General features: G+C 71.6%; 100 protein-coding genes, 1 tRNA gene and 1 pseudogene (1 of these 102 cut by a window edge). 45 read left to right on the forward strand and 57 right to left on the reverse strand.

What is annotated here, in order from left to right; genetic code table 11:
* Window positions 1–202 precede the first annotated feature (202 nt).
* The 8 genes from ACW9TB_RS24190 to ACW9TB_RS24225 all read right to left on the reverse strand — a co-directional run bounded on the left by ACW9TB_RS24190 (window position 203) and on the right by ACW9TB_RS24225 (window position 7,656).
* Window positions 203–1,117 carry an amidohydrolase family protein gene (locus tag ACW9TB_RS24190; protein ID WP_472750342.1) on the reverse strand — a complete coding sequence of 305 codons (915 nt, stop codon included), beginning with the start codon at window positions 1,115–1,117 and terminating at the stop codon, window positions 203–205.
* Entirely contained in the window at window positions 1,114–2,262 is a 1,149-nt protein-coding gene (locus ACW9TB_RS24195; RefSeq protein WP_472750343.1) for a VWA domain-containing protein, read from the reverse strand. Before ACW9TB_RS24195 ends, ACW9TB_RS24190 begins: the two co-directional genes overlap by 4 nt.
* 262 nt (window positions 2,263–2,524) lie before the next feature.
* Entirely contained in the window at window positions 2,525–3,478 is a 954-nt protein-coding gene (locus ACW9TB_RS24200; protein ID WP_472750344.1) for an AAA family ATPase, read from the reverse strand.
* A gap of 83 nt (window positions 3,479–3,561) precedes the next feature.
* Window positions 3,562–3,864 (reverse strand): EthD family reductase, encoded by a 303-nt coding sequence (locus ACW9TB_RS24205; RefSeq protein ID WP_472750345.1) that lies wholly within the window; start codon window positions 3,862–3,864, stop codon window positions 3,562–3,564.
* Between the two features lie 32 nt (window positions 3,865–3,896).
* Window positions 3,897–4,904 carry a xanthine dehydrogenase family protein molybdopterin-binding subunit gene (locus ACW9TB_RS24210; RefSeq protein WP_472750346.1) on the reverse strand — a complete coding sequence of 336 codons (1,008 nt, stop codon included), beginning with the start codon at window positions 4,902–4,904 and terminating at the stop codon, window positions 3,897–3,899.
* Between the two features lie 3 nt (window positions 4,905–4,907).
* The gene (locus ACW9TB_RS24215) at window positions 4,908–6,293 is read right to left on the reverse strand and encodes a xanthine dehydrogenase family protein molybdopterin-binding subunit (RefSeq protein WP_472750347.1); all 1,386 of its coding nucleotides are present in this window, start codon (window positions 6,291–6,293) and stop codon (window positions 4,908–4,910) included.
* Entirely contained in the window at window positions 6,290–6,808 is a 519-nt protein-coding gene (locus ACW9TB_RS24220; RefSeq protein WP_472750348.1) for a (2Fe-2S)-binding protein, read from the reverse strand. Before ACW9TB_RS24220 ends, ACW9TB_RS24215 begins: the two co-directional genes overlap by 4 nt.
* A gap of 44 nt (window positions 6,809–6,852) precedes the next feature.
* Entirely contained in the window at window positions 6,853–7,656 is an 804-nt protein-coding gene (locus ACW9TB_RS24225) for an FAD binding domain-containing protein (RefSeq protein WP_472750349.1), read from the reverse strand.
* 126 nt (window positions 7,657–7,782) lie between these two features.
* Between ACW9TB_RS24225 and ACW9TB_RS24230 the strand changes: the two genes are divergently transcribed.
* Both ACW9TB_RS24230 and ACW9TB_RS24235 read left to right on the forward strand, forming a co-directional pair.
* Window positions 7,783–8,460: a GntR family transcriptional regulator gene (locus ACW9TB_RS24230; protein ID WP_472750350.1), complete on the forward strand. Its 678-nt coding sequence runs from the start codon at window positions 7,783–7,785 to the stop codon at window positions 8,458–8,460.
* A 219-nt stretch (window positions 8,461–8,679) separates the two neighbouring features.
* Entirely contained in the window at window positions 8,680–8,940 is a 261-nt protein-coding gene (locus ACW9TB_RS24235) for a hypothetical protein (protein ID WP_472750351.1), read from the forward strand.
* Between the two features lie 117 nt (window positions 8,941–9,057).
* On the opposite strand, the gene ACW9TB_RS24240 is transcribed toward ACW9TB_RS24235, so the two are convergent.
* The 4 genes from ACW9TB_RS24240 to sigJ all read right to left on the reverse strand — a co-directional run bounded on the left by ACW9TB_RS24240 (window position 9,058) and on the right by sigJ (window position 12,502).
* Complete coding sequence (locus tag ACW9TB_RS24240; RefSeq protein WP_472750352.1) at window positions 9,058–9,699, reverse strand: TetR/AcrR family transcriptional regulator; 642 nt, start codon at window positions 9,697–9,699, stop codon at window positions 9,058–9,060.
* Between the two features lie 69 nt (window positions 9,700–9,768).
* Window positions 9,769–10,497, reverse strand: coding sequence for a pyridoxamine 5'-phosphate oxidase family protein (locus ACW9TB_RS24245; RefSeq protein ID WP_472750353.1), 729 nt, complete (start codon window positions 10,495–10,497; stop codon window positions 9,769–9,771).
* A gap of 647 nt (window positions 10,498–11,144) precedes the next feature.
* Window positions 11,145–11,609: a carboxymuconolactone decarboxylase family protein gene (locus tag ACW9TB_RS24250; RefSeq protein ID WP_472750354.1), complete on the reverse strand. Its 465-nt coding sequence runs from the start codon at window positions 11,607–11,609 to the stop codon at window positions 11,145–11,147.
* Entirely contained in the window at window positions 11,606–12,502 is an 897-nt protein-coding gene (sigJ, locus tag ACW9TB_RS24255) for an RNA polymerase sigma factor SigJ (protein ID WP_472750355.1), read from the reverse strand. The genes ACW9TB_RS24250 and sigJ overlap by 4 nt, the downstream gene beginning before the upstream one ends.
* Window positions 12,503–12,576: 74 nt before the next feature.
* Here sigJ and ACW9TB_RS24260 point away from each other — a divergent pair, with 74 nt between their 5' ends.
* The 4 genes from ACW9TB_RS24260 to sthA all read left to right on the forward strand — a co-directional run bounded on the left by ACW9TB_RS24260 (window position 12,577) and on the right by sthA (window position 19,307).
* Window positions 12,577–16,116 carry a protein kinase domain-containing protein gene (locus ACW9TB_RS24260; protein ID WP_472750356.1) on the forward strand — a complete coding sequence of 1,180 codons (3,540 nt, stop codon included), beginning with the start codon at window positions 12,577–12,579 and terminating at the stop codon, window positions 16,114–16,116.
* 37 nt (window positions 16,117–16,153) lie between these two features.
* Window positions 16,154–17,389: a serine/threonine protein kinase gene (locus ACW9TB_RS24265; RefSeq protein WP_472750357.1), complete on the forward strand. Its 1,236-nt coding sequence runs from the start codon at window positions 16,154–16,156 to the stop codon at window positions 17,387–17,389.
* A gap of 58 nt (window positions 17,390–17,447) precedes the next feature.
* Window positions 17,448–17,693, forward strand: a complete 246-nt coding sequence (locus ACW9TB_RS24270) for a hypothetical protein (protein ID WP_472750358.1) — start codon at window positions 17,448–17,450, stop codon at window positions 17,691–17,693.
* A 210-nt stretch (window positions 17,694–17,903) separates the two neighbouring features.
* Window positions 17,904–19,307, forward strand: coding sequence for a Si-specific NAD(P)(+) transhydrogenase (gene sthA, locus ACW9TB_RS24275; protein ID WP_472750359.1), 1,404 nt, complete (start codon window positions 17,904–17,906; stop codon window positions 19,305–19,307).
* 129 nt (window positions 19,308–19,436) lie between these two features.
* Here the strand turns inward: sthA and ACW9TB_RS24280 are convergent, their stop codons facing one another.
* The 3 genes from ACW9TB_RS24280 to ACW9TB_RS24290 all read right to left on the reverse strand — a co-directional run bounded on the left by ACW9TB_RS24280 (window position 19,437) and on the right by ACW9TB_RS24290 (window position 22,276).
* Window positions 19,437–20,348, reverse strand: coding sequence for a DnaJ domain-containing protein (locus tag ACW9TB_RS24280; protein WP_472750360.1), 912 nt, complete (start codon window positions 20,346–20,348; stop codon window positions 19,437–19,439).
* Between the two features lie 4 nt (window positions 20,349–20,352).
* The gene (locus ACW9TB_RS24285) at window positions 20,353–21,096 is read right to left on the reverse strand and encodes a hypothetical protein (RefSeq protein WP_472750361.1); all 744 of its coding nucleotides are present in this window, start codon (window positions 21,094–21,096) and stop codon (window positions 20,353–20,355) included.
* A 451-nt stretch (window positions 21,097–21,547) separates the two neighbouring features.
* A complete protein-coding gene (locus ACW9TB_RS24290; protein ID WP_472750362.1) occupies window positions 21,548–22,276 on the reverse strand; it encodes an NADPH-dependent F420 reductase in 729 nt (242 codons plus the stop codon).
* A gap of 103 nt (window positions 22,277–22,379) precedes the next feature.
* Between ACW9TB_RS24290 and ACW9TB_RS24295 the strand changes: the two genes are divergently transcribed.
* Window positions 22,380–22,727, forward strand: coding sequence for a winged helix-turn-helix transcriptional regulator (locus ACW9TB_RS24295; protein ID WP_472750363.1), 348 nt, complete (start codon window positions 22,380–22,382; stop codon window positions 22,725–22,727).
* Between the two features lie 9 nt (window positions 22,728–22,736).
* Here the strand turns inward: ACW9TB_RS24295 and ACW9TB_RS24300 are convergent, their stop codons facing one another.
* The 3 genes from ACW9TB_RS24300 to ACW9TB_RS24310 all read right to left on the reverse strand — a co-directional run bounded on the left by ACW9TB_RS24300 (window position 22,737) and on the right by ACW9TB_RS24310 (window position 26,416).
* Window positions 22,737–23,885, reverse strand: coding sequence for a low temperature requirement protein A (locus tag ACW9TB_RS24300; protein WP_472750364.1), 1,149 nt, complete (start codon window positions 23,883–23,885; stop codon window positions 22,737–22,739).
* Between the two features lie 130 nt (window positions 23,886–24,015).
* Window positions 24,016–24,792, reverse strand: coding sequence for a DoxX family protein (locus ACW9TB_RS24305; RefSeq protein WP_472750365.1), 777 nt, complete (start codon window positions 24,790–24,792; stop codon window positions 24,016–24,018).
* A 79-nt stretch (window positions 24,793–24,871) separates the two neighbouring features.
* Window positions 24,872–26,416 carry an MFS transporter gene (locus tag ACW9TB_RS24310; RefSeq protein ID WP_472750366.1) on the reverse strand — a complete coding sequence of 515 codons (1,545 nt, stop codon included), beginning with the start codon at window positions 26,414–26,416 and terminating at the stop codon, window positions 24,872–24,874.
* A 939-nt stretch (window positions 26,417–27,355) separates the two neighbouring features.
* Here ACW9TB_RS24310 and ACW9TB_RS24315 point away from each other — a divergent pair.
* The 7 genes from ACW9TB_RS24315 (at window position 27,356) to ACW9TB_RS24345 (ending at window position 39,865) form a co-directional block, all read left to right on the forward strand.
* Window positions 27,356–29,140: a tetratricopeptide repeat protein gene (locus ACW9TB_RS24315; protein WP_472750367.1), complete on the forward strand. Its 1,785-nt coding sequence runs from the start codon at window positions 27,356–27,358 to the stop codon at window positions 29,138–29,140.
* 608 nt (window positions 29,141–29,748) lie between these two features.
* Window positions 29,749–32,112 carry an AAA family ATPase gene (locus tag ACW9TB_RS24320; protein ID WP_472750368.1) on the forward strand — a complete coding sequence of 788 codons (2,364 nt, stop codon included), beginning with the start codon at window positions 29,749–29,751 and terminating at the stop codon, window positions 32,110–32,112.
* A gap of 165 nt (window positions 32,113–32,277) precedes the next feature.
* A complete protein-coding gene (locus ACW9TB_RS24325; RefSeq protein ID WP_472750369.1) occupies window positions 32,278–33,261 on the forward strand; it encodes an ABC transporter permease in 984 nt (327 codons plus the stop codon).
* 7 nt (window positions 33,262–33,268) lie between these two features.
* Complete coding sequence (locus tag ACW9TB_RS24330) at window positions 33,269–34,177, forward strand: ABC transporter permease (protein ID WP_472750370.1); 909 nt, start codon at window positions 33,269–33,271, stop codon at window positions 34,175–34,177.
* A gap of 75 nt (window positions 34,178–34,252) precedes the next feature.
* Window positions 34,253–36,472 carry a dipeptide ABC transporter ATP-binding protein gene (locus tag ACW9TB_RS24335; protein ID WP_472750444.1) on the forward strand — a complete coding sequence of 740 codons (2,220 nt, stop codon included), beginning with the start codon at window positions 34,253–34,255 and terminating at the stop codon, window positions 36,470–36,472.
* A gap of 145 nt (window positions 36,473–36,617) precedes the next feature.
* Window positions 36,618–38,327: an ABC transporter family substrate-binding protein gene (locus tag ACW9TB_RS24340; RefSeq protein WP_472750371.1), complete on the forward strand. Its 1,710-nt coding sequence runs from the start codon at window positions 36,618–36,620 to the stop codon at window positions 38,325–38,327.
* Window positions 38,328–38,776: 449 nt separating this feature from the next.
* Complete coding sequence (locus tag ACW9TB_RS24345) at window positions 38,777–39,865, forward strand: winged helix DNA-binding domain-containing protein (RefSeq protein WP_472750372.1); 1,089 nt, start codon at window positions 38,777–38,779, stop codon at window positions 39,863–39,865.
* Window positions 39,866–40,085: 220 nt separating this feature from the next.
* On the opposite strand, the gene ACW9TB_RS24350 is transcribed toward ACW9TB_RS24345, so the two are convergent.
* The 5 genes from ACW9TB_RS24350 to ACW9TB_RS24370 form a co-directional block, all read right to left on the reverse strand.
* A complete protein-coding gene (locus ACW9TB_RS24350) occupies window positions 40,086–41,168 on the reverse strand; it encodes a 5-oxoprolinase subunit C family protein (protein WP_472750373.1) in 1,083 nt (360 codons plus the stop codon).
* Entirely contained in the window at window positions 41,165–41,791 is a 627-nt protein-coding gene (locus tag ACW9TB_RS24355) for a 5-oxoprolinase subunit B family protein (RefSeq protein ID WP_472750374.1), read from the reverse strand. Before ACW9TB_RS24355 ends, ACW9TB_RS24350 begins: the two co-directional genes overlap by 4 nt.
* A complete protein-coding gene (locus ACW9TB_RS24360) occupies window positions 41,788–42,543 on the reverse strand; it encodes a LamB/YcsF family protein (RefSeq protein ID WP_472750375.1) in 756 nt (251 codons plus the stop codon). Before ACW9TB_RS24360 ends, ACW9TB_RS24355 begins: the two co-directional genes overlap by 4 nt.
* Window positions 42,544–42,550: 7 nt before the next feature.
* Window positions 42,551–44,062 carry a hypothetical protein gene (locus ACW9TB_RS24365; protein WP_472750445.1) on the reverse strand — a complete coding sequence of 504 codons (1,512 nt, stop codon included), beginning with the start codon at window positions 44,060–44,062 and terminating at the stop codon, window positions 42,551–42,553.
* A gap of 206 nt (window positions 44,063–44,268) precedes the next feature.
* On the reverse strand, window positions 44,269–44,484 hold the full coding sequence (locus ACW9TB_RS24370) for a hypothetical protein (RefSeq protein ID WP_472750376.1): 216 nt from the start codon (window positions 44,482–44,484) through the stop codon (window positions 44,269–44,271).
* A gap of 641 nt (window positions 44,485–45,125) precedes the next feature.
* Here ACW9TB_RS24370 and ACW9TB_RS24375 point away from each other — a divergent pair.
* The 3 genes from ACW9TB_RS24375 to ACW9TB_RS24385 all read left to right on the forward strand — a co-directional run bounded on the left by ACW9TB_RS24375 (window position 45,126) and on the right by ACW9TB_RS24385 (window position 50,209).
* Window positions 45,126–47,219 carry a SpoIIE family protein phosphatase gene (locus tag ACW9TB_RS24375; protein ID WP_472750377.1) on the forward strand — a complete coding sequence of 698 codons (2,094 nt, stop codon included), beginning with the start codon at window positions 45,126–45,128 and terminating at the stop codon, window positions 47,217–47,219.
* Between the two features lie 244 nt (window positions 47,220–47,463).
* The gene (locus ACW9TB_RS24380; protein WP_472750378.1) at window positions 47,464–49,134 is read left to right on the forward strand and encodes an RNA polymerase sigma factor; all 1,671 of its coding nucleotides are present in this window, start codon (window positions 47,464–47,466) and stop codon (window positions 49,132–49,134) included.
* Window positions 49,135–49,243: 109 nt separating this feature from the next.
* Entirely contained in the window at window positions 49,244–50,209 is a 966-nt protein-coding gene (locus ACW9TB_RS24385; RefSeq protein WP_472750379.1) for a hypothetical protein, read from the forward strand.
* Between the two features lie 65 nt (window positions 50,210–50,274).
* Here the strand turns inward: ACW9TB_RS24385 and ACW9TB_RS24390 are convergent, their stop codons facing one another.
* Complete coding sequence (locus ACW9TB_RS24390; RefSeq protein ID WP_472750380.1) at window positions 50,275–51,015, reverse strand: YaaA family protein; 741 nt, start codon at window positions 51,013–51,015, stop codon at window positions 50,275–50,277.
* 46 nt (window positions 51,016–51,061) lie between these two features.
* On the opposite strand from ACW9TB_RS24390, the gene ACW9TB_RS24395 reads away from it, so the two are divergent.
* Entirely contained in the window at window positions 51,062–51,778 is a 717-nt protein-coding gene (locus ACW9TB_RS24395; RefSeq protein WP_472750381.1) for a GNAT family N-acetyltransferase, read from the forward strand.
* Between the two features lie 17 nt (window positions 51,779–51,795).
* Here ACW9TB_RS24395 and ACW9TB_RS24400 read toward each other — a convergent pair whose 3' ends face one another.
* Window positions 51,796–52,026, reverse strand: a complete 231-nt coding sequence (locus tag ACW9TB_RS24400) for a DUF7455 domain-containing protein (protein WP_472750382.1) — start codon at window positions 52,024–52,026, stop codon at window positions 51,796–51,798.
* 240 nt (window positions 52,027–52,266) lie between these two features.
* On the opposite strand from ACW9TB_RS24400, the gene ACW9TB_RS24405 reads away from it, so the two are divergent.
* Window positions 52,267–54,336, forward strand: a complete 2,070-nt coding sequence (locus tag ACW9TB_RS24405) for a DNA gyrase/topoisomerase IV subunit B (RefSeq protein WP_472750383.1) — start codon at window positions 52,267–52,269, stop codon at window positions 54,334–54,336.
* A gap of 89 nt (window positions 54,337–54,425) precedes the next feature.
* On the opposite strand, the gene ACW9TB_RS24410 is transcribed toward ACW9TB_RS24405, so the two are convergent.
* Window positions 54,426–54,920, reverse strand: a complete 495-nt coding sequence (locus ACW9TB_RS24410) for a beta-class carbonic anhydrase (RefSeq protein WP_472750384.1) — start codon at window positions 54,918–54,920, stop codon at window positions 54,426–54,428.
* Between the two features lie 165 nt (window positions 54,921–55,085).
* Here ACW9TB_RS24410 and ACW9TB_RS24415 point away from each other — a divergent pair, with 165 nt between their 5' ends.
* Together ACW9TB_RS24415 and ACW9TB_RS24420 are read left to right on the forward strand one after the other, a co-directional pair.
* Window positions 55,086–55,403, forward strand: a complete 318-nt coding sequence (locus ACW9TB_RS24415) for a hypothetical protein (RefSeq protein ID WP_472750385.1) — start codon at window positions 55,086–55,088, stop codon at window positions 55,401–55,403.
* Window positions 55,404–55,569: 166 nt separating this feature from the next.
* Window positions 55,570–55,935, forward strand: coding sequence for a VOC family protein (locus ACW9TB_RS24420; RefSeq protein ID WP_472750386.1), 366 nt, complete (start codon window positions 55,570–55,572; stop codon window positions 55,933–55,935).
* Between the two features lie 101 nt (window positions 55,936–56,036).
* Here the strand turns inward: ACW9TB_RS24420 and ACW9TB_RS24425 are convergent, their stop codons facing one another.
* Window positions 56,037–58,532 carry a DNA gyrase/topoisomerase IV subunit A gene (locus ACW9TB_RS24425; RefSeq protein ID WP_472750387.1) on the reverse strand — a complete coding sequence of 832 codons (2,496 nt, stop codon included), beginning with the start codon at window positions 58,530–58,532 and terminating at the stop codon, window positions 56,037–56,039.
* A 217-nt stretch (window positions 58,533–58,749) separates the two neighbouring features.
* Window positions 58,750–59,364 (reverse strand): GNAT family N-acetyltransferase, encoded by a 615-nt coding sequence (locus tag ACW9TB_RS24430; protein ID WP_472750388.1) that lies wholly within the window; start codon window positions 59,362–59,364, stop codon window positions 58,750–58,752.
* 308 nt (window positions 59,365–59,672) lie between these two features.
* Between ACW9TB_RS24430 and ACW9TB_RS24435 the strand changes: the two genes are divergently transcribed.
* Entirely contained in the window at window positions 59,673–61,742 is a 2,070-nt protein-coding gene (locus ACW9TB_RS24435; protein WP_472750446.1) for a RecQ family ATP-dependent DNA helicase, read from the forward strand.
* Between the two features lie 19 nt (window positions 61,743–61,761).
* On the opposite strand, the gene ACW9TB_RS24440 is transcribed toward ACW9TB_RS24435, so the two are convergent.
* Window positions 61,762–64,548, reverse strand: coding sequence for an ABC transporter substrate-binding protein (locus tag ACW9TB_RS24440; protein ID WP_472750389.1), 2,787 nt, complete (start codon window positions 64,546–64,548; stop codon window positions 61,762–61,764).
* Between the two features lie 79 nt (window positions 64,549–64,627).
* Window positions 64,628–65,521, reverse strand: coding sequence for a carbohydrate kinase family protein (locus tag ACW9TB_RS24445; RefSeq protein WP_472750390.1), 894 nt, complete (start codon window positions 65,519–65,521; stop codon window positions 64,628–64,630).
* A 211-nt stretch (window positions 65,522–65,732) separates the two neighbouring features.
* Between ACW9TB_RS24445 and ACW9TB_RS24450 the strand changes: the two genes are divergently transcribed.
* A complete protein-coding gene (locus ACW9TB_RS24450; protein ID WP_472750391.1) occupies window positions 65,733–68,351 on the forward strand; it encodes a bifunctional acetate--CoA ligase family protein/GNAT family N-acetyltransferase in 2,619 nt (872 codons plus the stop codon).
* Between the two features lie 26 nt (window positions 68,352–68,377).
* On the opposite strand, the gene ACW9TB_RS24455 is transcribed toward ACW9TB_RS24450, so the two are convergent.
* Entirely contained in the window at window positions 68,378–68,905 is a 528-nt protein-coding gene (locus ACW9TB_RS24455) for a hypothetical protein (RefSeq protein WP_472750392.1), read from the reverse strand.
* 453 nt (window positions 68,906–69,358) lie between these two features.
* Here ACW9TB_RS24455 and ACW9TB_RS24460 point away from each other — a divergent pair, with 453 nt between their 5' ends.
* From ACW9TB_RS24460 to ACW9TB_RS24470, 3 genes are read left to right on the forward strand one after another with little or no spacing between them, the layout of a single operon-like run.
* The gene (locus ACW9TB_RS24460) at window positions 69,359–69,949 is read left to right on the forward strand and encodes a DUF5998 family protein (protein ID WP_350925792.1); all 591 of its coding nucleotides are present in this window, start codon (window positions 69,359–69,361) and stop codon (window positions 69,947–69,949) included.
* Window positions 69,946–71,073, forward strand: coding sequence for an alkaline phosphatase family protein (locus ACW9TB_RS24465; protein WP_472750393.1), 1,128 nt, complete (start codon window positions 69,946–69,948; stop codon window positions 71,071–71,073). The genes ACW9TB_RS24460 and ACW9TB_RS24465 overlap by 4 nt, the downstream gene beginning before the upstream one ends.
* A gap of 49 nt (window positions 71,074–71,122) precedes the next feature.
* Entirely contained in the window at window positions 71,123–71,962 is an 840-nt protein-coding gene (locus ACW9TB_RS24470; protein WP_472750394.1) for a sulfurtransferase, read from the forward strand.
* Window positions 71,963–71,996: 34 nt separating this feature from the next.
* On the opposite strand, the gene ACW9TB_RS24475 is transcribed toward ACW9TB_RS24470, so the two are convergent.
* The 4 genes from ACW9TB_RS24475 to ACW9TB_RS24490 form a co-directional block, all read right to left on the reverse strand.
* On the reverse strand, window positions 71,997–74,603 hold the full coding sequence (locus ACW9TB_RS24475; RefSeq protein WP_472750395.1) for a CHAT domain-containing protein: 2,607 nt from the start codon (window positions 74,601–74,603) through the stop codon (window positions 71,997–71,999).
* Entirely contained in the window at window positions 74,604–75,068 is a 465-nt protein-coding gene (locus ACW9TB_RS24480) for a hypothetical protein (RefSeq protein WP_472750396.1), read from the reverse strand.
* A complete protein-coding gene (locus ACW9TB_RS24485) occupies window positions 75,065–75,646 on the reverse strand; it encodes an RNA polymerase sigma factor (protein ID WP_472750397.1) in 582 nt (193 codons plus the stop codon). The genes ACW9TB_RS24480 and ACW9TB_RS24485 overlap by 4 nt, the downstream gene beginning before the upstream one ends.
* A gap of 61 nt (window positions 75,647–75,707) precedes the next feature.
* A complete protein-coding gene (locus tag ACW9TB_RS24490) occupies window positions 75,708–76,775 on the reverse strand; it encodes a S8 family peptidase (RefSeq protein ID WP_472750398.1) in 1,068 nt (355 codons plus the stop codon).
* Window positions 76,776–76,980: 205 nt separating this feature from the next.
* On the opposite strand from ACW9TB_RS24490, the gene ACW9TB_RS24495 reads away from it, so the two are divergent.
* The gene (locus ACW9TB_RS24495) at window positions 76,981–77,475 is read left to right on the forward strand and encodes a DUF3145 domain-containing protein (RefSeq protein ID WP_344918407.1); all 495 of its coding nucleotides are present in this window, start codon (window positions 76,981–76,983) and stop codon (window positions 77,473–77,475) included.
* 321 nt (window positions 77,476–77,796) lie between these two features.
* Here ACW9TB_RS24495 and ACW9TB_RS24500 read toward each other — a convergent pair whose 3' ends face one another.
* The 9 genes from ACW9TB_RS24500 to ACW9TB_RS24540 all read right to left on the reverse strand — a co-directional run bounded on the left by ACW9TB_RS24500 (window position 77,797) and on the right by ACW9TB_RS24540 (window position 86,331).
* The gene (locus ACW9TB_RS24500; RefSeq protein WP_472750399.1) at window positions 77,797–79,218 is read right to left on the reverse strand and encodes an acyl-CoA carboxylase subunit beta; all 1,422 of its coding nucleotides are present in this window, start codon (window positions 79,216–79,218) and stop codon (window positions 77,797–77,799) included.
* 13 nt (window positions 79,219–79,231) lie between these two features.
* Window positions 79,232–80,464, reverse strand: coding sequence for a beta-ketoacyl-ACP synthase II (gene fabF / locus ACW9TB_RS24505; RefSeq protein ID WP_472750400.1), 1,233 nt, complete (start codon window positions 80,462–80,464; stop codon window positions 79,232–79,234).
* Window positions 80,465–80,521: 57 nt separating this feature from the next.
* Entirely contained in the window at window positions 80,522–80,761 is a 240-nt protein-coding gene (locus ACW9TB_RS24510; RefSeq protein ID WP_329084217.1) for an acyl carrier protein, read from the reverse strand.
* 73 nt (window positions 80,762–80,834) lie between these two features.
* The gene (locus tag ACW9TB_RS24515) at window positions 80,835–81,791 is read right to left on the reverse strand and encodes a beta-ketoacyl-ACP synthase III (RefSeq protein WP_472750401.1); all 957 of its coding nucleotides are present in this window, start codon (window positions 81,789–81,791) and stop codon (window positions 80,835–80,837) included.
* Between the two features lie 7 nt (window positions 81,792–81,798).
* On the reverse strand, window positions 81,799–82,710 hold the full coding sequence (locus ACW9TB_RS24520) for an ACP S-malonyltransferase (RefSeq protein ID WP_472750402.1): 912 nt from the start codon (window positions 82,708–82,710) through the stop codon (window positions 81,799–81,801).
* A 117-nt stretch (window positions 82,711–82,827) separates the two neighbouring features.
* Window positions 82,828–83,937, reverse strand: a complete 1,110-nt coding sequence (locus tag ACW9TB_RS24525; RefSeq protein ID WP_472750447.1) for a PucR family transcriptional regulator — start codon at window positions 83,935–83,937, stop codon at window positions 82,828–82,830.
* Between the two features lie 266 nt (window positions 83,938–84,203).
* On the reverse strand, window positions 84,204–84,686 hold the full coding sequence (locus tag ACW9TB_RS24530) for a DUF350 domain-containing protein (protein WP_472750403.1): 483 nt from the start codon (window positions 84,684–84,686) through the stop codon (window positions 84,204–84,206).
* 22 nt (window positions 84,687–84,708) lie between these two features.
* Window positions 84,709–85,869: a glutathionylspermidine synthase family protein gene (locus ACW9TB_RS24535; RefSeq protein ID WP_472750404.1), complete on the reverse strand. Its 1,161-nt coding sequence runs from the start codon at window positions 85,867–85,869 to the stop codon at window positions 84,709–84,711.
* Window positions 85,870–85,899: 30 nt separating this feature from the next.
* Complete coding sequence (locus tag ACW9TB_RS24540) at window positions 85,900–86,331, reverse strand: hypothetical protein (protein WP_472750405.1); 432 nt, start codon at window positions 86,329–86,331, stop codon at window positions 85,900–85,902.
* A 291-nt stretch (window positions 86,332–86,622) separates the two neighbouring features.
* On the opposite strand from ACW9TB_RS24540, the gene ACW9TB_RS24545 reads away from it, so the two are divergent.
* Window positions 86,623–88,455, forward strand: a complete 1,833-nt coding sequence (locus tag ACW9TB_RS24545) for a protein kinase domain-containing protein (RefSeq protein WP_472750406.1) — start codon at window positions 86,623–86,625, stop codon at window positions 88,453–88,455.
* A 190-nt stretch (window positions 88,456–88,645) separates the two neighbouring features.
* Here ACW9TB_RS24545 and ACW9TB_RS24550 read toward each other — a convergent pair whose 3' ends face one another.
* Together ACW9TB_RS24550 and aceE are read right to left on the reverse strand one after the other, a co-directional pair.
* Window positions 88,646–90,217, reverse strand: coding sequence for an alpha/beta hydrolase (locus tag ACW9TB_RS24550; RefSeq protein ID WP_472750407.1), 1,572 nt, complete (start codon window positions 90,215–90,217; stop codon window positions 88,646–88,648).
* Window positions 90,218–90,311: 94 nt separating this feature from the next.
* Window positions 90,312–93,059: a pyruvate dehydrogenase (acetyl-transferring), homodimeric type gene (gene aceE, locus ACW9TB_RS24555; protein ID WP_472750408.1), complete on the reverse strand. Its 2,748-nt coding sequence runs from the start codon at window positions 93,057–93,059 to the stop codon at window positions 90,312–90,314.
* Window positions 93,060–94,263: 1,204 nt separating this feature from the next.
* Between aceE and ACW9TB_RS24560 the strand changes: the two genes are divergently transcribed.
* From ACW9TB_RS24560 to ACW9TB_RS24585, 6 genes are all read left to right on the forward strand, one after another.
* Window positions 94,264–94,671 (forward strand): secondary thiamine-phosphate synthase enzyme YjbQ, encoded by a 408-nt coding sequence (locus tag ACW9TB_RS24560; RefSeq protein WP_343967721.1) that lies wholly within the window; start codon window positions 94,264–94,266, stop codon window positions 94,669–94,671.
* A 123-nt stretch (window positions 94,672–94,794) separates the two neighbouring features.
* Complete coding sequence (locus ACW9TB_RS24565; protein WP_329084203.1) at window positions 94,795–95,223, forward strand: DUF3052 domain-containing protein; 429 nt, start codon at window positions 94,795–94,797, stop codon at window positions 95,221–95,223.
* Window positions 95,224–95,306: 83 nt separating this feature from the next.
* Window positions 95,307–95,765 carry a peroxiredoxin gene (locus tag ACW9TB_RS24570; protein WP_472750409.1) on the forward strand — a complete coding sequence of 153 codons (459 nt, stop codon included), beginning with the start codon at window positions 95,307–95,309 and terminating at the stop codon, window positions 95,763–95,765.
* Between the two features lie 62 nt (window positions 95,766–95,827).
* Complete coding sequence (locus ACW9TB_RS24575) at window positions 95,828–96,139, forward strand: hypothetical protein (protein ID WP_472750410.1); 312 nt, start codon at window positions 95,828–95,830, stop codon at window positions 96,137–96,139.
* Between the two features lie 331 nt (window positions 96,140–96,470).
* Window positions 96,471–97,532, forward strand: a complete 1,062-nt coding sequence (locus ACW9TB_RS24580; protein ID WP_472750411.1) for an ROK family protein — start codon at window positions 96,471–96,473, stop codon at window positions 97,530–97,532.
* A gap of 32 nt (window positions 97,533–97,564) precedes the next feature.
* Window positions 97,565–97,639 (forward strand) — tRNA-Val (locus ACW9TB_RS24585).
* A 140-nt stretch (window positions 97,640–97,779) separates the two neighbouring features.
* Here ACW9TB_RS24585 and ACW9TB_RS24590 read toward each other — a convergent pair.
* Together ACW9TB_RS24590 and ACW9TB_RS24595 are read right to left on the reverse strand one after the other, a co-directional pair.
* Window positions 97,780–98,109, reverse strand: a complete 330-nt coding sequence (locus ACW9TB_RS24590) for a helix-turn-helix domain-containing protein (RefSeq protein ID WP_472750412.1) — start codon at window positions 98,107–98,109, stop codon at window positions 97,780–97,782.
* Entirely contained in the window at window positions 98,106–98,492 is a 387-nt protein-coding gene (locus ACW9TB_RS24595; RefSeq protein ID WP_472750413.1) for a type II toxin-antitoxin system RelE/ParE family toxin, read from the reverse strand. The genes ACW9TB_RS24590 and ACW9TB_RS24595 overlap by 4 nt, the downstream gene beginning before the upstream one ends.
* 557 nt (window positions 98,493–99,049) lie before the next feature.
* On the opposite strand from ACW9TB_RS24595, the gene ACW9TB_RS24600 reads away from it, so the two are divergent.
* The 3 genes and pseudogenes from ACW9TB_RS24600 (at window position 99,050) to ACW9TB_RS24610 (ending at window position 101,218) form a co-directional block, all read left to right on the forward strand.
* Window positions 99,050–99,358: a helix-turn-helix domain-containing protein gene (locus ACW9TB_RS24600; protein ID WP_472750414.1), complete on the forward strand. Its 309-nt coding sequence runs from the start codon at window positions 99,050–99,052 to the stop codon at window positions 99,356–99,358.
* Window positions 99,359–99,774: 416 nt separating this feature from the next.
* Window positions 99,775–100,044: pseudogene (locus ACW9TB_RS24605) on the forward strand (NACHT N-terminal helical domain 7-containing protein); the annotation flags it as partial.
* Window positions 100,045–100,066: 22 nt separating this feature from the next.
* Complete coding sequence (locus ACW9TB_RS24610) at window positions 100,067–101,218, forward strand: NACHT domain-containing protein (protein WP_472750448.1); 1,152 nt, start codon at window positions 100,067–100,069, stop codon at window positions 101,216–101,218.
* Window positions 101,219–101,287: 69 nt separating this feature from the next.
* Here ACW9TB_RS24610 and ACW9TB_RS24615 read toward each other — a convergent pair whose 3' ends face one another.
* The 3 genes from ACW9TB_RS24615 to ACW9TB_RS24625 are packed head-to-tail and all read right to left on the reverse strand — an operon-like array spanning window position 101,288 to window position 102,295.
* Window positions 101,288–101,614 (reverse strand): DUF1048 domain-containing protein, encoded by a 327-nt coding sequence (locus ACW9TB_RS24615; protein WP_472750415.1) that lies wholly within the window; start codon window positions 101,612–101,614, stop codon window positions 101,288–101,290.
* Window position 101,615: 1 nt separating this feature from the next.
* Entirely contained in the window at window positions 101,616–101,972 is a 357-nt protein-coding gene (locus ACW9TB_RS24620; RefSeq protein ID WP_472750416.1) for a DUF1048 domain-containing protein, read from the reverse strand.
* Window positions 101,969–102,295: a PadR family transcriptional regulator gene (locus tag ACW9TB_RS24625; protein ID WP_472750417.1), complete on the reverse strand. Its 327-nt coding sequence runs from the start codon at window positions 102,293–102,295 to the stop codon at window positions 101,969–101,971. Before ACW9TB_RS24625 ends, ACW9TB_RS24620 begins: the two co-directional genes overlap by 4 nt.
* 203 nt (window positions 102,296–102,498) lie before the next feature.
* Here ACW9TB_RS24625 and ACW9TB_RS24630 point away from each other — a divergent pair, with 203 nt between their 5' ends.
* The gene (locus tag ACW9TB_RS24630; RefSeq protein WP_472750418.1) at window positions 102,499–103,125 is read left to right on the forward strand and encodes a ClpP family protease; all 627 of its coding nucleotides are present in this window, start codon (window positions 102,499–102,501) and stop codon (window positions 103,123–103,125) included.
* Window positions 103,122–103,712, forward strand: a complete 591-nt coding sequence (locus ACW9TB_RS24635; RefSeq protein ID WP_472750419.1) for a ClpP family protease — start codon at window positions 103,122–103,124, stop codon at window positions 103,710–103,712. Before ACW9TB_RS24630 ends, ACW9TB_RS24635 begins: the two co-directional genes overlap by 4 nt.
* Before the next feature lie 27 nt (window positions 103,713–103,739).
* On the opposite strand, the gene ACW9TB_RS24640 is transcribed toward ACW9TB_RS24635, so the two are convergent.
* A complete protein-coding gene (locus ACW9TB_RS24640) occupies window positions 103,740–104,096 on the reverse strand; it encodes a helix-turn-helix domain-containing protein (protein WP_472750420.1) in 357 nt (118 codons plus the stop codon).
* Between the two features lie 93 nt (window positions 104,097–104,189).
* A complete protein-coding gene (locus ACW9TB_RS24645; RefSeq protein ID WP_472750421.1) occupies window positions 104,190–104,927 on the reverse strand; it encodes a LysR family substrate-binding domain-containing protein in 738 nt (245 codons plus the stop codon).
* 55 nt (window positions 104,928–104,982) lie between these two features.
* On the opposite strand from ACW9TB_RS24645, the gene ACW9TB_RS24650 reads away from it, so the two are divergent.
* Together ACW9TB_RS24650 and ACW9TB_RS24655 are read left to right on the forward strand one after the other, a co-directional pair.
* Window positions 104,983–105,354 (forward strand): DUF5997 family protein, encoded by a 372-nt coding sequence (locus ACW9TB_RS24650; RefSeq protein WP_472750422.1) that lies wholly within the window; start codon window positions 104,983–104,985, stop codon window positions 105,352–105,354.
* Between the two features lie 123 nt (window positions 105,355–105,477).
* Window positions 105,478–106,185: a M24 family metallopeptidase gene (locus tag ACW9TB_RS24655; RefSeq protein ID WP_472750423.1), complete on the forward strand. Its 708-nt coding sequence runs from the start codon at window positions 105,478–105,480 to the stop codon at window positions 106,183–106,185.
* Window positions 106,186–106,257: 72 nt separating this feature from the next.
* Here ACW9TB_RS24655 and cynS read toward each other — a convergent pair whose 3' ends face one another.
* The 3 genes from cynS to ACW9TB_RS24670 form a co-directional block, all read right to left on the reverse strand.
* The gene (cynS, locus tag ACW9TB_RS24660) at window positions 106,258–106,704 is read right to left on the reverse strand and encodes a cyanase (protein WP_472750424.1); all 447 of its coding nucleotides are present in this window, start codon (window positions 106,702–106,704) and stop codon (window positions 106,258–106,260) included.
* A 103-nt stretch (window positions 106,705–106,807) separates the two neighbouring features.
* Complete coding sequence (locus ACW9TB_RS24665) at window positions 106,808–107,968, reverse strand: NAD-dependent formate dehydrogenase (RefSeq protein ID WP_472750425.1); 1,161 nt, start codon at window positions 107,966–107,968, stop codon at window positions 106,808–106,810.
* 209 nt (window positions 107,969–108,177) lie between these two features.
* On the reverse strand, window positions 108,178–109,596 hold the full coding sequence (locus tag ACW9TB_RS24670) for a M20/M25/M40 family metallo-hydrolase (protein ID WP_472750426.1): 1,419 nt from the start codon (window positions 109,594–109,596) through the stop codon (window positions 108,178–108,180).
* A gap of 277 nt (window positions 109,597–109,873) precedes the next feature.
* Between ACW9TB_RS24670 and ACW9TB_RS24675 the strand changes: the two genes are divergently transcribed.
* From ACW9TB_RS24675 to ACW9TB_RS24690, 4 genes are all read left to right on the forward strand, one after another.
* Window positions 109,874–110,851: a hypothetical protein gene (locus ACW9TB_RS24675; RefSeq protein ID WP_472750427.1), complete on the forward strand. Its 978-nt coding sequence runs from the start codon at window positions 109,874–109,876 to the stop codon at window positions 110,849–110,851.
* A gap of 379 nt (window positions 110,852–111,230) precedes the next feature.
* On the forward strand, window positions 111,231–111,662 hold the full coding sequence (locus tag ACW9TB_RS24680) for a hypothetical protein (protein WP_472750428.1): 432 nt from the start codon (window positions 111,231–111,233) through the stop codon (window positions 111,660–111,662).
* A gap of 259 nt (window positions 111,663–111,921) precedes the next feature.
* Window positions 111,922–112,464 carry a hypothetical protein gene (locus ACW9TB_RS24685; protein WP_472750429.1) on the forward strand — a complete coding sequence of 181 codons (543 nt, stop codon included), beginning with the start codon at window positions 111,922–111,924 and terminating at the stop codon, window positions 112,462–112,464.
* On the forward strand, window positions 112,461–112,907 hold the full coding sequence (locus ACW9TB_RS24690; protein ID WP_472750430.1) for a hypothetical protein: 447 nt from the start codon (window positions 112,461–112,463) through the stop codon (window positions 112,905–112,907). Before ACW9TB_RS24685 ends, ACW9TB_RS24690 begins: the two co-directional genes overlap by 4 nt.
* A gap of 59 nt (window positions 112,908–112,966) precedes the next feature.
* Here ACW9TB_RS24690 and ACW9TB_RS24695 read toward each other — a convergent pair whose 3' ends face one another.
* A protein-coding gene (locus ACW9TB_RS24695; protein ID WP_472750431.1) for an NPP1 family protein crosses the window boundary here: on the reverse strand, window positions 112,967–113,650 show its 3' portion. It continues 45 nt past the right edge of the window; the window shows 684 of its 729 coding nt (coding positions 46–729); the start codon falls outside the window, past its right edge; its stop codon occupies window positions 112,967–112,969.

The following is a 113,650-nucleotide window of genomic DNA, read 5'->3' on the forward strand; positions in this document are numbered from 1 at the left end:
GGGGCGGCCTGGAGCGGTTGGCCGAACAGTTGGATGACGTCACCTGATCGTGAGCCAGGCGAACTCTTCGTACGAGACGAGTACGGGCGGCTCATCAGGGGCGGCCTGGAGCGGTTGGCCGAACAGTTGGATGACGTCACCTGATCGTGAGCCAGGCGAACTCTTCGTACGAGACGAGTACGGGCGGCGTCGGGACGGGGCCTCACAGGCGGTAGACCCGGCGGGCGGTGGCGGCGAACACGTTCTGGGCGACCTGGGGGGAGCGGTGGGAGAGGACCTCCTGCCAGGTGGAGACCAGCGTGGGAAGGTCGGTCCAGAGCTTCTCGATCGGGAAGTTGCTCCCCCACATGCAGCGGTGGGAGCCGAAGGCCTCCAGGCAGGTGTCCGCGACCGTCTCGATCAGCGAGCGGTCCACGCGGTGCACGAACGTGCCCTGGCCGGTGAGCTTCACCACGACGTTGGGCCGCTTGGCCAGCAGTCTCAGGCCGCGCTTCCACTCCGCCACCCGGGACGCCTCGAAGTCGTCGAGCATCCCCGCGTGGACCAGCACGAACGTGACGTCGGGGAAGTCGTCGACGAAGCTCGCGGCGTCGGTCATCTGGCCGGGGAACACCTGGAGCTCGAACAGCCAGCCGAGGTCGGCGAGCGAGGCGATGTTACGGCGGAAGACGGGGTCCTTCATGCGGTCGGGAGCGGAGGCGAACCGGAACTCCGGCCGCTCGTGCCAGTGCAGCTGCAGCCGGGTACCCCGCATCAGGGGGGTGATCGCGGCCTGGCGGCGCATCACGTCCGCCGCGCCCTCGTCGAAGAGGTCCGCGGAGCCGATCACGGCCGTGGGCCAGCCGGTCTCGGCGTGGGTCTCGCGCAGCCAGCGCACCTCGTCCAGGGAACGGTCGAGCGGCCAGTTGGCCTGGACGTAGACCGCGGAGGTGATGCCGCAGGCGGTGGCCTCCTCGACGTACTCGGACACCGGGTAGTCGCGGCGGATCGGTTCGTAGGGGCCGAAGATGCGCGGGACCATCTCTCCGCTGAGCCAGGGCAGGTCGGCGGCGCGCCAGATGTGGTGGTGCGCGTCGACGATCCCGGCGGGGACCGGGCGGGTGGTGCTGTCGTTCATGAGCGGGTTCCCGTGGGTCGAGGGGTGGGCCACCGCCTGGCCGCGGCGTGCCGGGGGCCGGACAGGACCGCCGGGAGGCGGCGGACCTCCGCGAGGGCGGTGGGCAGGTCGCGTACGCCGCCGAGGTGGTCGAGGTGGGGGAGCTGGGCGGCCATGGCGCGCGTGACCGGGCTGTAGGCGGGGGAGCACGCCAGCGGCGACCACCAGACGAGCCGGTGGCCCAGGCGGGACAGGCGGGCGGTCGCGCGGACCATGGGGACGTGGTCGCCGCGTTCGAGCCCGTCGGAGAGCACGATCACGAGCGCGCCCCTCGCGAGCGCCACGAACCGCGGGACGCCCAGGAACTCGTGCAGCGCCGCCCCGATCGCGGTGCCGCCGTCGGCGTCCGTCACCAGCTCGGACACCGCTCGCAGCGCCCGGCCCGTGTGGGGGTGCGACAGCGCGGAGGTGATCCTGGTGAGCCGGGTGCCGAAGGTGAAGACCTCGGTGCGGCCCGGCGCCGCGCGCAGTGCCGTGCGCGCCAGGCGGAGCAGGTCGGGGGTGTGCCGCCGCAGCGAGCCCGAGACGTCGACCAGGATGAGCAGGCGGCGCGGGCGCGGAGGCCGGGCCCGGCGGCGCAGCTCGATGATCTCCCCGTCGTGGCGGTGCGCCCGCCGCCAGGCGTGCCGTACGTCCAGCCGGTCGCCGGAGCGCGCCGGGCGCCGCCGCCTCGACGGGGTCGAGGGCAGTACGGCGGGCCAGGCGGACTCCAGGGCCCGCGTGACCGGGCGCCACCGGTCGTCGGCCGCGTCGAAGTCCCGCCTGCCGTACGTGCTGAGCGTGCTGGCCTCGACACCGTCGCCGGGGAGTACCTCGCGCGGCGCGGGGTCGTCCTCGCCCGGCCCCTGGGGGGAGGGGACGTCGCTCTCTCCCGCGGGCGGCGGCGGTACGGCGTCAGGGGGGCCGTCCTGCCGGAACCACGCGGTGAAGACCTGGTCGAACGCGGCGAGCTCCCCGATGTCGTGCAGCAGGGTGATCCGGGCGTACCAGTACAGGGCGGTCAGGTCGCGTGGCGGTGACGCGCCGATGACGCGCAGCAGGTCGGCCTGTTTGGGCAGCGCGGTGGTCACGCCCGCGGCGCGCAGCGCGGACAGGAACCCCCACACGTGACGTGCGGCGAGAACGGCGGGTTCGGGGGTGCCGGACGGTTTCCCCGCGAGGGAAGCGCCGGATGGCCCTCCGGTGAGAGGGGCGGGATCGGAGATGCCGGACGGTTCCTCCGCGAGGGGAGCGCCGGATGGTCCTCCGGTGAGAGGGGCGGGTTCGGGGGTGCCGGACGGTTTCCCCGCGAGGGGAGCGCCGGGCGGCGTTTCCGCGCGGGGAGTGGGTTCGGGTGCGCCGGGCGGCTCACCCGGGAAAGGAGCGGGCTCAGGCATCGCCGAACAGCTCCTCCGCGTGACCGAGGAGCAGCCGGGTGTCCTCCTCGTCCTTGATGAGCAGGCCGAGGGCGCGGCGCAGGGCCACGGGCCACGGGCTGCCCCCCTCGGCCAGGGCGACCGCGCCCCTGGCCCACTCCACGGACTCGGCGATGCCGGGCCGTTTGAGCAGCGGCAACCCGCGTACCCGCTGGACGGCGCGCACCAGCCCCTCCGCCGCCCGCTCCTCCAGGCCCGGTACGGCCGCGCGCAGGATCGCCCGCTCGCGATCGACCTCGGGGAAGGCGATCCAGTGATACAGGCATCGCCGTTTGAGTGCGTCGTGCAGCTCGCGGGTCCGGTTGGAGGTGAGCACCACGATCGGCGGGGTGCGCGCCCCGATGGTGCCCAGCTCCGGGACGGTGATCTGGAAGTCGCCCAGGAACTCCAGCAGGAACGCCTCGAACTCGCTGTCGGCGCGGTCGATCTCGTCGATCAGCAGGACCGCGCCGCGGTCGGCCTCCAGGGCGCGGAGCAGCGGACGCCGCAGCAGGAACTCCTCGCGGTAGAGGTCGCCGACCTCCTGACCCCGGCTCTCGGCCACCCGGACCCACAGGAGCTGCTTGGGGTAGTCCCACTCGTACAGCGCCTGCCCGGCGTCCAGCCCCTCGAAGCACTGGAGCCGGATGAGCTCCCGGCCGACGACGCGGGAGAGCACCGTGGCGACCTCGGTCTTGCCGACGCCAGGTTCCCCCTCCAGCAGCAGCGGCCGGCCCAGCCGCAGCGCCAGGTGGACGGCCGTGCGGAGTCCCTCGTCGGCGAAGTACCCCTCCCGTTCGAGCGCCGCGGCGAGCGTGGGCTCGTCCAGGAGGCGGCCCGTCGAGGAGGGCGCGGGCCCGGCGGGCGCGGGGGAGAACCCGCCGGACACCGGGGAACCCCCGGCGGGCGCGGGGGAGATACCGGACACCGGGGAACCCCCGGCGGGCGTCGTGGAGAACCCGCCGGGCGCCGGGGAGCCCCCGGAGGGCATCGGGGAGGCCCCGAGAGGCGTCACAACTGCGCGTGCTCGGTCGTGAGCAGGTGGATCCGCTGGGTGGTGTGCGCGGCGGCGTCGGCCGCGGCGGCCTTGCCGTGCTCGGAGCCGAACGCGGCGGCGCGGGCGTCCTCGTCGTCGAAGTAGAGCTCGTTCACCGAGTCGAACGGCGCGTCCTCGCCGTTGCTGACGCTCACCGTGTACTTGCGCAGCCCGGGAAGCCTCCTGGCGAACTCGACGTGGTCCTCCACGACCCACTTCGCGAACTCCTCGTGGGACAGGTTCTCCGCGCGCTTGAGCAGTGAGACGACTTTCAGCATGGTTATCGGTTCCTCCGGATCGGATGGGTTTTTCAGGTGCCCCCGCGCAGGGCGTCCAGCCCGCGCAGGACGCGTTCGGGGGTGAAGGGCATCGCCGTGACGCGTACGCCGCACGCGTCGAAGATGGCGTTGGCGATGGCCGGGATCGGCGCGTTGGCGGTCATCTCGCCGATGCCCTTGGCGCCGTAGGGGCCGTTGCCCGCCGGGCGTTCCAGGAACAGGCTGTGCTGTACGGGGATGTCGGCCGGGCCCGGCATGAGATAGTCGGCGAAGTCGCGGGGCCCGTGGTCGCGCCGGGGGTAGTAGGGCTCGGTGGTCTCGAACAGGGCGTGTGACATGCCCATCCAGGCCCCGCCCTCGACCTGCTGGGTCGCCATGGCCGGATTGAGCGCCCGGCCGATCTCGTAGGCGTTGTACAACTCCAGCACCTCGACCACCCCGGTCTCGTCGTCCACCTCGACGACGGCGACCGTGCACGCGTGCGCCTGGCACGAGTCGGGGTCCATCTCCCCCGTCTCGGGTACCGGCACGCTCGGCTCCTTGAGGAAGATGCCGCGCCCGGAGATCGTCCGGCCGTGCTTGAAGTGCGCGGCCAGGGCCAGGTCGGTGATGTGGATGCTCGGCTGCTCCGAGCCCCTGAGCTTGATGACGCCGGTGCCGTCGGTCTCCAGGTCCCCGGCGTCGACCTCCAGCTCCTCGGCGGCGACCTCCAGCATCACGGCACGCGCCTCGGCCGCCGCCATGATGACGGCGTTGCCGACGCGGTGGGTGCCCCGGCTGGCGAAGGTTCCCATGCAGTGCGGACCCGTGTCGGTGTCGGCGGTGTTGACCAGGACGTTCCCGATCGGCAGGCCGAGTGTCTCGGCCGCGCACTGCGCGGCGATCGTCTTGATGCCCTGGCCGAGGTCCACCGAGGACAGCGTGACCACGAAGGTGCCCGTGGTCGTGGCGTGGATCAGCGCCTGCGAGGGGTCGCCGCCGAGGTTCATGCCGGTCGGGTAGTTCACCGACGCGTATCCGCGCCCGCGCAGCCTGGTCATGGCCTACAGCCCCTCTCGCGTCGTCGAGGACATCCGGCGGTACGCCTCGGGCAGCTCGTGCCCGGACATCTCCGCGGCCTTCTGGATCACCTCGACCAGGGCGGTGCCCTCGGCGACCTTGCGGTGGGCCTTGAGGTCCCCGTCGCGGTAGGCGTTGAGGAGACGCAGCCGCAGCGGGTCCATGGACAGGGCCCTGGCGATCCGGTCCATCTGCGACTCCAGCGCGAAGTCGCCGATGGTCACGCCGAACCCGCGCATCGCGCTGGAGGGCGTGCGGTTGGTGAACACGCAGTGGCAGTCGGCCCACACGTTCGGGATCGAGTACGGTCCCGGCAGGTGGGCGGCGGCCTTGGTGGTGCCGTACGGGGTGTGCCGGGCGTAGGCGCCGGAGTCGACGTACAGCGTGACCTTGCGGCCGACGATCCGGCCGTCGTCCATTACGGCGTCCTTGATGTAGATGCGCTCGGCCGCGCGCGGCGAGGAGACCTGCATCTCCTCGTACCTGCTGTAGACGAACTTGACCGGGCGGTCGGTCACCATCGCGGCCACGCACGCGACCGGCTCGACGACGACGTCGACCTTGCCGCCGAAGCCCCCGCCGACCGTCCCGCCGACGACGCGCAGCCTGTTGAACGGGGTCTCCAGGATCAGCGCGGTGTTGTCGAGGGTGAAGAAGCACGCCTGGGTGTCGGAGTGGATGCGCAACCGGCCGTCGGCCTGCGGGATCACCACGCAGCCGGTGGTCTCGGCGGGAGCCTGCTCGATCGGGGCGGACTCGTAGCGCCACTCGAAGACGTGGTCGGCCTCCCCGAACGCCCTCTCCACGTCGCCGAACCGGATCCGCCGGCAGTGGTGTCCCTCGTACGTGAAGAAGTTGCGGCCGTGGTACTCGTTGACCAGCGGCGCCCCCTCCGCCAGGGCCTCCTCGACGTCGAAGACGGCGGGCAGGTCCTCGTAGCCGACTTTGATTCTGGCCGCGCCCTCCAGGGCCGCCGCCTCGGACTCGGCGACCACCGCGCAGATCGGCTCGCCGAGGTAGCGGACCTTGTCCACGGCCAGGATCGGCTCGTCGTCCGGCCCGACGCCGATCAGTTTGAGCGGGGTGTAGATGTTGTTCGGGATGTCGGCGTGGGTGAGGACCCGCGTGACGCCGGGCACGGCGAGGGCGCCGGTCAGGTCGACGTCCCTGATCCTGGCGTGGTGGCGGGCCGAGCGGTGCATCTTCAGGTGCAGCATTCCCCGGGGGGCGACGTCCTCGAAGAACTCGGTCCTGCCGGTGACGTGCCCCAGCGCGTCGGAGCGCTGGACGACCGAGCCGATGACGGTGAAGTCGTCCTCGCGCTCGGCGGCGAAGGAGGCCTTGTCGATGGGGGCGAGCCGGTAGGTCATCGCGACGCCGCCGTCTCCGCGTTTCCCGTGCTTCCCGTGGTCTCCCCGCGCCTGCGTCTGGCCGCGTCCAGGATGGCGATCATGATGGGCTGGTAGCCGGTGCACCGGCAGACGTTGCCCGAGATCGCCTCGGCGACCTCCTCCCGGCTCGGGTCGGGGGTGCGGTCCAGCAGGGCCTCGGCGACCATGATCATGCCCGCCGTGCAGAACCCGCACTGGGTGGCGAAGTTGTCGACGAAGGCGCTCTGCACCTCGTCGAGCTCCCCGCCGGAGGCCACCCCCTCAAGCGTGCGGACCGAGCGGCCCGAGACCGTTTCCACGGAGACCAGGCACGCCGTCACGGGCCGGTCGTCGACCAGTACGGTGCAGGTGCCGCAGCTTCCCTGCGCGCAGCCGCGCTTGGCCGCCGTGAGCCCCAGCGTGTCGCGCAGGGTCGCCAGGAGTGTGGTGCCCGGCCTGGCGATGAACTCCCGGGGTTCGCCGTTGACGACGAGCGAGACGATCTGTGACGGCATTGTCCGGCCCTTTCTGAGGGGTGGGCGCGTGATGGCGGGGACCGCTAGCGGGTGAGGGCCCGGCGCAGGTGCACGGGCAGGACGCGCGCCCGGTACCACGCGCTGGCGTAGGCGTCGTCGAAGGGCGCCACGTCGGAACGGGCGGCCTCACCGGCCTCGGTCAGGACCTCGGGGCTCGGCGGGCGGCCCCGCAGCAGCCGTTCGGCCGACACCGCGCGCACCGGGCGCGGGGCGACACCGCCGAGGGCGATCCTGGTCGAGGTCACCACCCCGTTCTCGGTGCGTGTCACGGAGGCGACGGTCACGATGGACGCCGAGTTGAGCCTGCGGCGCATGGCCTTGTGGTAGTACCAGGTCCCCGGCTCCGGCAGGGCCACCACCACCGCCGTGACGAACTCGCCCCCGGCCACCCCCGAGGCGAGCACGTCGGCCACCGGGGCGTCGCGCCGCCCACCGGGGCCCGCGATCTCGCACACCGCGTCAAGGGCGAGCAGGCAGACCGCCAGATCGCCGTACGGCTGCGCGACGAACAGGTTGCCGCCCACGGTCGCCAGGTTGCGGATCGTGGGGGAGGCGATGGTGCGCATCGCCGGGCGCAGGAAGCCGAGCCCGGGATGCTCCTCGACGGACGACAGGGAGGCCGCTGCGCCGATCCTGGCCACGCCGTCGCGGACCTCGATCCCCGCCAGCCCGGCCCTCCGCAGGCTGATCAGCTCGCTCCGGGTCGCGGCCCCGCTGCTCACCAGCGGCATCACGACGGTGCCACCGCCCATGATCCAGCCGCCCCTCGCCGAGTGGACCGCCACGGCCTCCGCGGACTCGGGCACGTGGACGGCCTGGATCATCATGTCCGTACCCCCTGTTACAACCGGGTTAACTATCGATAATTGATTATCGGAACCGTAAGTCGGGTCTCACCCCGGCGTCAAGGGAGGATCGATGAGCGAGAATCGATACTCGGTAGGATGCGCTCCATGACCGAGGAGCCCTCCATGCTGCCGAGGCTGACGCTGTCGCGGCAGATCCGCGACTCGCTGGTCAGCCGGATCGTCTCCGGCCAGTTCAGGCCGGGCGAGCGGCTGGTGGAGACGCGCCTCGCGGCGACGTACGGCACGAGCCAGGCACCCGTCCGCGAGGCGCTGCGCGAGCTGGAGGTCATGCGGCTGGTGGAGACCCAGCCGCGCAGGGGCACCTTCGTGCGCCCCTTCGTCCACGAGACGCTCAGGGAGAGCTACGTCGTACGGGCCGCGCTGGAGGAGACGGCCGTCCGGCTGGCCCTGCTCGCCGGGACCGTCCCGGTGGAGGCGCTCGAAGCGGACGTGGCGGCGATGCGGGCCGCGGCCGACGAGGGCGACGGCGAGGCGTCCGTACGGGCGAGCGTGTCCTTCCACCGGCGCATCGTCGAGGCCGCCCGCAACGAGCTGCTCAGACTCTCCTGGGAGGGCCTGCAGATCGAGGCGCGCACGTCGGTCACGATGCTCGCGACCGGGGTGAACCTCCACGACATCGCCCGCGACCACGCCGAGCTGCTGGCGATGATCGAGCGCGGCGACCTGGAGACGGCCTGCAGGCACGCCCGCGACCACCAGTGGCACTATGCCGACCTCCCGCACGACGCCCACGGCCGGATCCGCGACACCGCCGCCGGTTGAGTCACCACAAGTCCGGACAGTTCGCGGTTGGAACCCGGCGCCCCGGGTAGCCGAGCCGGGCTGTCGTCATCACCATCACCGGATGGAACGGCGGGCGCCCGATCCTTGTGAGGGGCCGGCACCCGCCGTGGCACGGGCGGTGGTGAGGTCGTGCGCACGGCCCCGCCGCCCGGTCCGGGAGGCGAGGGACGCGGATACGGTTCGAGGAAAGGTGAGATCGTGACGAGCAACTCCGGACAGACCGGTTCCGAGGCGGCGTCGGCCGCGGCCAAGACACTGGCCGACCCCAACGCGACCGAGGAGGAGAAGTCCGCCGCCGCCAGCGCGCTGTCGCAGGCCCCGGAGAGCCAGGGGGAGACCGGCGCCGAGGCGGCGTCGGCCTCGTCCAGGACGCTGTCGGACCCCGAGCAGGGCGACACGGAGAAGTCCGCCGCGGCCAGCGCGCTGTCGCAGACACCGGAGAACCCCGACGAGAAGTGACGGCCGCGACTGCCCGGAGACCGCCTCCGGGCAGCCTGTCGTTCAGGTCGTCACGAGGTCGTCTCCGGGCGGACGGTCATGATCTGATTCCGGTGGGAAAGGCCGCCGCCCGCGGTCTCACCCGGCCCGCCAGCGCCGGTTGACCTCCTCGACGCCGGGCGGCGGGCCGGGCAGCGGATCCGCGGAGGTCAGGCGCAGGCCGTCCAGGACCAGGGTCAGGTAGCGGTTCCTGATCTCGGAGGTCCTGGCCTCGTCGCCGAGGTGGAGACCGGCGATCTGCTCGAAGATCATCGCCACGTCGGCGACGGCCAGGCCGGGGCGGAGCACCCCCGCGTCCCTGGCCCGCTCGAAGATCCGTACGGTGAGCTCGTTCGCGCGCTCGGACGCGCGGTGTAAGTCCTCGCCGGGAGTGAAGGTCCCGGCGAGATTGATCACCAGGGCGTGGTTGTCGGCCGCCACGACACGGCGGACGAACCCGGCGAAGGCGTCCCACGGGTCGTTCTCGCCGGTCAGGGCGGCCTCGGCCTCGGCGATGTAGAGGCTCAGGCCGTCCGAGCAGAGCCTGCGGAGCAGGTCCTCCTTGCCCGCGTAGCGGCGGTAGAGCGCGCTGATGCCCACCCCGGCCCGCTCGGCCACCGCGGAGATCGGGGCGCCGGGGTCGGCGACGAAGACCGCGCGGGCGGCCTCCAGGATCACCTGGTCGTTACGGGCGGCCTGGGCCCTGCGGCCGTTCATCGGCGCCGGAGCGGCTGTCTCCATGCCGCCAATATAACGACCGGAACATAGCGTTCCCTTCTGGCGGGAGGCTCTGGCGGGAGAGATCCCCGATCAGGTGGCCCGGGTGCCCGTCCGGGCGGCGATGTGGTCGGGAGGGGCGATCCCGGCCGGGAGCAGCGGGTCGGGGACCGGGGCCAGCCAGGTGGTGGACAGGGGAAGCCGGCCCGCCCAGAGCCCCAGCTCGGCGTCGGGGCCCTCGCCGTCGTCGGGCGGCCCGGCACTCACCTTGACCGACGCCTCGGCCAGGGAGATCGCGAGGATCGTCGTCGCGGCGAGCTCCTTGCGGCTGGGCCGCCTGGCGTAGTCCCACTGGCCGGGGGCGGCGTGCTCGGTCAGGATCCGCAGCGCGGCCAGTTTCTCCTCGCCCTCCAGGGACCTGGGCACGCCGTAGACCATGGCGGAGCGGTAGTTGACGCCGTGCTCGAACACCGACCTGGCCAGGATGAGGCCGTCCACGTGGGTGACCGTCACACAGACCGTCCCCAGGCCCGGGTCCGGTCCGTCCGCGTCGGTGTCGGCTCCCGCGTCCTCGGATCCGGCGGGGCGCCGCGCGGGCTCCCGGCCGGTCAGGCTCCGGCTGGCCACCGAGCCGTGCACGTAGAGGTGGTCGGTGTCGAAACCGTAGACCGTGGGGACGACCATGGGCACCCCGCCCGAGATCACTCCCAGGTGGCAGACGAATCCGGCGCCCAGCACCTCGTACAGGGCGGCGCGGTCGGTGCGGCCCTTCTCCCGCAGGCGCCGGTGCCGGGTGCGTTCGGTCGCGGATAATTCGCTCATGAGGCGATATTCAATCAGGTGACTTCGGGGTCCGGGCGCCTCGCGACCCGGGTGTCCCACCCTCCGGAACCCGTGACCCGGGCCGCCCCGGGAAGAACCACGGGGAGCCCGGGGCCGGAACGGAGAAAGACCCGCCGTGGCGGGTCTTTCGCGAGAAGGTCTGGCGAGGGGTCAGGCGGCGGACGTGGGGCCGCTCGTCCGTGGGAAACGCAGGACATTGCGGCCCGTGTAGGCGCTGAGATCGACGACCTTGGCGTCACCGGTCACTCCGCGGCGTGTCGCGGAACGAATGTCCCTGATCTTGAGCCGTGCGACATATGGTGGCACGACCACAAGTCTCTTCATTGAGCCCCCCGGCGTGATGGTTCCGTTATCAGAAGTATCTACAGAGCGCCGCATAAGACTGCCGTAAAGCCCAGGTCAATAGGGGAGTGGGCGTCCCGAGGGGGATCGCAGATCCAGACCCGGGGTGCGGTCGGGGCGGCGCGGGCGCCGCCGGACGATCCGGGTGCGTCGCCGCATGATCCAACCTCCTTCCCGGGCTCACCGTGCTCCGTGTCCTACGACACCGCTCCGCCGGATGCTCACGCGTCCGGCTCGCACGGTTACCCGTGCGAGCCAAACCTAGTCCGCCCCGCCCCTCTCGATCAACCGTTTTGGCTACGCAGGGCTCCCGGAACCATACGGGTGGTGACGGCGATCCGGTTCCACGCGTTGATCGTCGCGATGGCCACGACCAGCGCGGCCAGCACCTCCGGCTCGTAGTGCCTGGCGGCCTCCTCCCACACCGCGTCCGGCACCGTCTCGCCGCGGTCGCTGAGCCGGGTCGCCTCCTCGGCCAGGGCGAGGGCCGCCCGCTCGGCGTCACTGAAGTAGGGCGTCTCCCGCCAGGCCACCACGGAGAACAGCCGCTCGTCGCTCTCCCCGGCCGCCTTGGCGTCGTGGGAGTGCATATCGACGCAGAAGGCGCAGCCGTTGATCTGGCTGACCCGTAGCTTGACCAGCTCCTTCGTGGTGTGCGGCAGCCCGCTGTCGGCCAGGTACTTCTCCAGCCCCAGCATCGCCCGGTAGGCCTCGGGGGCGAGCTCGCCGATGTTCATCCGCTCTTTCATCGAACACTCCTTAGTTTCTCCGGGTTCATCACGATGTCGATCTCGGTGATCCGGCCCTCGGAGACGGTGAGCCCGTAGACGGCGAGCCGGTCGCCCCGCCCCCACAGCAGCCCGGCCCGGCCGTTGACCGTGGTCACCGTCAGGCTCCCGGCGCCCCGGTACTTCCTGGCGACCCCGAGCACGAAGCGGCCCACCCGGTCGGAGCCGAGGACCGGCCTGCGGGCCGCGCCCACCACCCCGCCACCGTCGCTGCGCAGCACCACGCCGGGATCGAGAAGCGCCATCAGCGCGCCGATGTCGCCGTCGCCGTCACCCCGGCCCCGGACGACCCGCGCGAACGCCTCGACCACCCTGCGGTGCTCGGTCTCGTCGACCTCGAAGCGGGGCGCCCGCGCCGCGACGTGCGCGCGGGCGCGGGCGGCGAGCTGACGGCACGCGGCGGCGGAGCGCCCGACCGCGCGCGCCACCTCCCCGAACGGCAGCCCGAACACGTCGTGCAGGACGAAGGAGGTGCGTTCGGCCGGGCTGAGCGACTCCAGCACCACCAGCATCGCCAGGCTCATCGACTCGTCCAGGGTCACCCTGTCGGCGGGGTCGCCCCCGCCGACCACCGGCTCCGGCAGCCACGGCCCGACGTACTCCTCGCGCCGTACGCGTGCCGAACGCAGTACGTCCAGCGCGAGTCTCGATACTGTGACCACCAGCCAGCCCGTGACGTCCCCGATCTCCGAACGCTCCGCCCCGCCCAGCCGGAACCAGGCGTCCTGCACCACGTCCTCGGCCTCGTCGAGGCTGCCGAGCAGGCCGTAGGCCACACCGACCAGCCGTGGCCGGATGGCCGCGAACTCCGCCGCGAGAGCTTCGTCACCGTTCACGTAAGGAGGACGAGACATGTCCCAAGTCTGTGACACCGCCCGAACCTCTTCGTCTTCCGGGGCGTCCAATCCACCGGCGAACGGAGTGTGAGTTGAGTACGACACTTATCGACGGTGACCCGCAGCGGCTGGGCGGCTACTGGCTGGCCGGGCGGCTGGGCGCGGGCGGCCAGGGCGTGGTCTACGAGGCGTACGACGCCGAGGGCACGCGGGTCGCGGTGAAGGTCCTGCACGGCGACGCCGGGACCGACCCCGAGCTGCGCGACCGGTTCGGCCGCGAGGCCGCCGCCGCCCGCCGGGTGGCCTCGTTCTGCACCGCGGGCGTGCTGGACGCCGACCTCGACGGGCCCAGGCCGTACATCGTCAGCGAGTACGTGGAGGGCCCCAGCCTGCGCGGGGCCGTCGCGGAGGGGCGCCGCTTCACCGGGGGTGACCTGCACCGCCTCGCGACCGCGATCGCCACCGCGCTGACCGCCGTCCACGAGGCCGGGGTGATCCACCGCGACCTCAAACCCGACAACGTGCTGCTGGGCCCGGACGGCCCGAGGGTGATCGACTTCGGTGTCGCCCGTACGGAGGACATGTCGCTGACCGCGACCGGCATGGTGGCGGGCACCCCGACCTACATGGCCCCCGAGATCTTCATGGGCCAGCGCGCGAGCGCGGCCGTCGACGTCTTCGCCTGGGGCGGGATCATGGTCTTCGCCGCGACGGGCGCCGACCCGTTCCGCGCGGAGAGCCTGGGCGGGATCATGCACCGCGTGCTGTCGGTGCAGCCCCAGCTGGACATGCTCCCCGAGCACCTGCGGCCGTTCGTCGCCGCCTCGCTCGCCAAGGACCCCGAGTCCAGGCCCACGGCCAGGGATCTGCTGCTCGCCCTGGTCAGCGGCGACGGGGCCGTCGACACCCCGAGGCTGCTCGCGGCGGGCAGCGACGCCGGGGCCCAGATCCGCGCGACCTCGGCCGACCCCGCGCTCGGCACCCTCGCCGAGGACGCCTACGTCGCGCTCGGCCCCGCCGAGCGGGAGCTGGCCCCCGAGATCTTCCTGCGGCTGGTCACCGTGACCGACGACGGCCAGCTCGTCGTACGCCAGGCGCAGTGGGCCGAGCTTCTCGACGGGCGCCAGGAGGGCGAGGCCGCCGCGGTACGGCGCCTGGTGCAGGTCTTCGCGTACCTGCTCACCCACGACGACCGGGAGGTCTGGCTGTCGCGGCCCGCGCTGCCGCAGGCCTGGCCCAGGTTGCGCGGGTGGGTCAGGGCCAACCGGGACGGCCTGGCCGTGCACCGGGGCATCCTCACCGCCGCGCGGCGCTGGCAGCTCCAGGGGCGCAGGGACGGGGACCTGTTCCAGGGCAGCAGCCTGGAGAACGCCATGCGCTGGGCGGCCACCGGCCGCCGCAACATCACGCTCAGCCCGGTCGAGCGCGACTTCCTGGAGGCAGGCGCAGCCCTCACCCGGCGCCGTGCCCGCAGGGGGCGGGTGCTCTCCGGCACGCTGGCCGTGCTCCTGGTCGTCGCGCTGGCCGCCGGGGCGTTCGCCGTGCAGCAGAGCAGGGTGGCCGACGCGCGCAGCGTCGTCATCACCTCCCAGCGCGACCAGGCGACGGCCGCCAGGCTCGCCGCGACGGCCGACACGCTGCGGACCTCGGACCCGGTCAGGGCCATGTTGCTCAGCGTGGCCGCCTGGCGGCTGGCACCGGTGACCGAGGCCAGGGCGAGCCTGACCGGTTCGCTGGCCCAGCGGGAGGCGGCCGCCTTCCACGACCCGGCCACCGGGATACAGACCCTGAGGGCGCTGAGCGCCGACGGCCACACGCTCGTCAGCGCGAGCGACGGCGAGGCGCGCGTCTGGGACGTGCGGACCGGCAGGCGCGTCGGCGGCTTCACCGGGATCGGCGGCGACCTGCGCGGGATCGCGCTGAGCCCGGGAGGCACCCGTCTCGCCGTGATCAGCGGCCTGCGGCTGAGGATCTGGGACGTGCGGACCGGCAAGCCGACCGGCGCCGTCCTCCCGGTCCAGGGCCGGAACGACGGGGGCGACACCAGCGCGCTCTTCGGGCAGTCGGAGGACTGGCTCATGGTCTGGCAGGGCGAGGGGTTCATCGTCTGGAACGTGGTGACCGGCCAGAAGCACTCCCCGCTCGTGGGAGCCCTCGGCAGCGACATCTCGGCGGACGGGAGCGGGCTCGCGACGGGCAGCCTCGACGGCGACGTGGCGGCCTTCGCCCTGGACGGCCTGCGCAGGATCCCGCTGGGCAACCGCTGCAACGCCTGCGGGCCGAAGCTGGCCTACAGTCCCGACGGCGCGACCATCGCCGTCGGCAGGGGCAGGGGCGTCGAGCTGCGCGACGCGTCCACCGGGGCGAAGCTGGACGGCTTCTTCGAGGAGGGCGCGACCGGCGAACTCGTCTTCAGCCCCGACGGGCGCTTCCTGGCCTCGGCGGTCGACACGGCCCTGCGGCTCTGGCGGGTCCAGGACGGCAGGCTGCTGCTCACCCAGAGGATCGACGCGTACAACCCCGTCTTGGCCTTCGACCAGGACGGGCGCACCCTGCGCTACCTCACCGAGGACACGGTGACGAGCCTCGACGTCTCCGCGCTGACCAGGCCCGTCACCCTGAAGGGCCCGGGGACCGGCTGGGCGGCCCTCAGCCCCGGCGGACGGCTCCTCGCCTCCAGGGACGGCGAGGCGGGCGAGATCGTGATCCGCGACGTCCGGCGGCGCGTCCGCCTGGGCTCGCTGAACATCGGGCCCGGCGGCGCCGACGGCTACTTCGCGATGGCCTTCAGCGCCGACGGCGGGCGGCTGGTGGTCAACAGCGGCGCGGACAGTCCCCGGCTGACCGTCTGGGACACCTCCACCTTCAAGCGGATCACCGCCGTCACCCTCGCCCGCCGTGGCCAGGTCCCGGCCGTGGCGATCAGCGCCGACGGCACCGCCGTGGCCTCGTACACCCTCTACTACGACTCCGATGTGGAGCCCGAAGGGGAGATCCACGTCTGGGACGTGCCCAGCGGGCGGCCGCGCTGGTCGCGGCCCCAGGGCATGGTCGAGAAGCTGGTGTTCACCCCGGACGGCGGGGCGCTCGCGGTCGTGGGCGGTGAGCACCGGCTGCTGGACGCGGGCACCGGCAAGCCGTTCGGCGACACCTACGGCTCGCCCACCGTCAGCATCCCGGCGATCGCGCTGGCCTTCGGCGACGACGGTTCCCGCTTCGCCGTCGCCGACCAGGTGGGGCGCATCTCGGTGTTCGAGACCCGGGGCAGGAAGCGGGTGGGCGGCATGATCCGGGGCGAGCCGGGCACGGGCACCGGCCTGACGTACTCGCCGCGCGGTGACGTCATCGCCGCGGCGGTGACCGAGCGGTCGGTGGGCATCTGGGACGTCGCGACCGGGCGCCGCCTCGGCCAGCCGATCGTCGCCCAGACCGGAGACCTCGAGTCGCTGGCGTTCAGCCCCGACGGCGCCCGGCTGATCGCCGTCGACGGGGCCGGCACCCTGAGCGAGTATCCGGTCGAGCCGGAGGCGGTGGCGCGGACGGTCTGCGAGCGCGCGGGCCGCACCCTGTCGCGCGAGGAGTGGCGCACCTACCTGGGGGACCTGCCCTACCGCAACGTTTGCCCTGCTTAAAAGCAACTTTTTCCCCACGGGTCGCATCAAACAGCGCATGAGAGTGGCGCAGGAGTTGATCGTGGGCGACCCGTGGCGGCTGGGCGGCTACCGCCTCGCCGGGCGGCTGGGGGCGGGCCCCCTGGGCGTGGTCTACGAGGGGTACGACCCGGCCGGGGGACGGGTCGCGGTGCGGGTCCTGCACGGCCCTCCGGGGCGGGAGGCGTCCGCCGAGGCCGCCGCCGCCCGCCGCGTCGCCTCGCCCTGCACGGCGAACGTGCTGGACGCCGACCTCGACGGGCCCAGGCCGTACATCGTCAGCGAGTACGTGGAGGGCCCCAGCCTGCGCCGGGCCGGGCGGATCTTCGGCGGCGACGACCTGCACGGCCTCGCGACCGCGGTCGCCACCGCGCTGACGGCCCTCCACGACGCCGGGGTGGCCCACCGCGCCCTCACCCCCGGCGACGTGATCCTCGGCCGGGACGGCCCCCGGGTCACCGGGTTCGGGATGGTCCCCGGACGGGGAACGTCGCTCACCGCCACCGGGCTCAGGACGCGGGTGCCGTCGTACACGGCGCCCGAGGTGTTCACCGGCGGCGCGCCGGGTCCGGCCGCCGACGTGTTCGCCTGGGGCGGGATCGTGCTGTACGCCGCGACCGGCGAGGACCCGTTCGCGGCGGGCAGCCTGGGCGGGGTGATGCACCGGATCCTCTCGCTCGACCCCGACCTGGGCCCGCTGCCCCCGCTCCTGCGGCCCCTGGCCTCCGCCGCGCTCGCCAAGGACCCCCGTACCAGGCCCGCCGCCCGCGAGCTGCTGGTCGCCCTGCTCGCCGGGGGCGCCCCGGGGCCGAGGGGGGCCTCGCTGCTGCGGTCGGGGGCCGAGGTGGCGGCCAGGATCCGTACGGCCTGCGACGACCCCGGGCTGGGAGCGCTCGCCGAGTCCGCGTACGCCGCGCTCGGCCCGGCGGACAGGGAGCGCGCGCCCGAGGTGTTCCTGAGGCTCGTCACCATCGCGCCCGACGGGCAGCCGGTCGCCCGCGGGGCCAGGGTGCCCGCCGGGTCCGAGGGGGTCCTGGGCGGCTTCGCGGGACTGGTGGTGCGGAAGGGGGACGAGGCGGGCCTGGCCCACCAGGCGCTCCCGTACGCCTGGCCCCGCCTGGGGGAGTGGATCGAGGCCAACCGCGCCCGCCTCGTGGCGCGGGAGAGGTTCGCCCGGCTGTTTCTCCCGCTGCTGGCGGTGTCGGTGCTGCTCGCGCTGGTCGCCGGGGTGATTATGGCGATATGGGTTGTCTGACCTGCGGATACCTGGGTAGGACCCTCAGCGGAAAAGCCACGAGTTTTCGGGGGGAAACATGGCGAGCTGTGAAATGTGCGGGAACGACTACGACATGAGCTTCGAGGTGCACGCCCAGGGCAAGGTGCACGTCTTCGACAGCTTCGAGTGCGCGATCCAGCGGATGGCGCCGGTCTGCGAGCACTGCGGGGTCCGCATCGTCGGGCACGGCGTCGAGGCCGGACGGCACTGGTTCTGCTGCGCCCACTGCGCGCGCGCGGAGGGGACGGACGCGCTCGTCGACAGGGTCGCCGCGAAGGTGTGAGACGGCGGCGCGCCACGGCTCCGTACGGAGCGGCGTTCGGCCGACGGCACGAGGCCGCGAGGTGGGGCGTGTGGTGACGGCGTGTGTCGCCGTCCGGACGCTGGGGGACATTACATCGCGTGATGGTGTGAGGCGGTATTAACGAGACTGCCACGATCTGGTATTCCGTGAGTCTGGCTGAGATCGCCTCCTGCCCTCACACTGGGGCCTATGTGGGATTTCGATGTCCTTGTTCTTGGTTCCGGGCCGGGCGGGCAGAAGGCCGCGATCGCCGCGGCGAAACTCGAACGGCGTGTCGCGCTCGTCGAGCGGCGCAACATGCTCGGCGGGGTGTGCATCAACACCGGCACCATCCCCTCCAAGACGCTGCGCGAGGCCGTGCTGCACCTGACCGGCCTCAACCAGCGCGGCATGTACGGCCAGAGCTACCGGGTGAAGGACGAGATCACCGCGGCCGACCTGGGGATCCGCACCCAGCACGTGATCGGCCGTGAGATCGACGTGATCCGCAGCCAGCTGTCGCGCAACCACGTGACGACGCTCAACGGGATGGGCCACTTCGTGGACCCGCACACGATCGGCGTCGTCGACGAGCACGGCCACGAGACCAAGGTCACCGCCGACAAGATCGTCATCGCCACCGGCACCCGGCCCGCCCGCCCGGACACCGTGGAGTTCGACGACCACACCATCATCGACTCGGACGGCATCCTGCAGCTGCAGGACATCCCGGACTCGATGGTGGTCGTGGGAGCCGGGGTCATCGGCATCGAGTACGCCTCCATGTTCGCCGCCCTGGGCACCAAGGTGACCGTGGTCGAGCGCCGCGACCGGATGCTCGACTTCTGCGACCTGGAGATCGTCGAGGCGCTCAAGTACCACCTGCGCGACCTGGCGGTGACCTTCCGCTTCGGCGAGACCGTCGCCGCGGTGGAGCGCCGCTCCCGGGGCGCGCTGACCGTGCTGGAGAGCGGCAAGCGGATCCCCGCCGAGACGGTGATGTACTCGGCCGGACGCCACGGCATGACCGACGAGCTCGTCCTGGAGGCCGCGGAGCTGGCCGCCGACGCCCGGGGCCGCATCCAGGTCGACGAGCACTACCGCACCCCCGTGCCGCACATCTACGCCGTCGGCGACGTCATCGGTTTCCCCTCCCTGGCCGCCACCTCCATGGAGCAGGGCCGCATCGCCGCCCACCACGCCTGCGGCGAGCCGCTGCGCGGCATCCACCACCTGCAGCCGATCGGCATCTACACCATCCCCGAGATCAGCTTCATCGGTCCCACCGAGGACGAGCTGACCGCCTCCCAGATCCCCTTCGAGGTCGGCATCTCCCGCTACCGGGAGCTGGCCAGGGGCCAGATCATCGGCGACACCTACGGCATGCTGAAACTCCTGGTCTCCCCGGAGACCCGCGCCCTGCTCGGCGTGCACGTCTTCGGCACCGGCGCCACCGAACTCCTCCACATCGGCCAGGCCGTCATGGGCTGCGGCGGGACCATCGACTATCTGGTCGACGCCGTCTTCAACTACCCCACCCTGGCCGAGTCCTACAAGGTCGCCGCCCTGGACGCCATGAACAAACTCCGCCGCGTGGCCCGCTTCGAACTCTGACCCCCGCCCGAGGGCCCGCCAGGGATCGTTCCCCCCGCCGCCGACGTCGCCGTACGCCGTGCCGTCACGCTCGTCCATGCCCGGCATCCAGCGGCCGGTGACCGGGCCGGGCCCGTGCCGCCACGGCTGTCAGAGGTAGAGGTTGTTGAGGAGCGCCATGATCAAGACGACCGCGGTCGCCACGAGGGCCGTCCACCCGCACGCGGACCCGCGCTGTTGCATCACCTCCGCCCCGCGGTAGTTGCCCCTGTATCTCTCGACACGGGCCAGGGCCCCGAGGACGATCGCCGTTATCGCGAGCGGAGAGCAGCCGATCATGCCGACGAGGCCAAGCACGAAGGGCAGAACTCCCAGGTCGGGGGGCGTCGAGTACGGGCCGGGGCGGTCCGTCCATGACCGCGGGTCGTAGCCGGGCCGGTCGTGGTCGGGTCGGCTGTAGTCGGGGCGGCCGTAGCCAGCCTGGCTGTAGCCAGGCTGGCTGTGATGGTCGGTCTGCCGGTGTTCGGGCTGCGGGTACTGGTCGATACGCTCGGATCCCGGCCGGTTGTCCCACCGGGCCTCCTCACGAGGGGCTTCGCGAGGGGGCTCGTCGTACCCGCGGTTCCGGCCGGATCCGGTCTGGCTCCCGGAGGGACCGAAGCCGGAGCGGGCGCGGCCCCATTCGCCGTCCGGGGCGGTGCCCCCGTTGGAGGGTGCGCGGGGGGCCCGGGGTTTGGAGGGGCCGGGCTCCCGGGGTTTGGAGGGCGCGCCGGGGTTGTGAGCGGGCTCCCGGGGCTTCGCGGTCGTCGAGGACGGCCCGGAAAGACGAGCCGTCAGGAACGCGTCGTAGGCGGCTCTTCTGTCGGCGTCCGACAGGATCCCGTAGGCGCAGCGCACCAGATTGAACGCGCGGCTCCCCTTTCCGCCCGTCTTGTCGGGGTGGGTGGCCCGAGCCAGGCGGAGGTACGACGCCCTGATGTCCCGGGCGTTCGCGTCATGCGGGAGGTTGAGGACCTCGTAGGCGTTGTGAGCGTCCAGACAGCCGAACCGCCGGTCGGTCATTCCCCTAGGATCTTCCGCTCACGTTGGCGATCCGGCAGATGAGGCGCCACGTGGCGGCGCTGCTCGCCCGTCCTCTCGGTTGTGAACGTGTTCCCGACGCGAAGGTCATCTTGCGGCCGTCGGTGATGCAGCACCAGATGTTCCAGCGGGACGCCACGAGGTTGTCGGAATCCTCGTAGCACCAGAGCTGCCTGGGGTTGTCCGCGCTGTCGAAAGGCTCCTGAAGGAGGATCTGGGCGCGGTGCGGCAGGTGGCCGAGGAAGTCCCGGAAGTGCCGGTCGAACCTGCTGCCCGGACCGGTCGCCGTCGCGCCCGTCGTCCGCGGCCCGCCCGCGTCCGCGCCGGTGGGATGGGCGGGCTCCCGGATCTCCTCGAAGCGGAAGGACGCGGGGTCGAGGGGCAGGTAGGTGATCTCGTGCTGGCGACGCCCGGCCGACGACACGATCGGGGTGGCCTCGCAGAGCGCGTGGGTGCCGAGGACGACCCCGCGGATCTGCTCGGAGTCCAGCTGGTGAGCCCACCATTCCAGCATCTCGCCGGCGCGCGCCTGCATCTTCTGCCGTACGACCGGATTGAGCATCTCCCACGCGCGCTCTCTGCCGGGCATGCCCGGGGCGACGGGGACCTCGCCCGCCGGGTATATCGGCGGCTGGTTTCTTCTTCCTTCCCGGCCCCGGGCGGGGAGGGATGATTCCGGTGGGGAGATCGGCTGGTTCCGAGGGCGGTCGAGTTCTCCGAAGTCGGCCATGACCCTCATTTTTTCCCGTCTCACTTGAGATGAGGAGCAATGGCCTGCTTTCGTTACGCGATCACAACAATGACCGGCTAATCGCCGCTTCGCGTATCCGGGTGTCGATCGCCACGGGTGTCCGAGTGGCCGCTGATGCTCCTGCTCGCGGTGGTGGGTGGCCGTCGATGTCGCGATTGGGGAGGAGTCCGGGCGGGGGTCCTCCGGTGAGCGCGGCGCCCGGGTGGACGACGCGCTCACCAAGGCCGACGTGAACGCCGTGTGCGCACCCCGGTGAATCCGCGGCGCGATATCCGGTGCCCCCGTACTTCCTATATCAGTTTTTATAGTCTTATTTCATGCTTTGGTGTTTATGGTAGATTTTGCGGCGAAAGAGTATTTATCGGGTAATGGAACCCCTGCGTAGCTTCCAAGGAAAACGGGCTAATCGCCCTTGTTATGGAAGTCTCGACTAGTTCGTCACTGTTGGTGTGGATTCGTGGTGACCGATGTCTCCCGGCGAGCGAGCCGAAGAGCCGGTCGCCGGGGCAGGGTCGCCGAAGGCGTACCTCAGGGGTGGCAGCACCGCCTGGGCGTCCGCACCGCCGACCCAGAGACCGATCATGAACGCCGCGGTCGCCTCCAGCAGGCCCGCCCGTTCCAGGCCGCCGCCGTCGACCGGCTCACATCCGAGGTCGGTGACGAGGGAGCGTACGGCGGCCAGCGCGGCGGGGTCGTCGCCGCAGAGGGGCACCGCCAGCGGGACGCCGTCGAAGACGGGCGGCGTCATCCGCCAGACGTCCTCGTGGCACAGGTTGAACGCCTTGACGACGCGGGCTCCGGTGGTCTCCGCGACGCGCCGCGCCATCGAGGGGCCGCCCTCGGTGGCCAGGGTGAACCGTCCCTGCACGACGGGGTTGACGCAGTCGGCGAGCACCCGCCCGTCCAGCGTCCCCCGGGCGGCTCCGGCGGCCTCCAGGACCTCGGTCACGGCGTAGTCGCGTACGGCCAGCAACGTCACCTCGCCGAAGACCGCCGCCTCCTCCCAGGTGCCCGCCCGCGCGGCGGGTCCGAGCCTGCCCGCCAGGGCGGCGGCCCTGGCCGGGTCGCGGCCGCTCACCATCAGTTCGTGGCCCGCGCGGGCCCAGTGCGTTCCGAGCGCGTCCGCCATGCGGCCCGCCCCGAGGATGCCGATGCGCATCCGTCCTCCCGTGTCCTGTTCGACGGCTGGTGTAGGACGAAGGTAGAAAGTCCGTCAGGCACCGTTCGGTGTGTAACGTCCCGGAGAGACTGGAGGACCCGGCGTGTTCCTCGCCGACTGCCGCGCCCGGCTCGCCTTCGACCTGATCGGTAACACCTGGAACGCCGTCGTCGTCTGGGCCCTGCGCGCCGGTCCCCGGCGGCCCGGCGAGCTGCGCGAGGAGATCGGCGGGATCAGCACGAAGGTGCTCACCGAGACACTCCGCAGGCTGGAGTACAACGGCCTCGTCTCCCGGCGCGCCTACGCCGAGGCGCCGCCCCGGGTCGAGTACGGGCTCACCGACCTGGGACGGACACTGGTGCCGCTGATCGGCGCCTTCGGCGAGTGGGCCTTCGACCACGGTGACGAGGTCCTCGACGCCCAGGACCGCGCCGAGGGGCTCGCCGGGTGACCCCCTGCGCTACGGCACGGGAAGGACGGCGGCCCGGCGGCGTTCCAGGACGATGACCGTGATCACCAGCGCGGTCAGCGCGACGAGCTGCGCGAGGGCCGACCAGAGGCCGAGCGCGACCGTCGGGAGCGCGAGCAGGGCGCCCGCGGCCCGCGGCCCGTTGCCCGTCATGCCGAGGACGCGCCGGAACCAGGCGTCGCCCGCCACGAACAGCGCGACGCCCGCGGCCAGGGTGAGGGCCGCGCCGAACTTCAGCGGGTCGACCGGGTGGCCGATCGCCTTCTTGACGCCCGCGGCGACCGCGACGATGCCCAGCAGCATCGGGATGTGCGCGTAGAAGTAGCCGCCGAGGATCAGCCGGGTGCGCCGCACCGGCTCGGCCGCCTCCAGGACGTGCTCGGCGCGCGTCTCGTCGTCGCCGCCGAAGTAGAGCCACCACAGGCAGGCGGCCAGCGCGAGGCCGAGCACCGCCGCGAGCCCGAGGGCGAGGCCGACGTGCAGACCCTTGGCGCCGATGCCGATCGCCACGATCGACTCGCCGAGCGCCACGATCACCAGCAGGCCGTGGCGCTCGACGATGTGCCCGGCCCGAAGGTTGAAGCCCTTCTGCCCGATGAAGTATGGGCTGCCCCAGAGCAGGGCCACCGCACCGGCCCAGAGCAGGTAGGTGTACGGCGCCGGGACCAGGGCGGCCAGGCCGATGAGCGCGACCCCGCCGAGGTTGAACGGGAGCACACGGGCGAAGGCCGAGGTGACCTGGAGGTACAGCCCGGCGTGTACGACGACCAGCACCAGGTAACCGACCGCGAACGCGACGCCGTCGCCGTCGAACGCCGAGGGGATCGAGAGCGCCACGATCATGAATCCGGCCATGCCCAGCAGGATCAGCACCCTGCGGGCGGGCCGGGTCGGGGGGACGGCGTTGGTCAGCCAGGCGTAACCGGCGTACATCCACCAGATGGCGCCGAAGACCAGCAGTGCGCGCAGCGCGCTCTCGGCGGGCCTGCCGTCCTGCAGGCCGTCCACCATGAGGCCGGTGAGCTGGGTGACGGTGAAGACGAAGACCAGGTCGAAGAAGAGTTCGAGGGTGGAGACGCGAAGCTCGGTCTCCGGCGGGGCGGGCTCGGCCCGCTCCGCGAACCAGCCGGGGAGGCGCATCCGCTCATTGTGCGGGTACGGCACCCCCGGTGTGAATCCAATTAACCGCCGAGGAAGGCTGCTACCCCAAAAGCGGATATATCACCAGAGTGGCAACCGCGAACCCCCATCGAGGGTCCGGGGAACGGCTCTAGCCTCCGGAGGAGGGCGTGTCCTTCTTCCCGGCGACGAGGGTGTCGGCGACCTTACCGGGCACGGGCGTCCCGACCGGCGCCGGCGCGGTCGTGGGGGTCGCTGGAGGCACGGACGTCGCGGCCCCGGACGGGGGCTTGCGGGTGCGCGTACGGGGACGGGTGGCCGCCGGGAACTCCGCGGTGTCGGTGGCCCCCTCCGACGAGGCGGTCTCCTCGGGAACGGGCTTCTCCGAGGTGGTCTCGCCGGGCTTCTTCCCCGCGCCGGGCCGGGCAGGGGCGGGCGCCGCGTGGGTCTCGGGCTCACGCAGCGCGGCGATGACGTCGTCGGCCTCGGCCTCGGCGGCGAAGTCCTCGGCGGCCTCGGCCTCGCGACGCTTGATCACCACCATGTGGTCGACCGACAGGCGGCCCGCGCCGCCGACCGCGAGCAGGATGGAGGCGGCCCCGAGCGCGACGATCAGCTTGGCGTCGCCCCCGGTGAGCGGCAGGCCCTTCTCACCGCTGGCCAGCACGAACACGGCGAGGGCCTCGGCGAACAGCAGCAGCCCGCACGCGGGCACCGCGAGACCGGCCACCAGCAGCGCGCCGCCGATGAGCTCCGTCAGCATGGTGGTGGCGGCCCACACGTAGGGCCCGGAGGCGCCCAGGCTCGTGAACTGGTCGGCGGTGGCGTTCAGGCCCGCTTCGAGCTTGTGCCAGCCGTTGGCGAAGAAGATCCCGCCCACCCCCAGCCTGGCGGCCAGGGAGGCAAGATCATGGAGGGTTTGTCGCACGGTTCCTCATTCTGGTTAGATTCCCCGTTCATGCCCATGCTTGACCGATAGATGACCGAGCGAGGGCCTTCCAAACCCGTCACGAGGGGTCGTCCCCCTGTCCACCGGGGCGGCGGGGCACCAGGAGGGTCACGGCCAGCGCGGTGGCGCCGAGCAGGAACACGCTCACGGCCACCGTCGCGTGCAGGCCGGAGACGAACGCGACGCGGGCCGCGCCGAGCAGGGCGTCCCCCACGCCGCCGCCGATCTCCCGCGCCACGTGCGCGGCGGAGGCGAGCGACTGGCGGGCCTCCTCCATCATCACGGGCGCGACGCCGTGGACCGGGGACAGCGAGGGGGCGTACACGACCGTGGTGATCGTGCCGAGCACCGCGACCCCGAGCCCCGCGCCCAGCTCGTAGGCGGTCTCCTCGATCGCGGCGGCGCCGCCCGCGTGGGACTCGGGGGCGGACGACATGATCGTGTCGGAGGCGGCCAGCAGGGTCACCTGGATGCCGAAGCCGATGCCGACGAAGCAGAGCGTCAGGGCCACCGGATGCCCCTCGGTGTGCCAGGTCAGGGTGGGGGCGAGGGAGAGGGCGGTGAGCGCCAGCCCGCCGCCCATCGTGGCGCGCAGCCCGAACCAGCACAGCAGCCGCGCCCCGGCCAGGCCGCCCGCGATCGAGGCGATCATGAGGGGGAGCATCCGTACGGCCGCCTGGAGCGGGCTGTCGCCGAGGACCAGCTGGAGATACTGGGCGAGCATGAGCTCCAGCCCGACCAGGGCGAAGACCGTCAGCAGCACGGCGCCCACCCCGGCGCGGAACGCCCGCCGCCGGAACAGGCTCAGGTCCAGCAGGGGGAAGGCCAGCCGCCGCTGCCTGCGGACGAACCACCCCAGCAGCCAGACCCCGCCCAGGAACGCCACCACGCCGCCCGGATGCCCGGTCCCGGCCTCCTTCAGGCCGAAGGCCACCCCGAGGATGCCCAGCACCGACAGCGCCGCGCTGAGGGCGTCCCACGGCCGGCCCGCGCGCCTGCGGGACTCGGGGAGGATCCTGGCCGCGACGGGCAGCAGGACCACGAGGATGGGGACGTTGATCAGGAAGACGGCGCCCCACCAGAAGTGCTCGACGAGCACCCCTCCGACGAGCGGGCCGACCGCGGCCCCGGCCGCGGCCACCGCGCTCCACACGCCCAGCGCGATCGCCCGCTCGTGCCGGTCGGTGAAGACCTGCCGGATGATCGAGAGCGTGGCGGGCATGATCATCGCCCCGCCGAGGCCGAGCAGCGCGCGGGCGGAGATCAGCGCGAGCGGGGTCGGCGCGAACGCCGCCGCGGCCGAGGCGACGCCGAAGACCAGGTATCCGGCCAGCACCAGGCGCTTGCGCCCGTAGCGGTCACCGAGCGTGCCGAAGGTCAGCAGTAGCGGCGCGACCATCAGCGAGTAGACGTCGATGATCCACAGCAGCTGCACGGAGGACGGCTCAAGGGCGGCCGTCAGCGCCGGTACCGCGATGTGCAGCACCGTGGCGTCCACCGCGATCAGCAGCAGGCTGAAGCAGAGGACGGCGAGGACCGACCACCGGCCGGCCCCGGACGCACGTGGATCGCCGTCCGCGCGCCTGGCCATGACGGTGGTCATGAGCCGCTCAGGATTTGTCGGCCTGGACGAACATGCGTCGCAGCTTAGGCGAAGTCGGGCACCGTCCGGGGCGGCATTGGGTGATTGATTCACAGGGGAATGTCCGTTTTGTTCCCCGGATTGGGCGGTGTTCGGCGCTTTCCGGGACGCCGCGAGCGACCTCTCTAGAGAGATACAGGCATATACCGTCATCTAGGCAAAAGGTGATCTCACCCGGACCATGGCGATCGTGGGAAGTCAGCGCGAGGCCCGTGAGCCGCCGTGGTGAGCGGGCCCGGCGGGAACGACCCCGCCCCGGTCCCGCCGCCGCGGGACCCCGCCAACCCCCGGCACGGGCACATCCCTCCGCCGCCGAGGGACCCCGTCGACCCCCGGCACGTCCCCGGCCGGATCCCCCCGCCACCCCGGGACCCGGCCGACTTCCGGGACGGGGACGCTTTTTCGTCGTCGAGGAACCCTGTTGATCGCCCCGGCCGGACTTCCCTGCCACCCCGGGATCCAGCTGACTTCCGGGGCGGGGACGCTCTTTCGTCGTCGAGGGATCCGGTCGACCGCCCCGGCCGGATTCCCCCGCCGTCCCGGGGTCCGGCCGATTTTCGGGGCGGGGACGCTTTTTCGTCGTCGAGGGACCCGGTTGATCGCCCTGACCGGTTTCCCCCGCCGTCCCGGGGTCCGGCCGACTCCGGGGGCGGGCACGCCCCTCCGCCGTCGAGGGAACCTGTCGATCGCCCCGGCCGGATTCCCCCGCCGTCCCGGGATCCGGCTGACTTCCGGGGCGGGGACGCTTTTTCGTCGTCGAGGAACCCCGTCGATCGCCCCGGCCGGATTCCCCCGCCGCCGCAGGACCCGGCCGACTCCGGGGACGGGGACGGGGACGACCCCGCCTCGGGGCCCGTTCCGCCGCCCCGGGATCCCGCCGACCCCCGGCAGTGGTGCGCGGTGGCCGCCGCGTGGCTGGGCCGCGACCGGCCCGAGGCCGCGCTGGAGGCCGCCCGTAAAGCGCTGGACCTCGACCCCCGGGCCGAGTCCGGCGCCGACTGGGGTTACCGCCTCGCCAGCCTCGCGTTCGAGCGGCTCGGCCGCGACGCGGAGGCCGTGGCGGCGGCCGAGGAGGCCGTACGCCTCGCACCGGGCTCCTGGGCCGCGCGGATGCGCCTGGGAGCGGCGCTGCGCAGGGTGCCGGGCCGCTGGCGCGAGTCGCGGGCGCAGGCGGCCAGGGCCGTACGCTACGCGCCCGAGGAGCCGGACCCGCACGTCCTCGCCGGTGACCTCGCGCTGCTGCGGGGTGAGTACGGCGTCGCGGAGGCCGCCTACCGCGAGGCGCTGCGCCGCCTGCCCGGCCACCCCGGCGCCAGGATCAACCTCGGCCTGACCCGGCTGCGCTGGGAGCGCCCGCGGGCCCACCACGACCCCGCCTGGCCGGTCGACCCCCGCGAGACGAGCCGGGCCAGGCGCGCCCTGGAGACGTGGTCGCGGCAGACCCGCGTCCTGCTGGCCGCCGCCCTCGCCGCGGTCTGCGCGGCGGAGTTCGGGTTCGGCCTGGCCGCCGTGGCGAGGATCGGCGGCGGGCTCGTACTCCTCGCCGTCCTGGCGATCACCCTCAGGCAGGCGCACCGGGTCAGGCTCTGGTCGTACGTGCCCGGCATGCTCGCCCGCGACCTCTGGCTCACCACGTCGGTCTCGATCACCCTGGTCGCCGTGGCCGCGTACGTCGCGGTCGTCGCCACCCTTCCCGCCGATATCCCACCGCTCCTCTCCGGCCCGGTACCGGGCACGCCGGGGGCGGTCTGGGCGGGTCTCGCCGGGCTGGTGTTCCTCAACGGGGTGGTGCTGCTCGTCCTGCGTGTCCTTGTCGAGGCATGGCGCGGGCGTCCGGCCAGGGCGCTGGCCGAGTTCGCCGCCGCCGGTGACGACCGTACGGCCAGGCGCGACGTGAACGTGACCCTCTGGCTGGTGGCGGGCCGGGTCTGGTCGGTACCGGTGGCGGTCGTGGTGGCGGTCGTCGTCCTGGACGAGCGGGGCTGGGCGCTGGCCGCGCTCGCCGTGCCGCTCGCGCTCGGCTGGGCGCGCGGCCGGGCGGGACCCGCCCCGGCCCTCACCCGGGCGCTGGCCTCCGACCGCGAGCTGACGGCGGCGCTGGCCCTGCCCGCCTCGGCGGCGGTCCTGCTCGGCGTGGCCGGAGCGGCACCGGCCCTCGGGCTCGCCCCGGCGGGAGAGTGGGCCTGGTGGGCCGGGATCGCGCTGCTGGCCGTGCCGGTGGCGATTTTCGCCACGAGGTCGGTGCGGGCGTGGTGGCGGGGCGCGCCGGGGCCGTGGCGGGCCTCGCTGGTCATGTGCGACGGCTGCGGGAGCCGCCTCCCCGGCGACGCCTCCCCGCCGGTGGGGCTCAGCGGGGAGGTGCGCGCGGCCTTCACCTACGCGCGGGGGGTGGTGCTCGCGTACGCCGATCCCAGCGGCCCGCGCGCGCTCGCCGTCGGGGCGGTCAGCTCGGTCGGCCCGAGCGGAGAGCTGCGCCTGATCGCCGCCTCCGACGCCTGGGAGGCCGCCGAACGCGACCCCAGGGTGGCGGTCTTCGTCGCCGATCCGCTCGACCGCCGCTTCTGGGCCGAGGTACGCGGCATCGCCATCGGCGACACCGAGGCCGACCTGCTGAGGATCACCCCCAAGGAGGTCGTGGTCGGCGAGTATCCCGGCCGACACCAGGGCCGCGCCCGCCGAGGCTGAACCACCCCGCCGGTCACCGTCGGCACCGAGGGCCGGGAGCGAGGGACGAGGCCGAGGATCCGGGGCCGGGGGAGGCGAGGGAGGAGACCGAGGATCGGGGGCCGGGATCGTGGTGCCGGGGACCGGGGGTTGAGGGCCGAGGGGCGGGGCGTCCGCCGGGGGCGGGCAGGGCTCCACCGGCGTTGCCGCTTTGCCGCTTTGCCGCTTTGCCGCTTTGCCGGTCCGCCGGTTCGCTGGTCGGCTGGTCCCGGCTGGTCCTTCAGGCCCGTGGACCTTGGGCGGTGGGCCGCCTTGCCGGGCGGTGACATTTTCCTGCCCGCACCCCGGCGCGACCCCCCGCGCGGACGTGCGGCGGGAGGCGGCCGGGACCGGGGCGTACCACCCGCCGGGAACGCGGGCGCGGGCCGCCGCCCGCGAGGCGCGGAGGCGGTACGGGGAAGGGTGTGACCGGAGGGGCGGCACAGGGCGGGCTCGCCGCCTCCGACGTTGGTTTCATCCGTTCTCATCCGTATATCTGATCGTGCCCGCACGACGGCGTGGCGCGGCCCCCAGGCACGCGCAAACGTCCCCCTGTTGCGGTATAACCGGGGGCGAACCGGGGAGGCGTGATGCGGGAATCCAGCAGGGCCCGTCCGGCGGGGCGCGCGGCGGCACGGGATCTGTTCGAGCAGGTCCGGCTGGGCTACTTCCGGCTCTCGCCGCCCCTGCGCAAGCTGATCTACGTCGCGGTGCTGGCCGGAGCGGTCGCGCTGGCGTTCGGGCTCGGCTGGCCGGTGCTCAACACGTTCTTCGTCACGCTGACGCTGCTCGGCTTCGCGGCGCTGACCCTGAGCTTCCCCCGCGCCGCCGCCACCCTGCTCGTGGTGCTCGGCTGGCTGGCGACGATCCTGGTCGTCCAGGGCGCCTCGGGCGCGAGCTCGCCGATCCCGACGGCGCTGATGATCCTCGGCCCGCTGTCCGCCGGAGCCGCCCACCTCATCCGCTGGGTCACCCCGTGGGTGACCACGGTCATGGCGCTGGTGCCCGCCGGGCTGACGGCCGTCCTGCTCGGGGTGGTCGTCACCGGGTTCGTGCCCGCCGTCGCCATCTGGGCCGCGTACGCCGTGGCGGCCGGGGTGCTGGTCCACCGGTTCCTGCAGGCCCGCCGGGTGCGGGGCGCGCTGGAGGCGGGGGAGCGGCGCCAGACCGGGCTCCGGGTCCGCGAAGGCGGCCACCTCGCCCCCGCCCAGGGAGGCGCCGAGCGGGACGCGCCGCCGCCCATCTCGGTGGAGGAGGCGCTCGGCGAGCTGGACGCCATGATCGGCCTGGCCCCGGTGAAGGAGCAGGTCCGCTCGATCGCCGCCTCGATCGAGGCGGCCAGGCTGCGCAGGGAGGCCGGATACTCCACCGAGCCGCCGATGCGGCACTTCGTGTTCGTCGGCCCGCCGGGCACCGGCAAGACCAGCGTGGCCAGGACCGTCGCGAAGATCTTCTACGCCTTCGGCCTGCTGGAGACCCCCTACGTGGTGGAGGCCCAGCGGGCCGACCTGGTGGGGGAGTTCCTCGGGGCCACCGCGATCAAGACGAACGAGCTGGTCGACCGGGCGCTCGGCGGGGTGCTGTTCGTCGACGAGGCGTACAGCCTGATCAACTCCGGTGACGGCCAGCCCGACCGGTTCGGCGCGGAGGCCGTGCAGACGCTGCTCAAGCGGGCCGAGGACGACCGCGACCGGCTGATCGTCATCCTGGCCGGATACGAGAAGGAGATGGCCACCTTCCTGTCGTCCAACCCCGGCCTGTCCAGCCGGTTCTCCAGCAGGGTCCGCTTCCCCAGCTACGCCCCCGACGAGCTGCTCCAGATCACCGAGCTGCTGCAGCGGCGCCGGGGCGACCGGATGGCGCCCGAGGCCGCGCCCGCCCTGCTCGCCCGCTTCGAGGACATCCACCGGCGCGCGATCGTCGACGACCTGGGCAACGCCCGGTTCGTCCGCAGCCTCGTGGAGGCCGTCGCGCAGGCCAGGGACGTGCGCGTGGTGGGGGCGGGCGGCGCGCCCACCACCGAGGACCTGGTCACCACGGTCGAGGGCGACGTCGTCAAGGCCTTCGACGAGCTCACCGCCCGCTACCGGGGCTACCAGGCCGCCCCCTCCCTTGAGGAGGCGCTGGCCGACCTCGACCGCATGGCGGGGCTGGAGCCCGTCAAGCGGCAGGTGCACGCGATCGCCGCGCAGCTCAGGGTGGCCAAGATGCGCCAGGAGCGAGGGCTGCCGACCCCGCCGCAGATGCGGCACTTCGTCTTCGCCGGGCCGCCCGGCACCGGCAAGACCACCGTGGCCCGCATCCTGGGCCGCATCTTCGCCGCGCTGGGCCTGCTCAGCCAGCCCGACGTGGTGGAGGCCCAGCGGGCCGACCTGGTCGGCCAGCACCTCGGCGCCACCTCGATCAAGACGAACGAGCTGGTCGACCGGGCGCTCGGCGGGGTGCTGTTCGTCGACGAGGCGTACGGCCTGGTCAACTCCGGATACACCGGGGGCGACGCCTTCGGTACCGAGGCCGTGCAGACGCTGCTCAAGCGGGCCGAGGACGACCGCGACCGGCTGGTGATCGTCCTGGCCGGATACGAGCGGGAGATGGACGCCTTCCTGTCGTCCAACCCCGGCCTGGGCAGCAGGTTCAGCCAGCGGGTGCAGTTCCCCTCGTACTCGCCGGAGGAGCTCACCGAGATCGCGGTGCTGCTCGCCGACGGGTCGGGCGACAGGTTCGACGACGCCGCCCGCCGCGACCTGGCCGAGGTCTTCACCTGGGTCTGCGGCGAGGGCCTGATCGACGGCCTCGGCAACGGCAGGTTCGCGCGCTCGCTCTTCGAACGCGCCGCGATGCGCAGGGACGTCCGCCTGGCCGCCCTCGGCGGCGCCACCGCCAGCGCCGCGGACCTGACCACCATCACCAGCGCCGACCTGCGCGCCGCCGTCGACGAGCTCGCCGGGAAGTGACCCCGGCTCCGTAGCGACCGGTTCCGCGGTGCCCGGGAGGTGATCGCGGGCCCGGTGGCGCCATCTCCCATCGAGATCCCTCCGATTCGGTACGCTATGCAGCCTGCCGGTCGCTGCGTGTAGCAAGATGGTCACCGACAGCGGCGGGGCTCCGGAGGAGGAAAGATGGCGGGATTCCTTGCCCGCAGGCTGCTCAACTACCTGGTGCTGATCGTCGTGGCCACCAGCCTGGCCTACATGCTGGCCGCCTCCGCCCTCAACCCGCGATCCAACTACGAGGGCCGCAACCCCCCGCTCTCCCCGGTCGTCGTCGACGCGCGCCTCTCCGACCTCAACCTGAACGACCGCACCCCGCTGTTCGAGCGCTACCTGACCTGGGCGGGCGGCCTCGCGCGCGGCGACTTCGGCAAGACGGTGGCCGGAGGCTCGGTCAACGACGACCTCGGGCGCCGCATCGGCGTCACCCTGCGCCTGATCACGATCGGGCTGGTCCTCGGCAGCGTCACCGGCGTGCTCATCGGCGCCTACGCCGCCGTCAGGCAGTACGGCCCCTTCGACCGGCTGGCGACCGGCCTGTCCTTCGTGGTGCTCGCGATCCCCACGGTGGTGCTGGCCAACATCCTGATCATCGCCGCGATCCGGCTCAACGAGGCGGCCGGGACCCAGATCTTCCTCGTCAGCGGCGAGGCGACCCCCGGTCTCCAGGGAGGGTTCGCCGCCGCCGCGCTCGACCGGATCCGCCACCTGGCGCTGCCCACGCTGTCGCTGTCGCTCGGGCTCGTCGCCGTATACAGCCGTTACCAGCGCAACATGATGCTCGACGTGCTCGGCGCCGACTTCATCCGCACGGCCATGGCCAAGGGGCTGAGCCGCCGCGCCGCGCTGACCCGGCACGCGCTGCGCACCGCGCTGATCCCGGCGGTCACCTACTTCGCCTTCACCTTCGGGGCGCTGCTGGTCGGCACCACCTTCACCGAGAAGATCTTCGGCTGGCACGGCATGGGGGAGCAGCTGGTCGACTCGATCTCCACCAACGACGTCAACACCGTCGCGGCGATCAGCTGCTTCGCCGCGCTGGCCGTGCTGCTGGCCGCGCTCGCCTCCGACGTGCTCCACGCCGTCCTCGACCCGCGCGTCCGGGTGGGGTGAGCCGGAGATGACCATCGCCGACGAGGAGCTCGCCGAACAGCGGGCGTCCGTCGACAGGATCAAGGCGCCCTCGCGGCTGCGGGTGGTCGCGGACCGCCTCCTGCGCTCCGGCCGGGGCAGGACCGGCTTCGCGCTGCTCGTGCTGATCTTCCTGCTGGCCTTCGCCGGGCCGCACCTCACCCGCTGGACGTACGCCTCGAAGGACTACACGGCCTTCCTCGCGCCGCCCTCCGTCGAGCACTGGTGGGGGACGCTGCAGACCGGCGCCGACGTGTACGCGGTCACGCTGCGCGGCCTGCAGAGGTCCCTGGTCGTCGGCCTGCTCGCCGCGGTGGTCGGCACCGCGCTCGCGGCCGTGGTGGGAGCCTTCGCCGGATACTTCGGAGGCTGGACCGACCGCGGGCTGACCTGGCTGACCGACCTGCTCCTGGTGCTCCCGGCCTTCCTGATCCTGGCGATCATGTCCCCGCTCTTCGCCGGGGGGCAGTGGCCGGTGTTCGTGCTGGTGCTGGCGCTCTTCCTCTGGATGGTCACCTCGAAGATCGTCCGGAGTATGACCATCTCGCTCAGGGAGCGGGAGTTCATCCACGCGGCCAGGTTCATGGGCGTGCCCCCGACGAGGATCATCTTCCGGCACGTGATCCCCAACATGTCCTCGCTGCTCGTCGTCGACGCCACGCTCAACGTCAGCGCCGCGATCCTCACCGAGACGTCCCTGTCCTACTTCGGCTTCGGCATCCAGCCGCCCGACGTCTCGCTGGGCAGCCTCATCGCCGACGGCTCGCAGACGGCCCTCTACGCCCCCTGGACGTTCTGGTTCTGCGCGGGCCTGCTGATCGTCACCGTGCTCGCGGTGAACCTGGTCGGCGACTCCCTGCGCGACGCCTTCGACCCCACGTCCCACCGGGGCGGGTGACCGGTGACGAACGATCGGCCCTCGGGGCCTTCGGGGCTCTCGGGCACGACCTCCCGGACCGGCGGGCGCGCCCCTGTGCCGGACCCGGCCGCCCCCGTGCTTGAGATACGCGACCTCGACGTCACCTTCGGTTCTGGCCCCGGCGCGGTCCGCGCGGTCAGGGGCATGGGGTACGCGCTCCGCCCCGGCGAGGTGCTCGGCGTCGTCGGGGAGTCAGGGTCCGGCAAGTCGGTCACCTCGCTGGCCGTGATGGGCCTGCTCCCGGCGCACGCCCGCGTCACCGGCTCGGTGCGGCTGCTCGGGCAGGAGATCCTGGGCGCCCCGGAGAGGACACTCACCGCGTTCCGCGGCAAGACCGTCTCGATGGTCTTCCAGGACCCGCTCTCCGCGCTCACCCCCGTCTACCGGGTCGGTGCCCAGATCGCCGAGGCGATCCGCGTCCACCAGCGGGTGAGCGCCGCCCAGGCCGCCAGGCGCGCCGTCGAGCTGCTCGACCTGGTCGGCATCCCCAACGCCGCGCAGCGGGCCAGGGCGTTCCCGCACGAGTTCTCCGGCGGCATGCGCCAGCGCGCGGTGATCGCGATGGCGATCGCCAACGACCCCGACGTGATCCTCTGCGACGAGCCGACCACCGCGCTCGACGTGACCATCCAGGCGCAGGTGCTGGAGGTGCTGAAGACGGCGCAGCGCGAGACCGGCGCGGCGATCGTCGTCATCACCCACGACCTGGGGGTGGTGGCCGGGTTCGTCGACCGGGTCCTCGTCATGTACGCCGGGCGTCCCGTCGAGGTCGGCTCGGTGGACGAGGTCTACTACCGCAGCCGCATGCCGTACACCATGGGCCTGCTCGGCTCGGTCCCGCGCCTCGACCGAGGCCGGGAGCAGCCGCTGGTGCCCATCGAGGGAAACCCGCCGTCACCGGCGGCGCTGCCGCCGGGCTGCCCGTTCGAGCCGCGCTGCCCGATCGCCGTCCCGGTGTGCGCCGAGGCCGAGCCGGAGCCGGAACCGGTGGGCTCGCCCGGCCACCTCGCGGCGTGCGTACGCTCCGGCGAGATCGAGGCGGCGGGCTGGTCACCCGCCCAGGTCTACGGCGTACGCGATCCCGCGCGGGTCCATGACGCACACGGTCCCGTTCAGGTCCACGGCGTACGCGGTCCCGCGCGGGTCCATGACGTACGCGATCCCGCCGAGGGCGCGGTCACGCGTGCCGCGGACGGTCCGGCCCGGCGCCCCGCCGACTCGACCGCTCCCGTCGCTCCCGTCGCCGGGGAGCCGCCGCGTCCGCGTGGCGAGCGTGACGTGGTCCTGGCGGTCGAGGACCTGGTCAAGCACTACCCCCTGGTCAAGGGGACGCTCCTGCGGCGCCGGGTCGGCACGGTCCGCGCGGTGGACGGCGTCGGCTTCGACGTCCGAGAGGGCGAGACGCTCGGCCTGGTCGGCGAGTCGGGCTGCGGCAAGACGACCACCCTGATGGAGATCCTCGAACTGGCCGCGCCGCAGCGCGGCAGGATCACCGTGCTGGGCCACGACACCTCGCGGATGAGCGCCCGCGACCGGATGGCCGTGCGACGCGACATGCAGGTCGTCTTCCAGGACCCGCTGGCCTCGCTCGATCCGAGGATGACCGTCTACGACATCCTCGCCGAGCCGCTGCGCGCGCACGGTGAGCGCGACCCGGGCCCCAGGATCGGCGAGCTGCTCGGCCTGGTCGGCCTGGAGCCCGGTCACGCCGCCCGCTACCCGCAGGACTTCTCCGGGGGCCAGCGCCAGCGCGTCGGCATCGCCCGCGCCCTCGCGCTGGAGCCCCGGCTGGTCGTGCTGGACGAGCCGGTCTCGGCGCTCGACGTGTCCATCCAGGCGGGGGTGCTCAACCTGCTGGAGGAGCTGAGGAGCCGCCTGGGCCTGTCGTACCTGCTCGTGGCGCACGACCTGGCCGTGGTCCGGCACATCGCCGACCGGGTCGCGGTCATGTACCTGGGGAGGATCGCCGAGATCGGCCGGGTCGGCGGGGTCTACGACACCCCGATGCACCCCTACACGCGGGCCCTGCTGTCGGCGGTCCCGCTGCCGGACCCGGTGCTGGAACGCTCCAGGAGACGCGTACTGCTGGAGGGAGATCTGCCCAGTCCGGCCGACCCGCCCTCGGGATGCCGCTTCCGCACCCGCTGCCCCCTGTTCAGGGCCCTCGACGAGACCGTCAGGCGACGCTGCGCAGACGAGGAGCCCCGGGTGCGGTGGCTCGGTGACGACCACGGCGTCTCGTGCCACTTCGCCGAGAGGATCGACGCCGTATGACCCGGCCGTACCTCCTGCGGCACGCCCGGCCGTACGCGGAGACGCACGCGCGGACCGGGTCGGCCGCACGTCGTTCACACGCCCAGCCGCACGACCAGCCGTACGCCCAGTCGCACGCCCCGCTGTATGCCCCGGGAGGAACACCGTGATATCAATCCGGCGCGTGGGCGCGCTCGCCGCCGCGCTGGCCGTGGCCCTGGCCGTCGCACCGGGCCTCGCCGGATGCGGGGGAGGGGGCGGCGGAAGGTCGCGCGGGCCCGTCTCGGCGGTCAAGGCCTACGACGTCAACCCGGTCGCCCGTGACCGGGTCGCGGACGGGGGCGTGCTCCGCTGGGGGCTCAACGAGTATCCGTCCAACTGGAACCTCAACCACATCGACGGCAACCTGGCGACGGTCAAGAAGGTCATGGACGGCCTCATGCCCTCCCCCTTCCGTTCCGACGCGCAGGGGAAGATCTCCCCGAACACCGACTACCTGACCGAGGGCAGGGTCACCGCGCACCGGCCCAGGCAGGTCGTCACGCTCACCCTCAACCCGCGCGCCAGGTGGTCCGACGGCACCCCGATCACCTGGAAGGACTACCACGCCCAGTGGCAGGCGCTGAGCGGCCGCGACGCCGACTACCGGGTGGCGAGCAGCACCGGCTACCAGAACATCGAGAAGGTCGCCAGGGGCAGGGACGACCACCAGGTCGTGGTGACCTTCGCCAAGCCCTTCGGCGACTGGCAGTCGCTGTTCGCGCCGCTGTACCCCCGGAGCACCAACGCCACCCCCGAGGCGTTCAACACCGCCTGGCTGAACCGCGTCCCGGTGACCGCGGGCCCGTTCAAGTTCGTCGCGTTCGACCCGACCGCCAAGACCCTTACCGTCGCGCGTGACGACCGCTGGTGGGGCGACAGGGCCAAGCTGGACCGGATCATCTACCGCTCCCTGGAGAGCGGCGCGCTGGTCGGCGCCTTCAGCAACGGTGAGCTCGACACCTTCGACATCGGCCCGTCCGCGCCCGACTACGCGCGGGCCAAGAGCACCCCGGACGCGATCGTGCGGCAGGCGGCCGGACCCGACTTCCGGCATATCACGATGAACGGCGAGAGCGCCGTCCTGTCCGACCCGAAGCTCCGCAGGGCCGTCGCTATGGGCATCAACCGCCAGGCCATCGCCCAGTCGGACCTCCAGGGCCTCGACTGGCCGATCGTTTTGCTCAACAACCACTTCTTCATGAACACCCAGGAGGGATACCGGGACAACGCCGGTGAGATCGGCGTGTACGACCCGGGCAGGGCCGGGAGGGAGCTGGACGCCGCGGGCTGGAAACTGGAGGGCCGGACCCGCAGGAAGGGGGGAAAGGAGCTGAACCTGCGTTTCGTCCTGCCGTCCGGCCTGCAGCTCGCCAAGTCCGAGGCCGAGCTCGTCCAGGACATGCTCGGCCGGATCGGCGTCGGGGTCACCCTGCAGTCGGTGCCCACGGACGACTACTTCACCAAATACATAATCCCTGGCAACTACGACATCACCGCGTTCGCGTACGTGGGCACGCCCTTTCCCGTCTCCAGCTCCTACGGGCAGTACGCCGACGCCGTCAGGCGCTCCGACGGCACCAAGCAGTGGAACGCCAACCTCGGCCGCATCGGCTCCCCGCGGATCGACGCCGCCATGAACAAGGCGACCGCCGACCTCGACGACGCCAGGGCGATCGCCGACACCAACGCCGCGGACAAGCTCATCTGGCAGGCGGTCAACGTGGTGACGCTCTACCAGCGACCGCAGAACGTCGCGGTCACGAGCAACCTCGCCAACTTCGGCGCCCGGGGCTTCTACGACCTGAGATACCAGGACATCGGCTTCGTCCGCTGACGCTCCCCCCACCCCGGAGAACGAAGACTCCCGGACACACCGAGCGGCGCAAGCCTTTCCGGAGTGTGTCCGGGCCCTGAGCACCGGCCCATCTTCCGGTGACAGGCCGAGCGGTACGAACCTTCGCTTCGAGAGGCGTCCAGGTTTTCACCGCCGGGCCGGGGCCGGGAGGGTGGCTCGCGTCCCGCTGACAGGCCGAGCGGCATGAACCTTCGCTTCGAGACGCGTCTTCACCACCGCTCCTGGGGCCGGAGGATCGGCTCGCGTCCCGCCGGTACAGAGCCCTTGCTTCGAGACGCGTCCGGGTCTTCACCACCGCTCCGGGGGCCGGAGGGTCGCGTCCCGCCGGTACGCCGAGCGGCGTGGGCCCTCGGCTTCGGGGCCTTACCGCCGGACCGGGGGCTACGGGTGGGCCGTGTTCTGTCGGGGGCGGGGTGTAGGAATTGGTCATGGCTATCTCTGTGACCTGGCCTCAGGTGCTCGCCTGGCGGTTGAAGCGGCAGTTCGTCGACCCGGCCGACGGGCCCGACGCGGTGTCCGTCGTGCGGAGGCTCACCGGGGTGCAGGCACAGGTGGCCTCCTCCGCCGGGCTGGCGGTGGCCGTGCGGAGCGCACGACCGGATCCCGGTGAGATCGACCGCGCGCTGTGGCGAGATCGCAGCCTGGTCAAGACCTGGACGGTGCGCGGCACCCTGCACCTCGTCCCCGCCGACGAGCTGGCCTCCTACGCCGCCGTCCTCGGCTCGTTCCGCAACTGGGAGAAGGGCTCCTGGCAGCGCGGCCACGGCGTCACCGCCATTGAGGTCGCCGCCATCCTCGACGCCGTGCCCAAGGCGCTCGCGGGCCGCGTCCTCACCCGCGAGGAGCTGGTCGACGGGGTCATCGAGGTCACCGGTGACGCCCACCTGAGAGAGGCGCTCACCTCCGGCTGGGGCGCCCTGCTCAAGCCGCTGAGCTTTCTCGGCGAGCTCTGCTACGGCCCGCCGCGCGAGGGCCGGGTGACCTTCGCCAGCCCCCGCGACCAGGTGCCCGGCTGGCCCGGCGAGCTTCCCTCGGTGGAGGAGGGCGGGGTGCGCCTGCTCCGCTCCTTCCTCGGCGCGCACGGCCCCGGCGCCCCCGAGACGTTCGACGGCTGGCTCTACCGGGGGGCCAGCCGCAAGGCGACGCTGCGCGGCTGGTTTCGCGACCTCACCCCCGAGCTGGCCGAGATCGAGGTGGACGGCCGCTCGATGGTCATGCTCGCCGAGCACCTCGACGACCTGGCCGCGACCCGGCCCGCCACCGGGGTCCACCTGCTGCCCGGCTTCGACCAGTACATCCTGGCCGCCCCGCGCGACCTGGAGCCTCTCCTGCCCGCCGAGGCGAAGGCGAAGGTCAGCCGGGCCGCGGGTTGGATCTCCCCGGTCGTCATCTGCGAGGGCCGGGTGGCCGGGGTCTGGGAGGCGAAGGAAGGGAAGATCACCGTCGACCTCTTGGAGGAGGTTCCCGCCGCCGCCCTCACCGCCGAGATGGAGCGGGTGTCCGCGCTCCTCCGCTGAGGGGTCCGCCACACCGGGGAGATCCGATCCGCCTCCACCGGGCGCCCATCGTCCGTACGGCCCGCCACGGCGCCGGTCTTCGCCGCCCATGTTCTCCAGCGACGGTGCTGATGCGGCGTCCACGGGTTCGCGCGGCCGTGACGGCGCCGCCTGTCAGGCTCGTTCCCCGGCGGCGTCCACGGTTCGTACGGCCCGCGACGGCCGGGCTGCCGGGCGCACGTCAGTCGCGGCGGAAGCGTATCCGGTCGCCGGGGCGGAGCTGGGCCGCCCCGGCGAGGCTCGCCGAGGTCAGGACCGCGATGACCGGGTAGCCGCCGGTCGGCGGGTGGTCGGCGAGAAACACGATCGGCTGGCCGCTGGGCGGCACCTGGACGGCCCCCGCCACCATGCCCTCGCTGGGCAGCTCCCCGTCCCTGGCCCGCTCCAGGCAGGCGCCGCGCATCCGCACGCCCACCCGGTTGCTGTCCTGGCTGACCTCGTACGGCCCCGCGCACAAAGTGGCCAGGGCTCCGGAGACGAACCAGTCGTCCCGGGGACCCGGCAGAACCCGCAGGACGCCCGTCCCGGGCTCCGGAGGGGGCGCCGCGTCCACGATGATCGGCGGCAGGTCCCCGGTCGGCCCCACGGGCAGGACCGTCCCGGCGCGCAGCGGGGGAGGCCCGAGCCCGGACAGCGAGTCGGCCGACCGGCTCCCCATCGTGACGGGCACGTCGACACCGCCCCGGACGGCGACGTAGGTCCGCAGACCGGCCCCGGGCATCCCCAGGCGCAGCTCGCCACCCGAGGGGACCCAGAAGGGCGCGCACATCCCCTGCGAGACCGTCACGAGCCGGATCACCCCACCCGGAGAACCACTCGGAGAAACACCGCCCGAAGAAACACCGCCCGAAGAAGCACCGCTCGGGGAAACACCGCCTGAAGAAGCAGCACCCGAAGAAGCGCCACCCGGAGATGTCTCGCCCGCGAGCGCCTCACCCGAAGAAGCACCACCCAAGGACGTCTCACCCGCGAGGGCCTCACCCGGAAGGGACCGGCCGGTGGGCGCCCCGCGCGGTCGTACGACGTCCACAGGGCAGGGAGCGCCGGTGACGGCGACCCAGGCCCCGGCGGTGAAGAGCAGCCGGGCGCCGCCGAAGGTCAGCTCGATCCCCGCGGCGCTCTCCGGGTTGCCGAGCAGGCGGTTGGCCAGCCGCAGGCTCGGCTCGTCCGCCGCGCCCGAGCGGGGCACCCCGAGGTGGGCGTACCCCGGCCGGCCGAGATCCTGCACGGTGGCGTACGGCCCCGGCGCGATCACCTCGATCATGGCTCGCCGACCGCCAGGAACCGTACCCGCGTCCCCGGGGTGAGCAGGGCGGGCGGATCGGCGGCCACGTCCCACACCGCCGTCGCGGAGCGGCCGAGCAGCCGCCAGCCGCCGGGGGAGGCCGAGGGATAGACCGCCGAGTAGGGGCCCGCGACCGCCACCGCCCCGGCGGGCACCGAGGTCCGCGGAGTGTCCAGCCGGGGGACGTGCAGCGCCGGGTCCAGCCCCGTGAGGTAGGCGAACCCGGGGGCGAAGCCCAGCCAGCCCACCACCAGCTCCCGCCCGGTGTGCCGCTCGACCACCTCCCCGGGGGAGAGCCCGCTCAGCGCGGCGACGTCGTCGAGGTCGGCGCCGTCGTACACGACGGGAAGGGTCACCTCCGGCGCGGGCGCGGCCACCGCCGCGTCCGCGCCGGACGCCGCGTCCAGCAGGCGGGAGAGCTCGTCCCGCAGACGCGCCGGGTCGGTTCCTGGCGCGGTGACGAGGACCGTGACGGGGCCGGGGACGATCTCGACCACCCCGGAGGGCCGGGCGGCCCGCAGCAGGGCGTCCAGCCGGTGGGAGACCTCCAGCGAGCCGGTCTCCACCAGCAGCGCGTGCTCCCCGGCCCGCCGGACGCTCACGCGAAGGACCTCAGCGTCACTCCGGCGTCCACCAGGCCGTCGCGGACGGCGCGGGCCATCAGCACGGCGCCGGGAGTGTCGCCGTGCACGCAGATCGAGCGCGCCTCGACGGGGACCCGCGAGCCGTCCACCGCCTCGACCACCCGCTCGGTCGCCATTCGTACGGCCCGGTCCGCGACCGTGCCGGGGTCGTGCAGCACCGCGCCGGGGGAGCGGCGGGAGACCAGCGTCCCCGAGCCGGTGTACGCGCGGTCGGCGAAGGCCTCGACGACGGTGGCGACCCCCTCCCCGGCGGCGATCTCGTGGACGACGGACCCGGGCAGGGTCAGCAGCGGCAGGTCCCGGTCGTAGTCGGCGACCGCCGCCACGACGGCCCCGGCCTGCTCGGGGTCGCGGCAGATCCGGTTGTACAGCGCGCCGTGCGGCTTGACGTAGGAGACCCGGCCGCCCATCGCCCTGGCGATGCCGTCCACCGCCCCCAGCTGGTAGAGGACCTCGGCGCAGAGCTCCTCGGGGTCGACGTCCATCTCGCGGCGGCCGAACCCGACCAGGTCCCGGTAGGACACCTGGGCGCCGATCACCACCCCCCGGTCGACCGCCGCCGCGCACGTGCGCCGGATGATCAGCGGGTCGCCCGCGTGGAACCCGCAGGCGACGTTGGCGCTGGTCACGACGTCAAGGAGGGCCTCGTCGTCGCCCAGCCGCCAGATCCCGAAACCCTCACCCAGATCGGCGTTGAGATCGATCACCATGGTTCACCTACACCGGAGGTTCGTCGGGGATGTCCGCGATGTCATCGAGGGCGATGGCCAGCTCCTCGGGGTCGTCCCCGATGCGCTCGGCGATCTCGATCAGCACGTGCAGCACGTCGTGCCGGTCGTGGCCCAGGTCCAGCAGCCGCTGCGCCGCCTCCCAGAGCTGCGGCGGGTCGCCCTCCCAGAGCCGGGCGGCGATCTCCTCGTGCCAGGCGAGGTGCTCGTCGTAGTCGCGCCGGTCGAGCTCGCCCGCGTGGTCGATGCCCAGCAGGATCCGCCGGTCGGTGTCGTCGGCGGGGTTGAGCAGGCTGAGCTTGATCTCGCCGTGCGTACCCTGCAGGAAGGGGAACGCGAACACCCGCCTGGCCAGCGCCGACAGGTCGCCGTCCGGCAGCAGCCGGTCGAGCAGGTCGCGGTCGAGCCCGAAGGTCGTCGGGTCGCGGTAGGACTCCGCGAACTTGCCCGTCGCCTCCCACACCGCGTCGAGCGTGGCCCGCAGCCCCTCGTCGGGCAGCCCGGTCCTGCCCGCGGCGAACCGCGCCCACGCGCCCAGCACGTGCGGCACCGCCTCCTGCTCGGTGGTGGTGAGCATCACCTTGCGCGGCAGCCAGTCGAGCAGGAACGTCTCGCACTTGGTCGGGCTCACCCGGAGCGGGCGGCCGAAGTCCTGGTCACAGCCGTAGTCGATGATGTGGTCGGCGCACCGGGAGGCCGCCGAGGGGTCGGACAGGTGCTCGGCCGCGTCCGAGGAGAGGAACTCGGCCGCCAGCATCGCCCGGCGGTCACGGCTGTAGGGGGCCTCGCTGTGCAGCGGGGCCGGACGCTTCCTGCCGGGCGGCAGCGCCTTGATCCTGGACCTGGCGAAGGCGTGGTAGGCGCTGTAGCTGTCGCTGACCGGCACGGCCGTCCTGCGCTGGCCGTACTCGGCGGTGGCCTTCATCGCCGATTCGAGCAGCGCCCTGGCCTGCTGCGGCTCGATCTCCCCGAACCTGAGCATCGGGTTGCCCTCGGCCTCGGCCCTGGCCTGCTCCAGCAGCTTGTCGACGTGCGAGGAGACCCAGGCGTCACGGGCGATGCCGCGCATGTTGTAGTCGACGATCACCACCAGCGCGTGCCGGTCCTCGACGCTGTCGGTGCCCCGGTAGCCGAAGGTGCACACCACGGTGTCCTGGTCGCCGTACGCGTCGCGGGAGACGAAGCAGCCGGTCGTCTTGACCACGCCCAGCCGGTCGGCCCAGCGGGGCCTGGCCACGTCGCGCTCCATCAGAGCCAGCGCGGCGCCCTCCGCCTTGGCGGCCTGGCGGGCCGTGCCGAGGTAGGCCAGCGCGATCAGCAGGGTGAGCGCGGCGGGCGAGCCGGCCTTGGCCGCGTAGTCGACCAGGCCCTCGCCGAGGACCTGCTCGGCGTCCCCCCGGCGCAACCGGCGCCCCCACCAGGCCCCGATCATGTCGGAGACCATGAGCTCGGCGTCCAGCGGGCTGCGTACGGCCAGTAGCTCGCGAGCGGCGAGCAACATCTCGGAGAAGACCGCCTCGGGGGACTGGCTCTCCCTGGGGTCTCGACGATGTCGCCGGCTCAAGCAGCCTCCCCCGTCGGGCGCGCGAGCCCATCACGGACGCCGCCGCCGCGCTGATTGGCCCGCTCGCTTCCCACGCTCACGTCCCAACCTTCTCGCATTCCCGGTCCAAACGGTGCGTAGAAGACGGCCGGGTGCCCCCGATGCTACCGGGGACCGCGGGGCGGCGGCGCGGAGTTGACAAGGGCGAGCAAATGCTCCCGGGCGACACGCTCGACGACCTCGGCCGTCGGCTCGATGCCGAGATGCTCGGCGCAGGCGCAGACCTCGGCCACGCACCTGTCGACGGTGTCGAGGGGGACCGTCAGGAACTCGGCGGCCAGATGGGAGGTCACCGGCTCGTGGAGGGCTGCCGGAGGCACAGGGGGCACAGGGGGCGCGGGGGGCGCGGAAGGCGCGGCGAGGGGCGTCACGGAAGGCCCGGCGAGGCGGGTGGCAAGAACGGGCATGGATGTCGCATTCCTCCGGAGTTTCCCGGGGGCATCCCCCGGATGTGTCGGCGAGGACGTGCGTTTTCATTCCACAACTTATCTCGGGAGTGTCAACCCTCGGCGCCGTGATATGGAAAGCTGGCCCCGTGTCTTGACTGAATCCTGCAACAGTGGAGTAAGTGAGTGTCCCCGAACAGGGAGCCGAATTGACGGTGAGTCAGTAGCCTGATCTCGCCTGCAAGCCCGACGGAGATGAGGTGGGCAGTTGCCGGGACGGTCCGGCCCGATCCTGCTATGGTCCTGGCCGCAAACGTTCGGAGGCACAGCGCCGGCCGGTCGGCGCCCCTGCGGGAGCCCCCTCGCGCCGGCGCGAGGGTCCCGGTCATCGGGGCGGCGGTGTTCCCGAGGTTCCCGGGGTGCGCGGACCGCATCCTGGGCGGGGCTTCCGTCCGCACCTGCCCATCGCCGATGATGTACTCCAGGATCCGGTCCCCCGGAGCCGCGCTACGCCAATTCGCAAGTTTGGAGATGTGCCTCGTGGGAGACCCTGGCACGCGACGGAGGTGCCGACCATGAGCGCCGAAACCTCCGTGCCCCGTCCCCGGGAGTCGGGTGTGGACATCTCAGACTCCGGCCTGTTGCAGGGCCTGCTGTCACAGTCGCCGTTCGCCTTCGCGTTCTTCGACCCCGGCGGCCGCTTCGAGCGCGTCGACGAGGTCTTCTCCGACGTGGTCGGCCTGCCCGCCGAGCGCCTGGTCGGCCGCGCCCCCGGCGAGATGCTCTCCGCCGACCTGACCGCCCTGATCGAGGGTTCGGTCCGCGGCATCGTGACGGGCGCCGAGGTCGAGGGCGACCAGCGGATCCGCGTACGCACCGCCGGCGGCGAGACCCACCACTGGTCGCTGACCTTCTCCCCGATCCACGACGACAAGGGCACGCTCCGCGCGATCTGCCTGGTCGGCGTCGACATCACCGACAGCAGGCAGGTCGAGGAGGACCTCAGGCGCAGCGAGGAGCGCTACCGCTCGCTGGTCGAGGCCCAGTCCCAGCTCGTGTGGATCACCGCGCCCAACGGCGTCGTGGAGGAGGACGCGCCGCAGTGGCGGGCCATCACCGGCCAGGGGCTTGAGGAGTACCTCACCCACGGCTGGCTGGAGGCCGTCCACCCCGACGACCGCCCGCACACCGAGGAGGCGTGGCGCGAGGCGCTGCGCGGCCGGACCATGTTCGAGTGGAGTTACCGGGTCCGCACCCGGGCCAGCGGCTACCGGCACTTCGAGGTGCGCGCCGTCCCGATCATCCGGCACAACCGGGTCGTCGAGTGGGTGGGCGCCAACACCGACGTCACCCCGCAGCGCGAGGCCGAGGAGATGCGCGGACGGCTGACCGACCAGCTCGGCGCCGCCGCCCTGCGGACCGCGCGCCTGCAGGGCGCCACGGCGATGCTCGCCGAGGCGCTCACCGTCGAGCAGGTGGTCCAGGTCATCATCGACGTGGGCCGTACGGCGCTGGCGGCCGACCGCTCCGCCGTGGCGCTGCTCGACGTCGACCGGGCCGCGCTGAAGCTGGTCAACAGCGGGGGCATCCCCGACGTTCCCGGCGCGCCCGGCGAGGAGATCCCGCTCTCGCACTCCAGCGTGATGACCATGGCGGTCAACAGCCGGCGCCCGGTCTTCGCCGAGTCGCCGGAGAGCCTGAAGTCCCAGCTGGTCGACGCGGGCGGCGACAACGAGACGATCACCGGGTTCATCGCCCACAGCGACGAGCGGGCCTGGGTGGGCCTGCCGCTGCTGGCCGCGGGGCGCGCGCTCGGCGCGCTGAGGTTCTCCTTCACCCGCCCGCAGAAGATCTCTCAGGAGGACGGGGTGTTCCTGGAGGCGCTCGCGGGACAGTGCGCCCTCGCCGTGGAGCGGGCCACCCTGTTCGAGCGCGAGCACCGCACGGCCGAGACCCTCCAGCGCAGCCTGCTGCCCGACCGCCTGCCGGTGGTCCGGGGCCTGGTCCTCGCCCAGCGGTTCCGCTCGGGAAGCCGCCACGTCCAGGTCGGCGGCGACTGGTACGACGCGTTCGTCCTCCAGGACGGCCGGGTCGCGGCGGTGGTCGGCGACGTCATGGGCAAGGGCGTCAAGGCCGCGGCCGGGATGGGCCGCATCCGCAACGCGATGCGGGCCCTGGCGCTGACCAACCCGCCGCCCGCCGCGGTGCTCACCGGCCTCGACAGGGTCTTCGAGGCCACCGAGGAGGAGGAGCAGGTCACCACCCTCGCCTACATGGTCGTCGAGCCGGGCACCGGAGAGGGTACGCTGGCGCTCGCCGGTCACCCGCCGCCCCTGCTGGTCTCCCCGCAGGGCGTGCCGCTGCTGTGCGACGGCGAGCCGGGCACCCCGCTGGGCTGGCCCACGAGCCGCCGGCAGTTCAGGTTCTGCGTCCCGCCGGGCCACACCGCCGTCCTGTATTCGGATGGTCTGGTGGAAAACCGCAAGCGTGGCCTCGATGCCGGGCTTGCCGATCTTTGTTCTGTTGTGACCGAAGCGCCGGCCGAAGTGGTGGGAAGCCCCCACATGTTGCTAGATTTTCTTGTCGATCGCATGCTGTCTGGATATGAGCAGGATGACGACGTCACGGTGCTCGCGATCCACGTTCCCCTCGCCACGAAGAGTGACTGAATGAAACAGTCATAACGGTTGCTTTCGGGTATCGGTGCCTCGCTTCCGTACGCACTACTCTCTTGGTCGGCCTAGGGTGGAGGGCAACCGCCAGGAGGCGGCCGTATGGATCACGGTGTCATGCCACAATGCTGGACAGGTGCGTCGCGGTTCGCGCGGCCTTGTTAATCACAACTAGAGGTAAAACTGCCCCTAGTTGGGCATCTGGGTCCATTCTCGTCACGCTTTCCTTCGAGAGGTGTTCGTGTCGCCTGCAAGTTCGACTCGCTCGAAGCCATCCGAGCTGAACGAGCCCGTCATTCAGCAGCTGATGGAGCGGGGGCGCTCGCAGGGGTTCCTCGAGTCCGAGGATGTCCGCAAGGCCGTCGAGGAAGCGGACATTCCGATGGCGCAGGTCGCTGGAATCCTGCGAAGCCTCAGCAAAGAGGGCATCACAGTACGGCTGACCGCCGAGGACTCCGCGGCTCCCAAGAAGCCCCGCACTCCCGCCAAGCGCCGCACTGCCCCGGCCGCGCCCGCCGCCGTCAAGAAGACCAAGACCGCCGCGGCGGCCAAGGAGCAGCCGGAGACCGTCACCGCGGTCGTCAGCGGCTCCGAGCCCGCCGCGACCGCGGCCAAGAAGCCGGCGGCCCCCGCCAAGGCGGCCCCGGCCAAGAAGGTGGCCCCGGCCGCCAAGAAGCCGGTCCCCGCCCCGCCGCCGAAGAAGGCCGGCCCCGCCGGGGCCGTCGCCCCCGCTCCCGCGTCCGCGCCGAAGCCGGTCACCGGTGACGACGACGAGGTCATCGACCTCGAGGACGTCGAGATCGAGGACTTCGACCTGGAGGCCGTGGCCGAGGTCGAGGTTGAGGTCGAGGTGGAGGTGGAAGCCGAGGTCGAGGTGGAGGCCGAGGCCGAGACCGAGGAGGAGCCCAAGGTCGAGGCCGTCGAGGTGAACGAGGACGAGGTCCTCATCCTCACCGACGACGACGATGACGCCCCGGTGCCCCAGGTCGCCGCCGCCGGTGCCACCGCCGACCCGGTCAAGGACTACCTCAAGCAGATCGGCAAGGTTCCCCTGCTCAACGCCGAGCAGGAGGTCGAGCTCGCCAAGCGCATCGAGGCCGGTCTGTTCGCCGAGGAGCAGCTCGGCACCGACGGCGAGAAGCTCCCGGTCGACGTCCGCGCCGAGCTGGAGTGGATCGCCGAGGACGGCCGCCGGGCCAAGAACCACCTGCTGGAGGCGAACCTCCGCCTCGTGGTCTCGCTGGCCAAGCGCTACACCGGGCGCGGAATGCTCTTCCTGGACCTGATCCAGGAGGGCAACCTGGGCCTGATCCGCGCGGTCGAGAAGTTCGACTACACCAAGGGCTACAAGTTCTCCACCTACGCCACGTGGTGGATCCGGCAGGCGATCACCCGCGCCATGGCCGACCAGGCGCGGACCATCCGCATCCCGGTCCACATGGTCGAAGTGATCAACAAGCTGGCCCGCGTCCAGCGGCAGATGCTCCAGGACCTGGGCCGCGAGCCCACCCCGGAGGAGCTGGCGCGCGAGCTCGACATGACCCCCGAGAAGGTCGTCGAGGTCCAGAAGTACGGTCGCGAGCCGATCTCCCTGCACACCCCGCTGGGTGAGGAGGGAGACAGCGAGTTCGGTGACCTCATCGAGGACTCCGAGGCCATCGTTCCCGCGGACGCGGTCAGTTTCACGCTTCTGCAGGAGCAGCTCCACTCCGTTCTGGACACGCTGTCCGAGCGCGAGGCGGGCGTGGTCTCGATGCGTTTCGGCCTGACCGACGGTCAGCCGAAGACGCTGGACGAGATCGGCAAGGTCTACGGGGTGACGCGCGAGCGCATCCGGCAGATCGAGTCCAAGACGATGTCCAAGCTCCGCCACCCGTCCCGGTCGCAGGTCCTGCGCGACTACCTCGACTGAGGCTTTCTGACAGAGGGTCCGCATCGTATGGTGCGGGCCCTTTGTCGTTAACGCGGGTGTAACAGGTCGGTAGCACGCCGTGTGAAACGGGCTCCTAGGCTGCCGCCTCATGGGTGTGGCCGAAGTTGACATGATTCGCGCCCGGGGACTGCGGGTGATCGTCGATCGTCCGTGGACGGACGCGATGCTCGACGAAGCGGTCGCCGCGGTACGCCGGAGGGTGTTCGAAGCCGGCACGATCACGATCGGCGCGGCCCGCGGCGATCCGGAGAGCCGCGCGCTCAGGATCGAGGCGCTGGCCAAGGCGGCCGTAGGTCACAGCCGTGCCATAGAGGCGCTGACGGCCCGCGACCGGGCCAACCCCGACCTCTGGCTCTGGCTCGGGCGCACCCGCATCGAGGAGGCCTGGACGATCAAGCCGGACGTCAAGGCTCGGGCCGTGCAGGCGCGGCGGATGCAGGCCTTCCAGGAGGCGATGGAGTCGGCCAGGACGCCGCTCCTCACCGCGGCGTCGCTCGCGCCGTCCGATCCGGTGCCCTGGGAATCGATCATGTGGCTCTACCTCGGTCTCGACCGGCCGCGCCAGGAGAAGGACGCGGTCTGGTACGAGGCCGTTCGCCGTTATCCGACGCTGTTCCCGGCCAACGTGGCCCGGCTCATGACGTTGTCCCCCGCCTGGGGCGGCAGTGCCCAGGAGATGCTGGAGTTCGCCAGGCAGGCCGTCTCACGGGCGCCCGACGGGGATCCGATGGCGTCCCTGGTGCCGCTGGCCCACTTCGAGCAGGTGTCCGCCGAGCGGTCACCGATGTCGCGCGGCGGCTGGTTCTCCGACGGGGCGCTGCGCGAGGTCGTCGCGCACTCGGGCCGCTGGCTGGGGCGTGACAGCCATCCCCGGTCGATCGAGGCGCACAACCTGTTCGGGGCCGCCTTCTACCTGGCCGACCTGAGACGGCCCGCGCGCGGGCACCTGATGCGGACGGGAGGCAGGGTCAGCAGCCTGCCGTGGTCCTACCTCGGAGATCCCGCCCAGCAGTTCCAGCGGGCCTGCGGGCGGCTCCACCTCGTCGCGGCGTGAACCGGCCGGGGCCTCCCGGTCCTCCGCGTTCCCGGCACGGCCACGGGAGGGTGATCCGCGGGACATCACACCGTGACGTCGAGTGTCCACGGCCGTTTTCCCGTGGGCGGCGCGCAGAGCGTGACGGAGTGGCCGAGATGGTCCAGGACCTTGGCGAGCTCCTCGGGACCCTCCGGATCCACGCCCCCCTCAAGCAGGGAGCGGGCGATCACACCGCGGGTGGCCTTGGCCATGTGGCTCACCACCTTCCCGTCCTTGAGCACCCGTACCGCCACCGCCCGGCCGCCCGGCTGCCACGCCACCGCGTACGTGCTGGAGCGCAGGTCCACGACCAGGCCCGGCTCGGCGTCGAGCAGGGGGGTGACCGACCGGCGCCAGAAGGCGCCCAGGCCGCCGAGCGGCGGCAGCCGCACCCCCATCGACAGCCGGTACGGTGGCACGCGGTCGCCGATCCGCAGCAGGCCCCAGAGGCCGGAGAAGATCAGCAGGCTCTCCGAGGCCCGCGTCGCGGCCTCGGGGGAGAGCGAGGCCAGGCCGAGGTTGTCGTAGAGCACACCGGTGTACAGGTCGGCCGCGGCCAGCGTCGGCGCGGTCCGCAGGAGCAGGTTCCTGCCGACCTCGGCGGCCTGCCCCGGCGACAGGCCGAGCACGTCCCGCGCGGCCGGTTTCCGGCACAGCGCGGTGAGCGCGTCCAGGACCTTCCTCCTGGGCGGGCGGAGGGCGGGAAAGCTCAGCCGGGGCAGGTCGAGGGCGGGGCCGTCGCCCTGAGTGGCCTTCCCCTCGGACGGAGGCAGCAGAATCAGCACAGTCGCCGAGCGTAGTGGGGCGATCGGGGAGTTAGGATCCTTCAGCATGATCGATGAGGGCTTCGACCGGCTGGTCGACCAGGCCTGGCCGGCGCTCCACCGGGTGAACGCCGGGGGCTGGACGCTGCGCGCCGCGGGCGGGGTGACCAAGCGGGCCAACTCCGTGCTGCCGCTGGGCGAGCCGGAGGACCTGGAAGCGGCCGTCGAGGGGGCCGAGAAGTTCTACGCCGACCGCGGGCTGCCCTGTGTCTTCTCCGTGGGAGGCGGTGCCACGCCCGGTCTGGACGCGTCACTGGAGGCTCGCGGCTACCGGGTGGTGGATCCCACACTGATCATGACCGCGCCTCTCGTGTCCGAGGAGCCGGGAGGGGCGGGAGGGAAGGTCGAACTCGCTGAGGCGCCCTCACAGGCGTGGTTGGACGCCTGGTGGAGCGTGGACGGGAGGTTCGGCGGCGACGGTCTGGCGACGGCCGCGCGGATCCTCACCGGCGTGCCCGCCGTGTACGCCTCGCTCGGCGGGGAGGCCGTCGGGCGGGGCGTGGTCCAGGGGGAGTGGTTCGGGATCTACTCCATGGCGGTTCTGCCGCATGCGCGGCGCAGGGGCCATGGACGGGAGGTGTTGCGTGCCCTGCTCTCGCATGCGCGGGCGCAGGGCACACAGCGGGCATATTTAGTCGTAGTGGAGTCGAACACCGCTGCCAGGGCGCTCTACGAGCGGCAGGGCCTCACGGTGGCGGGCCGATATCACTATCGGGTCCGATGATGGCTCCATTCGTCTGGTTATCGTTCGTCGTGGCCTGCCGTTGCCGGGGCGTCGCTGAGACGAGCGGACTCGTCCTGGATGTTGGCGCCCTTGTCTCTCAGCACGGCCACATGCTGACGCCCGTGGTGGGCGCAGAACAGCAGCTCCCCACCTACGGGCAGGGTCGCGCGGATGTAAGCCTGGGCGCCGCACCGGTCACAGCGGTCAGCAGCTGTGAGCTGCTTGGCGGGGGCGAGGGTTCCAGTCACGTATCGCCTTTCAGGTCATCCCCTGAGGTGGAGGATCTGGCGTCAGTCACTTGAGAGAACATCTAACCCGATACGAACGTTCCCAACCGACCCCCTGCTACGCCCAGAGCGGAAAGTGTCCGAAAGTAACGATGATCACGCCGGATGTAACGCCCGTACCCGCCGGATGGCAAGCTTGTACGCGTCGTGGTGGGAAGAACGGTAAGCTGCGCACACGTGTTCGACAGAGTGGGAGTGGGCGTGACCGCAGTTAGCGCGGAGACGGGTTATACGGCCCGCCACCTGTCGGTGCTGGAGGGTCTCGAAGCCGTCCGCAAGCGCCCAGGCATGTATATCGGGTCGACCGACAGCCGCGGTCTCATGCACTGCCTCTGGGAGATCGTGGACAACGGGGTCGACGAGGCCCTGGCCGGTTACTGCGACCGCATCGAGGTCGAGCTCCACCCCGACGGCTCCATCGAGGTCCGCGACGACGGCCGGGGCATCCCGGTCGACGTCGAGCCCAAGAGCGGCCTGGCCGGTGTCGAGCTCGTCTACACCAAGCTCCACGCGGGCGGGAAGTTCGGCGGCGGCTCCTACGGCGCCTCGGGCGGCCTGCACGGCGTCGGCGCCTCCGTCGTCAACGCCCTGTCCTCGCGGCTGGACATCGAGGTCGACCGCGACGGCCGGATCCACGAGATCAGCTTCCGCAGGGGCGTTCCCGGCGTCTTCGACGGCGACGGCCCCAAGGCCAAGTTCAAGAAGAAGTCCGGGCTGCGCGACGGCGGCGTGGCGAAGAACCCCACCGGCACCCGCGTGCGCTTCTGGGTCGACCACCAGATCTTCCTCCCCGAGGCGGAGGTCTCCCTCGACGAGATCCACGTCCGCCTCCGCCAGACCGCGTTCCTGGTCCCCGGCCTCACCCTGGCCGTGCGCGACAGCCGGGGCGAGGAGGCCGTCGAGGAGGAGTTCCACTTCGACGGCGGCATCTCGGAGTTCACCGAGTTCCTCGCCCGCGACGAGGCCGTCTGCGACGTGCTGCGGCTGCAGGGCACCGGTCACTTCCACGAGACCGTCCCGGTCCTCGACAACCTGGGGCACATGACCCCGACCGAGGTCCAGCGGGAGCTCACCGTCGACGTGGCGGTGCGCTGGGGCAAGGGCTACGACAACACCGTCCGCTCCTTCGTCAACGTGATCGCCACCCCCAAGGGCGGCACCCACGTCAACGGCTTCGAACGCGCCCTCGTCCGCACCCTGAACGAGCAGCTGCGCGAGACCCGCCTGCTCAAGAACGGCGACGCCCCGGTGACCCGCGAGGACATCATGGAGGGTCTCACCGCCGTGGTGACCGTCCGGGTGCCCGAGCCGCAGTTCGAGGGCCAGACCAAGGAGGTCCTGGGCACCTCGGCGGCCTCCAGGATCGTCGCCCACGTCGTCTCGCGAGAGCTCAAGGAGCTGCTCGCCAACCCGTCGCGCAACGCCAAGCCGCAGCTCCGCGCGGTCCTGGAGAAGATCGTCGCGGCGGCCAAGGCCCGCATCGCCGCCCGGGAGCACCGCGACAACCAGCGCCGCAAGACCGCGCTGGAGAACTCGGCGCTCCCCGCCAAGCTGGTCGACTGCCGCAGCGACGAGGTCGACCGCAGCGAGTTGTTCATCGTCGAGGGCGACTCGGCGCTGGGCACCGCCCGCGCGGCCAGAAACTCGGAGTTCCAGGCGCTGCTGCCGATCCGGGGCAAGATCCTGAACGTGCAGAAGGCGTCCGTCGCAGACATGCTCAAGAACGCCGAGTGCGCCGCGATCATCCAGGTCATCGGCGCGGGTTCGGGGCGTTCCTTCGACATCGAGGCCGCCCGCTACGGCAAGGTCATCCTGATGGCCGACGCCGACGTCGACGGGGCGCACATCCGCTGCCTCCTGCTGACCCTGTTCCACCGCTACATGAAGCCGATGGTCGAGGCCGGGCGCGTCTTCGCCGCCGTGCCGCCGCTGCACCGCATCGAGGTCACCAACCCCACGCGCGGTCACAACAAGTACGTCTACTGCTACTCCGACGCCGAGCTGCAGCGGGTGCTGCGAGACCTGGAGCGCCGGGGCAAGCGCTGGAAGGACCCGATCCAGCGCTACAAGGGCCTGGGTGAGATGGACGCCGACCAGCTGGCCGAGACGACCATGGAGCCCCGCCACCGCACCCTGCGCCGGGTCCGCATCGAGGACATCGAGGCGGCCGAGGGCATCTTCGCCCTCCTGATGGGCAGCGACGTGGCCCCGCGCCGGGAGTTCATCGTGAGCAGCGCGGCCGAGATCGACCGCGACCACATCGACGCGTGACCGTCCCCGCCGGGTGATCTCCCGGCAGGAACGGCCCGCGGGCGGGCCCGGAGCACCGGTCAGGTGACCGGGTCCCCGGACCCCGGGGTTCAGAGCTCGACAGGCATCAGCTTGCCGGTGCGCACGTCGTAGACGGCCCCGCCGACCGGCATCCCCGCGGGCAGGAACGGGCTCGTCCTGATCCGTACGAGGTCGTGGCGCAGTGCCGCGTCCTGGTCGGGGACGGTGTGGAAGTCCAGGCTGCGGGTGTCGACGCCGCGCCGGGCGGCGATCGCGTGCACCTCGTCGTCGGTGACCTTGTTCATGCCGCAGTCGGTGTGCGGCATGACCAGCACCCGCTCCACCCCCAGCAGGTTGACCGCCAGGACGAGCGTACGCAGGACGTCGTCGGTGACCCTGGCCCCGGCGTTGCGGAGGATCTTGGCGTCCCCCGGACTCAGGCCGAAGACCCCCAGCGGATCGATCCGCGAGTCCATACAGGTGACCACGGCTAGGCCGCGGGCGGCCCTGCCGGTCAGTTCGGCGTTGGTGAACGTGGCGGAGAACTCCTCGTTGGCGGCCAGCAGGTCGTCAAAAGCACTCACGTACGCATCCCTCGGTCGGCGCAAACAACGGACTAATAATGCTTCATGCCCGTTTCCAGAGCGCTGCCGGGGCTCGCCGGGTGACGACTTCACCAAGATCCCACCACCGCCTCTCACCCTGGGTCATGATGTCGTCACCCAGAGTCCGGAAGTGTGGAGAGGCTGATGAGCAGGACCGAATCGCTGGCCGACTATCTGCGTGACCAGGGCAGGCGCAAGCTCGACCGGGTCGAGGTCAGGGACGGGGGGCGCAACGCGCGCTCGGCGCTGGCCCTGCTCGACGCGGCCGTCTACACCCGGTCGCTGAAGGACGACGACCCGTTCCTGGCCGCCCTCGCGGAGGCGGGGTGTTTCGGCCCCCAGGGGACCGGCGGGTTCGAGCCGACGGACCGGGTGGCCAGGGTCGTCCGCTTCTGGGAGTCGGGCGAGCCCTGGCAGCTGCTGATGGCGATCCGGTTCGCGCTCCAGGGCGCGCTCACCTGAGAGGCCGGGTTTCAGCCCGACCGCCGGGGAAAGGCGGACCGGGCCGCGGTCGTGGCGCCGGGCCGGGGTGCCCCGCGTGCCCCGGGCCCGATCGGCGCGAGACGCCGTTGAAGCTCCCGGTGACACCGCCATAGGATCTTCATCGGTGCCGAGTTTGGGAGGAAGCATGGGAATCGCGCAGCTGAGGTCGATCGTCCTCGACTGTCCAGACCCCAGGCGACTGGCCGCCTTCTACAGCGCCCTCCTGGGCTGGAAGATCGCCAGTGTCGAGGACGACTGGGTGGTGGTCACCGGGGGCAGGCCCGGACGGCTCTGCTTCCAGCTGGTCCCCGACCACCAGCCGCCGGAGTGGCCCACCACCGAGCGATCCCAGCAGTTCCACCTCGACCTGACGGTTGAGAACCTCGACGAGGCGGAGAAGGAGGCGCTGGCGCTCGGCGCGTCCAAACACCCGTACCAGCCGGGCGAGGAGGAGGGTTTCCGGGTCTTTCTCGACCCCGCCGGGCATCCGTTCTGCCTGTGCGTCGACTGACCGTCCTGCGCGATCTCAGGGCCCCTCGCGGGCCCGTCGTACCCGGCCCCGGGAGCCCCGCCGTCCTGGCGGGGCTCCCGGGGTCTCTTCGCGGGCGGAGGTCACTCCTCCGGGGCGGGAGCCGCTCCGGAGACCCGCTCGCCGCCTCCGGCGCCGAGGGCGCCGCCCACGGCCGACACGGTGTGGGTGAGCCGTACGCCGGAGCCGTCGCGGCGGCCCAGCTCCTCGGGGAGGGGCACGGGCTTGCCGACGGCCGAGACCGCGCGGGCCGGGCCGGGGCCCGCCCAGGCGAGCAGCAGGACGTCCTCACCCTTGAGGAACCGCTGGACGCGGACCCCGCCGGTGGCCCGGCCCTTCGGCGGGTATTCGGCGAAGTCGGAGACCTTGGCCCCGCCGACCTGGGTGCCGGGCAGCGCCGTCGAGGACCCGGCGATCGTCACGACCTGTGACTCGCGGGCGGGATCGACCGCGCCGAACCAGACCACCGTGGCGTCGCCGTCCAGCCGCACACCGGCCATGCCGCCCGCGGGGCGGCCCTGCGGGCGGACGACGGAGGCGGAGTAGCGCAGCAGCTGGGCCTCGGAGGTGATGAAGACGAGGTCGTGCTCCTCGCTCTCCACCTCCACCGCGCCCACCACGGTGTCGCCCTCCTTGAGGGTGATCACCTCGAAGTCGTCGCGGTTGGCCGGGTAGTCGGGGACGACCCGCTTGACCACGCCCTGCGCCGTGCCCAGCGCCAGGCCGGGCCCGTCGGGATCGAGCGAGCCGATGCCGACGACCGTCTCACCCGGGTTGAAGGTGACGTACTCCGAGACCGGGTGACCGCCCGACAGCGACGGCGGGTTGGCCGAGCGGGGCAGCGTGGGCAGGTCGACCACCTGGACCCGGATCATCCGCCCCTGGTTGGTGACCACGCCCACCTCGCCCCTGACCGTGCTCCGCACGGCGGAGACCAGCACGTCGTGGGCCGAGCGGTCGCCGTCACCGGCCAGCGGCGAGGCGTCGAACGTGCGGGCCAGCAGGCCGGTGGAGGAGAACAGCACCAGGCAGGGGTCGTCGGCCACCTCCAGGGGGGCCGAGACGTTCCTCACGACCCCCGAGGACTCCAGCAGCACCGTGCGGCGCGGGGTGCCGAAGGTCTTGGAGACCTGGGCGAGCTCGTCGGAGACGACCTTGCGGAGCCTGTCGTCGGAGGACAGGATCGCGGTCAGCTCGGCGATCTCGTCGCGCAGGGTCTGGCTCTCGCGGTCGAGCTCCAGCTTGTCGTAGCGGGTCAGGCGGCGCAGCGGGGTGTCGAGGATGTAGTTGGCCTGGATCTCCGACAGCTCGAAGACCTCCGTCAGGCGCTCGCGGGCCTGGGCGGAGTTGTCGGAGGAGCGGATGACCTGGATGACCTCGTCGATGTTGAGCAGGGCGACGATGAGGCCCTCGACGAGGTGCAGGCGCTCCTCGCGCTTGCGGCGGCGGTAGAGGGAGCGGCGGCGGACCACGTCGATGCGGTGGTCGACGTAGACCTGGAGCAGCTCGCGCAGGCCCAGCGTGCGCGGCTCGCCGTCGACCAGGGCGACGTTGTTGATGCCGAAGGTCTCCTCCATCGGCGTGAGCCGGTAGAGCTCCTCCAGCACGGCCTCGGGGATGAAGCCGTTCTTGATCTCGATGACCAGGCTGAGGCCCTTGTGCCGGTCGCTGAGGTCCTTGAGGTCGGAGATGCCCTGGAGCCTCTTGGCGGTGACCAGCTCCCTGATCTTGGTGACCACCCGCTCGGGGCCGACGTTGAAGGGCAGCTCGGTGACGACGATGCCCTTGCGGCGGGGGCTGACCTGCTCGATGGCGCACTTGGCGCGCATCCGGAAGGTGCCCCGGCCCTTGGCGTACGCGTCGCGGATGCCGTCGAGGCCGATGATCGTGCCGCCGGTGGGCAGGTCGGGGCCCGGGACGAACCGCATCAGGTCGTCGAGCGTCGCGTCCGGCTTCTTGATCAGGTGACGGGCGGCGGCGACGACCTCCACGAGGTTGTGCGGCGCCATGTTGGTGGCCATCCCGACCGCGATGCCGGTGGCACCGTTGACCAGCAGGTTGGGGAAGGCCGACGGCATGACCGTGGGCTCGGTCTCCTGGCCGTCGTAGTTGGGCTTGAAGTCGACCGTGTCCTCGTCGATCGACTGGACCACGGCCATCGCCGCCGAGGCCAGCCGGGCCTCGGTGTAACGCATCGCGGCGGGCAGGTCGTCGGGGGAGCCGAAGTTGCCGTGCCCGTCGATGAGCGGCAGGCGCATCGAGAACGGCTGGGCCATGCGGACCAGCGCGTCGTAGATGGCGGTGTCGCCGTGCGGGTGGAGCTTGCCCATCACGTCGCCGACGACGCGTGACGACTTGACGTGGCCCCGGTCGGGCCGCAGGCCCATCTCGCTCATCGAGTAGAGGATCCGGCGCTGGACCGGCTTGAGGCCGTCCCTGGCGTCCGGCAGCGCACGCTGGTAGATGACCGAGTATGCGTATTCGAGGAAGCTGGTGCGCATCTCGGTGGAAACGTCGATGTCGACGATCCGCTCCTCGAAGCCCTCGTCGGTCGGGGGTGTGGTCGTCCGTCGAGCCATCTGATTTCCTGCGCGCGCGCCCCGGCCGTTCAGGCCGGGGGGAGGCGCATCCTCCTTCTGTCTTCGTGGTCCAACCGTTGGCGCCGGCTCCCCGGGGAGCCTTGGCCGGGATGTCCGGCGGGCGACCGGCGACGGGGGCGACCGGGCATCGTACCGAGACTCGATACCATACCCAGCCCATCCGACACTTCCGGGCCTTCCGGCCCGCCCGCGGGTGCTAGGGCCGTTCCGGCGGGGTGCCGGGGGCGGCGGGAAGGCCCCGGGTCCGGGGGCCCGCTCCCGGCCAGGGGCCGGGGGTCTCGCCCTCGTGCTCGTCGCCGGGCACGTTCACCCTGGTGTCGTAGACCCTGAAGCCGCGCGCCCGGTAGTTGGCGAGCGCCACCGGGCTGTCGAGCGAACAGGTGTGCAGCCACACCCGCCGGGTCGGCTCCCGCGTCGGCTGCCGGTCGGCCAGGTCCCAGGCCCTCGCCGCGCCGATCTCCAGCAGGTGTCCGCCGATCCCCCTGCCGATCGCCCACGCCAGGAGCCCGAAGGAGTTGATCTCGACCGTCGCGTCCTCCTGGGGGACGAGCTCGACGTAGCCCGCGGGGGTGCCGCGGTGGTAGGCCACCCAGGTCTCCACGCCGCCGGCCAGCCAGTCGGCCCACTCGTCCCAGGTCCACGGCAGCTTGTTGGTCCAGTGCCAGTCTCCGCCGACGGCCGTGGTGAGGAACCGGCTGAACTCGGGCGAGGGCAGCTCGGCGCGCACGACGTCGACCTCGACCGACGGCGGCTTGGCGGGCAGCAGGTCCGAGCGGGAGGTCTGTTCGAGGTACCAGGTGGTGACGTCCATAGTGGATGCATCAAATCACGGCGCGGAGCCCGGCAGGTCCCCAGCTCCCGGCACCGCACCCCCGGTGGCGCCGGTGAAACGGGCCGCGACCTCCGGACGGCGCCCCGCCTCCCGCCCGCGGAGCCTCCGAGACCCCGGCCGCCCGCTCGCCCGCCGGGCCCTCGTACAGCGTCCCTGAGCGTCCCCGGCTGCCCCCGCTCGTCCCCCCACACCCCGCCCCCGTACGGGGTACGGAGGCACGTGTGTGCCGTACCGGGGAAAAACAGTCGGCGAGACCTGGTACCAATGACCGGGTGAGCGAAGAGCTGATGCTGCGCGAAGAGGCCGAGGAGCGGCTGCGGGCGCTCGCCGGGGAGCACGCCCGGCTGCGCGAGGACCAGTGGGCGGCCATCAAGGCGCTGGTCATGGACCGGCGCCGGGTGCTCGTGGTGCAGCGCACCGGCTGGGGCAAGTCGGCGGTCTACTTCATCGCCACCGCGCTCCTGCGCGAGCTGGGCGAGGGGCCGACCGTGATCGTGTCGCCGCTGCTAGCCCTGATGCGCAACCAGATCGCCGCCGCCGAGCGCGCCGGGATCACCGCGGTCACGGTCAACTCGGCCAACCCCGAGGAGTGGGAGCAGATCTACAACCAGGTCGCCGAGGGCGAGGTCGACGTGCTGCTCGTCAGCCCCGAGCGGCTCAACAACCCCGACTTCCGCGACCACGTGCTGCCCGAGCTGGCCGAGAGCGCGGGCCTGATCGTGGTCGACGAGGCCCACTGCATCTCCGACTGGGGCCACGACTTCCGCCCCGACTACCGGCGGCTGCGCACGCTGTTCGAGGAGCTCACCGAGGGCGTGCCGATCCTCGCGACCACCGCCACGGCCAACGCCAGGGTCACCCGCGACGTCGCCGAGCAGATGGGCGAGGAGACGCTCGTGCTGCGCGGCGCGCTGGAGCGCGACAGCCTCCACCTCGGGGTCGTGCGCCTGCGCGGCGCAGAGCAGCGCCTGGCCTGGCTCGCCAGGACGCTGCACGAGCTCCCCGGATCCGGCATCGTCTACACGCTCACCGTGGCCGCCGCCCAGGAGATCGCCGCCTACCTGCGCGAGCAGGGCCACGAGGTGATCGCCTACTCCGGGCAGACCGAGCAGGCCGAGCGGCTCGCCGCCGAGCAGGCGCTGCTCGACAACAAGATCAAGGCGCTGGTCGCGACCTCCGCCCTGGGGATGGGCTACGACAAGCCCGACCTCGGCTTCGTCGTGCACGTCGGCGCCCCCCAGTCCCCGGTCGCCTACTACCAGCAGGTCGGCCGGGCGGGCCGAGGGGTCGAGCGGGCCGAGGTGATCCTGCTGCCCGGCGCGGAGGACCGCGACATCTGGGCCTACTTCGCCTCGCTGGCCTTCCCGCCCGAGCCCGTCGTACGCGCCGTGCTGGCCGCGCTGGAGGAGGGCGGCGTGATGTCCACGGCCGCCCTGGAGAACCGGGTGGATCTCAGCCGGAGCCGCCTGGAGACCATGCTGAAGGTCCTCGACGTCGACGGCGCGGTGCACCGGGTCAAGGGCGGCTGGGAGTCCACCGGCGAGCCCTGGGCGTACGACGCGCCGCGCTACGCCAGGGTCGCCGCCGAGCGGGAGGCCGAGCAGCGGGCCATGCTCGACTACCTCGACACCACCGGCTGCCGCGAGGAGTTCCTGCGCCGCCGCCTCGACGACGACACCGCCTCCCCCTGCGGGCGCTGTGACAACTGCACCGGCGTCCACCGCTCGCCCGAGGTGGACGAGCGGGCCGTACGATCGGCCGCCGACCGGCTCCAGCGGCCCGGGGTGGACATCGAGGCCCGCAGGCAGTGGCCGACCGGGCTGGCCGACCTCAAGGGCCGGATCAAGCCGGAGCTGGGCGCCGAGCCGGGGAGGGTGCTGGGCAGGCTCACCGACATCGGCTGGGGCAACCGCCTGCGCGGCCTCCTCGCCGACGGCGCCCCCGACGAGCCGGTCCCCGACGACGTCTTCGCCGCCGTGATCAAGGTGCTGTCGTCCTGGGAGTGGGCCCAGCGCCCGGTCGGCGTCGTCGCGGTGCCCTCGGGAAGCCGCCCGCTGCTCGTCCGCGGCCTGGCCGAGCGGCTCGCCCAGGTGGGGCGCCTGTCCTACCTGGGAGACCTCGGCTACCGGTCGGGCTCGCCCGGACGGCAGTTCAACAGCGCGCAGCGCGTCCAGGCGATCCGGGGCACCCTCGCCATGCCCGCCGCCCTGGGCGCGGCCGTCGCCGGGGCCGGGGGGCCGGTCCTGCTCGTCGACGACCTGGTCGACACCGGCTGGACGATGACGCTGGGAGCCGCGATGCTCCGGCACGCCGGGGCCCCCGCCGTGCTGCCCCTCGCCCTCGCGGTCACCAGCTAGGCAGGGAGGGCGCGGGCTTTCAGGAGACTCCGAGACCGACGTAGTCGTAGTCGGAGAAGGCGTGGCTGACGTGCACGTTGGTCAGGCGCGCGCCGCGGAGCAGGACGCGGGTGTCCCACTGCACGGGCAGCACGAGGGCCTGCTCCATGACCGTGCGGTCGACCCGCGCCCACAGCTCCTCGCGCCGGGCGGGGTCGAGCTCGGCGTCGGCCTGGTCGATGAGGTGGTCGGCCTCGGGCAGGCGCACGCTCACGTTGGAGGACAGGCCGTCCTCCAGGATCTTCCGGCTGTCCGCCAGGTAGGGCAGGTAGCTGGCGCCCTCCGGCCAGTCGGCGGTCCAGGCCCGGATGGACATGCCGATCTTCTCCTTCCTCAGGTAGGAGGGGCTGCCGCCGCGATGGGTCGCGTCCTCCGCCCGGGACAGGCCCTTGAGCGTGAGCCGGATCCCGACGCGGCCCAGGGCCGTCCTCAGGGCCTCGGCGGCCCTCCGCTCCCTGGGCTGCTCGGCCCGGAAGGTGATCGTGGCCGAGAAGCCGCCGGGGCGCCCGCACGCGGCCAGCTGCCCGCGAGCCCCGGCCACGTCGCCCCGGCCGGTCTGGTACAGGTTCAGCGGGCGGTGCCCGGAGATGGTCGGCGGGAGCAGCCCGGTGGCGATCGTGCCCGCCCGCAGGCCACGGCCGTAGGCGTCGCGCAGGGCCTCCCGGTCCGCCGCGGCGAACACGGCCCTGCGGCAGGCCACGTTGTCGAAGGGCAGGACCTGCGGGTTGATCGCGACGTACCGCAGCCAGCCGATCGTGGGCGCGTCGGCCCGCGCCCTGAGCGCGGGATCGGCCGCGATCCGCTCGGGCAGGTCGTCGCTCGCGCCCGAGTCGAGGTCCAGGTCGAGGTCGCCGGAGAGGAGCCCTCTGTCGACGGTGTCCTGGTCCATGCCGAAGGTGATCTGGTAGCGGTCGGGGAGCGCCCGGCGGTTCGGGTCGGTCGCCGGGGACCAGTGGGGATTGCGGACCAGGACGAGCCGCCTGCCGCTCTCCGCGCTCTCGAACATGTAGGGCCCCGAGGAGAGCACGTGCCTCTCGTACGCCGCGCCGGTGTCCTTCGTCTCGGGGACCGGCATGGTCTGGGGGACCTGGGCGACGTGGTCGAAGGCCCCGTGGGGTTTTCTGAGGTGGAACACGACGGTCCGGTCGTCCGGGGCGCGGATCGCCGCGTCGGTGTTCGCCTTCGGTGACGCGAAGTAGCCCCGGTAGCCCGAGGGCAGGTTCAGCAGCTCCTCGAAGTGGTACGGGCCCCGGGTGAGGGTGTCCTTGCCGATCGCGCGGAGCACGGCGTGTTTGACGTCCGCGGCGACGATCGGCGTGCCGTCCTCGTATTTCAGGCCCTCCCTGAGCCGGTACGTCCACGTCCTGCCGCCGTCACTGGGTACGCCGGGCCCCTCGGCCAGGTCGCCCACGGGTTCCCTGCCCGCGGCGCCGGGAACGGGCCGGTACATCGTCAGCGAGCGGCCGTAGAGCCGCGCGACGTTCCACATCGACGGGTAGTAGGTGTTGGCGGGGTCGAAGGAGTCGGCGGCGAATCCGGCGCCGAACCTCATCGTCCCGCCCCTGCGCGCCGACGGGTTCACGACCGAGGCCGAGGCCGCGTCGAAGCCGGTCGGCGCGGGCCTCGGCGTCGCCCGTGTGACGACGCCGGGCTCGCCGGACGGCAGGACCAGCCAGGTGGCGACGCCCAGCGCGCAGGCGGTCGCCAGGGCCGAGGCGAAGGTGAGGACCCGGCGGCGCCCCGCCGTACCGGTGAGCCGGGAGAACCGGCCGGGTAGCGGCGAGGAGAGCCCGGTGGAGGGCGTCGCGAAAGACGGCGCCGAGGATGGGAGGGAGGACCGTGCCGGGACCGCTGCGGGTGACGGCGCCGGGGACCGGGGCGGGGCCGGTGCGCGGGGTGGCACGGGGGGCGCGGGCGATGCGGGGAGAGGGAGCGTTCCGGCGGCCGGGGCGGGGCCGCCGTCCGCGTTCAGCAGCATGTCGAGCACGTCGTCCGAGCCGGGACGCGACCGGGGATCCTTGGTGAGGGCCGCGGCCAGCAGCGGACGCAGCGACTCCGGCACACCGGACAGGTCCGGCTCCGTGACGAGGATCCTGCGCATCACCACGGGCAGGTTGCCCAGCCCGAACGGCGGCTGCCCGGTCGCCGCGAACACCATGGTCCCGGCCCAGGCGAACACGTCGCCCGCCGGACCGACCTCCTGCTCGTGGAACTGCTCGGGCGCCATGTAGGCGGGCGTGCCGACCAGGTCCGTGGTCAGGCTGTACGCGGCGTCCAGCGCCCTCGCGATGCCGAAGTCGATGACGCGGGGCCCGTCGGGGCCGAGCAGGACGTTGCTGGGCTTGAGGTCGCGGTGCACGATCCCGGCGCGGTGGATCGCGGCCAGCGCGGTCGCGGTGGCGACGGCCAGCCTGACCAGCGCGTACCTCTCGCGCGGGCCCTCCCTGGACACCACCTGCTGCAGCGACTCGCCGTCGACGTACTCGCTCAGGATGTACGGCCGGTCGCCGGTGGCGTCGGCCTCCAGTACCCGGGCGGTGCAGAACGGGGCGACCCGCCGGGCGGCGTCGGCCTCCCGCTGGAAGCGCCGCTTGGCCTGCGCGTCGTCCGAGAGCCTGGCGTGCAGCACCTTGAGCGCGACGCGTTCCCCCGAGGGGGTGCGCGCCAGGTAGACCACGCCCTGGCCGCCCTCGCCGAGGAATCCGACCAGCAGGTGCGGGCCGATCCGTTCCGGGTCACCCGGCCGCAGGGGGCGGGGCTCCGGCATGCGTCACTCCAGGGGGTCGCCGCGAACGTGGTCCGGCCACAGTATTGGATCTCCGGGAGGTCCTGGGACGGGGGCCGGATCAGAGGCGGGGACGGGCGCCCAGGTGCGAGATGGCCCGGGAGGCCAGGTGACAGCCGGAGGCGAGGGCCTCGGCCGGGGGCTTGCCGCCCAGCCAGGCGGGCAGGAAGCCCGCGGTGAAGGCGTCACCGGCACCGGTGCCGTCGACCACGCGCTCCACGGTCTCGGCGGGGACCCTGATCGGGTCGGGGCGGTTGTTGGCGTACCAGAGCGCGCCCTCGTCGCGGAGCTTCACGACGACCTGCGGGAACCAGGCGGTGAGGACCTTGGCGGCGGCGGCGGGGTCGTCGCGGCCGGTCAGGACCTTCGCCTGGTCGGCGTTGGCGAACAGCAGCTTGGCGCTCTGCGTCCACTCCAGGAAGGGCTCGGCGCCGGTGCGCTCCAGGGGGGCGGAGGAGGAGCAGTCGACCGAGACGGACATCCCCGAGCGGCGGGCCATCTCCAGGGCGGCCATGCCCGCGTCGCGGGAACCCTCGTTGATGAGGGTGTAGCCGGACAGGTGCAGGTGCCCGCCCTGGGAGAACAGGTCGCGGGGCAGGTCCTCGGGGGACAGGGCCGCGTTCGCGCCGGGGTCGGACAGCATGGTGCGCTCGCCCTTGTGGGTGACGAGCACCACGCAGGTGCCGGTCGGGCGCTCGGGATCCATGACGAGGCGGGCGTCGACGCCGTACCCCATCAGCTCCATGTCGCGGTTACGGCCCGTGATGTCGGCGCCGCGCCGCCCGATGAAGGCGACCTCGGTGCCCTCGACGGCGAGCCAGGAGGCGATGTTGGCACCCGAACCACCGCCGTGCATGGTGACGATCGCCGGTGTGTCGCTGGCGCGGGCCAGCGGGTAGCGAGCCCGGGCGACCGCGTCGGTCATGAGATCGCCCACCACGACCACCCGCGTCATGATGTCACCACCTTGCTGCCTTCGATGCCGACGTGCCTCTAGACATGCTTCAAGCCATACCTCTGGTCGTGCCTCTAACCGCGAAAAACTTAACAGCTTCCGGCCAGCGTATGGGGTCTTGACCGGACACCGGACCATAGTCGATGCACAAGCGTTGCGTGAATTCGTCCAGGTGGTCTGTCATGTGAGATTCGCGTCTACTCTCGGGACTGTGGAGGCTGCTCAGTATCCCGCTCACTGGGAGGCGGACGTCGTCCTGTCGGACGGTGGCACCGCCCATGTACGCCCGATTCGGCCCGCCGACGCCGACCGGTTGCGTTCCTTCTACGGCCGGTTGTCCGACGAGTCGATCTACTTCCGCTTCTTCGGTCCCCGGCCGAGGCTGTCGGAGCGGGAGATCACCTGGTTCACCAACGTCGACTACGAGAGCCGCGTGGCGCTGATCGCCACGATCGGCACCGAGATGGTGGCGGTCATCCGCTACGACCGGATCGACCCGGGTGAGGCCGAGGTCGCCTTCCTCGTCGAGGACGCCCACCAGGGCAGGGGGGTCGCCTCCGTGCTCCTCGAACACCTGGCCGCCACCGCCAGGGAGAAGGGCATCGCCCGCTTCGTCGCCGACGTGCTGCCCGCCAACCAGAAGATGATGGGGGTGCTCAAGCAGGTCGGCTACACCGCGCAGAGCCGCTTCGCCGACGGCGTGGTCAGGATGACCCTCGACCTCACCCCGACCGAGACCGCCCAGGAGGTGACCGCCTCCCGCGAGCACCGCGCCGAGTCCCGCTCCATCGAGCGGCTGCTCTCGCCGGGCTCGGTGGCGGTCGTGGGCGCGGGCCGCGAGCCGGGTGGCGTCGGCCAGACCGTGCTGCGCAACCTGCTCGGCGCCGACTTCACCGGCCCGGTCTACCCCGTGCACCGCGAGGCGCGGGCCGTCGCGGGGGTGCGCGCCTACCCGAGCGTGACGGCCATCGACGGCGAGGTGGACCTCGCCGTGCTCGCCGTACCCGCCGACGGGGTGATCGACGTGGTCAAGGAGTGCGCGGAGAAGGGGGTACGCGGGCTGATCGTGGTCTCCTCGGGGTTCGGCGAGACCGGCGCCGAGGGCCGGGCCAGGCAGGACGAGCTGGCCCGCATCGCCCGCGCGTACGGCCTGCGGGTCGTCGGCCCCAACTGCCTCGGCGTCGCCAACACCGACCCCTCGGTCCGGCTGAACGCCACGCTCGCCGCCACCCTCCCCGGGCGCGGCCGGGTCGGCTTCTTCAGCCAGTCGGGCGCCCTGGGCACCGCGCTGCTGCAGCGGGTGGCCCAGCGCGGCATGGGCATCTCCTCGTTCGTCTCGGCGGGCAACCGCGCCGACGTGTCGGGCAACGACCTGCTCCAGTACTGGGAGGAGGACCCGCGGACCGACGTGATCCTGCTCTACCTGGAGTCGCTGGGAAACCCCCGCAAGTTCGCCCGTCTCGCGCGGCGCATCTCGCGCCGCAAGCCGATCGTGGTCGTCAAGAGCGGCGGCACCACCCAGGACGTGCCCACCGGCCACGCCGCGCCGGTGCTCGGCCTGCCCGACACCGCGCTCAGCGCGCTGTTCGAGCAGGCCGGGGTGATCAGGGTCGACGACCTGATCCAGCAGTTCGACGTGGCGCAGCTGCTGGCCTACCAGCCGCTGCCCGCCGGGCCCAGGGTGGGACTGGTCGGCAACTCCGACGCGATGGCGCTCCTCGCGGCCGACGCCTGCGTGCGGGTGGGCCTGGAGCCCCGGCCGCCGGTCAACCTCGGCGCGCGGGCCTGCGCGGCGGAGTTCGGCGCGGCGCTGGCCTCGGTGATCCCGGACGTGGACGCCGTGGTCGCGATCTACATGCCGCCCATCCCCGGCAACGGGGCGGAGGTCGCCGCCGAGCTGCTGCGCGCCTCCCGCGACTGCGGCAAGCCGGTGCTGGCCACCTTCGAGGGCAAGATCGGCATGCTCGACGAGCTGCGGGTTGGCACCGTGCCCGGCCGGGGCTCCATCCCCTCGTACGCGGCACCGGAGGAGGCGGTCCGCGCGCTCGCCCACGTCGTGCGGCACGCGCGCTGGCTGGAGCGGCCCGCGGGAATGCACGAGGAGATCGAGGGCATCGACGCCGGGGCCGCGCGGGACCTCGTGCTCGCGACGCTCGCGGACGCCCCGGCCGAGATCGACGCCTCGGAACTGCTCGCCTGCTACGGGGTGGAGGTCTGGCCGTCGCGGACGGTGGGGTCACCGGACGAGGCCGCCGAGGCGGCGTCCAGGCTCGGCTGGCCGGTCGTGCTGAAGGCCGCGGGCCCCGAGGCGGCCAAGCGCGCCGGGACCGTACGTCTCGGGCTGTCGGGTCCCGACGGGGTGCGCGACGCCTACGCCGACCTGACGCGCCAGCTCGAACCTGAGGCCGTGCTCGCGGTGCAGCGCATGGCGCCGCAGCCCGCGGTGCCGACCGTGGCCGGGGTGATGGACGACCCGGCCTTCGGCGCGGTGGTCTCCTTCGGGCTCGGCGAGATCACCGCGCGGCTGCTGCGCGACGAGGCGTACCGCCTCGCCCCGCTGACCAGGGAGGACGCCGCGGCGCTGGTGAGGTCGCCGCGCGCCGCGCCCCTTCTCCTCGGTGAGTACGGTTACCCGCCGGTCGCCGTCGAGGCGCTGGAGGACCTGCTGATCCGGCTCGGGCGGCTGGCCGACGATCTCCCCGAGGTGGCGCGGCTCACCCTCGACCCGGTGCTGGTGGGGGAGTCCGGGGTGATCGTGCTGGGCGCCCGCGCCGTACTCCGCAGCCACGAGGGCCCGCGCCCCGACGGCGGTCCCCGGCGCCTCGGCTAGCCGTACTCAGTCTTACTCGGCCCTGTTCAGCCCGGCCGACGGGTCGCGGGGACGATCTGGACCGTGCTGGCGACGGTGGCGGGCGCGGGACCGGTCTCCATCGCGGTCCGGCCGGTCTCCGAGCCGGGGTCGACCGTGTCCACGCCCTCCTGGACGGCGTGGACGGCCCTGCCGGACGCGGTCAGCGTCCCCGAGGCGTCCCGCGACACGGCCACGGTGACCGTGATCCGGGGGAGCTGGAATCCGGGGGCGGCCAGGTCACGCGTGTCGCAGTCGACGATCCCCGCCGCGATCCGGCACCTCCAGCCCGTGCCCGAGGCACGCACCGGGGTCAGGCCCGAGGGGAAGTGGTAGGCGACCTCGGTCGGAGAGATGATCCCGGCGGAGCCGGGGCTCGCGGTGACGTCGATCGAGAACGTGCCGGTGCCGCCCGCCTCGAACGGGCCGTCGTGAACCGTGGTGAGGATCAGGTCACCGGGAAAGGCCGCCCCCGAGATGGGCGGGCCCGCGGTGGTCGCCGCCGCGGTCGTCATGGCGGCCGTCACGATGGTCACCGGGACGGCCGCCGCGAGGCGCGAGAGACCAGTCCGCCAGGACGGCCGGGCACGTCCCCGCGAGTCCGGCCGCGCCCGGACGGGCCGTCCCGCCGAATCCTGACCTTCGCCGCCCATATTCCCTCGCCCCCGATTCCGGTAGGGATTCACCGTTTCCGATTCGGAAGCGATGAAAAGCATTCCGATATAGGTGAAACAAGGCGGGAAATGCGGAGAATCGCCCGTCACCGCTGCCCGGCACGCCACCCGTCACTGCTCCCGGTAACCCCGAACGGGTCGCGCCAAACCGATCGGAGGGGAAAGTCACGGGCGGGAACGACCACCCGGACCACCCCCGATGAGGTCTTCACGGCCGGAAAAAGGCGATGGCGGACCGCATCACGATTTGCACCGCGGGCCGAAGCTCACGCGCTCCCGGTGAAAGCGCCGCCCCGGACAGGGCAGGATGGACCCATGAGGGAAACCCGACTCTCGTCCGCCGGCCTGCGCGACGCCATCGACCGCAGTGGCTACTATCCCGACCTGGTCGCCGACGCGGTCGAGTCCGCGCTCGGCAAGGAACAGGTGGGCGCCTACGTCGTGCACCACGAGGCCACCTTCGACCCGGCCATGGAGGTGCGCAGGCACGTCACCGTGCTGGTGCTCTCCCCCACCCGGCTGCTCGTCTGCCACACCGACGAGCACCCCCCGGTGGAGGGTGTGTCGGCGTCCCACGCCTCCACGACCACCGAGGCCGTACGCCTCAGCCGGATCCAGTCGGTCGCGGTCACCCGGGTCGTCCCCGATCCCGCCTCCTACGTGCCGGGGGTCCCGCCCACGGAGGTCACGCTCACCATCGGCTGGGGGGCGATCTCCCACGTCGACCTGGAACCGGCCACCTGCGGTGACGAGAACTGCGAGGCCGACCACGGATACACCGGCGCCATCACGGCCGACGACCTCTCCCTGCGGGTGAGCGAGGCGGCCGACGGGCCGGAGGCCGTCTCCCACGTGCTGGCCTTCGCCAAGGCGCTGTCGGAGGCCACCGCCCGCACCGCCTCGTGAACCCCCTGGTCCCCGCGTACGGGACGGCCTCGCTCGCGGACCTGGCCCCCTCGCTGCTCGCCGCGGCCGGGGCGGGCGGCGACAACCCGCTGGGTCTCGCCCCGGCCGGGCGGATCCTGCTGTTCCTCGTCGACGGCATGGGCGCCGAGCTGCTCCGCGCCCACCCCGGCGTCGCGCCGTTCCTGTCCTCCCTGCCCGGCGGGGTGTCCGGCGGAGTGCTCACCGCGGGCTTCCCCGCCACGACCGTGACCAGCCTGAGCAGCCTCGGCACCGGCGTGCCGCCGGGCGAGCACGGCATGCTCGGCTACAAGCTCGCCGTGCCCGGCGCCGGTTACCTGCTCAACTGCCTGCGCTGGACCGCCCCCGGCCCCCTCGTCGAACCCGGCGAGTGGCAGCCGACCCCGACCGTCTACGAGCGCGCGGCGGCGGCCGGCGTCCCGGTCAGCTACGTCGGCCCGGCCAAGTTCGAGACCACCGGGTTCAACAGGGCCGTCTACCGGGGCGTGCGCTTCGTCGGGGCCGACGAGGTCGACGACCGGATCGCCGGGGTCCGCCACGCGCTGGCCGAGCCCCGGGCCCACGTCTCGGTCTACTACGGCGACCTCGACTCCACCGGCCACGTCACCGGCTGGGGCTCCCCGGCCTGGCTCGGCCAGCTCGCCCTGGTCGACCGGATGGCCGAGCGGCTGGCGGAGACACTCCCGCCGGGCTCGGCGATGTACGTCACCGCCGACCACGGCATGGTCAACGTCACCGACCGCGTCGACGTCGACGTCCTGCCCGCGCTGCGCGAGGGCGTCGCCCTGCTCGGCGGGGAGGCCAGGGCCCGCCACCTCTACACCGTCCCCGGCGCCTCGGCGGCCGTCCTCGGCACCTGGCGCGACGTCCTCGCCGGGAGGGCCTGGGTGGTGTCCCGGGAGGAGGCGGTCGAGTCCGGCTGGTTCGGGCCGGGGGTCCGCCGGGAATGGCTGCCCAGGATCGGCGACGTCCTCGCCGTCCCGTACACCGACTGCGCCATCGTCGCCTCGGTCGCCGAGCCGCACGAGGCGGGGTTCCTCGGCTGCCACGGCTCGCTGACCCCCGCCGAGCAGTACGTTCCTCTTCTGGAGGTAAGCACCCGTTGACATCCGCCCCACGGCCGAAGCCGCAGGGTCTCCACGCTGGAGGTATCCGATGAACCCGCTGATCAATCCCGCCGAGCTGGCGGGCCTGGCCGGGGTGAGCGTCCTCGACGTGCGCTGGAAGCTCCCCGTCGCGCCCGCGGGGCCGGCCGGGATCGACTCCTACCGCGAGGGGCACATCCCCGGCGCGGTCTTCTGCGACCTGGAGACCGACCTGACGACCCACGCGGAGGATCCCGGAGGGCAGGGGGGCCGCCACCCGCTGCCCTCCGCCGGGGCGTTCCAGGAGGCGATGCGCCGCCTCGGCGTGTCCGGATCCCGGACCGTCGTCGTCTACGACGGGGCCGACTCCACCTCGGCCGCCGCCCGCGCCTGGTGGCTCCTTCGCTACTTCGGCCACCCCGACGTACGGGTCCTCGACGGCGGCCTGCGCGCCTGGGCCTCCGAGGGCCTGCCGGTCTCCACCGAGGAGAGCCACCCCGAGCCCGGTGACTTCGAGGCGCGGCCGGGCGGGATGCCGCTGCTCGACGCCGCGCGGGCCGGTGAGCTCGCCGCCGACGGGGTGCTGCTCGACGCCCGCGCCGCCGAGCGCTACCGGGGCGAGGTCGAGCCGATCGACCCGGTCGCCGGGCACATCCCGGGCGCGGTCAGCGCTCCCACCGGCGAGAACGTCGACCCCTCCGGCCGCTTCCACCTGCCCGACTTCCTGCGCGAACGCTTCAACACCCTGGGGGTCGTCCCCGGCGTGGAGGTCGGCGCCTACTGCGGGTCCGGCGTGACGGCCGCGCACGAGGTGCTGGCCCTGGAGGTGGCCGGTATCCCGGCCGCGCTCTACGTCGGGTCGTGGTCCGACTGGGTGACCGACCCCGCCCGGCCGGTCGCCACGGGCTGACCGCTCAGGCCGGTCAGACCGCTCAGACCGGTCGTCACGGGCCGACCGGCAGGGAGCCTCGGGCGACCGCCTCCTCGCGGCCGGTCGCCACCGGCTGGTCTCCGCAGCCGAAGCAGACGAAGCCCGCCACCCCGGTCTTCCCGCCCGCCACGGCCAGCGCCCGCGCGGGCGGGTCACCGGCGGCCAGCGCCCCGTGGAAAGCGGTCATCAGCGCCAGCGTCTCCTCGTCGCGCACCGGCACCAGGCTGGCCACCACACACCGCGTCCCCAGCGACAGGAACGTGCCCGCCAGCCCCAGGGGCGCCCCGTCCGCGGGGGCGTGCGCCATCCCCGCGTCGCACGCCGACAGCACCACCAACGCGGGCGGGGTGCGCAGCCGCAGCAGGTCGTACGCCATCAGCGGGCCGTCGTCGAGGTCGATGCTCGACAGCAGCGGGCTGCGCGGGGAGAACATCCCGTGCGCGGCCAGGTGGGCCACGTCGGCCCGCTCCAGCGCCGCCATCACCTCCGCCCGCCGCGCCGCCACCCGTTCCGTACCCGGATGGCACTCGCCGACCATGCGGGCCTCGGCCTCCGCGTACCGCAACCCCGGCCCCGCCACCGCCACCGTCGCGCCCCTCCCGTCCCGCACGGGCGGCACCCGCCGCCCGGCCAGCCAGGCGGCGGCACTGGCCGCCACGGTCACCGGCCGGTCGGCGTTCATCGGCAGCAGCGGCCAGGGCAGGGTGTGCAGCGTCCCGGTCGGTACGATCACCAGCGGCCGGTCGCCCAGCCGGTCACGCAGCGGGCCGAAGAGGAGCCGCTCCAGCTCCGCGGCCTCCGCGCCGGGCTCGGGAGCCCTCCCGTCGCGCAGGTTCGTCCTGCGCAGCCCGTACCTGAGGCGGACGGTGGCCTCGGCGACGGCGGGAAACGGGCCGAGGCGGCGCAGCGTCACCCGGTCACGGGTGACCACGACGGCGACCAGCTCGCCCTCGTGGCGGACGAACTCCACCAGGGCCGACTCCCCGAGCGCCGTCCGCAGCGCGGCGAGGCGGGGCGCGAGCGGCCTGCCGCTGCCCCCGGTGACCGCCCGCCACCGCTCTGCCCAGGCCAGGACCGCGCGGCCCCGCCCGGTCCGTACGGCCAGGGCCAGCCCGAACCCGGCCAGCGGCTCCCCGGCCCTGGCGGCGTGCGCGCGTACCACCGGGTCCTCCAGCGTCCTCGTCCCGGCGCCCACCTCCGCCAGACCGGCCAGCACCGCGGCGAACGCCCCCCGCCGGTCTCCCGCCAGGGAGCGCAGCAGCGCCGTCGCCTGGAGGGCGACCACCCCGCGGCCCGGACCGGCCAGGAGGGCCAGCTGGTGCTCGGCGGACGGCCGGTCGCCCAGCCCGAGCGAGACCTCGGCGGCGGTGAGCCTGAGCGCCGCGGAGGTGTCCCCGTGCCCGGCGGCGTCGAGGGCGTCGGCACACGAGAGCATCGTCGCGGGCAGCTCCGCCGAGGGCGGGTCCAGCGCGAGCCCGGCCCGCAGGAGGATCTCCTCGGCGACCGGTGCCAGGACCGCCCGCCCCTGCGCGGCCAGCTCGCGGGCGGCGAGTTCCGCGCTCTCCCTGGCGCGGCGCGGATCACCGGTGCGCAGCTCGACCCTGGCGAGCAGGAGGAGGGCCTCGGCCAGCGCCGTCCCGGCGCCCGCCGCCGCCAGCTCGGGGACCGCCATCTCCAGCAGGACCCGCGCCTCGCCGGGCAGGTGCGCGGAGATCAGGACCTCGGCCAGGTCGCAGCGCACCGTCGCCAGCCGCTCCGGGTAGCCGACCAGGATGCCTTCCGCGCGCCGGTAGGCGCTGAACGCGGCGGCCAGGTCGCCGCGCCGCGCGGCCAGGAACGGCAGGTTGCCCTCGGCGAGCGCCAGAACGTGTTCCAGGCCCGCGTCCCTCGCCAGCTCCGCGCACCGGCTCAGGTCGGCCTCCGCCGCCCCGAACTCCCCGAGGAACACCCGGGCGAGCCCGCGGTTCAGCATCGCCCCGGCCAGGAACCTGGCGTCGCCGCCGAGGACGGGCACGGCCCGGTCGCAGTGGTCGACGGCCTCGCGGTAGCGGCCGAGCCGCGCCAGGGCCACGGCCCGGTGCACGCCGAGCTTGCCCACCTCCGCCGGGGTCAGGCCGGGCTCGGCGTCCGCGGCGACGGCGAGCGCCTGCTCGGGGTGCCCCAGCTCCGTGCGGACGTGCACCAGCGACAGCCGCGCCTGGGCCGCCCGGTGCGGCAGCCCCGCCGAGAGCGCGATCCGCACCGCCCGGCGCAGCCGTTCCTCGGCGAACGGCAGGTCGCCCAGCTCGCGTGCCGCCACCGCCAGCGCCCGCTGCGCCACCGCCTCGGCCTCGCAGTGCCCGCACCCCGCGACCCGGCCCGCCGCCGCACCGCCGTCAGGACCGTCCTCCGGAGCCTTGTCCAGGGCGTTGTCCGGGGCACTCGGGCCGGGCGCCTCCGGGCAGGACGCGGGAAGCTCCGGGCAGGACGCGGGAAGCTCCGGGCAGGACGCGGGAAGCTCCGGGCAGGACGCGGGGAGCGAGGCCAGCACGGCGCGGGCGAGAGCGAGGGCGCGGGCCGGATCGCTGCCCGAGAGGTCGACCGCGTGCTCGGCGGCGGTGAGCGCCTCGTCGAGGGTCACCTACGGGCGGATACGGGTCCAGCTGGTGGCCACGGGGGAGCCCCCGGGCCGGTGGCACACCACGCTGAACCAGCCCGGCGGCAGGCCGGTGACGGCGAACTGGCCCGTCGGGGACAGCGCGCGTGACTCGGTGAGGTGCAGGGTACGGATCTCGACCAGCGTGCCCGCCTCGGGGCAGGGGGAGACCTGGCCCGCCAGGTCGACCAGGCCGTCCAGGGAGGTGACCTCCAGCTCCACCGTGAGCTCGGCGGCGGTGAACCTCAGCAGCCGGGGCTCCTCGGCGGACCGGACCCCCTGCGGCACCGGTGTGACCACGGGGCGGGCCGTGGTGGCGTCGGGCAGCCGCAGGCCGAAGGCCGCGCGGGCGGCGGCCGTCACCCGCGCGGGCACCGGGTCGCTCCCCGAGGCCAGGCGCAGCGCGGCTATCAGGGACTCGTCGTCGATCGCGGTCGGGTGTCGTGTCACGGTGTCGCCTCCCGGGCGGTGAGCATGGTGCGGAGCCGGTTCAGGCAGCGGCCCCGGGTGGGGCCGTAGCTACCGCTGGGCATGCCCAGGCGCCCGGCCAGCTGGTGGACGCCCGCGTCGGGGGCCGTGGCCATCAGCCGGAACAGCGATCGGCACGGCTCGTGCATCTCGTCGACGGCCTGCCACAGGCGGCGGCCCTCGTCGGCGTTCAGCACGGCCAGCGCGGGATCGGCGTGGGCGTGCCCGGCACCGGCCGGGGCGAGCCGCGCGTGCCCGGCGTTCGCGTGCTCGCCGGGGTCGGCGACCAGCCGCTCGCCCCGGTGCCGCCGGCTCAGGAGGGAAGCCTCGCGCTTGGCCGTGGTGAACAGCCAGGGACCGATCCTGTCGGGGTCGCGGATGGTGTGCAGGCTCTCCAGCAGCCGCAGCCAGGTGCCCTGCACCGCGTCGGCGGCGTCCGCCGGGCTCAGGTCGTAGGCGCGCACGGCCGACCACAGCAGCCCCGCGAAACGGGTGACCAGCGCGTCCCAGGCCGCCTGGTCGTCCACCGGGACGGCGTCGATCGTGTGCTGGTCGCTCACCGGCACCTCCGGGACCGCGGGGAACACTTTTCGTGTTCGTGTGATGACGTTGGGTGAGACTTTAGCCGGGCGTGGGCACGACGACTCCCAAATCGGGGATCCGCCTGGCTTCCGCCGGGCCGAGGACGTGCCTCACGGCCTCCTCGGGGGACCGGCCCGCGCACGCGGCGGCGATCGCCCCGCTCACCAGGGCGGTGGCGAAGGAGGTCCCGCTCCAGCGGGCGTAGCCGTTGAACGCCCCGTGTTCGAGGAAGGTGCTGGACAGCCACTCGCCGCGGGCGCACGCGTCCACCCACGGGCCGTACGCCGAGAACGGGGCCCGCGCCTCGCCGCTCGCGTCCAGCGCTCCGACGGCGATCACCCCGGGGGAGGCGGCGGGCCAGAAGGGGCGGTCGGAGGCGGTGTTGCCCGCGCAGGCCACCGTGACCGTACCGGCCAGCCCCGCCAGGGCGGTCTCCAGGAGCGGGGAGGGGTGGTCGTCGAAGGTGTGCCCGCCGAAGGACAGGTTGAGCACCCGGGGCGGGTCGGCCCGCAGCCGCTCCAGGAGGTGGAGCAGCCCGGCCTCGTCCCCGACGCCGTGGCCGTCCAGCGCCCGGATCGGCCGCAGCCGCGCCAGCGGGGCCGACCGCAGGACCAGCCCGGCGACGAACGTGCCGTGCCCCGCCTGGAGGTCCAGCTCGCCGTCGCCGTCGGAGTCGGGCACCTCGTCGGCCTCCCGGCCCCGCTCCAGGAACCACGGGCTCTCCTGCCACCACGGGTGCTCCGCCAGGCCGGTGTCGGCCAGCGCCACCGTCACGGCGCCCGCCGCGCGCCCGGCCGGAGCGGGCTCGGGCGCCGGGAGGGCGGCGCTGGGGAAGGGCCGGGAGGCCGGGCCCCCGAAGTAGAGCGGCTGGCCCGTCAGGACGTGGTTGGGGGAGGCGCGCACGCCCCGCGCCCGTACCGACGCCACCAGGTCGCAGACGTCCACGCCCGGTGAGAGCCGCACCCGGTAGACGCCCCCGGTCTCGGTGACGGCGTCGGCCCAGCGGGCGGTGGCCGCGAGACCCGAGGCGTCGGTCAGCATCTGACCTTTTCTGATCAGGGCGGGCGAGCCGGGGATGGGTTCGACCCGTTCGATACCGGTATTCATCTGGTCCTCCGGGGGCGATCACCAGTTCGTGGGGTTTTCTTCATTCCCGAGGATGCCCTGGCCAAGTACCCGCGGCGCAACATCTCGGTATGACCCCCCTCTGGTGCGCCGTCACAACCGACGGTAGTCTCTCCTTCAGTCACTTGTGATCATCCTGGTACGAGGCCGTTGGGGAAGGCGCACCTCGTACGAAACGGGAGGTCCGGTGTCTGCTCGTGGCGTGCTTTACGTCCACTCGGCTCAGCCTGCGCTGTGCCCTCATATTGAATGGGCGGTCGCAGGTGTCCTTGGCGTGCCCGTAGACCTGACCTGGACTCCGCAGCCCGCCGCGCCCGGTCACGTGCGCGCGCAGGCCGAGTGGGAGGCCCGTGTCGGTACCGCGGCGGCCATCACCTCGTCGCTGATGGGCTGGCAGCGGATCCGCTTCGAGATCACCGAGGACGCCTCGCCGGGTGCCGACGGGACCCGGCACGCCTACACCCCCTCCCTCGGCGCCTTCACGGCCGTGGTCGGGGCCAACGGCGACATCCTGATCCCGGAGGACCGGCTGCGCTCCGCCATGCTGATGGCCCGCCAGGGCCGCGTGGTGCTGGAGGAGGAGCTCGACCGCCTGCTGGGCAAGCAGTGGGACGCCGAGCTCGAGTCGTTCCGCTACGCGGGCGAGGGCGCTCCGGTCCGCTGGCTGCACGCCGCCGTCTGATCGGGTACGCCCCGGGAGGCTCGCCCTCTCGTGCCGGACGGCCGCCCCGGTCACGGTTTTGGAACGTGCCCGGCGGCCGTCCCGCCCGGGACGAGGCCCCGAGGCGGTGCCTTCGCGCCCCCTCGCGCCCTTTGTGGCTCTCGTACGGAGGTTCCCGAGAGGTCCGGTCCCGTTCCGCTCCGGGGGACGGTGGCACCCCGCGGAGGGTTTCCCGGCGCGGGGAAGGGCGGCGGGAAAACGGGAGAGCCCCCGCCGGCGGGACCGGTGGGGGCTCGTCGAACGCCCGTCGGAGGGGACAGGGTGTCAGAGGACTCGGAGGACTCAGAGGGGGATGTTGCCGTGGGCGCCCCTGGCGGGGGTCGCCTGAGCCAGCACCCTGGCGATGGCCCCCCGGGTCTCCCCGGGCTTGACGACCTCGTCGATCACGCCGAGCTCGATGGCCCGGTCGAGGCCCCCGGCGAGGATCTCGTGCTCCTCGGCGAGCCTGGTCTCCAGGGCGGCGCGCTCCTCCTCGGGGGCGGCGGCGAGCTCGCGGCGCTTGAGGATGCGGACCGCGGCGACCGCGCCCATGACCGCGATCTGCGTCGTCGGCCAGCCGAACACCCTGGTCGCGCCCAGCGAGCGGGAGTTCATCGCGATGTAGGCGCCGCCGTACGCCTTCCTGGTCACCAGGGTGATCCGCGGCACGGAGGCCTCGGCGAAGGCGTGCAGGAGCTTGGCGCCGCGGCGGACCACGCCGTCGTGCTCCTGCCCGACGCCCGGCAGGTAGCCGGGTACGTCCACCAGGACGACCAGCGGCACCCCGAAGGCATCGCACATCCGGACGAACCGTGCGGCCTTCTCCGCCGAGGCGGAGTCGAGGCAGCCGCCCAGGCGCATCGGGTTGTTGGCCACCACGCCCACGGTCCGGCCTCCGAGGCGGCCCAGGGTGGTGACGATGTTGGGCGCCCACTTGGCGTGCAGCTCCACGCCCGGCTCGTCGAGCAGGCCCGTGACGAGCGGCTTCACGTCGTAGGCGCGGCGCACGTTGTCGGGCAGCAGGCCGGAGAAGTCGACCTCCTCGACCTCGGCGCGCACCCGGCCCTGGTGGCCGAGGAGCACCGCCAGGCGGCGGGCCTGCACGTAGGCGTCCGTCTCGGTCTTGGTGACCACGTGGACGACGCCGCTGCGCTTGCTGTGCGGCTCGGGACCGCCCAGCGCGGCCATGTCGATCTGCTCGCCGGTGACGCTGCGGACCACGTCGGGGCCGGTGACGAAGATCCGGCCCTCGTCGGCCAGGATCACGATGTCGGTCAGCGCCGGGCCGTACGCGGCACCGCCCGCCGCGGGGCCGACGACCACGGACAGCTGCGGGACCACGCCGGAGGCGCGGGTCATCGCGGCGAAGACGCGGCCGACCGCGTGCAGCGACTCCACGCCCTCGGCGAGGCGGGCGCCGCCGGAGTGCCAGACGCCGATGACGGGAACCCGCTCGCGGACCGCGACGTCGTAGGCGTGCACGATGTGCTCGCACCCCTCGCTGCCCATCGCGCCGCCCTGGACGCGGGCGTCGCTGACGAACGCGACGACCGGCACCCCCTCCACGCGGCCCGTCGCGGCGAGGATGCCGCTGCGGTCGACCGGTGAGATGAGGCGTGCCGAACCCTCGTCGAGCAGAGCGGAGAGACGCGCCTGAGGGTCGCGGGGATCGAGGGGCTCCTGGCCGGAGTCCTCGCTCACCACCCCTTTGTCGAGCACAGTCATCACGAGCTCCCTGTCAGATGCTGGTGAAGGCCACGGCGACGTCGTGCCCGCCGAACCCGAAGGAGTTGTTGATCGCGGCGATCTGACCGTCGGGCAGCGCGCGGGGCTCGTCGCGCACGATGTCGACCTCGACGCCGTCGTCGAGGTCGTCCACGTTGATCGTGCCGGGCGCGCGCCGCTCGTGCAGTGCGAGGACGGTGAAGACGGACTCGATGCCACCGGCACCGCCGAGCAGGTGACCGGTCATCGACTTGGTGCCGCTGACCAGCGGGTGGTCGCCGATGACCTCCTTGATCGCCATCGTCTCGACCACGTCGCCGGCGGGCGTGGAGGTGGCGTGCGCGTTCACGTGCTTGATGTCGGAGCCGGTGAGACCGGCGTCCTCCAGGACGCGGCGCATGGCCAGGATGACCCCGGCGCCGGTCGGCTCGGGCTGCGCGATGTGGTGGGCGTCGGCCGAGTAGCCGACACCGGCGGCCACGGCGTAGATGGTGGCGCCGCGCGCGCGGGCGTGCTCCTCGGACTCCAGGACGAGGATGCCCGCGCCCTCGCCGAGGACGAAGCCGTCGCGGCCCTTGTCCCACGGCCGTGAGGCGCGCTGCGGCTCGTCGTTGCGGGTGGACATGGCGCGCATGGCCGCGAAGGACCCGATGTTCAGCGGGTGGATGGCCGCCTCGGTGCCCCCGGCTACGACCACGTCGGCCCGGCCGGAGCGGATCATCTCGATGGCGTACCCGATCGACTCGGCGCCGGTGGCGCAGGCGCTCACCGTGGCGTGGACGCCGGCGCGGGCGCCGACCTCGATGCCGATCCAGCCCGCCGAGCCGTTCGGCATCAGCATGGGAACGGTGAACGGCGAGAGCCGCTGCCAGCCCTTCTCCTTGAAGGTGTCGTAGGCGGCGAGGATCGTGGTGATGCCCCCGATACCGCTGCCCACGACGACGCCGAGCCGCTCGGGGTCGACCTTGTCGATCGCGGCGTGCGCCCACGCCTCGCGGGCCGCGACCAGTGCGAACTGCTCGGCCCGGTCCAGCCGCCGCGACTCCGGCCGGGGCAGGACCTCGGTCGGGTCCACGGCGGAGAACGCGGCGAACTTCACCGGGACGGAGTCCACCCAGTCGGCGGTGATGGTGCTGACCCCCGACTGACCGGCGAGGAGCGCCGACCAGGTCGAGGCGACGTCTCCACCGAGGGGCGTGGTCGCGCCGAGCCCGGTGACAACGACGCGTACCTGGTCTGTACTCACTGCTGCGCTCCTTGTGAATCGCTGGTCAAACTGGTCTGGGGGAAAAGCCGGGACGTCTCAGTTCTGGATGAAGTTGATGACGTCCTTGACGGTCTTGAGGTGCTTGAGCTGGTCGTCCGGGATCTCGACGCCGAACTCGTCCTGAGCGGCGACGGCGATCTCGACCATGGACAGCGAGTCGATGTCGAGGTCGTCGACGAAGCTCTTCTCCGGGGTGACCTCGGTGGCCGGGATCCCGGTGATCTCGTTGATGATCTTGCCGACGCCGGCGAGGATCTCCTGCTCGGTCAGAGCCATGTCGGGTGTTCTCCTTGGGATATCGGAATCGTGGTTCTTCTGGTTTCCCGCGCGGTGGGGCCGCGCGGAAGCTTTAGGGGATCTCGATGACCTGGCCCGCGTAGGTCAGGCCCGCGCCGAAGCCCAGCAGCAGGGCGAGCCCGCCCGACCGGACCTCGCCGCGCTCGATCATCCGGGACAGGGCCAGCGGGATCGAGGCGGCGGAGGTGTTGCCCGCCAGGACGATGTCCTTGGCGATGACGGCGTTGTCCGCGCCGAGCTTGCGGGCGATCGCCTCGATGATGCGGAGGTTGGCCTGGTGGGGTACGAAGGCCGCGAGGTCGGCCGGGTCCACCCCGGCACGCTCGCAGATCTCCTTGGCGACGGGGTGAAGTGAGGTGGTCGCCCAGCGGAACACGGTCTGACCCTCCTGGTGCAGGAAGGAGTCGCGGTCCCTGATGATGATCGCGTCGTACTTGTCGCCGGCGCTGCCCCACACCACGGGGCCGATGCCCGGGGTGTCGGAGGGGCCCACGACCGCGGCGCCCGCGCCGTCGGCGAAGATCACCGCGGTGGCCCGGTCGGTCCAGTCGATCCACTGGGAGAGCTTCTCGGTGCCGACGACGAGCACGTGGGTCGCCGAGCCCGCGCGGATCGCGTCGTCGGCGACCGCGAGCGCGTAGCAGAAGCCCGAGCAGGCGGTGTTGACGTCGAACGCGCCGGGGGCGTCGATGCCCAGCCGGGTGGCCACCCGGCCGGCGGCGTTGGGGATCTGCGTCTCCAGCGTGCAGGTGGCGACGATCACCAGGTCGATGTCGGAGGCCGCCAGGCCGCTCGCGGCGAGGGCCTTGCCGCCCGCCTGCACGGCCAGGTCGATCTCGGACTCGTTGTCCGGGGCGATCCGGCGCTCCTTGATGCCGACGCGGCTCTGGATCCAGGCGTCGTTGGTCTCCATGGTCGCCGACAGGTCGTCGTTGGTGACCACGTTGGAGGGCTGGTAGTGACCGAAGGCCAGGATCCTCGCGCCGGGGGCGCCCTGTGAGGTCTTCATTCGTCGATCACCGTTCCTCATTCGGCCCGAGGGCGGCTCGCGCGGCCTCCAGGTCGTCGGGGGTCTTCAGGGCGACGGTCGTCACCCCGCGCAGAGCACGCTTGGCCAGGCCGGTGAGCGTGCCGCCGGGGACAAGTTCGATCATCGTGGTGACGCCGCGCTCGGCCATCGTGGCCATGCAGGCGTCCCAGCGCACCGGGTTGGCGACCTGGGTGACCAGGCGCTCCATGAACTCGGCGCCGCTGGTGACCGCCGAGCCGTCGCTGTTGGACAGCAGCGTGACGGCGGGGTCGGCCGGGGTGAGGCCCGCGGTGGCCTCGCGCAGGCGGCTGGCCGCGGAGGCCATGTGGGTGGTGTGGAACGCTCCGGCGACCGACAGGGCGATCACCCGGGCCCGCGCGGGCGGCTCGGCCTTGAAGGCCGCCAGCTGCTCCAGCGTGCCGCCGACCACGATCTGCCCGGCGCCGTTGATGTTGGCGGGGGTGAGCCCCTTGTCGGCGATGGCCGCGAGGACCTCCTCCTCGACGCCGCCGAGGACGGCGGACATGCCGGTCTCGGTGATCGTCGCGGCCTTGGCCATCGCCTGGCCGCGCTCGCGGACGAGGTCGACGGCCTGCTCGGGGGTGATCACCCCGGCCAGCGCGGCGGCGGTGAACTCGCCCACGCTGTGCCCGGCGACGATGTCGGGGGAGGCGCCGAGAACCTCGGCGACGGCCAGCCCGGCGGCTACGAGGAGTGGCTGCGCGACGGCGGTGTCACGGATCTCGTCCGCGTCGGCGGTGGTCCCGTAGGCGATCAGATCGAGGCCGGCCAGCTCCGACCACGCGGTCAGCCGATCGGCCACGCCCGGTAGTTCGAGCCATGGACTGAGAAAGCCTGGAGTCTGGGCACCCTGGCCCGGAGCGACGATGACGAGCACAAAATCCAGCCTGCCCTGTAGAGGTTCAATACATGGATAGAGATCCAGACGAAGTTTGTCCCCACTTCTTTGTAGGGAAGCTACAGCGGGAGTTTCACGAAGGTTAAGTAAAGGGCCCTAAGTTACCGGCGTTTCGGACAGACGTCCGAGAATCAGCCCCACCTGGAGGGTGAAGGCGGACCGCCCCTCGGTCGGCTGGTAGCCGGTCAACTCCGTGATCTTACGCAAACGGTAGCGCACCGTGTTCGGATGGACGAACAGCAGGCGGGCCGTCGCCTCCAGGGACGTGCCCTGCTCCAGGTAGGTCGCGAGGGTGTCGAGGAGCGGCGTGCCGATCAGCGGCAGGTAGACGTTCTCGATCAGCTGCGCCCTGGCGTCGCCGTCGCCGTCGATGGCCCGTTCGGCCAGCAGGTCCTCGGCGTGGACCGGCCTGGGCGCGTCCGGCCACCCCGCGGCGGCCCGCAGCCCGGCCATCGCCGCCCGCGCCGAGCTGGCGGCCGAGTGCAGGTCGGCCACCTCGGGCCCGATCACGATCGGACCGGCGCCGAAGCGCGGCACCACGTGCCTGGCCGCCGCGGCGACGCTGTCGGCGCCGCCCACGATCACGATCAGCCGGTCGCCCTGCACCCCGGCCAGCATGTCCAGGCCCGACCTGCGGCCCCGGTCGCGCAGCGCGTCGATGACCGCCTGCGGGTCGTCGTCCGGGGTCTGCCCGGCCAGCACCACGACGGGGGCGGAGGTCCAGCCGAGCGCGGCGGCCCACGAGTGCAGGCCGTCGTCGACCTCACCCCTGACCAGGGCGTCCACGATCAGTGCCTCCAGCCGCGCGTCCCAGGCCCCGCGGGCCTCGGCCTCCCGCGCGTACACCTGCGCGGCGGCGAACGCGACGTCGCGGGTGTAGCGGAGCATCGCCTGCTGGAGCTGGTCCTCCCCGCCGGGCGCCGCCAGCTCCCCGGTCTGCGCCTCGACCACCTCGACCACGATCCGCACGATGTCGACGGTCTGCTGCAGCGAGATGGACCGCTTCAGCTCCCTGGGCGCGGTGCCGAAGAACTCGATGCTGGGTGTCGGGCGGCCCTCGCCGGCATGCTGGAACCACTCCACGAACGCGGCGATCCCGGCCTGGGCGACCAGCCCGACCCAGGACCTGTCCTCGGCCGACAGGGCGCGGAACCACATCAGCCGGTCGTCCATCCGGGACATGGCGGCGGTGCCCAGCGTGCCCATGGCCCGCTCCAGCCGGCGCGTGGTGTCCTCCCGGACCCGGTCGGAGTCGGGATCCCTCCCGTCCTTCCCGGTCACGACGTCGGTGTTCCTGAACGCTCGCTCGCTCCGTTCCCTCACGCCACTAAGAGTGCCAGGTCGCGCGAGATGCGCCAGCCGCGGTTCCGGACAGCGCGCGCCTCCCGATCTTGTACGTCCCGCACGACCGGGTCCCGCGCGTCCGCCGCGACCCGCCCCGCGCGTTCACCGGGCGGGGCCGGCGCGCGGGCTCAGACGACCGCGACGGCGGTGATCAGACCGATGGCCAGGTGGGTGACCGCCAGCAGCCGGGCGCCCGGCTGGAGCTCCGCCTCCGTGACCAGCTCGCGCACCGAGATGCCCGCCACCTTGTCGAACGCGAGCATCGCCACGGTCTGCACGGCGATGCCGACCAGGCCGAAGACCAGCGTCGCGAGCAGGCCCTCGTGCAGGGCGCCGCCCGAGGACCAGATGGAGGCCGCCACGATCAGCCCGACGGCCGCCAGCCCCGAGCCGGTGAGCAGGGTGGCGTTGGGGTTGCGCTCCTCCTTGATGAGCTTGCTGAGCTTGCCCGGGGTGACCAGGTCGATCACGTAGAAGCCGATGATCAGCAGGATCACGCCGAGGGCGGCGTACGAGGCGATCGCGAGCGCGCCGCGCCCGAGGGTCTCGGCGAGCGAGAGCGTCGCCTCGGGCAGCGCGGGCGGCGTGACCGGCAGGGGGGTGGGACTCATGTGTTGTTTCTCTTTCCGGGACTCAGAGTTCGATGCGGTGCGGGACGAATGACGACGTGTCGTCGGTGATGAACCCCGAGGTCTCGCGGATGCCGACACCCGCCGCCTCGTCGTGGACGACCCAGGCGCCGAGCACGGGACGCCAGCCCTCGAAGAGGGGCAGCGCCTGGAACTCCTGGTAGACGTATCCCTCGGCGCCGTAGCCGCCGAGGGTCTCGACGTGCTCGCCGGGGCCGACGATCCGCATGTTGGCACCCTCGCGGCCGAGCAGCGGCTTGACGATGTACGAGGACATGTCGCGGGGGCCGTCGAGATAGGCGGGCAGCAGGTTGGGGTGCCCCGGATACAGCTCCCAGAGCACCGCGAGCAGCGCCTTGTTGGACAGCAGCATCTTCCACAGCGGCTCGATCCAGGTCGTCGAGACCTGCTGGCGCACCGCCCGCGCCCCGAACGGGTCGGCGACGGCCCACTCCCACGGGTACAGCTTGCAGAGCGAGCGGATCACCCTGCGCTCCATGTCGACGAAGCGGAGGTTGAGGTCGTCCCAGCCGATGTCCTCCATGGCCACCGCGACGGTCTTCAGCCCGGCCTGGTCGGCGGTCTCCTGGAGGTAGGCGAGGGTCATCACCTCCTCGCCGGACTCGTCCATGTTGGTCCAGGCGAAGTGCGTGGGCCCGGTGGGCAGGCCGGTCGAGATCTGCTGCCACCTGGCGATCAGCCGCTCGTGGATGGAGTTCCACTGGTCGTCGTCGGGGTAGCGGTCGCGCAGCCAGAACCACTGCACCACCGAGCTCTCCAGGAGGCTGGTGGGGGTGTCGGCGTTGTACTCCAGCATCTTGGCGGGGCCGGTCCCGTCGTAGCGCAGGTCGAACCGGCCGAACAGGTGCGGGTCGTTCCGCTCCCAGGAGGCGGCGATCTCCGGTGCCACCCACGGCGGGATCGCGAAGTCGGCGTAGCGGTTCTTGGTGACGACGTGCTCCACGGCGTGCAGGCACATCCGGTGCAGTTCCTCGACCTGGTTCTCCAGGTCGAGGACCTCGTCCATGGAGAAGACGTACTGGACGGTCTCGTCCCAGTACGGGCGGTCGAGGCCCTGGGGGTGGGCCGAGCGGTGGTAGGCCAGGCCGTGGCCCTCGATGACGCTCTCCCAGTCGTCGCGGGGGAGCGAGGTCTCGCGTCTCATCTCCCGCTCATCTGCCGCTCATGTGCCGGATCAGCTCCCGCCGCCCGATCCGCCGCGCCCGCCGAAGCCGCCCCGCTGGATCACCGTGCCCTTACGGCTGGTGATCTGGACGTCCGAGGGGCGCACGGTGGTGCCCTGCCGGATGTGGGTGCCGGACCTGACGCCGCCGTAGTACCAGCCGTAGGCGCCTCGCGACCCGTAGTAGTGCCTGTCGTCGTCGCAGTGGTCCTCGTCCACGACCGCGTAGGTGCCGTCCGGCTGGCGGCTGTTGAGGTCGACGCACTCGGCGCCCACCTCCTCGTAGTCCTCCTGCGCTGAGCAGTAGCCGACCAGGAGCAGTGAGACGACACCGATCCCGGTGATGGCGACCGCCCTGGAGGCTTTGAAGCCCGAGGACTTGGGAGGCGTTTTTCCGGAGGGATTCTGCGGTGCGGCCAGTGGGTGTTGTGGTCGTGCGGCCATCGAGCTCCAATGAGATGCGTCGCCACAGGGTATCGATGCGGTTTTGTCTGTTCAACCGCCGTCCGGATCTTTCATGACGAATCACCGGTGCTCACACGGGGCGCGGGCCGCTTTCCGGGACCGCGGGAGGCGGTGGCTCCGGGTTCGTCCCCTCTCCGGGGAGATCGGCGCGCGCCGGGCGAACCTCGGGAGGGCGTCCTGGATCTTCGGGTCGTTCGGCGTTTTCCTTCGCGATCGCCGCCGCCCGGGTGTGTAGGGTTCTGGCAAAGCGCAGTGAACGAGGGGTCCGCGGTGCCGGAGATCAGACCGTTGCGGCCGGGGGATCCGCCGCGGCTGGGGAAGTATGCGCTCAGGGGCAGGCTGGGGGAGGGCGGGCAGGGGGTCGTCTATCTCGGCGAGTCCGAGGACGGCGAGCGCGCCGCCGTCAAACTGCTGCACGTGCGCTTCACCGAGGAGGCCCACGCGCGCTCCCGTTTCGCCCGCGAGCTGGCGGCGGCCCGCCGGGTGGCCGCCTTCTGCACCGCCCGGGTGCTCGAGGCCGACCTCGACGGCGAGGCGCCCTACATCGCGAGCGAGCTGATCGAGGGGCCCTCGCTGCGCGAGGTCGTCGAGCGCGAGGGGCCGCTGGCCGGGGAGACGCTCGAACGCCTCGCCGTCGGCACCGCCACCGCGCTGACCGCGATCCACCACGCGGGCATCGCGCACCGCGACTTCAAACCCGACAACGTCATGCTCGCCGCCGACGGCCCCCGGGTCGTCGACTTCGGCATCGCGAAGATCATTGACGAGAGCGGGACGATCACCACCCGCGCGGTCGGCACCCCCGCCTACATGGCGCCGGAGCAGATCGCCGGAGAGCGGGTGGGGTTCCCCGCCGACGTGTTCGCCTGGGGCTCGACCGTCGTCTTCACCGCCACCGGCAGGGCCCCCTTCGGGAGCGACACGATCGTGGCGACGCTCAACCGGGTCATCAACCACGAGGCCGACCTGAGCGGCCTGCCCGACGGGCTGCGCGAGATCGTCGCCGCCTGCCTGAACAAGGACCAGCGGCTCAGGCCGACCTCGGACGTGCTGCTGAAACGCCTGCTCGGCCACCCGGTGGACGAGGCGGAGACCCCGGAGGCGTCGGAGGAGGAGCTGGCCGAGGGTGCGCAGGCCGCCACCGCGGACCTGACCCGGCCGGAGGAGCCGTCCGGGCCCGTACGGCGCCGGTCCAGGGCCGTCGCCGCGGGGATCGCGGGGATCGCGGCCCTCGGCGTGGCGGGCGTCCTGCTGGCCGTCCAGTTCGGTCTCGCGCCGTGGAGCGGGCAGGCCGACCCCTCCCGCCCGCCGGTGTCCCGCCCGTCGACGCCGGCCCCGGAGGTCTCCACCGGCTCGCCCCTGCTCGACCGGATCGGCGACACCGGCAGGCTCCGCGTGGGGTTCAGGAAGGGCCTGCCGGGGATCTCGCTGAGCAACGGCGACGACCCGCCCCGGGGGTTCGAGGCCGACGTGGCCGCCCACATCGCCCGGGAGCTGAAGGTGCCCGACGGCGGGCTCAGGTTCGTGCCCGTGGGGCACACCGCCCGGGAGGAGGCGGTGGAGAAGGGCAGGGTCGACCTCGTGATCGCCAACTTCTCGATCGACGGCGCCGACCGAGGCCGCGTCGCCTTCGCCGGGCCGTACTACGTCGCCCACCGCGACGTGCTCGCCCGTGCCAGCGCGGGGATCGACACGCTGGGGGACCTGCGCGGCAGGAGGATCTGCCTGTCACCGGGCCAGACCACGGGCACGATGATCCGTGACAAGGGTGTCGACTTCGTCGCCGTACGGGCGGATGACCCCGCGCAGTGCGCGTCCCAGGTGGCCGACGGCAGCGCCGACGCCATGGTCGGCGACGACCTGCTGATCGCCGGATTCGGCGCCCGCCTGCGCGGCGTCAAGGTCGAGATCGCCGGGCTCAGGCTCACCTCCGAGAGATACGGCGTGGCGCTCATGTCCGGCGACCCCGTCGCCTGCCGGAGGATCAACGAGGTGATCACGTCGATGTACGGGGACGGCACCATGAAACGCCTGCTCAATGACCACCTGGGCAGGGTCGGCTTCCACTTCGAGACCAAGCTGCCCCGCCTGGAGGCGTGCTGAGGGTGAGGCGGTGAGACGACTTCGAGACCGGGTTGCCCTGTCTGGAGACCTGCCGAGGCACCGCCTCGTCGTGAGGCGGTACAGACGACTTCGAGGCCGGGTGTCTGGAGGCGTGCTGAGGTTCCGCCTTGTCGTGAGGCGGTGAGGCAGACTTCGAGACCGGGCTGGAGACCTGCCGAGGCCCGCCCCGTCACGAGCCGGTGCAGACGACTCCCCGGTCCGGGACCTTCCCGTCGATCAGGTAGGCGTCGATCAGTTTCTTGACGCACGCGTTTCCCGACAGGTAGGCGCCGTGCCCCTCGCCCTTGTAGGTCACCAGCACGCCCGTCCTGAGCTCCCCCGCCAGCTTCGGGGCCCACTCGTACGGCGTGGCGGGGTCGCCGGTGCCGCCGACCACCAGGATCGGCGCCGAGCCCGTGGCGTTGATCCGCCTGGCCGTGTCGCTGCCGGGGACCGGCCACATCGAGCAGATCAGGCCCATCCCCGCGCCGCCGAACAGCGGGGATTCCTTCAGCGTCTCGTTCTCCAGCGCGGTCAGCTGCGCGGGGGTGGGCCGCTCCGAGGTGTCCACGCAGCTGATCGCGGGGAAGCTGCTCATGAGCGTCGTGTAGCTCCCGTCGGGCTGGCGGCCGTTGTAGCTGTCGGCCAGCGCCAGCAGGATCCGCCCGTCACCCTTCATCGCCTGGCTCAGCGCCTGGTCCAGCAGCGGCCAGGTCATCTTCGAGTACAGCGCGGCGGCGATGCCGACGCCCGCCAGCCCCTGCGTCAGGACGCGTCCGCCGACCTTGATCGGCTTGTCGTTCAGGTCGTCCATGAGCTTCATGACGTTCTTGTCGGCGATGGTGGCGTCGCCGCCGATCTCGCACTCGCGGGGCCGCTTCGCGCAGTCCTTCAGGAAGGCCTCGTAGGCGTGCTGGAACCCCTTCGTCTGGACCATCGTGCGCGTCTCCATGGAGACGCTCGGGTCCAGCGGGGCGTCCAGCACGAACCGGCCCACGTTCCGCGGGAACCTGGTCGCGTAGACCGCGCCGAGCTGCGTCCCGTACGAGATGCCGAAGTAGTCCAGCCGCGTCTGGCCCAGGGCCGCGCGGAGGCGGTCCATGTCCGCGGCGGCGTTCACGGTGCCGACGTAGGGCAGCAGCCTGCCCGAGGTCTGCTGGCAGGCCGTCACGAACTCCTTGGTGATCTCCCGGCTCCTGGCGCGCTCGGTCTCGTTGGCGGGCAGGGTGTCCATCGAGGTGAACTTGTCCATCACCGCGTTGTCGCCGCACCTGATCCCGGAGCTGCGGCCGACCCCTCGCGGGTCGAAGCTGACCAGGTCGTAGCGGCTGTTCAGGGTGCCGAACGCCTTGGCGGCCTGGGCCATGGTGTCGACGCCCGAGGCGCCGGGGCCGCCGAAGTTGAAGACCAGCGAGCCGATCCGCCTGGTGGGATCCGTGGCCTTGACGCGGATGACGGCCATCTCGATGGACTCGCCGTCCGGTTTGGCGTAGTCGAGCGGGACCTTGAGCTTCCCGCACTGCTGCGAGGGGTCCGGCTTCGCGGGGGACTCACCGCCGGGCCGCTTGATGTCGGTGCACGGGCCCCAGGCGATCGCTTCGGCGGGGGTGGCCGTCGCGGCCGGTTGGGGACTGCCCGAGACGACCTCGCCTCCGACGAGACCGCCTCCGGTGCCACCGTCCCCGCCGGAGCCGCCGCCGCAGGCGGAGAGCACGGTTGACAGGGCCGTGACCGCTGCGGCCGCCCTAAGGATTCTTGCCATGAAACGCTCTCCCCTGGATTCGTTCGCCCGGGGGGAGCGATTAACACTAACCGGGCGGGCCCTCCATGGAAAAGGAGAACCCGCCCGGGAACGATCAAACTCCCATGGACTGGGTGTCGTTGCTCTCGGCGCCCGCCGCCTCGGTCACACCGTTCTTCAGGTGGTACATGGAGATGGCGTCGCCCAGCACCTCCTGGTCGAGCTCGCCCCGGTTGACCAGCTGGGTGAGCACCGCCAGGGTGATCGAGGCCGCGTCCACGTGGAAGTGGCGGCGCAGCGCCGACCGGGTGTCCGACAGGCCGAAGCCGTCGGTGCCGAGCGAGCTCCAGTCACCGGGAACCCACTGGGCGATCTGGTCCTGGACCGCCCGCATGTAGTCGCTCACGCCCACGAACGGCCCCTGGGCCGCCGACAGCGCCCGCGTGACGTACGGCACGCGCTTCTCGGAGTCGGGGTTGAGCATGTTGTGCTCCTCGGCGGCGAGCGCGTCGCGGCGCAGCTCCGCCCAGGAGGTGGCCGACCAGACCTCGGCCGCCACGCCCCAGTCCTCGGCCAGCATCCGCTGGGCCTCCACCGCCCACGGCCCGGCCACGCCGGACGCGAGGATGTTGGCCTTCGGCCCGGACACGGACGGAGCGGGGGCGAACCTGTACAGACCCTTGAGCAGGCCCGTGACGTCCAGGTCCGAGGGCTCGGCGGGCTGGAGGTAGGGCTCGTTGTAGACGGTCAGGTAGTAGAAGACGTTCTCCGGTTGGTCGCCGTACATCCTCCGCAGGCCGTCCTTGACGATGTGGGCCACCTCGAAGCCCCACGACGGGTCGTACGAGACCGCCGCCGGGTTCGTCGAGGCGATCAGCGGGGTGTGACCGTCCTCGTGCTGCAGGCCCTCGCCGTTCAGCGTGGTGCGACCGGCGGTGGCGCCGAGCAGGAAGCCCCGGCCCATCTGGTCGGCGAGCTGCCACATCTGGTCGGCGGTGCGCTGCCAGCCGAACATCGAGTAGAAGATGTAGATCGGGATCATGTGCTCGCCGTGCGTGGCGTACGACGAGCCGACCGCGATCGTGGAGGCCATCGAGCCCGACTCGCTGATGCCCTCGTGCAGGATCTGACCCTCGGTCGACTCCTTGTACGACAGCAGCAGCTCGCGGTCGACCGCCTCGTACGTCTGGCCGTGCGGCGAGTAGATCTTCGCCGTCGGGAAGATCGCGTCGAGGCCGAAGGTGCGCGCCTCGTCCGGGATGATCGGCACGAACCGGTGGCCGATCTCCTTGTCGCGCATGAGGTCCTTGAGCAGCCGGACGAACGCCATGGTGGTGGCGACGTTCTGCTTGCCGGAGCCCTTCTTCAGCTGCGCGTAGGCGGCGTCGCCGGGCAGCTTGACGGGCTTGGCGCGCATCACGCGCTTGGGCAGGAAACCGCCCAGGGCCGCGCGCCGCTCCTTCATGTACTGGATCTCGGGGTCGTTCTCGCCCGGGTGGAAGTACGGGGGGAGGTCGGCTTCGAGGGCGGAGTCGGGGATCGGCAGGTAGAGCCGGTCGCGGAACTCCTTCAGGTCGGCCTTGGACATCTTCTTCATCTGGTGCGTCGCGTTGCGCGCCTCGAAGTCCTTGCCGAGGGTCCAGCCCTTGATGGTCTGGGCGAGGATGACCGTCGGCTGGCCGACGTGCTCGCGGGCCGCCTTGTAGGCCGCGTACACCTTGCGGTAGTCGTGGCCGCCGCGCGACAGCTTGCGGATGTCCTCGTCCGACAGGTGCTCGACCATCTTGCGCAGGCGCGGGTCGTCACCGAAGAAGTTCTCGCGGATGTATCCGCCGGCCTCGACGGAGTAGGTCTGGAACTGGCCGTCGGGGACGGTGTTCATCTTGTTGACCAGCACGCCGTCGACGTCGGCCGCGAGCAGCGGGTCCCAGTCGCGGCCCCAGACGACCTTGATGACGTTCCAGCCGGCGCCCCTGAAGTAGGACTCCAGCTCCTGGATGATCTTGCCGTTGCCGCGTACCGGGCCGTCGAGGCGCTGCAGGTTGCAGTTGATGACGAAGGTGAGGTTGTCGAGCTCCTCACGGGCCGCCAGGCCGATCGCGCCGAGCGACTCGGGCTCGTCCATCTCGCCGTCGCCGAGGTAGCACCAGACGTGGCTCCGGCTGGTGTCCTTGATCTTCCGGTTCAGCAGGTAGCGGTTGAACCGGGCCTGGTAGATCGCCCCGATCGGGCCGAGACCCATGGAGACCGTGGGGAACTCCCAGAAGTCGGGCATCAGGCGGGGGTGGGGGTAGGAGGGCAGGCCCTTGAACCCGTGCGAGAGCTCCTGGCGGAAGGCGTCGAGCTGGGCCTCGTTGAGACGGCCCTCCAGGAAGGCGCGGGCGTAGATGCCCGGCGCGGCGTGCCCCTGGAAGAAGACCTGGTCTCCGGACTCGCCGTGGTCCTTGCCGCGGAAGAAGTGGTTGAAGCCCACCTCGTAGAGCGACGCGGCGGAGGCGTAGGTGGCGATGTGCCCACCGACGTTGGTGCGGGCGTTGGCCCGGGTCACCATCACGGCCGCGTTCCAGCGCGTGTAGGCGCGGATCCGGCGTTCGACGTACTCGTCGCCGGGGAACCAGGGCTCGCGCTCCGGCGGGATGGTGTTGATGTAGTCGGTGCTGCGCAGGCCGGGCACCCCGACCTGGTGTTCACGGGCGCGCTCCAAGAGCCGGAGCATCAGATAACGGGCCCGAGTGCGACCTTCCGTCTTTATGACGTTGTCGAGCGACTCGAGCCACTCCTGGGTCTCGCTGGGGTCGACATCAGGAAGCTGGCTGGGTAGGCCGTCGCTGATGATCGAGAAACGCTGGCGTCCGGAAGCCACTGGGTCTCGCCTTCCGAGGATGGACTTTTGTCTGGTGTAGGTCGTCTTCCATCCTGGTCGCTTACCCCGGAAAGTGCATCTCTACTTACCGGTAACCAGGAGATCCCTGCTGGCAGTGATACGAAAGTGGCCTAGACCACCGATGGTAGGACGAATCGCCACCAAAGGTTACATCGAGGTTCCCTCTTTTTTACAGGTTCCCTCACCGGGAATCTGTGACCCGCCGTCTCACCTGCTTTCAGAGGCCCTCCACGACCTTCGGCACCTGTCCCCGGAGGGACATCCGGGTGTCCGGGAGGACCTCCGGTGTCTCCGAGGAGGGTACGGGTGTTCCCGGTGTCCTCGATGTTTTTGAGGAGGGAATCCGGGCCCCCGGGGGCGTCGCTCACCGTATACAACGCATGATCCTCCCCGAGGGTGCCCTCCGGGGCGCCTCGCGTACCGTCTTTCGCCCTGTTTTCCGCTACTTTCCGGCCATCTTTCTCCACTGTTTCTCCTGCCGGGCCCCTCCCGATGTCCTCGCGGCGCGGCCGGTGCCGGCGGAACGGGGGTCCTGGCCGTGCGTGCGGGAACCGGGGCGGGAGTCCTCGCCGTGCGGGAAACAGGGGGCGTACGGGCGTCCGGCCCGTACTGCTCCGTGCCGAAGTGGTAACGATTCGCACGCCGACCGTGAGCGCCACCGCGACCGGCGCCGGGACCGGAGGGCCGCGAACGGCTCCCGGCCCGCTCGTGATCACGGCGAAGCCTCCGCCCCGGTGAGCCCGCACCGGACCGGGGCGGGTCGGGGCGCTGCCGCGAGGTGTGGAATATGCGACGCGGCGGCATCGGCCCGCGAGGGAAAGGGGTATCCCGGCCGGGGCCGCGCCTGGCCCCCTCGGGTCCTGGCCGCCCTGTTCCCGTGCCCGGCCCACCGATCCGGCCCGGTGAACGCCGGGCCGGCGGGGACGGTCTCCACGATCGTCGCCACTCCGGTGGCGACCGGCCCGTACGAGGCCGCCGTCCGGCTCCCCTGCCCCGGACACCCGGCGTGTCCCGAAGCCCCGCCCCGGCCGGGAAGCGCTCCGGGCGGGGACGTTCCAGGAGCCGGACACGCCGATCCTGTCCCCGTACCGGCGGGAGATCGGGCGGCGGCGAGGACCGTCCACCGTCTCCGGGACCGGGTGCGGCCGTCATCGCAGCTCACGATGGATCGTAGGATCGGTATGTGAGATCTCAGACGATCGAGGTGGTAACGGGTTCCCGGGAACGGGTGCACGACATCACCTCCGAGTGCGAGAGCTTCGTCCGGTCATGTGGGGGCGACGGCCTGTTGAACGTCTTCGTGCCCCACGCGACCGCGGGGGTCGCGCTGCTGGAGCTGGGCTCAGGCAGCGACGACGATCTGCTCGCGGCCCTGGAGGCCTTGCTTCCGGCCGACGACAGATGGAGGCATGCGCACGGATCACGAGGGCATGGACGGTCGCATGTCATGCCCGCCCTCATTCCGCCGTACGCCACCGTCCCGGTTCTCTCGGGACGGCTCGCGCTGGGAACCTGGCAGTCCATCGCCGTGGTGGATCTCAACGTCGACAATCTGGAACGCCAGGTCCGTTTGTCATTTTTGTCGGACTAATTCATACGTAGCCCAGTCGTTGCCGTGGCGACCGTTGACGACTGAGGGTCACAGCGTGTGGACTGTGCCGAAGCACTCTGAGCACCGTGTGATTGCGGGGCCATTCAAGCAGGAGGGACAAACGTGAGCGCGACCGCGGGTCAGGCGCAGGGCGAACGCGGCCTGGCCGAACGACTCGGCCTCAAGCCGGGTCAGGTGGTGCAGGAGGTCGGATGGGACGAGGACACCGACGACGATCTGCGCGACTCCATCGAGGAGCTGACCGGTAACGAGCTGGTCGATGAAGACTTCGAGGACGTCGTCGACGTCGTGCTGCTCTGGTGGCGTGATGGTGACGGCGATCTGTTCGACGCCCTGAGCAGCGTGGTGACCAACCTCACCGACGGCGGCCAGATCTGGCTGCTCACTCCCAAAGCCGGCCGGGACGGGCACGTGGAGCCGAGCGACATCGGGGAAGACGCCACCACTGCGGGTCTCTCGCAGACCAGCAGCATCAGTGCAGCTCCCGACTGGTCGGGGACGCGTCTGGCGACGCCCAAGGCGCGCCGCTAAGGGTCCGCCCTGCCGTACGGCTCGCGCGGGCCGTACGGCAGGATGATTATGCCTGCCGTCAGCCGACGAAAGGATCCCCGATCATGGCGATCGAGGTGGGTGACCAGGCTCCCGACTTCGAGCTGAGGGACCAGCACGGCACCCCGGTCAAGCTTTCCGGGCACCGGGGCAAAAAGATTGTGCTGATCTTCTACCCTCTGGCGTTCAGCGGCGTCTGCGGCAACGAGCTCGACGCCCTCCGCGACGAGCTCATCGTCGACGTGCCCGAAGACGTTAAAATTCTTACAATCTCGGTTGATTCAATCTTCGCCCACCGCGCGTGGGCGGATCAAAAGGGCTACACCTTCTCGCTGCTCTCCGATTTCTGGCCGCACGGACAGGTCGCGCGGGCGTACGGTGTGTTCGATGACGAGAAGGGCTACGCGGGGCGCGGGACCTTCGTCATCGACGGCGAGGGCGTGGTCCGCTGGCGCGTCGTGAACCCGGTCTCGCGGGCCCGTGACGTCGCCGAGTACCTCAAGGTGCTCGCCGACCTTCCCTAAGCGGTGATCCGGCCGACGCCCGTACGCGAGGTGTCCGCCGGTCCGACCTCTCGGAGGCGATCATGCCCTGCTTCTCCTGCGGGGCCAGGCAGACCGACCCGATCCGTGGTTCCAGCCCGTGGGCGCGCGGAGTGCGCCACGAGACGCAGGTGCTGATCTGCCCGGACTGCCGGCGCACCCACGAAGCCGACCTCGACACGTGCTCCTCGTGCGGCTCCGTCGCGCTCATCTGCAGGCTGGGCGAGGTGGAGTGCCGCTCCTGCGGCTCGGTACGGCTCGCGCGAGGCGACGGCAGGCTGGCCGCCTCCCACGCACCCGGCCTGGCCGACGAGGTAGAAGCGGCCCTGGCCAGAGTCCTACGCCGAGTCCCCTGAACCTCACGGGCTGCGCCTGGTTTTCTGATCCTCACAGGATGTGGGCCACGTCGTCGACCACATGTCCCGCGCCGAGTCCCCTGAACCTCATGGGGCGCGGACCACACGTCCCACGCCGGATTCTCTGAGTTTCACGGGCGCCGAGGTTGATCGGCGCGGACCATGCGGGGAGTGACCGCCCTGGCCGCGCAGGAGGGCCTTTCGTCTCCTGAGCCTCTGACGTGGCCGTGATCATTCACTCCTTGTCGGGGTAGATCCCTCCATATTCGCGTGCCTGGCCGTGCGCTAGGGTCGGGCTCGGTCCCGCTCCTTCGACCCGCTGGATGGGTGCATGAGCTCCTTCGTTGTTGCCCTTGACGTCGGTGGAACGTCGATGAAGGGCGGCCTCGTCACCCGTTCCGGCGAGATCATCCGTACCGAACGCCGCGCCACCCCGCGCGACAGGGGGCCGGCGGCCGTCATCGCGACGATCCGGTCCTTCATCGACGACCTCGCCGCCGAGGGAGGCGGCATCCCCGAGGGGGTCGGCCTCGCCGTACCGGGCCTGGTCACCGCCGAGGCGGCTCTGTACTCCGCCAACATCGGCTGGCGCGACGTCCCGGCGACGGACCTCGTCCCGCTGGACGTCCCCGTCATGCTCGGACACGACGTCCGCACCGGTGGTCTCGCCGAGAGCGTCCTCGGCGCCGGTCGTGAGCTTTCCGACTTCCTGTTCCTGCCCATCGGCACCGGCATCGCGGGCGCCACGATCCTGCACGGCGAGCCGTACGGCGGGAGCGCCGGCTGGGGCGGCGAGATCGGCCACATCCCGGTCTTCCCGGACGGCGAACCGTGCGCCTGCGGGCAGATCGGCTGCCTGGAGACCTACGCCTCCGCCTCCGCCGTAGCCCGCCGCTACTCCGCCCGCGCCACCGCCACCTCTCCTCACCCCGTCCGGGTCTCCTCCTCCCCTCTCACCCCCGGTGCCTCCTCCACCCCCGCCCAGCCTTCCACCGCCGCCTTCTCCACTTCCATCGCCGCCGCGGCCTCACCTGTCACCGCCGAGCAGGTCGCCGCCCTGACCGCCTCCGGTGATCCTCTCGCCACGGAGATCTGGGGTGACGCGGTCGAGGCACTCTCTCTCGCCCTGGCCACCTACACGCTTCTCCTCGACCCCTCGGCCATCGTCCTCGGCGGCGGCCTCGCCGAGGCGGGTCCCCTCCTCTCCGACCCCCTGGCCGAACGGCTCCAGAAACACCTCGCCTTCCGCGATGCCCCACCCCTCCGCCAGGCCGCCCTCGGCATGTCCGCAGGCATGCTCGGCGCCGCCCTCCTCGGCTGGCGCGCGGCCGGCTTCACCGACGCGGGAACCACGTGGTCTCTCGATGTGCTGAAGTCCCCCCGGGTGCCGTAAAGTGTTATCCCGTCTGTCCGACGGGATTCCCCGGGCGCTTAGCTCAGCGGTAGAGCGCTCGCCTTACAAGCGAGATGTCACTGGTTCGAACCCAGTAGTGCCCACCACAAGCCCTTGACCTGCCAAAACAGGTTCGAGGGCTTCTCTTTTTACCCGCTACGCGCATCGCAGCGTCAGTTGGACAGATGTCGCCTTTACGTGCGAGATGTCCCCGTTGGGCAGCTGTCTCGAATGGGCTCGGCTAATTTCAGGCGACCTTGACGGAGTGTGGGCCGACACTGATCGTCACCTCGACGTGTCCGCCCAGCGCGGCCGCGTAGGCCCGGAGAGTTTCCAGCTCCATGGCGTCGAGGTCGCCGTTTTCGATCTGGGAGACCCGTGACTGGGAGATGCCGAGCGCGGCGGCGACCTCGACCTGGGTTTTGCCCAGCGACTTACGCAGCTCTTTCAGGTGATGTCCCGCCACATACGCATCCAGTTCGGCTTCGGCGGCAGCCTGACGCTCGGGGGTGGCCAGCTTGGGATGAAGTCGGTGGGCCTCAGCCTTGACCTCCTGCCAGCGGCGCGCAGGGCTCATCGCCTGTCCTCCTTGGTCTGCTCGGCCTTCTTCTCCGCGCGATACTCCATGTAGCGAGACTTGGCCAGCGGGATCGCTTCGTCATACCAGCGCGACCACTTGCCTGCCTTGTCTCCGGCTACGAGGAAGACCGCTTCTCTGTCGGGATCGAAGATGAAGATGATTCTAATCTCAGACCGTCCTCGCGAGCCTGGACGGAGCTCCTTCAGGTTGTTCAGGTCGTCGTCCTCCAGCGTGTCCACCAAGGGGCGCCCGAGGGCGGGGCCGACCTCGGAGAGCCGGTCGATCGCCTTCTCGACGAGGGCCGCCGAGCCCGGATCACTCTCACAGAGTTTGAGGAACCAGGACTCTACGGGTTCCAGTAGGACGATCTCCCATGCCATCTTCAGAATATAACCTCTGACTCATATCCAGGAAGGAGTCTCGGCCAGGTCGGAGGGACTCGTTCACAAGATCGACTGGTTCGCCTGCGTTATGGGCGCGGCGGGGAATCGCCGATGATGCGCCTGAATCGCTACCAGGACGACGGCCTGTTCGACCGGTTCGGCTACCACGCCTCTGAGCTGTGGAGCAACGGCCGGGACGTCTGGGCGGAGAAGTCGCGCAAGCCTGCGGAGAGCGCCAGTTCTGGGTGCCCCCCGGACGACGGTGGACGGTTGTGGACCGTACACCCAGGTCAGCTCCAGTATCGGCCTTGGTCGCGCCTCCGCTCGGATCGTCTTGCAAGCGAGATGTCACCGGTTCGAACCCAGTAGTGCCCACCACAAGCCCCTAACCTGCTAAGGCAGGTCTGGAGTTTTGGTTTTTCGGCCGAGCCCTCTCCGTCGCATCGTTCGGTCACACCTCGCTCAAGTAATCGGGCCGTTGAGCGCGCACCTGTGCTATTCCGCGAACGCGACCATCATGGGCCGGTGGCCGAGATCTACGAGAGGCAGGCGTGATGACCGGTTATCACACCCGCTGGGTGCGACCTGAATCTCAGGCCGAGGATCCCGAACGGATCATGATTCGGGAAGCGCTGGCGTTCGGTAAGGCGTTGTATGACCGGCGTAGCGAGCTTGGGCTGACCGTGGCGGAGCTGGCTGAGCGTGCGGGCATGAGCGAGGATGAGATCGAGTGCATCGAGGAAGGCGGGACCGCGCCGACGATTGCGTTGCTGCGGCATCTGGCGGAGGCACTGAACGCCGACGTTCGTCTCACCTCCGGTCATGATCTGGGCTCGGTATGGTTCGAGCCACATGCGGCCTGATCGACGGACACAGTCCCCGGCATAAGGGATCCCGCTCACTGTCGAAGTGCTGCGGGGCACCGAAATCAGCTCTGAGGGCAAGCTGCGTAGAGAGCGTCAGTTCTGGGTGACAAGGTAGACGGTCGTGGACCGTACGCCCAGGTTGGGGACGGTATCCGCCCTGGTCGTGTCCCCGTTCGGATCGCCTTACAGGTGAGATGTCACCGATCCGAACCCGATAGTGCCCACCAGCCGGAACGTCCTGTTATCCGATCTTCGGAACGTGGCGTGAGTGACTAACTCCCGAAGATGTCATCTATGACCCCGGAACCCTGCATGAGCGCCGGGTGGATCTGCTTTCGGTTGGATCCACAGGTTGGATCCACGGGTTTCGACCGGCGCCCCTCTCGTGGGACGGATGCGGTGATAATTCACAGGTGCATCGCTACGTCGACGCCCTCCGTCTGATGGGTGGCCCCGACCCGCTGATCAGGAAGATTGATACGGCGTCGGGCCTCGTCTTCGCCTTCACTCCGTTCGTGGACGCCAAGAATGAGCTGATCAAGGTTGGTAACGACCTGCTGGGGCGGTGGCGTGACTGGCGCTCGGACGCGGATTGGCGTTCCAGGACCGAGCGGATCGAGGCGGCGCACACGATCCTGGTGATGACCGCGTTCTTCGAGGCCGCCGAGGCCATAGGGCAACCCGCGCGACCGGATGGAAGAACTGGTGGAGCAGGAGTTGCGGCAGCTGTCGGTGGTCGCGTTCACCATGTTCAGCAGAGGTCGCCAGTGGGCCACCACCGAGGAGGTGGACGAGGATCTCGGGGCGCTACGGTTCGCGGCCGGACCGGCGGGTTCGTGGGGCAGGCCGCTCACGGCGGGCGAGCTGACGTTCGGACGATTCTTCTTCGTGCATCAGGCGCGGGCGATTCAGGATGCGCGGGTGCTGCGCACGTACGAGTTCCTGCACGCGACGTTCGCCGAGTTCCTCATCGCCCGGCTGGTGGCCTCGGTGCTGCGCGACATGGCGGACGGGGAGTCCGGCCAGGTGCCACGTGAGGCGGACGAGGGCCTGCTGCGCACGCTGCTGTCGTGGTCGTCGCTGGCATCGCGCGTTCCGATCATGTCGTTCCTCGACAGTCTCGTGGAGGGGGCGGACGAGTTGGTCAGGCGGCTGTTCCGTACGGTGGACGACAGGGAGGACACCTCGCTGCCCGCCTACCGGCCGCGGACCCTGGGTCCTACCAGGCGGTACGCGTACTACACGGCCAATCTGGCGCTGCTCGCCCTTGCCTGCGCGCCCGGTCTGCGGGCGAGCGACCTCATGCCGGGGCACGAGGCGGCCGTGGTGGAGTGGCGGCGGTACGCGTTGCTGTGGCGTTCCCAGCTCAGCGTCAGCGAATGGCAGGGCCTGGTGGAACTCGTGATGGTGCGCCCGGTCGACGATGACCTGTATCTGGGCCTGGTCTTCGACGGATGGGAGCCCGAGGAGGTCGATGTGTACCGGTTCGATCAGGCGGCGACCTTCGGTCAGATACGGCAGCAGATCCACTTCACGGACGCGCCCGAGGAAGCGGATCTGCTCTACGCCCTCGAACCCGTGGCGGACATCTGGGACGCGAGATTCCTCCTGGATCTGCTGACGCTCGGCGAGGACGACGACGCTGAGTCGTTGTACGGCCAGATCGTCACAGGCGTCACCCGTTCGCAGTTCAGGGCACTCGTCGCCGACCTGATGGCACGCACGCCCGAGGAGGCGGCCCGTCTCATCGGGCTCCTCCCCGCGCATGTCGGGAACGCCCTCCACCCCTTGGCGCTGGAGGACCGTCGGCCGCTGCTCAGATGGGAGGACATGCTCGGCGAGGGCGGCCTTCCCTAGCTCCTCGAACGGGACGCCCGAGTCCGGCCGGTGCCGCTTTTTCAATGATCCTTCGTACGTCGCCCGGCGTTACTTCTCGGCCGTGCCGGGTTTCCCGCTGACGGACTCCTGATAGACGTCCGCGTAGGTGCGCGAGTCCTTGACCAGGTCGTCGCAGAAGGCGGCGACATCGTCGCCGATGAGTTCCAGGACTCCCTTGCCGGACGCGGCGCCCTCCTCGAAGAAATCGACGATCCCCGGGAGCAGGGACCCGCCAAGCAGGTCGATCGGTCCAACCTTGAAGAGGTATCTCTGCATCTCCTTGTAGACGATCTGGTAGTCCGGCGGAAGCGCCTTGACCCGCGCCATGTGTGCCCGCCACTGCCTCTTGCCCTCGATGATGTCCTGGATGCCCACGTCAGCCTCCCAGCCGGCTCAATTTCCTCGCGACGTTCCTGTTCAACTGCTCGCGCCACCGGTCGCGATAGCTCCGGGCCCCTTCTCCGCCGGCCAGCGCCGCGCAGAAGCCCCCGATGTCGTCACCCAGCACCTCGTGAATGCTCTGCCCGTCGGCCGCCGTCTCTTCGAGCAGTCCCAGGGCGCCGTCGAGAATCGGCATCAGGTTTCGGCCCGTGAAGTCCCCGTAGGGAAAAAGGTGCCCCTTGATCTCTTCCCAGGCCGCCCGGTAGTCGGCCGGTAATACTTCGGCCCGGGCTTCGAACGCCTTGGATTCCCTGGTGAGATCGCTGCCGGTGATGGTCTCCCAGAAGTTCATCTCCCGCCCTCTCTGAGCTTGTCGATCCGCGATGTGACGTACTCCCATTTCGCCCAGAACACCGTGAGTTTGTCGCGCCCCGCGTCGTTGAGCGCGTAGAACTTGCGTGGCGGGCCCAGGCCGGACGGTCGTTTCGTCACCTGGACGAGGCCGTTCTTCTCCAGTCGCAGCAGGATGGTGTAAACCGTCCCCTCGACGACGTCGGCGAAGCCGAGCTCGTTCAGCCGACGTGTGATGGCGTACCCGTAGGTCTCCTCGCTGCCGATGATCTCCAGCACGCAGCCCTCAAGCGTGCCCTTCAGCATCTCCGTCAGGTCGTCCATCATGGTCCTCTTCGGTCTCTGGTACTCGGTGGTACCGAGTAGCACTATACGGTATCACGGAGTAGCGGGGCAATGCCCGGCAGGCGCTCGTCCCGGTCGGCTCCCGGCCGCGACGCTGCGAACCGGGCTCCCGCTGCTCAGAGCGGATCCGCCCCAGGCAGATCGTGTCGACGCCGATCCGGATCGCCTCGCATGATGGACTCATGGGTGAAGAATCGAAACTTCCACTGTTCAGCGCGCGGATAAGAAATGAGCTTTACGAGCGGCGTGTTCTCGTTCTCGACGGGCCTCTCGACGACGACAACGGGACATTGCTCGCCACGCAATTGATAGCACTCGCCATGCAGGACGCGTCAGCCGATATCGCATTGTGGATTCACTCCCCGGGCGGCTCGGTTCCGTCGATGCTCGCGATCCGCGACATTATGCGACTCATTCCCTGTGACGTGTCGACCCTCGTTCTGGGCATCGCCTACAGCGCCGGGCAGTTCCTGCTGTCAGCGGGCACCCCGGGGAAGCGCCGCGCCCTGCCGCACGCACGTGTCCTGATGCACCAGGGCTCGGCCGGAATCGGCGGCACTGCGGTCGACATCGAACTGCAGGCCGGCGACCTCCGGCACACCCGCGACACGGTGCTCGGTCTCATCGCCGGGGACACGGGTCAGTCCGTGGAGCGCATATTCGAGGATTCTCTGCACGATCGCTGGTACACGGCGCAGGAGGCGCTGGACTACGGCTTCATAGACGCGATCGTCCAGAGTTTCAACGAGATCGCGCCACACGATCGCCCACGCTTTGGATTCGGCGTCACCGAAGGAGGCGACCAGTGAGCACGTACACGATCCCCAACGTCATCGTCCGGGACTCTCGCGGTGAGCGGGTCATGGATGTCTACTCGCACCTGCTCACCGAGCGAATCGTCTATCTGGGAACCGCGATCGACGCGGGCGTCGCGAACGCGCTCGTCGCACAGCTTATTTTCCTGGAGTCGGACAATCCCGATGCCCGCATACAGTTCTATATCAACTGTGAAGGCGGGGACCCGAGCGCGATGCTCGCGATATACGACACCATGCGCTATATCCGTCCGCAGGTTGAGACGACCTGCGTCGGACAGGCCATCGCGGTGGGTGCCGTCCTTCTCGCCGCGGGCGCCAAGGGGAAACGGGCCGCCCTCCCGCACGCACGGGTGATCCTGCACCAACCGGCCGCCCAGGGGCGCGGAACGATCCCCGACCTCATCCTGCAGGCCGACGAGGTCGTCCGCGTCCGGGCGGACATCGAGCGCATCCTGTCACGGCACACGGGCCAGACCATCGAGACCCTGCGCGCCGACACCGATCACGACCGCGTCTTCACCGCGACCGCGGCCCTGGAGTACGGGCTCCTCGATGAGATCATCGAGGAGCCCGCGTAGGCTCGTGGACGATCGCGGCAGGCCGCGCTACGCGGCCAGGGCGTACGCCGCGGAGCAGGTGGCACCTCTCGACGTGCCGCTCTGAGCGGACCGCAGGCTCTCGGCGACGGAAAGGGTCAGATCGACCAGGGTGACATCCAGCGCGCCGGCGACCGCGGCGATCATCTCGCTCGACGGCTCCTTGAGGCCTCGTTCCATCTCGGAGAGATACTGCGGCGAGACGCCGGCGCGACGCGCCGTCTCGCTCAACTTCTCGCCCCGCTCGTGGCGGAGACCTCTGAGACACTCACCGAGCGCGTGCCGCCACAGCGGCTCGCGAGCCGGAGACGGCTTGGGGGCGGTCCGATCGATCGCCGGGCGTAGCGGCGGGACAGAGGAGGCCATGCCTCACCATAGGTAGACGGCGCGCTCGAATGCTGTCGGCTTCGCGCAGAGCGGAAGCGTTCTCGCTTTGGGGGCGGCCGCGAGCGGCGCGGGTCACCGAGGCCGGTTGCCCTTCCTTTTACGGTCGGCTGGTACGGCCCGGCGACCGGAGCCGTTCTGCGCGGGTTTCTGTGCCTGCCGCTGTGCCGGTTTCCGTACGGGGGAGGCGGGGGCGGCGGGGGTGCGGCCTCGCGAGCTGTTCACCGTCCGGCCCCGGACGATGCCGATGAAATCCTCCACCAGGTCGGTGGTCGCGTCCGTGGGCCAGGCCAGCGCGACCTGGGACTGCGGCGCGTCCGGGACCGGCCGGTGAGTGAGATCCCCGCGATGGTGGAGGCGTGCCAGCGACAGCGGGACCAGGAGGATCCCGGTGCCGGACGCCGCGAGCTCGACCGCGTCCGCCGTCGTGGCCGGGCGGGTGAACGCGGGCAGTCCGGGCCGGACCGTCCACTCGATGATGTCGTCCAGGGGGTGGAACACCTCGTCGTCGGCAAGATCGGCGACGGACACCTCGTCGGTGGCGGCCACCGCGTGGTCCTTGGGAACCACGGCCACCGTGGTCTCCACGTAGAGAGGAATCACGCTGAGCCCGTCCCGGTCGACCGGCAGCCTGACGAATCCGGCGTCGGCGCCGCCGTTCCGCAGGAGTCCCACCGCCTCGGCGGCGGGAACCGCGATCAGGGTGACCGGAACGCCGGGCATTCGCTCGGTCCAGATGTTGATCCATTTCGCGGGTGTCACCCCGGGCACGTAGGCCAGTCGAAACGTCCTGCCGGTCTCTCCATCAGTCACTTTCCCAGGGTACCGATGTCATGGGAACCCGCTTCGGCTGACTACTCTTGACGCCATGACCTCGTCCAAACCGAAGACCATCCAGACGATGAAGCCCGCGACCGCGGCCAAGAAGCTGGGTGTTCCCCTTTCGGCCACTCCCGCCGAGTTCCAGGCGGGTGTCATCTCCAGGGACGAGCTGAACGAGTTGCGGTCGACGCCACCCGCCTGGCTCACCGACCTGCGCCGCAACGGCCCGCACTCCAAGCAGGTCATCGCCGCGAAGCTCAAGGTCTCCATCGCGGGCCTGCTCAGGGCCGGGATCACCGGACCGCTCACCACCGCCGAGATCGACGCGCTGAAAGCGGAGAACCCGGAGTGGCTGGAGCGCGAGCAGGCTCTCCAGGTCGAGGTCCGCAAAGCGGCACTCCGCCTCAAGCAGGGCTAGACAGCCGGGATCCCGCACGTCTCCGGCCACGGATGCCATCACTCCGGGCCTCGCGACCGCCGATCCCCGTTCGGCCTTCGGGGCGGCGGAACACCATGACACGAAGGACGCAGGGGACACGACATGACGTCTGATCATTCCGGGCCGGAGGAGGCCCGGCGGGTCGCGGGTCTGGTGGCGGCGCAGGAGAAGGCCATCGCCCTGTTCGCCGAGGTGGAGGCGCGCGGGCTGGTCGCGCCCGGAGCCGGGGAGCGTGAGGTGAGCGACCGCATCCGGGACCTGGCCAACGACATGTTCGGCACGACCAAGCACTGGCACAAACGGATCATTCGCTCCGGGCCCAACACCCTGCTCCCGTACCGGGACAGTCCGCCCGATCGCGTCATCGGCGAGGACGACGTCGCCTTCGCCGACTTCGGGCCGATCTTCGAGGAGTACGAGGCCGACTTCGGCCGCACGTACGTCTTCGGCGACGACCCGGACAAGCACCGGCTGCTCCGTGACCTGCCGCGCGTCTTCGACGCCGGGCGCGCCGTGTTCGAGGCCGATCCCGGCATCACCGGCCGGAGGCTGTACGCCGAGGTGGAACGGCTGGCGGGCGAAGCCGGTTGGGAGATCGGCATCTGGCACGCCGGGCACCTCGTGGGGGAGTTTCCGCACGAGGTGAACGACGGTGCGAGGGCGGAGTCCTACATCACCCCGGACAACGACACCCCGCTGCGGCGCGTCGACCGTGCGGGGAGGACCTGTCACTGGATCCTGGAGCTGCACCTCGTGGACCGGGCGCGCGGTTTTGGGGGTTTCTACGAGCAGCTGCTCGATCTGGCGTGACCCCATCGCTATTTGGGCGTCGGCCGGACCGGGACCGCTGTCCCTGTCAGACGGTGGCCTGGGAGATCCCGGTCATTCCCACTGGTAGGGGAGATACTTACCGTCCAGGGTGATGACCACCCTGTCCCCGGCCGGATCGGGTACGCGCCGGACATCGAGGCGGAAGTTGATGGCGCTCATGATGCCGTCGCCGCACTGCTCGTGGATGAGCTCCTTGATGGTGGGCCCGTAGACCTGGACGATCTCGTAAAGCCGGTAGATGGTCGGGTCGACGGGCACGGCGGAGTCGAGAGCCCCTCGGGTGGGCTGCAGCTGGAAGGCGAGCGCCGCGTCCTCTCCGAGTTCGAGCAGGGCCGCCGCCGTCGCCGCCTCGTCCTTGCCCATCGGGTGCTGGCCGAGCAGTGCCGCCGTGGTCCACGCCAGGGGCCTGCCGATGGCCTGGGCGAGCTGTTCCCAGGTCACGCCGGTGACCACCTTGGCGTGGCGGACGGCTGCCGCCGCTTCCTGCTTGCTGACCACTTTTTCTCCGTTGGTGTTGGCGGTTGCCGTGCGAACGCTCTTCCACTGGCTGTCCTGTCCGGTCCCGGCCAGCTGGCCGGGACCGGACAGGACAGCCGACCGGTCAGGTCCGGGTGGAGTAGGAGTGGGCGCCCGTACCGGCCAGCCCACCGCCCTGGACGATCAGGTACTCGTCACGGATCGGCTCGCTGTCCAGCCAGCTCTCCAGGATCTCCCGGGTGCCGGCGGCGTAGCGGGCCTGGGCCGACAGGGACGAGCCGGAGATGTGCGGGGTCATCCCGTGGTGCGGCATGGTGCGCCAGGGGTGGTCGGCGGGGGCGGGCTGGGGGTACCAGACGTCGCCCGCGTAGCCGGCCAGCTGGCCGCTCTCCAGGGCCCGGACGATCGAGTCGCGGTCGGCGATCTTCGCCCGAGCCGTGTTGATCAGGTACGCGCCGCGCTTCATCGTGGAGATGAGCTTGTCGTCGAACAGGCCCTCGGTCTCGGGGTGCAGCGGGGCGTTGATGGTGACCACGTCGCAGTGCGGGACCATGTCCTGCGTGCTGGCGTGCCAGGTGAGGTTGAGCTCCTCCTCGATCTCACGGGGCAGCCTGTGCCGGTCGGTGTAGTGCAGGTGCACGTCGAACGGCTTCAGGCGGCGCAGCACGGCCAGGCCGATCCGCCCCGCGGCGACGGTGCCGACGTGCATGCCCTCGACGTCGTAGGAGCGGCTCACGCAGTCGGCGATGTTCCACCCTCCGTCGAGCACCACCTGGTAGGACGGGATGTAGTTGCGCACCTGCGACAGGATCATCATGACGACGTGCTCGGCGACGCTGATGCTGTTGCAGTACGTGACCTCGGCGACGGTGACGCCGTGCGCGATGGCCGCGTCGAGGTCCACGTGGTCGGAGCCGATTCCGGCGGTGATCGCGAGCTTCAGGTTCGGCGCCTTCGCGATGCGCTCGGCCGTGAGGTAGGCGGGCCAGAACGGCTGGGAGATCACCACGTCCGCGTCGGGCAGCTCGCGGTCGAAGACCGAGTCCGCGCCCTCCTTGTCGGAGGTGACGACCAGGGTGTGGCCGCGCTCCTCCAGGAAGCGCCGCAGGCCCAGCTCGCCGGAGACACTGCCGAGCAGGTGGCCGGGGACGAAGTCGACGCCCTTGGGAGTCGGCAGGGTCTGCCCGCCCGGGTAACCCTCCAGCGCCGGGAGATCGTCGCGCGCGTAGGTCTTGGGGTATCCGTCGTCCGGGTCGTCGTACAGCACACACAGCACCTTCGCCATGGCGTCTACTCCTTGTCGGTGGGGTTGCTCTCACCCTCCGCCCGTGAAGATCCATTGGTCAAAGTGTTTGCTCCTATCAGGTGATAGGGCGTGGCTATGAAAGGGCGATCGGCACGGCCGCGCGGCGCCGACGGCCTTGCCGGAACCGGCCGGGGAGCCGCGGACCGGCCACCACCGATCCGCGCCGCCCGGTTCGCCCCGGCGCGTGGTCAGTCGCGGGCGTGCGCGTCGAGGATGTGCGCGACGGCCTCGGTCACCCGCTCGGCGAACGCGATGTTCAGCCACTCGTCGGGCACGTGCATGTTCGAGTCGGCCCCCAGCGCGCCGGTGACGACGAACTGCGCGTCCGGATAGCGCCGGCCGAGCATCTCCATGAACGGGATCCCGCCGCCGATGCCGAAACCGCGGCACGGCTCGCCGAACACCCGGTCGCCGATCTCCTCCAGCGCCTCGGCCAGCCAGGGCGCGGTCGCCGGGGCCTGCCAGCCGTTCAGCAGAAGGAAGTCGCCCACCTCGACCCGCGCGCCGTACGGCACGTCGGTGGTCAGGGTCTTCACCAGCGCGGCTCGCGCGACCTCGGCGTCGACCGTCGGCGGAGTCCGGAAGCTCAGCCGCAGGGACGTCGAGGCGCGCAGCACGGCTCCCGCCACCGCGGGGTCCGGGAGCCCGGCCGCGCCGATCACCGACAGCGTCGGCCGCCAGGTGTTGTTGAGGATGAGCTCGACGTCGTCGTCCGAGGCCGCCCGCATCCCGTCGGCGAGCGGATACCGGCGCCCGGCGGCTCCCGGCTCCAGCGCGGCGAGCGCCTCGGCCCCGGCCCGCCGCTCCTCGGGGATCGGCACGTTCATCTCGGGGACGGTGACCTCGCCGGTCACCGGGTCCTCCACCCGGTCGAGCAGCCGGCGCATGACGCGGAAGGAACTCGGCACGATGCCGCTGGCGAGCCCGGAGTGCACGGACGTCTCCAGTACCCGCACCGTGACGGTCGCCTGCACCGCGCCACGCAGGCTCTCGGTCAGCCACATCCGTTCGTAGTCGCCACCGCCGCCGTCCAGGCAGACCACCAGGGACACGTCACCGAGGCGGTCGGACAGGTGCTCCAGGTACGCGGGCAGGTCCGGGCTGCCGGACTCCTCACCGGTCTCCAGCAGCAGGATCGTCCGGGCGTGGTCGCCGCCCGCCGCTCGGATCGCGGTCAACGCGGTCGCCGCCGCGTAGCCCGAGTATCCGTCGTCGACCGCGCCGCGGCCGTAGAGCCGTCCGTCGCGCACCACCGCCCGCCACGGGCCAAGCCCGTCGGACCAGTCGCCGAGCGGGGGCTGCTTGTCGAGGTGACCGTAGAGCAGCGCGGTGCCGCGTGCCGTGGCGTTGGCGGTCGCGGGCACGTCCACGAGAAGCAGCGGGGCGCGGCCGTCGAACTGGACGACCTCGCACCGGGCGCCCGGCAGGTCACGCGACGCGATCCAGTCGCGTACGTGGTCGGCGGCGGCTCGCAGGTGGCCGTTCCGCTCCCAGTCGGCGTCGAAAGCGGCCGACAACGCGGGTATCTCCACCAGGCCGGAAAGGCTGGGCAGCACGTTTTCGTTCCAGCTCTTGGTGACCGCTTCGTGAACTCGTCCATAATCCATAGCCGGATTATGGTCCCCGGGCCCGCCGAGGACCTCATCGGGGTCGGTGGATACGTGAGAGATCGTTTTTCGACGATCTCCCGCAGGTGGGACGTCTTCTTTTCGGCTTTTTTGGTGTGGGGCGAAAATGGCCGTCGGGTGACCGGCTTCTGAAGGCTTTGCCGTAGGTGTCTGCGCTTCACAATTGCCGGTACGGCCCCCGGGATTCACAAACACGAACGCGATGGATCATGCAAAGATGTATGGCTATCCAGTCATAAGTTAGGACATTCTACGCATGAGGCGATTAACTGTGGTGTTCGGGGCCGGGGCTCTGGTCTGCGCACTGCTTGTTCCCACGTCGGCGGAAGCGGCCGTCGGCGACCCGGTGGCCGCGGTACGGCGGCTCCTGGCCGCCCAGCTCACCGCCAAGGTGACCGAGGCGGGGCACGTCAACCCGGGTGCGCGCTCGCGGGTGGTCAACCGCACGGGCATGTCGTTCCAGTACACCTTCAAGCGTGCCGGGTCGATCCAGCTCGGGCGGAACGGGGTGGTCGCGTCCGACCTGAGCAGGCGCCTGCGGTTCGAACGTCAGGACTCCAAGGACATCCTGAAGGACGACGTGGCCAACGGCGACCTGGTGGCCAAGAGTCTCCTGGTCCAGACACGGCCGCACCGTTCGGTGGGGGCGAACGGCAGGCTCTACACCACCGGATCCCTCTACGGGCCCGCGCTGCCCGGGGGGAAGACCTGGGCCCTGCGCGGCACGGTCGCGAACGGCGGCGCCTTCACCGACCAGGTCGTCAACATCTTCGAGCCGAAGACGTTGAAGACGCTGCTGTCCGACACCTACTTCAAGAGGTTCATCAAGGGGCCGGGCTACCAGGACAGCACCGGCCGGGAGCACCGGGATGTGACGCTCTACAAGGGGAAGATCACCTTCGCCGACCTGTACGATCTCTCCCCTACCTTCCGGACACTCGCCGGTCAGGAGCCCGACGCCACCTTCGCCACGGCCTTCGTGTGGTGGTGGCTGTGGACCGACAGGGACGGCATGCCCCTGCGGGTCGAGTCGATCTGGGACACCTGGGTCACCGGCAAGCCCCACCAGCCGCCGCGCGCCGAGGGTTCGGCCGCGACCGACTACCTCTCCTGGCGGCCTCGCGTCACGATCAAGCCGCCCAGTTTGTCGCTCGTGGCCAAGGTCGAGGGCCCGGCCAACGGCCTGCCCGAATTCGACGACGCCATGGAGGCCATCCGGGACCCACGGCGGTAGCCGCGCGTCGGCCGGGCCGGAGGGGCGGTGACGTGCACCCGAGCACGCTGATCGTCCGATACCCGGCCGTGGACTAGGACTCCCTCGCGAGCGGGTGCGAGCCTCCGGTGGCGCGTCACGCTGACCGGCGCGTCCGTGGACGCGCCGGTCACCTCACCGCTCGCTCAGCCGGTGCCCACGCCGGGACCTCACCCATGGGTCATGGGCGTGTATTTCCGCCCTGGTGTGGCGCGTTTCCCGCCCGTCTCGGGAAAGGCTCGGCGGGTCAGGGCCCATACCCGGCGGGGGCGGGACATCCAAGGGGATGCCTTGAGGGATCTGCACCGTATCCTCACACCCTCTGCGCCCCGCAATCACAGGAGTCTGTTTTGATCGTGCCGTGACCGGGCGGAATGTGTCAGGGAAGAATGATGCGCTCTGGGTCATGGTTTGCGCGGTAGCGGCGATTGTCGCGTCGGCCTGCGCGGCTTTGGGGACTTTCCTCGACGCTTTTCTGGTGGCCAGAACACGAGGGTACTGCCTTGGTGGGGCGAGCGCCGGAGAGAGTTTCTCCGGTGTGATCTGGGTCGCGAGCCGGCTTGTTGTCTTTCCCGTCATTTCCGGAGTCTCGCTGCTCGCCTCGCTGCCCGTCGTTGTCGTCGCCCACCTGCCGTGGTTCGCGTTCCACGGCTGGCTGAAGGCGATTCTGATGGCTCTCGCCGTCCTCGTCTCGATTACCGGGCCGATGGTGACGATTGTCTACGACGTCGCCACCGAAGGAATCACCGGTGACTGTGACCCGCCCTGGTGGCCGTCCTGGCTCCCCTCGTAACGCGGCCGTGGAATCGCACGTTCTGTAACAGCCGCCGGTGGTACGCGGGACCTGTCACACCCAGGAACGCGGGGATGGATCCGAGATGGAACAGGCGGTGGAACCGGATGGAACACCTTAGGGGTATCCGGCTCATCGGCCCTTCCCCGGAAGGCCGGGCAGGCACGCTCCACAGCGCGTCGCCTCTCCGTGGATGAACACCGGCCGATCTCTGTTCGTACGGCGTGTGAGTCGTACGGAACCATCGAAAGGAAAACCGGTGAACGATTCCATTCCCACCGCGCACCACCCGGTGGGCGGCAACGCGTACCGGCCCGGGACGCTGGTGGCCGCCACCCTGGCCACCGCGACGGCCGCCGTGTCCATGCTGGCGTCGGCGGCGATCTCCCTGGTCGCGGGAAGAAGCCTGCTGCAGGACTACGTACGGGAGCAGCTCGGCGTCGAGGTCGACTCGGTGGCCGTGGGCTCCGCCGTGGAGGCCGCGTTCGGCTCCCTCCAGGTCCGGGCGTACGCCTGGATCTTCTTCGCGGTGGTTTTCTGCCTGCTCCTGGTCCCCGTCCGCGGCGGCAGGACGTGGGCCCGCGTCGGCCGGGAGACGTCGCCGAGGAGGGCAGGCAGCTGGAGGCCGCCACGAGCGAGGCGGCCGAGCTGGGCATGGTCCTGCCCGGTGGGAGGGGGCCGCGCACCGAGGTCACCGTCGCCGGGCGCGGCGACCGGCCGGTGGAGTGCCGGCGCGAGGGCCGCCGGTGGCGGGTCGCGCTGGGCTCCCGGAGCGCGCACGTCGAGCACAGCCTGGGAATGACCTACCTCGCGGTCCTGCTGGCCAACCCCCGGCACGAGATCCCGGCCGTCGAGCTGGCCGCGGGCCCGGTGCCGCACCACGGGGCGGCCGTGGACGCCGGTGCCGGAACCGCCCAGCCGACCCGGGACGAGGAGGCCATGAGGGCCTACCGCGAACGGCTGTCGCTGCTGCGGGAGGAGATCGAGGCGTACGAGTCGGCCAACGACATCGTCCGGGCCGAACGGGTACGGGCCGAACGCGACTGGCTGATCGACGAGCTGGCGTCGGCGACCGGCCTGGCCGGACGGACCAGGAACTTCACCGGCGACGAGGAGCGCGCCCGCGTCTCGGTCGGCAAGGCCGTCCGGCGTGCCGTCACCCGCGTCGCCGCCGCCGACCCGATCCTCGGCGAGGAACTGCGCCTGACGGCCCGGACCGGACGGCTCTGCAGCTATCAACCATAGCCCTGAGCCCGTACGTCATTGATGTACGGGCTCAAGGCGTGAATCCCGTTTCGGCCGGATCAGGCGTAGGGATTGAAGGGAATTCCGGACGGCAGGGCCTTTGAAAGCTCCCACTCGAACGAACCGTCCTTGATACCGAAACTGGCGCTGCCGAAATTATGGTTGACCAGTTTGTCGCGGAATCCGGGCGGATAGTTGTCCCAGCCGATCAACGGCGGCCACTGCCACCATCCCTTGTGGTTCTCCGGCCGCTCGCCGAAACCCGCGTGACGGAAGCAGTGCGTGCTGATGCCGTCCTTGTGGTAAACGACCAGCGGGTGTTTCCCGGTCTCGTCCCAGGGCACGTCGTTTCTGTGGCGGGTGGTGTACTTGCCGTGCGCGGACGTCGAAACGTACATGCCCCACTCGCCCTGCACCCACACCACGACGTGCTCCCAGTCGTGCCGGTGCCCGGCGCTGCCCGGCCCCAGGGCCGCCTGGTCCTTCTCGAAGTAGAGCGCGTACATGTACGCGCACCAGCCGTTGTTGCACTTGACGCGCGAGTAGGCGTTGGTGTTGTCCAGGTCCCACGAGTCGCGGCAGTGGCCGTTCTCGGCGCCGCCCAGGGCCAGGCCAGGGGCGATCGTCCCGTCACGCCCGATGGCCGGGGTGGGGTAGCAGCCGTCGCCGTCGTAGTCGAACCCCGGCTCGTAGATGCGGTCGGGCCACGGAGCCGCCCAGTCGAGGGCGGAGGGCGGGTCCGC

The organism is Streptosporangium sp. H13245 (genome assembly GCF_055690525.1).

Excerpts from the sequence above, each read along its gene's own strand:
- ACW9TB_RS24190 (WP_472750342.1), bottom strand. The coding sequence starts at position 1,117 with ATGAACGACAGCACCACCCGCCCGGTCCCCGCCGGGATCGTCGACGCG.
- ACW9TB_RS24205 (WP_472750345.1), bottom strand. The coding sequence starts at position 3,864 with ATGCTGAAAGTCGTCTCACTGCTCAAGCGCGCGGAGAACCTGTCCCAC.
- ACW9TB_RS24210 (WP_472750346.1), bottom strand. The coding sequence starts at position 4,904 with ATGACCAGGCTGCGCGGGCGCGGATACGCGTCGGTGAACTACCCGACC.
- ACW9TB_RS24215 (WP_472750347.1), bottom strand. The coding sequence starts at position 6,293 with ATGACCTACCGGCTCGCCCCCATCGACAAGGCCTCCTTCGCCGCCGAG.
- ACW9TB_RS24220 (WP_472750348.1), bottom strand. The coding sequence starts at position 6,808 with ATGCCGTCACAGATCGTCTCGCTCGTCGTCAACGGCGAACCCCGGGAG.
- ACW9TB_RS24225 (WP_472750349.1), bottom strand. The coding sequence starts at position 7,656 with ATGATGATCCAGGCCGTCCACGTGCCCGAGTCCGCGGAGGCCGTGGCG.
- ACW9TB_RS24230 (WP_472750350.1), top strand. The coding sequence starts at position 7,783 with ATGACCGAGGAGCCCTCCATGCTGCCGAGGCTGACGCTGTCGCGGCAG.
- ACW9TB_RS24240 (WP_472750352.1), bottom strand. The coding sequence starts at position 9,699 with ATGGAGACAGCCGCTCCGGCGCCGATGAACGGCCGCAGGGCCCAGGCC.
- ACW9TB_RS24245 (WP_472750353.1), bottom strand. The coding sequence starts at position 10,497 with ATGAGCGAATTATCCGCGACCGAACGCACCCGGCACCGGCGCCTGCGG.
- ACW9TB_RS24250 (WP_472750354.1), bottom strand. The coding sequence starts at position 11,609 with ATGAAAGAGCGGATGAACATCGGCGAGCTCGCCCCCGAGGCCTACCGG.
- sigJ (WP_472750355.1), bottom strand. The coding sequence starts at position 12,502 with ATGTCTCGTCCTCCTTACGTGAACGGTGACGAAGCTCTCGCGGCGGAG.
- ACW9TB_RS24265 (WP_472750357.1), top strand. The coding sequence starts at position 16,154 with ATGAGAGTGGCGCAGGAGTTGATCGTGGGCGACCCGTGGCGGCTGGGC.
- ACW9TB_RS24270 (WP_472750358.1), top strand. The coding sequence starts at position 17,448 with ATGGCGAGCTGTGAAATGTGCGGGAACGACTACGACATGAGCTTCGAG.
- sthA (WP_472750359.1), top strand. The coding sequence starts at position 17,904 with ATGTGGGATTTCGATGTCCTTGTTCTTGGTTCCGGGCCGGGCGGGCAG.
- ACW9TB_RS24280 (WP_472750360.1), bottom strand. The coding sequence starts at position 20,348 with ATGACCGACCGGCGGTTCGGCTGTCTGGACGCTCACAACGCCTACGAG.
- ACW9TB_RS24285 (WP_472750361.1), bottom strand. The coding sequence starts at position 21,096 with ATGGCCGACTTCGGAGAACTCGACCGCCCTCGGAACCAGCCGATCTCC.
- ACW9TB_RS24290 (WP_472750362.1), bottom strand. The coding sequence starts at position 22,276 with ATGCGCATCGGCATCCTCGGGGCGGGCCGCATGGCGGACGCGCTCGGA.
- ACW9TB_RS24300 (WP_472750364.1), bottom strand. The coding sequence starts at position 23,885 with ATGCGCCTCCCCGGCTGGTTCGCGGAGCGGGCCGAGCCCGCCCCGCCG.
- ACW9TB_RS24310 (WP_472750366.1), bottom strand. The coding sequence starts at position 26,416 with ATGACCACCGTCATGGCCAGGCGCGCGGACGGCGATCCACGTGCGTCC.
- ACW9TB_RS24320 (WP_472750368.1), top strand. The coding sequence starts at position 29,749 with ATGCGGGAATCCAGCAGGGCCCGTCCGGCGGGGCGCGCGGCGGCACGG.
- ACW9TB_RS24325 (WP_472750369.1), top strand. The coding sequence starts at position 32,278 with ATGGCGGGATTCCTTGCCCGCAGGCTGCTCAACTACCTGGTGCTGATC.
- ACW9TB_RS24330 (WP_472750370.1), top strand. The coding sequence starts at position 33,269 with ATGACCATCGCCGACGAGGAGCTCGCCGAACAGCGGGCGTCCGTCGAC.
- ACW9TB_RS24345 (WP_472750372.1), top strand. The coding sequence starts at position 38,777 with ATGGCTATCTCTGTGACCTGGCCTCAGGTGCTCGCCTGGCGGTTGAAG.
- ACW9TB_RS24350 (WP_472750373.1), bottom strand. The coding sequence starts at position 41,168 with ATGATCGAGGTGATCGCGCCGGGGCCGTACGCCACCGTGCAGGATCTC.
- ACW9TB_RS24360 (WP_472750375.1), bottom strand. The coding sequence starts at position 42,543 with ATGGTGATCGATCTCAACGCCGATCTGGGTGAGGGTTTCGGGATCTGG.
- ACW9TB_RS24365 (WP_472750445.1), bottom strand. The coding sequence starts at position 44,062 with ATGTTGCTCGCCGCTCGCGAGCTACTGGCCGTACGCAGCCCGCTGGAC.
- ACW9TB_RS24375 (WP_472750377.1), top strand. The coding sequence starts at position 45,126 with ATGAGCGCCGAAACCTCCGTGCCCCGTCCCCGGGAGTCGGGTGTGGAC.
- ACW9TB_RS24385 (WP_472750379.1), top strand. The coding sequence starts at position 49,244 with ATGGGTGTGGCCGAAGTTGACATGATTCGCGCCCGGGGACTGCGGGTG.
- ACW9TB_RS24395 (WP_472750381.1), top strand. The coding sequence starts at position 51,062 with ATGATCGATGAGGGCTTCGACCGGCTGGTCGACCAGGCCTGGCCGGCG.
- ACW9TB_RS24415 (WP_472750385.1), top strand. The coding sequence starts at position 55,086 with ATGAGCAGGACCGAATCGCTGGCCGACTATCTGCGTGACCAGGGCAGG.
- ACW9TB_RS24420 (WP_472750386.1), top strand. The coding sequence starts at position 55,570 with ATGGGAATCGCGCAGCTGAGGTCGATCGTCCTCGACTGTCCAGACCCC.
- ACW9TB_RS24425 (WP_472750387.1), bottom strand. The coding sequence starts at position 58,532 with ATGGCTCGACGGACGACCACACCCCCGACCGACGAGGGCTTCGAGGAG.
- ACW9TB_RS24430 (WP_472750388.1), bottom strand. The coding sequence starts at position 59,364 with ATGGACGTCACCACCTGGTACCTCGAACAGACCTCCCGCTCGGACCTG.
- ACW9TB_RS24435 (WP_472750446.1), top strand. The coding sequence starts at position 59,673 with ATGCTGCGCGAAGAGGCCGAGGAGCGGCTGCGGGCGCTCGCCGGGGAG.
- ACW9TB_RS24440 (WP_472750389.1), bottom strand. The coding sequence starts at position 64,548 with ATGCCGGAGCCCCGCCCCCTGCGGCCGGGTGACCCGGAACGGATCGGC.
- ACW9TB_RS24445 (WP_472750390.1), bottom strand. The coding sequence starts at position 65,521 with ATGACGCGGGTGGTCGTGGTGGGCGATCTCATGACCGACGCGGTCGCC.
- ACW9TB_RS24460 (WP_350925792.1), top strand. The coding sequence starts at position 69,359 with ATGAGGGAAACCCGACTCTCGTCCGCCGGCCTGCGCGACGCCATCGAC.
- ACW9TB_RS24470 (WP_472750394.1), top strand. The coding sequence starts at position 71,123 with ATGAACCCGCTGATCAATCCCGCCGAGCTGGCGGGCCTGGCCGGGGTG.
- ACW9TB_RS24490 (WP_472750398.1), bottom strand. The coding sequence starts at position 76,775 with ATGAATACCGGTATCGAACGGGTCGAACCCATCCCCGGCTCGCCCGCC.
- ACW9TB_RS24500 (WP_472750399.1), bottom strand. The coding sequence starts at position 79,218 with ATGACTGTGCTCGACAAAGGGGTGGTGAGCGAGGACTCCGGCCAGGAG.
- ACW9TB_RS24510 (WP_329084217.1), bottom strand. The coding sequence starts at position 80,761 with ATGGCTCTGACCGAGCAGGAGATCCTCGCCGGCGTCGGCAAGATCATC.
- ACW9TB_RS24515 (WP_472750401.1), bottom strand. The coding sequence starts at position 81,791 with ATGAAGACCTCACAGGGCGCCCCCGGCGCGAGGATCCTGGCCTTCGGT.
- ACW9TB_RS24525 (WP_472750447.1), bottom strand. The coding sequence starts at position 83,937 with ATGGGCACGCTGGGCACCGCCGCCATGTCCCGGATGGACGACCGGCTG.
- ACW9TB_RS24530 (WP_472750403.1), bottom strand. The coding sequence starts at position 84,686 with ATGAGTCCCACCCCCCTGCCGGTCACGCCGCCCGCGCTGCCCGAGGCG.
- ACW9TB_RS24535 (WP_472750404.1), bottom strand. The coding sequence starts at position 85,869 with ATGAGACGCGAGACCTCGCTCCCCCGCGACGACTGGGAGAGCGTCATC.
- ACW9TB_RS24540 (WP_472750405.1), bottom strand. The coding sequence starts at position 86,331 with ATGGCCGCACGACCACAACACCCACTGGCCGCACCGCAGAATCCCTCC.
- ACW9TB_RS24550 (WP_472750407.1), bottom strand. The coding sequence starts at position 90,217 with ATGGCAAGAATCCTTAGGGCGGCCGCAGCGGTCACGGCCCTGTCAACC.
- ACW9TB_RS24570 (WP_472750409.1), top strand. The coding sequence starts at position 95,307 with ATGGCGATCGAGGTGGGTGACCAGGCTCCCGACTTCGAGCTGAGGGAC.
- ACW9TB_RS24575 (WP_472750410.1), top strand. The coding sequence starts at position 95,828 with ATGCCCTGCTTCTCCTGCGGGGCCAGGCAGACCGACCCGATCCGTGGT.
- ACW9TB_RS24580 (WP_472750411.1), top strand. The coding sequence starts at position 96,471 with ATGAGCTCCTTCGTTGTTGCCCTTGACGTCGGTGGAACGTCGATGAAG.
- ACW9TB_RS24590 (WP_472750412.1), bottom strand. The coding sequence starts at position 98,109 with ATGAGCCCTGCGCGCCGCTGGCAGGAGGTCAAGGCTGAGGCCCACCGA.
- ACW9TB_RS24595 (WP_472750413.1), bottom strand. The coding sequence starts at position 98,492 with ATGGCATGGGAGATCGTCCTACTGGAACCCGTAGAGTCCTGGTTCCTC.
- ACW9TB_RS24600 (WP_472750414.1), top strand. The coding sequence starts at position 99,050 with ATGACCGGTTATCACACCCGCTGGGTGCGACCTGAATCTCAGGCCGAG.
- ACW9TB_RS24620 (WP_472750416.1), bottom strand. The coding sequence starts at position 101,972 with ATGAACTTCTGGGAGACCATCACCGGCAGCGATCTCACCAGGGAATCC.
- ACW9TB_RS24625 (WP_472750417.1), bottom strand. The coding sequence starts at position 102,295 with ATGGACGACCTGACGGAGATGCTGAAGGGCACGCTTGAGGGCTGCGTG.
- ACW9TB_RS24630 (WP_472750418.1), top strand. The coding sequence starts at position 102,499 with ATGGGTGAAGAATCGAAACTTCCACTGTTCAGCGCGCGGATAAGAAAT.
- ACW9TB_RS24640 (WP_472750420.1), bottom strand. The coding sequence starts at position 104,096 with ATGGCCTCCTCTGTCCCGCCGCTACGCCCGGCGATCGATCGGACCGCC.
- ACW9TB_RS24650 (WP_472750422.1), top strand. The coding sequence starts at position 104,983 with ATGACCTCGTCCAAACCGAAGACCATCCAGACGATGAAGCCCGCGACC.
- ACW9TB_RS24655 (WP_472750423.1), top strand. The coding sequence starts at position 105,478 with ATGACGTCTGATCATTCCGGGCCGGAGGAGGCCCGGCGGGTCGCGGGT.
- ACW9TB_RS24665 (WP_472750425.1), bottom strand. The coding sequence starts at position 107,968 with ATGGCGAAGGTGCTGTGTGTGCTGTACGACGACCCGGACGACGGATAC.
- ACW9TB_RS24670 (WP_472750426.1), bottom strand. The coding sequence starts at position 109,596 with ATGGATTATGGACGAGTTCACGAAGCGGTCACCAAGAGCTGGAACGAA.
- ACW9TB_RS24675 (WP_472750427.1), top strand. The coding sequence starts at position 109,874 with ATGAGGCGATTAACTGTGGTGTTCGGGGCCGGGGCTCTGGTCTGCGCA.
- ACW9TB_RS24690 (WP_472750430.1), top strand. The coding sequence starts at position 112,461 with ATGACCTACCTCGCGGTCCTGCTGGCCAACCCCCGGCACGAGATCCCG.